The 113,284-nt window shown below is 71.4% G+C and carries 103 protein-coding genes and 5 pseudogenes (1 of these 108 running past the window's edge); 44 read left to right on the top strand and 64 right to left on the bottom strand.

The genetic code is table 11. The features are described from left to right. Positions 1–394: 394 nt before the first annotated feature. Together V2W30_RS38785 and V2W30_RS38780 are read left to right on the top strand one after the other, a co-directional pair. Positions 395–955, top strand: coding sequence for a hypothetical protein (locus V2W30_RS38785; RefSeq protein ID WP_338703292.1), 561 nt, complete (start codon positions 395–397; stop codon positions 953–955). 820 nt (positions 956–1,775) lie between these two features. After that, on the top strand, positions 1,776–3,365 hold the full coding sequence (locus V2W30_RS38780; RefSeq protein ID WP_338703291.1) for an oxidoreductase: 1,590 nt from the start codon (positions 1,776–1,778) through the stop codon (positions 3,363–3,365). 263 nt (positions 3,366–3,628) lie between these two features. Here V2W30_RS38780 and V2W30_RS38775 read toward each other — a convergent pair whose 3' ends face one another. The 3 genes and pseudogenes from V2W30_RS38775 to V2W30_RS38760 all read right to left on the bottom strand — a co-directional run bounded on the left by V2W30_RS38775 (position 3,629) and on the right by V2W30_RS38760 (position 6,890). Continuing rightward, entirely contained in the window at positions 3,629–4,213 is a 585-nt protein-coding gene (locus V2W30_RS38775) for a GNAT family protein (RefSeq protein WP_338703290.1), read from the bottom strand. Positions 4,214–4,294: 81 nt separating this feature from the next. Then, positions 4,295–5,871, bottom strand: a pseudogene (locus V2W30_RS38770) (isocitrate lyase/PEP mutase family protein). Between the two features lie 191 nt (positions 5,872–6,062). Continuing rightward, a complete protein-coding gene (locus V2W30_RS38760; protein ID WP_338703287.1) occupies positions 6,063–6,890 on the bottom strand; it encodes an alpha/beta hydrolase in 828 nt (275 codons plus the stop codon). Between the two features lie 92 nt (positions 6,891–6,982). Here V2W30_RS38760 and V2W30_RS38755 point away from each other — a divergent pair, with 92 nt between their 5' ends. Together V2W30_RS38755 and V2W30_RS38750 are read left to right on the top strand one after the other, a co-directional pair. Then, the gene (locus V2W30_RS38755) at positions 6,983–7,411 is read left to right on the top strand and encodes a MarR family winged helix-turn-helix transcriptional regulator (protein WP_338703934.1); all 429 of its coding nucleotides are present in this window, start codon (positions 6,983–6,985) and stop codon (positions 7,409–7,411) included. 292 nt (positions 7,412–7,703) lie between these two features. After that, positions 7,704–8,828, top strand: coding sequence for an NADH:flavin oxidoreductase (locus V2W30_RS38750; RefSeq protein WP_338703286.1), 1,125 nt, complete (start codon positions 7,704–7,706; stop codon positions 8,826–8,828). Between the two features lie 105 nt (positions 8,829–8,933). On the opposite strand, the pseudogene V2W30_RS38745 reads toward V2W30_RS38750, so the two are convergent. After that, a pseudogene (locus V2W30_RS38745) lies at positions 8,934–9,310 on the bottom strand (MerR family transcriptional regulator). A gap of 29 nt (positions 9,311–9,339) precedes the next feature. Then, complete coding sequence (locus tag V2W30_RS38740; protein ID WP_338703284.1) at positions 9,340–10,359, bottom strand: NADP-dependent oxidoreductase; 1,020 nt, start codon at positions 10,357–10,359, stop codon at positions 9,340–9,342. Positions 10,360–10,762: 403 nt separating this feature from the next. On the opposite strand from V2W30_RS38740, the gene V2W30_RS38735 reads away from it, so the two are divergent. Continuing rightward, positions 10,763–12,136: an FG-GAP and VCBS repeat-containing protein gene (locus V2W30_RS38735; protein WP_338703282.1), complete on the top strand. Its 1,374-nt coding sequence runs from the start codon at positions 10,763–10,765 to the stop codon at positions 12,134–12,136. A gap of 288 nt (positions 12,137–12,424) precedes the next feature. After that, positions 12,425–13,201, top strand: a complete 777-nt coding sequence (locus V2W30_RS38730) for an MBL fold metallo-hydrolase (protein ID WP_338703281.1) — start codon at positions 12,425–12,427, stop codon at positions 13,199–13,201. A 16-nt stretch (positions 13,202–13,217) separates the two neighbouring features. Here V2W30_RS38730 and V2W30_RS38725 read toward each other — a convergent pair whose 3' ends face one another. The 9 genes and pseudogenes from V2W30_RS38725 to V2W30_RS38685 form a co-directional block, all read right to left on the bottom strand. Then, positions 13,218–13,631 (bottom strand): NUDIX domain-containing protein, encoded by a 414-nt coding sequence (locus tag V2W30_RS38725; protein ID WP_338703280.1) that lies wholly within the window; start codon positions 13,629–13,631, stop codon positions 13,218–13,220. A gap of 87 nt (positions 13,632–13,718) precedes the next feature. Beyond that, on the bottom strand, positions 13,719–14,459 hold the full coding sequence (locus tag V2W30_RS38720; RefSeq protein ID WP_338703279.1) for a DUF4239 domain-containing protein: 741 nt from the start codon (positions 14,457–14,459) through the stop codon (positions 13,719–13,721). A gap of 58 nt (positions 14,460–14,517) precedes the next feature. Then, the gene (locus tag V2W30_RS38715) at positions 14,518–14,982 is read right to left on the bottom strand and encodes a hypothetical protein (RefSeq protein WP_338703277.1); all 465 of its coding nucleotides are present in this window, start codon (positions 14,980–14,982) and stop codon (positions 14,518–14,520) included. A 944-nt stretch (positions 14,983–15,926) separates the two neighbouring features. After that, positions 15,927–16,859 (bottom strand): PRC and DUF2382 domain-containing protein, encoded by a 933-nt coding sequence (locus tag V2W30_RS38710; RefSeq protein ID WP_338703275.1) that lies wholly within the window; start codon positions 16,857–16,859, stop codon positions 15,927–15,929. Between the two features lie 505 nt (positions 16,860–17,364). Then, complete coding sequence (gene glgB / locus V2W30_RS38705; RefSeq protein WP_338703274.1) at positions 17,365–19,620, bottom strand: 1,4-alpha-glucan branching enzyme; 2,256 nt, start codon at positions 19,618–19,620, stop codon at positions 17,365–17,367. A 57-nt stretch (positions 19,621–19,677) separates the two neighbouring features. Beyond that, the gene (locus tag V2W30_RS38700) at positions 19,678–21,018 is read right to left on the bottom strand and encodes a maltokinase N-terminal cap-like domain-containing protein (RefSeq protein WP_338703273.1); all 1,341 of its coding nucleotides are present in this window, start codon (positions 21,016–21,018) and stop codon (positions 19,678–19,680) included. Positions 21,019–21,022: 4 nt separating this feature from the next. Next, entirely contained in the window at positions 21,023–22,744 is a 1,722-nt protein-coding gene (gene treS / locus V2W30_RS38695; protein WP_338703272.1) for a maltose alpha-D-glucosyltransferase, read from the bottom strand. Between the two features lie 58 nt (positions 22,745–22,802). Beyond that, complete coding sequence (locus V2W30_RS38690; RefSeq protein ID WP_338703271.1) at positions 22,803–24,776, bottom strand: alpha-1,4-glucan--maltose-1-phosphate maltosyltransferase; 1,974 nt, start codon at positions 24,774–24,776, stop codon at positions 22,803–22,805. A 67-nt stretch (positions 24,777–24,843) separates the two neighbouring features. Continuing rightward, positions 24,844–25,017: pseudogene (locus V2W30_RS38685) on the bottom strand (DUF5133 domain-containing protein); the annotation flags it as partial. Positions 25,018–25,302: 285 nt separating this feature from the next. Between V2W30_RS38685 and V2W30_RS38680 the strand changes: the two are divergent. Both V2W30_RS38680 and glgX read left to right on the top strand, forming a co-directional pair. Beyond that, entirely contained in the window at positions 25,303–25,806 is a 504-nt protein-coding gene (locus V2W30_RS38680) for a pep a2 (RefSeq protein ID WP_338703270.1), read from the top strand. Further along, a complete protein-coding gene (gene glgX / locus V2W30_RS38675) occupies positions 25,803–27,917 on the top strand; it encodes a glycogen debranching protein GlgX (RefSeq protein ID WP_338703269.1) in 2,115 nt (704 codons plus the stop codon). Before V2W30_RS38680 ends, glgX begins: the two co-directional genes overlap by 4 nt. Before the next feature lie 4 nt (positions 27,918–27,921). Here glgX and V2W30_RS38670 read toward each other — a convergent pair whose 3' ends face one another. From V2W30_RS38670 to V2W30_RS38625, 10 genes are all read right to left on the bottom strand, one after another. Continuing rightward, positions 27,922–28,164, bottom strand: coding sequence for a hypothetical protein (locus tag V2W30_RS38670; protein WP_338703268.1), 243 nt, complete (start codon positions 28,162–28,164; stop codon positions 27,922–27,924). A gap of 335 nt (positions 28,165–28,499) precedes the next feature. Next, positions 28,500–30,584, bottom strand: a complete 2,085-nt coding sequence (locus tag V2W30_RS38665; protein WP_338703266.1) for an MMPL family transporter — start codon at positions 30,582–30,584, stop codon at positions 28,500–28,502. Between the two features lie 180 nt (positions 30,585–30,764). Continuing rightward, positions 30,765–31,289 carry a MarR family winged helix-turn-helix transcriptional regulator gene (locus V2W30_RS38660; RefSeq protein ID WP_425244648.1) on the bottom strand — a complete coding sequence of 175 codons (525 nt, stop codon included), beginning with the start codon at positions 31,287–31,289 and terminating at the stop codon, positions 30,765–30,767. A gap of 101 nt (positions 31,290–31,390) precedes the next feature. Next, positions 31,391–32,644, bottom strand: a complete 1,254-nt coding sequence (locus V2W30_RS38655) for an NAD(P)/FAD-dependent oxidoreductase (protein ID WP_338703265.1) — start codon at positions 32,642–32,644, stop codon at positions 31,391–31,393. Next, positions 32,641–33,204 carry a DUF4383 domain-containing protein gene (locus V2W30_RS38650; protein WP_338703264.1) on the bottom strand — a complete coding sequence of 188 codons (564 nt, stop codon included), beginning with the start codon at positions 33,202–33,204 and terminating at the stop codon, positions 32,641–32,643. The genes V2W30_RS38655 and V2W30_RS38650 overlap by 4 nt, the downstream gene beginning before the upstream one ends. A gap of 151 nt (positions 33,205–33,355) precedes the next feature. Further along, positions 33,356–34,867 carry a cryptochrome/photolyase family protein gene (locus tag V2W30_RS38645; protein WP_338703262.1) on the bottom strand — a complete coding sequence of 504 codons (1,512 nt, stop codon included), beginning with the start codon at positions 34,865–34,867 and terminating at the stop codon, positions 33,356–33,358. A gap of 19 nt (positions 34,868–34,886) precedes the next feature. Beyond that, positions 34,887–35,465 carry a fasciclin domain-containing protein gene (locus V2W30_RS38640; protein ID WP_338703261.1) on the bottom strand — a complete coding sequence of 193 codons (579 nt, stop codon included), beginning with the start codon at positions 35,463–35,465 and terminating at the stop codon, positions 34,887–34,889. A gap of 231 nt (positions 35,466–35,696) precedes the next feature. Next, positions 35,697–37,253, bottom strand: coding sequence for an FAD-dependent oxidoreductase (locus tag V2W30_RS38635; protein WP_425244647.1), 1,557 nt, complete (start codon positions 37,251–37,253; stop codon positions 35,697–35,699). Continuing rightward, complete coding sequence (locus V2W30_RS38630; protein ID WP_338703260.1) at positions 37,250–37,972, bottom strand: class I SAM-dependent methyltransferase; 723 nt, start codon at positions 37,970–37,972, stop codon at positions 37,250–37,252. The genes V2W30_RS38635 and V2W30_RS38630 overlap by 4 nt, the downstream gene beginning before the upstream one ends. Continuing rightward, a complete protein-coding gene (locus V2W30_RS38625) occupies positions 37,956–39,170 on the bottom strand; it encodes a lycopene cyclase family protein (protein ID WP_425244646.1) in 1,215 nt (404 codons plus the stop codon). The genes V2W30_RS38630 and V2W30_RS38625 overlap by 17 nt, the downstream gene beginning before the upstream one ends. 179 nt (positions 39,171–39,349) lie before the next feature. Here V2W30_RS38625 and V2W30_RS38620 point away from each other — a divergent pair. The 5 genes and pseudogenes from V2W30_RS38620 to V2W30_RS38600 form a co-directional block, all read left to right on the top strand. Beyond that, positions 39,350–39,802: pseudogene (locus tag V2W30_RS38620) on the top strand (hypothetical protein); the annotation flags it as partial. After that, a complete protein-coding gene (locus tag V2W30_RS38615; protein ID WP_338703258.1) occupies positions 39,700–40,698 on the top strand; it encodes a polyprenyl synthetase family protein in 999 nt (332 codons plus the stop codon). The pseudogene V2W30_RS38620 and the gene V2W30_RS38615, both read left to right, overlap by 103 nt. Then, positions 40,698–42,236 carry a phytoene desaturase family protein gene (gene crtI, locus V2W30_RS38610; protein WP_338703931.1) on the top strand — a complete coding sequence of 513 codons (1,539 nt, stop codon included), beginning with the start codon at positions 40,698–40,700 and terminating at the stop codon, positions 42,234–42,236. The genes V2W30_RS38615 and crtI overlap by 1 nt, the downstream gene beginning before the upstream one ends. Further along, entirely contained in the window at positions 42,233–43,282 is a 1,050-nt protein-coding gene (locus tag V2W30_RS38605; RefSeq protein WP_338703257.1) for a phytoene/squalene synthase family protein, read from the top strand. The genes crtI and V2W30_RS38605 overlap by 4 nt, the downstream gene beginning before the upstream one ends. Next, positions 43,279–44,292, top strand: a complete 1,014-nt coding sequence (locus V2W30_RS38600) for a DUF5914 domain-containing protein (RefSeq protein ID WP_338703256.1) — start codon at positions 43,279–43,281, stop codon at positions 44,290–44,292. The genes V2W30_RS38605 and V2W30_RS38600 overlap by 4 nt, the downstream gene beginning before the upstream one ends. Positions 44,293–44,446: 154 nt before the next feature. Here V2W30_RS38600 and V2W30_RS38595 read toward each other — a convergent pair whose 3' ends face one another. Next, entirely contained in the window at positions 44,447–45,067 is a 621-nt protein-coding gene (locus tag V2W30_RS38595) for a sigma-70 family RNA polymerase sigma factor (RefSeq protein ID WP_338703255.1), read from the bottom strand. A gap of 111 nt (positions 45,068–45,178) precedes the next feature. Continuing rightward, on the bottom strand, positions 45,179–45,403 hold the full coding sequence (locus tag V2W30_RS38590) for a hypothetical protein (RefSeq protein WP_338703254.1): 225 nt from the start codon (positions 45,401–45,403) through the stop codon (positions 45,179–45,181). Between V2W30_RS38590 and V2W30_RS38585 the strand changes: the two are divergent. Both V2W30_RS38585 and V2W30_RS38580 read left to right on the top strand, forming a co-directional pair. Next, a pseudogene (locus V2W30_RS38585) lies at positions 45,402–45,788 on the top strand (MerR family DNA-binding transcriptional regulator); the annotation flags it as partial. The gene V2W30_RS38590 and the pseudogene V2W30_RS38585 overlap by 2 nt on opposite strands. Positions 45,789–45,877: 89 nt before the next feature. Beyond that, positions 45,878–46,609 carry a cobalamin B12-binding domain-containing protein gene (locus V2W30_RS38580; RefSeq protein ID WP_338703253.1) on the top strand — a complete coding sequence of 244 codons (732 nt, stop codon included), beginning with the start codon at positions 45,878–45,880 and terminating at the stop codon, positions 46,607–46,609. Between the two features lie 179 nt (positions 46,610–46,788). On the opposite strand, the gene V2W30_RS38575 is transcribed toward V2W30_RS38580, so the two are convergent. From V2W30_RS38575 to V2W30_RS38565, 3 genes are all read right to left on the bottom strand, one after another. Continuing rightward, complete coding sequence (locus V2W30_RS38575; RefSeq protein WP_338703252.1) at positions 46,789–46,992, bottom strand: cold-shock protein; 204 nt, start codon at positions 46,990–46,992, stop codon at positions 46,789–46,791. Between the two features lie 465 nt (positions 46,993–47,457). Beyond that, positions 47,458–47,946, bottom strand: coding sequence for a hypothetical protein (locus tag V2W30_RS38570; protein WP_338703929.1), 489 nt, complete (start codon positions 47,944–47,946; stop codon positions 47,458–47,460). A 1,798-nt stretch (positions 47,947–49,744) separates the two neighbouring features. After that, entirely contained in the window at positions 49,745–50,308 is a 564-nt protein-coding gene (locus V2W30_RS38565) for a TetR/AcrR family transcriptional regulator (RefSeq protein WP_338703251.1), read from the bottom strand. Between the two features lie 147 nt (positions 50,309–50,455). Here V2W30_RS38565 and V2W30_RS38560 point away from each other — a divergent pair, with 147 nt between their 5' ends. From V2W30_RS38560 to V2W30_RS38545, 4 genes are all read left to right on the top strand, one after another. Continuing rightward, positions 50,456–51,925 carry an MFS transporter gene (locus V2W30_RS38560; RefSeq protein ID WP_338703250.1) on the top strand — a complete coding sequence of 490 codons (1,470 nt, stop codon included), beginning with the start codon at positions 50,456–50,458 and terminating at the stop codon, positions 51,923–51,925. Between the two features lie 226 nt (positions 51,926–52,151). Beyond that, entirely contained in the window at positions 52,152–53,129 is a 978-nt protein-coding gene (locus V2W30_RS38555) for an alpha/beta hydrolase (protein WP_338703249.1), read from the top strand. A 386-nt stretch (positions 53,130–53,515) separates the two neighbouring features. Then, entirely contained in the window at positions 53,516–54,634 is a 1,119-nt protein-coding gene (rsgA, locus tag V2W30_RS38550; RefSeq protein ID WP_338703248.1) for a ribosome small subunit-dependent GTPase A, read from the top strand. A 17-nt stretch (positions 54,635–54,651) separates the two neighbouring features. Beyond that, positions 54,652–55,398 (top strand): SAM-dependent methyltransferase, encoded by a 747-nt coding sequence (locus V2W30_RS38545; RefSeq protein ID WP_338703247.1) that lies wholly within the window; start codon positions 54,652–54,654, stop codon positions 55,396–55,398. Positions 55,399–55,753: 355 nt separating this feature from the next. Here the strand turns inward: V2W30_RS38545 and V2W30_RS38540 are convergent, their stop codons facing one another. Continuing rightward, positions 55,754–56,443, bottom strand: coding sequence for a haloacid dehalogenase type II (locus tag V2W30_RS38540; protein ID WP_338703246.1), 690 nt, complete (start codon positions 56,441–56,443; stop codon positions 55,754–55,756). Next, a complete protein-coding gene (locus tag V2W30_RS38535; RefSeq protein WP_338703927.1) occupies positions 56,355–56,879 on the bottom strand; it encodes a restriction endonuclease in 525 nt (174 codons plus the stop codon). The genes V2W30_RS38540 and V2W30_RS38535 overlap by 89 nt, the downstream gene beginning before the upstream one ends. A 404-nt stretch (positions 56,880–57,283) precedes the next feature. On the opposite strand from V2W30_RS38535, the gene V2W30_RS38530 reads away from it, so the two are divergent. Then, positions 57,284–57,991 (top strand): class I SAM-dependent methyltransferase, encoded by a 708-nt coding sequence (locus tag V2W30_RS38530; RefSeq protein ID WP_338703244.1) that lies wholly within the window; start codon positions 57,284–57,286, stop codon positions 57,989–57,991. Here V2W30_RS38530 and V2W30_RS38525 read toward each other — a convergent pair. The 7 genes from V2W30_RS38525 to V2W30_RS38495 all read right to left on the bottom strand — a co-directional run bounded on the left by V2W30_RS38525 (position 57,988) and on the right by V2W30_RS38495 (position 66,994). Next, positions 57,988–58,869, bottom strand: a complete 882-nt coding sequence (locus V2W30_RS38525; protein WP_338703243.1) for a shikimate dehydrogenase — start codon at positions 58,867–58,869, stop codon at positions 57,988–57,990. The two genes, V2W30_RS38530 and V2W30_RS38525, sit on opposite strands and share 4 nt — an antisense overlap. Before the next feature lie 166 nt (positions 58,870–59,035). After that, positions 59,036–59,770 carry an ABC transporter ATP-binding protein gene (locus tag V2W30_RS38520; RefSeq protein ID WP_338703242.1) on the bottom strand — a complete coding sequence of 245 codons (735 nt, stop codon included), beginning with the start codon at positions 59,768–59,770 and terminating at the stop codon, positions 59,036–59,038. Further along, positions 59,767–61,599 (bottom strand): branched-chain amino acid ABC transporter ATP-binding protein/permease, encoded by a 1,833-nt coding sequence (locus V2W30_RS38515; RefSeq protein WP_338703241.1) that lies wholly within the window; start codon positions 61,597–61,599, stop codon positions 59,767–59,769. The genes V2W30_RS38520 and V2W30_RS38515 overlap by 4 nt, the downstream gene beginning before the upstream one ends. Further along, the gene (locus V2W30_RS38510) at positions 61,596–62,465 is read right to left on the bottom strand and encodes a branched-chain amino acid ABC transporter permease (RefSeq protein ID WP_338703240.1); all 870 of its coding nucleotides are present in this window, start codon (positions 62,463–62,465) and stop codon (positions 61,596–61,598) included. The genes V2W30_RS38515 and V2W30_RS38510 overlap by 4 nt, the downstream gene beginning before the upstream one ends. Positions 62,466–62,472: 7 nt before the next feature. Then, positions 62,473–63,633, bottom strand: coding sequence for an ABC transporter substrate-binding protein (locus V2W30_RS38505; protein WP_338703239.1), 1,161 nt, complete (start codon positions 63,631–63,633; stop codon positions 62,473–62,475). A gap of 110 nt (positions 63,634–63,743) precedes the next feature. Beyond that, complete coding sequence (locus tag V2W30_RS38500) at positions 63,744–65,495, bottom strand: thiamine pyrophosphate-binding protein (RefSeq protein ID WP_338703238.1); 1,752 nt, start codon at positions 65,493–65,495, stop codon at positions 63,744–63,746. Continuing rightward, entirely contained in the window at positions 65,492–66,994 is a 1,503-nt protein-coding gene (locus V2W30_RS38495; protein WP_338703237.1) for an aldehyde dehydrogenase family protein, read from the bottom strand. Before V2W30_RS38495 ends, V2W30_RS38500 begins: the two co-directional genes overlap by 4 nt. A gap of 206 nt (positions 66,995–67,200) precedes the next feature. Here V2W30_RS38495 and V2W30_RS38490 point away from each other — a divergent pair, with 206 nt between their 5' ends. The 11 genes from V2W30_RS38490 to V2W30_RS38440 all read left to right on the top strand — a co-directional run bounded on the left by V2W30_RS38490 (position 67,201) and on the right by V2W30_RS38440 (position 77,431). Next, positions 67,201–67,968: an IclR family transcriptional regulator gene (locus tag V2W30_RS38490; RefSeq protein WP_338703236.1), complete on the top strand. Its 768-nt coding sequence runs from the start codon at positions 67,201–67,203 to the stop codon at positions 67,966–67,968. 38 nt (positions 67,969–68,006) lie between these two features. Further along, positions 68,007–69,218, top strand: a complete 1,212-nt coding sequence (locus V2W30_RS38485) for a CoA transferase (RefSeq protein ID WP_338703235.1) — start codon at positions 68,007–68,009, stop codon at positions 69,216–69,218. Continuing rightward, positions 69,215–70,027 (top strand): citryl-CoA lyase, encoded by an 813-nt coding sequence (locus V2W30_RS38480; RefSeq protein WP_338703234.1) that lies wholly within the window; start codon positions 69,215–69,217, stop codon positions 70,025–70,027. The genes V2W30_RS38485 and V2W30_RS38480 overlap by 4 nt, the downstream gene beginning before the upstream one ends. Positions 70,028–70,377: 350 nt before the next feature. Next, the gene (locus tag V2W30_RS38475) at positions 70,378–72,528 is read left to right on the top strand and encodes a PQQ-binding-like beta-propeller repeat protein (RefSeq protein ID WP_338703233.1); all 2,151 of its coding nucleotides are present in this window, start codon (positions 70,378–70,380) and stop codon (positions 72,526–72,528) included. 171 nt (positions 72,529–72,699) lie between these two features. Beyond that, positions 72,700–73,692 carry a ThuA domain-containing protein gene (locus tag V2W30_RS38470; RefSeq protein ID WP_338703232.1) on the top strand — a complete coding sequence of 331 codons (993 nt, stop codon included), beginning with the start codon at positions 72,700–72,702 and terminating at the stop codon, positions 73,690–73,692. Positions 73,693–73,786: 94 nt separating this feature from the next. Then, a complete protein-coding gene (pqqA, locus tag V2W30_RS38465) occupies positions 73,787–73,918 on the top strand; it encodes a pyrroloquinoline quinone precursor peptide PqqA (protein WP_338703231.1) in 132 nt (43 codons plus the stop codon). Between the two features lie 9 nt (positions 73,919–73,927). Further along, a complete protein-coding gene (gene pqqB, locus V2W30_RS38460; protein ID WP_338703230.1) occupies positions 73,928–74,827 on the top strand; it encodes a pyrroloquinoline quinone biosynthesis protein PqqB in 900 nt (299 codons plus the stop codon). Between the two features lie 74 nt (positions 74,828–74,901). Then, positions 74,902–75,576 carry a pyrroloquinoline-quinone synthase PqqC gene (gene pqqC / locus V2W30_RS38455; RefSeq protein WP_338703925.1) on the top strand — a complete coding sequence of 225 codons (675 nt, stop codon included), beginning with the start codon at positions 74,902–74,904 and terminating at the stop codon, positions 75,574–75,576. After that, positions 75,573–75,836, top strand: coding sequence for a pyrroloquinoline quinone biosynthesis peptide chaperone PqqD (gene pqqD / locus V2W30_RS38450; RefSeq protein WP_338703229.1), 264 nt, complete (start codon positions 75,573–75,575; stop codon positions 75,834–75,836). The genes pqqC and pqqD overlap by 4 nt, the downstream gene beginning before the upstream one ends. Continuing rightward, complete coding sequence (gene pqqE, locus V2W30_RS38445) at positions 75,833–76,954, top strand: pyrroloquinoline quinone biosynthesis protein PqqE (protein ID WP_338703228.1); 1,122 nt, start codon at positions 75,833–75,835, stop codon at positions 76,952–76,954. Before pqqD ends, pqqE begins: the two co-directional genes overlap by 4 nt. Before the next feature lie 144 nt (positions 76,955–77,098). Then, positions 77,099–77,431, top strand: coding sequence for a hypothetical protein (locus V2W30_RS38440; protein WP_338703227.1), 333 nt, complete (start codon positions 77,099–77,101; stop codon positions 77,429–77,431). A 206-nt stretch (positions 77,432–77,637) separates the two neighbouring features. On the opposite strand, the gene V2W30_RS38435 is transcribed toward V2W30_RS38440, so the two are convergent. Beyond that, positions 77,638–78,192 (bottom strand): barstar family protein, encoded by a 555-nt coding sequence (locus tag V2W30_RS38435; RefSeq protein ID WP_338703226.1) that lies wholly within the window; start codon positions 78,190–78,192, stop codon positions 77,638–77,640. Positions 78,193–78,473: 281 nt separating this feature from the next. Between V2W30_RS38435 and thpR the strand changes: the two genes are divergently transcribed. Continuing rightward, positions 78,474–79,058, top strand: coding sequence for an RNA 2',3'-cyclic phosphodiesterase (gene thpR / locus V2W30_RS38430; RefSeq protein WP_338703225.1), 585 nt, complete (start codon positions 78,474–78,476; stop codon positions 79,056–79,058). Positions 79,059–79,364: 306 nt separating this feature from the next. Then, complete coding sequence (locus tag V2W30_RS38425) at positions 79,365–79,946, top strand: hypothetical protein (RefSeq protein ID WP_338703224.1); 582 nt, start codon at positions 79,365–79,367, stop codon at positions 79,944–79,946. Positions 79,947–80,051: 105 nt separating this feature from the next. Here the strand turns inward: V2W30_RS38425 and V2W30_RS38420 are convergent, their stop codons facing one another. Genes V2W30_RS38420 through V2W30_RS38410 form a run of 3 tightly spaced genes read right to left on the bottom strand, consistent with a single transcriptional unit; the run spans position 80,052 to position 83,000 of the window. Continuing rightward, on the bottom strand, positions 80,052–80,903 hold the full coding sequence (locus V2W30_RS38420) for an aldo/keto reductase (RefSeq protein WP_338703223.1): 852 nt from the start codon (positions 80,901–80,903) through the stop codon (positions 80,052–80,054). Positions 80,904–80,953: 50 nt separating this feature from the next. Beyond that, the gene (locus tag V2W30_RS38415; RefSeq protein ID WP_338703222.1) at positions 80,954–81,982 is read right to left on the bottom strand and encodes a zinc-binding dehydrogenase; all 1,029 of its coding nucleotides are present in this window, start codon (positions 81,980–81,982) and stop codon (positions 80,954–80,956) included. A 40-nt stretch (positions 81,983–82,022) separates the two neighbouring features. Then, entirely contained in the window at positions 82,023–83,000 is a 978-nt protein-coding gene (locus tag V2W30_RS38410; RefSeq protein WP_338703221.1) for an aldo/keto reductase, read from the bottom strand. Between the two features lie 177 nt (positions 83,001–83,177). Here V2W30_RS38410 and V2W30_RS38405 point away from each other — a divergent pair, with 177 nt between their 5' ends. Beyond that, on the top strand, positions 83,178–84,071 hold the full coding sequence (locus tag V2W30_RS38405) for a helix-turn-helix transcriptional regulator (RefSeq protein ID WP_338703220.1): 894 nt from the start codon (positions 83,178–83,180) through the stop codon (positions 84,069–84,071). Positions 84,072–84,140: 69 nt separating this feature from the next. Here the strand turns inward: V2W30_RS38405 and V2W30_RS38400 are convergent, their stop codons facing one another. Then, complete coding sequence (locus tag V2W30_RS38400) at positions 84,141–85,127, bottom strand: alpha/beta hydrolase family protein (protein WP_338703219.1); 987 nt, start codon at positions 85,125–85,127, stop codon at positions 84,141–84,143. Between the two features lie 58 nt (positions 85,128–85,185). Here V2W30_RS38400 and V2W30_RS38395 point away from each other — a divergent pair, with 58 nt between their 5' ends. Genes V2W30_RS38395 through V2W30_RS38385 form a run of 3 tightly spaced genes read left to right on the top strand, consistent with a single transcriptional unit; the run spans position 85,186 to position 88,223 of the window. After that, positions 85,186–85,770: a helix-turn-helix domain-containing protein gene (locus V2W30_RS38395; protein WP_338703218.1), complete on the top strand. Its 585-nt coding sequence runs from the start codon at positions 85,186–85,188 to the stop codon at positions 85,768–85,770. A gap of 39 nt (positions 85,771–85,809) precedes the next feature. Continuing rightward, complete coding sequence (locus tag V2W30_RS38390; RefSeq protein ID WP_338703217.1) at positions 85,810–87,048, top strand: MFS transporter; 1,239 nt, start codon at positions 85,810–85,812, stop codon at positions 87,046–87,048. A gap of 59 nt (positions 87,049–87,107) precedes the next feature. Continuing rightward, positions 87,108–88,223: a sulfite oxidase gene (locus V2W30_RS38385; RefSeq protein ID WP_425244645.1), complete on the top strand. Its 1,116-nt coding sequence runs from the start codon at positions 87,108–87,110 to the stop codon at positions 88,221–88,223. 145 nt (positions 88,224–88,368) lie between these two features. Here V2W30_RS38385 and V2W30_RS38380 read toward each other — a convergent pair whose 3' ends face one another. Beyond that, positions 88,369–88,782, bottom strand: coding sequence for an SRPBCC family protein (locus tag V2W30_RS38380; protein ID WP_338703215.1), 414 nt, complete (start codon positions 88,780–88,782; stop codon positions 88,369–88,371). 67 nt (positions 88,783–88,849) lie between these two features. Beyond that, positions 88,850–89,209: a helix-turn-helix domain-containing protein gene (locus tag V2W30_RS38375; RefSeq protein WP_338703214.1), complete on the bottom strand. Its 360-nt coding sequence runs from the start codon at positions 89,207–89,209 to the stop codon at positions 88,850–88,852. 135 nt (positions 89,210–89,344) lie between these two features. Between V2W30_RS38375 and V2W30_RS38370 the strand changes: the two genes are divergently transcribed. After that, positions 89,345–90,007 carry an ANTAR domain-containing protein gene (locus V2W30_RS38370; RefSeq protein ID WP_338703213.1) on the top strand — a complete coding sequence of 221 codons (663 nt, stop codon included), beginning with the start codon at positions 89,345–89,347 and terminating at the stop codon, positions 90,005–90,007. 40 nt (positions 90,008–90,047) lie between these two features. Here V2W30_RS38370 and V2W30_RS38365 read toward each other — a convergent pair whose 3' ends face one another. The 6 genes from V2W30_RS38365 to V2W30_RS38340 all read right to left on the bottom strand — a co-directional run bounded on the left by V2W30_RS38365 (position 90,048) and on the right by V2W30_RS38340 (position 95,659). Further along, positions 90,048–90,272 carry a hypothetical protein gene (locus tag V2W30_RS38365; protein WP_338703212.1) on the bottom strand — a complete coding sequence of 75 codons (225 nt, stop codon included), beginning with the start codon at positions 90,270–90,272 and terminating at the stop codon, positions 90,048–90,050. Positions 90,273–90,414: 142 nt separating this feature from the next. Beyond that, positions 90,415–91,773, bottom strand: coding sequence for a PQQ-binding-like beta-propeller repeat protein (locus tag V2W30_RS38360; RefSeq protein ID WP_338703211.1), 1,359 nt, complete (start codon positions 91,771–91,773; stop codon positions 90,415–90,417). Next, complete coding sequence (locus V2W30_RS38355; protein WP_338703210.1) at positions 91,770–92,321, bottom strand: SigE family RNA polymerase sigma factor; 552 nt, start codon at positions 92,319–92,321, stop codon at positions 91,770–91,772. Before V2W30_RS38355 ends, V2W30_RS38360 begins: the two co-directional genes overlap by 4 nt. A 50-nt stretch (positions 92,322–92,371) precedes the next feature. Continuing rightward, positions 92,372–92,974 carry a YdeI/OmpD-associated family protein gene (locus V2W30_RS38350; RefSeq protein ID WP_338703209.1) on the bottom strand — a complete coding sequence of 201 codons (603 nt, stop codon included), beginning with the start codon at positions 92,972–92,974 and terminating at the stop codon, positions 92,372–92,374. 19 nt (positions 92,975–92,993) lie between these two features. Beyond that, positions 92,994–93,389 (bottom strand): response regulator, encoded by a 396-nt coding sequence (locus tag V2W30_RS38345; RefSeq protein ID WP_338703208.1) that lies wholly within the window; start codon positions 93,387–93,389, stop codon positions 92,994–92,996. A gap of 224 nt (positions 93,390–93,613) precedes the next feature. Then, entirely contained in the window at positions 93,614–95,659 is a 2,046-nt protein-coding gene (locus tag V2W30_RS38340) for a SpoIIE family protein phosphatase (RefSeq protein WP_338703207.1), read from the bottom strand. 189 nt (positions 95,660–95,848) lie between these two features. Here V2W30_RS38340 and V2W30_RS38335 point away from each other — a divergent pair, with 189 nt between their 5' ends. The 3 genes from V2W30_RS38335 to V2W30_RS38325 all read left to right on the top strand — a co-directional run bounded on the left by V2W30_RS38335 (position 95,849) and on the right by V2W30_RS38325 (position 97,911). Further along, entirely contained in the window at positions 95,849–96,256 is a 408-nt protein-coding gene (locus tag V2W30_RS38335; RefSeq protein ID WP_338703206.1) for a YciI family protein, read from the top strand. 8 nt (positions 96,257–96,264) lie between these two features. Beyond that, positions 96,265–97,410 (top strand): RNA polymerase sigma factor, encoded by a 1,146-nt coding sequence (locus tag V2W30_RS38330; RefSeq protein WP_338703205.1) that lies wholly within the window; start codon positions 96,265–96,267, stop codon positions 97,408–97,410. A gap of 129 nt (positions 97,411–97,539) precedes the next feature. Further along, positions 97,540–97,911 (top strand): hypothetical protein, encoded by a 372-nt coding sequence (locus V2W30_RS38325; protein WP_338703204.1) that lies wholly within the window; start codon positions 97,540–97,542, stop codon positions 97,909–97,911. 5 nt (positions 97,912–97,916) lie between these two features. Here the strand turns inward: V2W30_RS38325 and V2W30_RS38320 are convergent, their stop codons facing one another. The 3 genes from V2W30_RS38320 to V2W30_RS38310 form a co-directional block, all read right to left on the bottom strand. Further along, positions 97,917–98,813, bottom strand: a complete 897-nt coding sequence (locus tag V2W30_RS38320) for an NAD-dependent protein deacetylase (RefSeq protein WP_338703203.1) — start codon at positions 98,811–98,813, stop codon at positions 97,917–97,919. A 44-nt stretch (positions 98,814–98,857) separates the two neighbouring features. Continuing rightward, a complete protein-coding gene (locus V2W30_RS38315; RefSeq protein WP_338703202.1) occupies positions 98,858–99,115 on the bottom strand; it encodes a hypothetical protein in 258 nt (85 codons plus the stop codon). A 112-nt stretch (positions 99,116–99,227) separates the two neighbouring features. After that, positions 99,228–100,433 (bottom strand): cysteine desulfurase-like protein, encoded by a 1,206-nt coding sequence (locus tag V2W30_RS38310; RefSeq protein ID WP_338703201.1) that lies wholly within the window; start codon positions 100,431–100,433, stop codon positions 99,228–99,230. A 145-nt stretch (positions 100,434–100,578) separates the two neighbouring features. Here V2W30_RS38310 and V2W30_RS38305 point away from each other — a divergent pair, with 145 nt between their 5' ends. Then, the gene (locus V2W30_RS38305; RefSeq protein ID WP_338703923.1) at positions 100,579–100,953 is read left to right on the top strand and encodes a PPOX class F420-dependent oxidoreductase; all 375 of its coding nucleotides are present in this window, start codon (positions 100,579–100,581) and stop codon (positions 100,951–100,953) included. Positions 100,954–100,997: 44 nt separating this feature from the next. On the opposite strand, the gene V2W30_RS38300 is transcribed toward V2W30_RS38305, so the two are convergent. The 6 genes from V2W30_RS38300 to abc-f all read right to left on the bottom strand — a co-directional run bounded on the left by V2W30_RS38300 (position 100,998) and on the right by abc-f (position 108,100). Next, positions 100,998–101,927 carry an aldo/keto reductase gene (locus V2W30_RS38300; RefSeq protein ID WP_338703200.1) on the bottom strand — a complete coding sequence of 310 codons (930 nt, stop codon included), beginning with the start codon at positions 101,925–101,927 and terminating at the stop codon, positions 100,998–101,000. A gap of 47 nt (positions 101,928–101,974) precedes the next feature. Then, complete coding sequence (locus tag V2W30_RS38295) at positions 101,975–102,547, bottom strand: TetR/AcrR family transcriptional regulator (RefSeq protein WP_338703199.1); 573 nt, start codon at positions 102,545–102,547, stop codon at positions 101,975–101,977. Then, a complete protein-coding gene (locus V2W30_RS38290; RefSeq protein WP_338703198.1) occupies positions 102,544–104,022 on the bottom strand; it encodes an MFS transporter in 1,479 nt (492 codons plus the stop codon). Before V2W30_RS38290 ends, V2W30_RS38295 begins: the two co-directional genes overlap by 4 nt. A 53-nt stretch (positions 104,023–104,075) precedes the next feature. Then, on the bottom strand, positions 104,076–104,705 hold the full coding sequence (locus V2W30_RS38285; RefSeq protein ID WP_338703197.1) for an N-acetyltransferase: 630 nt from the start codon (positions 104,703–104,705) through the stop codon (positions 104,076–104,078). Positions 104,706–104,718: 13 nt separating this feature from the next. Then, positions 104,719–106,386, bottom strand: coding sequence for an ABC-F family ATP-binding cassette domain-containing protein (locus V2W30_RS38280; protein WP_338703196.1), 1,668 nt, complete (start codon positions 106,384–106,386; stop codon positions 104,719–104,721). 79 nt (positions 106,387–106,465) lie between these two features. Next, positions 106,466–108,100 (bottom strand): ribosomal protection-like ABC-F family protein, encoded by a 1,635-nt coding sequence (abc-f, locus tag V2W30_RS38275; RefSeq protein ID WP_338703195.1) that lies wholly within the window; start codon positions 108,098–108,100, stop codon positions 106,466–106,468. A 350-nt stretch (positions 108,101–108,450) separates the two neighbouring features. Here abc-f and V2W30_RS38270 point away from each other — a divergent pair, with 350 nt between their 5' ends. Further along, positions 108,451–110,244, top strand: coding sequence for a serine/threonine-protein kinase (locus tag V2W30_RS38270; protein WP_338703194.1), 1,794 nt, complete (start codon positions 108,451–108,453; stop codon positions 110,242–110,244). A 10-nt stretch (positions 110,245–110,254) separates the two neighbouring features. Here the strand turns inward: V2W30_RS38270 and V2W30_RS38265 are convergent, their stop codons facing one another. Beyond that, positions 110,255–110,941: a TetR/AcrR family transcriptional regulator gene (locus tag V2W30_RS38265; RefSeq protein WP_338703922.1), complete on the bottom strand. Its 687-nt coding sequence runs from the start codon at positions 110,939–110,941 to the stop codon at positions 110,255–110,257. Positions 110,942–111,063: 122 nt separating this feature from the next. Here V2W30_RS38265 and V2W30_RS38260 point away from each other — a divergent pair, with 122 nt between their 5' ends. Continuing rightward, positions 111,064–111,627, top strand: coding sequence for an NAD(P)H-dependent oxidoreductase (locus V2W30_RS38260; protein WP_338703193.1), 564 nt, complete (start codon positions 111,064–111,066; stop codon positions 111,625–111,627). A gap of 67 nt (positions 111,628–111,694) precedes the next feature. Here V2W30_RS38260 and V2W30_RS38255 read toward each other — a convergent pair whose 3' ends face one another. From V2W30_RS38255 to V2W30_RS38245, 3 genes are all read right to left on the bottom strand, one after another. Continuing rightward, entirely contained in the window at positions 111,695–112,093 is a 399-nt protein-coding gene (locus V2W30_RS38255) for a hypothetical protein (protein ID WP_338703192.1), read from the bottom strand. A 93-nt stretch (positions 112,094–112,186) separates the two neighbouring features. Continuing rightward, a complete protein-coding gene (msrA, locus tag V2W30_RS38250; RefSeq protein ID WP_338703191.1) occupies positions 112,187–112,705 on the bottom strand; it encodes a peptide-methionine (S)-S-oxide reductase MsrA in 519 nt (172 codons plus the stop codon). A 150-nt stretch (positions 112,706–112,855) separates the two neighbouring features. Next, positions 112,856–113,284 carry the final stretch of a hypothetical protein gene (locus V2W30_RS38245; protein WP_338703190.1) on the bottom strand. Its footprint extends 471 nt past the window's final position, so the window shows 429 of its 900 coding nt (coding positions 472–900); its start codon lies off the right edge, out of view; the stop codon is at positions 112,856–112,858.

Here is a 113,284-nt window from a genome sequence, read left to right as displayed (position 1 = left end):
GCGCCGACGAAAGGCATCGCGTAGACCGCGTCGGCGGAGGGGACGTCATGCCGCGTGCTCCCGCGGTGTCGGTGGTCTGCGGGGTCAGGGCCTTGCGGGTGATGCGTTCGGCGATGGCCGCGACCAACGCCACCCACCTCGCCCCTCTGGACCTTCGAGCACGCTCGACCGGTACGACCCGCCTCACCACGGCACGATCGGTGGCATGTACCCGACGCACTGGGTACGGTGCAGATCTTGCAGAGAGTGAATTCGGAACGGCTCGCTGGTGGGGGAACTCGGGATGACGCATGATCCGAACGGCTCGTTGCCGCCTGCGCCTTCGCGTCCCCCTCAGGTCCCGCCGCCCGCGCCCTCAACCGCCCACGGCGCGCCGCCGCGCTGGGCATGGTGGGTGGTCGGCATCCTGATCCCGGTCATCGGCCTCGTCGTGACCGTGCTCACCCAGCAGCGATCCGGCACACCGCAGGCGGGCGCCCCGGTCGGGCACACCTCAGCCCCCGCCCCCGCTCCACCGGCCACCACGCCCACGACTCCGCGGGCCTCAGCCGCCCAGGACGCGGACACCGCCTCGCCCTCGTCCCCGTCGAGCGCGGCCCCAGCCGTTCTCGGATCGGGCAACTTCGCTCTGGAGCCGGGGCACAGTGCGGACCTGGAGCACGGCACCGCCGGCAAAGCGGTGAAGAGCCCGGACATCTCGTGGAGCGGGGACGACGATTTCGCCGCGCTGAACGGACGGGTCGCCCGCTCCCTGGAGGGGGCGACTCTCACACACTGCGTGGACCTCATCCGCGACTACTCCACGGGTTCGGCATCCATGGCTCCGGCAGGCACATGGTTCTGCATGCCGACCAGCGCGGGGCACGTGGCGGGCCTTGAGTACCTGGGTCCGATCGAGGGCGGCCGACGGCAGTTCCACTACATCGTGTGGGACGCGCTCGCCCCGACATCCTGAGCGGTCGGCGACCCGCCGCCGGCGAGGCGGTCAGTGATCTCGCCATGGGGACTCACCTCGGCGGGAACGGTCCACGTGGGCTTCGGAGAACGGGCAAGGCGTTCGTAGTCGCGAACGTCGCGGGGGTTCTCACGATTCAGCGGGGGTGCGTTCAGCGCACTCGCTCACCGGTGGACGAGCAGGCACAGCCATGCGGGAACAGTGAAGGAGAGCCGCAGATCTGGCGAACACCGTCAATCCCACGCCTCATGGCAGAACATGGCGGATCCTGGCTCGTTGCATCCACCGAGTCCGGCTGTGGCGCCTGCCGCCTGCGGCGCAGACGGGGGAAGTGCACACGTTGCCGCCGGACTCGCCTCCTGGACGCCTGGCCCCGTTCCTCGAACCGACGGGGCCAGGTGTTCCCCGGCCGCCGACAGCCGGGGAACACAGTTCGTTCAGCGTGCCGGAGCGCTTGATCGTCACACACCTGGACGAGAGTCCACCGCACCGAACACCGCTCGTACGCGTACGGGCGGCGCAAGCAGTAACGTGCAGGTCAGATGGCCAGAGGGTGGCGGTTCGCCGTCGCCGGAATCCGCTGTCCCGCCGCCCTGCCCTCACGCGGCGCCTGCCGCGCGCTGCCCGACCACCAGCGCCATCCAGATACGGGCGCCTCCTTCGGCCCGGAACACCGCCGCTCCGTCGAAGCCCGAGCACTGCTCGAACGTATCGATGGCGTCCGGTCCTGGCGGCGGCCGCCGTTCCGCGCGGCCCAGGCTCGCCCCACCCGGTGGCGGAGCCTGTACGTGAGGCTCCCGCGCTGCGATGATCATCGACCATGCGTCTCGAAGAACTGGGCCCTGCCGAGCGTCAGTTGTGGCTCTCCTACGCTCACGGCCGGCCGGTCGACGTTCGACCCGCCACACCGCGTGCCGCCCGGCCCGCCATCCGCGCCGAATGCGTCCTGGCCCTGCTTCTCGGCGCCGGTCCCGAGCCCGGTCCGGGTGAACGCCCCGCGCTGCGGCTGAGCGGTGCCGAGATCACCGGCACGCTCGACCTGCGGTTCGCCGACGTCACCGTACCCATCGTCCTGACGGACTGTCAGTTCACCGAAGTCCCTGTCCTGCGAGGGTCCCAGTTCCGGGAACTCGCCTTCACCGGCTGCGAGTTGCCCGGACTGAACGCCGACCTGGCCCAGGTCGACGGCAGGTTCGTACTCTCGCGCTGCCGGCTGTCCGGCCCTCTCGTTCTCTCCCGTGCCGAGATCCGCAGCGATCTGGACCTGACGCACACGGTGATCACGGCCCCGGACGAACAGGCCGTGTCCGCGGTACGTCTCACCACGGGCGGGGATCTGCTGGGCACCCACCTCACCGTGCACGGCGCCGTGCGACTGTCGGGCGCCTCCGTATCCGGCGAGTTCGACCTGCGAGGCGCGCACCTGAGCAACCCGGGCGGCACCGCCCTCGACGCCTACCACGTGCAGATCTCCGAGGACCTGACCTTCCACCCCGGATTCAGGGCCGAGGGCCGCATCATCCTGTCGGGCGCCGACGTGGCGGCGGCCATCGGCTTCTGCGGAGCCCGCCTGCACAATCCGGGGAGCGTCGCCCTCGAAGCCGTCGACGTCACCGTCAGCCGCAACTTCGACCTCGGCGAGGGCCTCACCGTGAACGGCGGCGTCAAGCTCGACGGCACCCACGTCGGCACCCGGCTCAGCTTCAACGACACCACCATGACCCATCCCACGGGCACCGCGCTGTCGCTGCGCCTGGTCCAGGCGCGAGAGACCGATCTGCGCACCCGGCGGCCGATCGACGGCATCGTCGACGCCGGCAACGCCCGACTCGGCGTCCTCTACGACGCGCCCGCCACCTGGCCCGGCAGGCTGCGACTGTCCGACACGGCGTACGACGCTCTCGCCACCCCGTTGCGGGCCGGCGAGCGGCTCGCCTGGATCCGGCGCAGCACCGACGGCTACCAACCCCAGCCCTACGAACAACTCGCTGCGGCCTACCGCCGTCTGGGGCACGAGGACGAAGCCCGCACCGTGCTGCTCGCCAAGCAGCGCCACCGCCGCTCCGGACTCCCCCTGCACGCGCGTGTCTGGGGCTATCTCCAGGACGCCACGGTGGGCTACGGCTACCGGCCCGCGCTCGCCGCCCTGTGGATCATCGCTCTCCTCGCCGTGGGGGCGTCCTTCTTCGCGGCGCATCGACCCGCTCCGCTCGAAGCGGCCAAGGCGCCTCCGTTCAGCCCGGTGTTCTACGCGCTCGACCTCCTGCTCCCCATCATCGGCTTCGGGCAGAAGGCCGCCTTCGCGCCCCAAGGTGCCGGGCAGTGGCTCGCCTACGCCCTGACCACCGCCGGATGGGTTCTGGCGACGACCCTGACCGCCGGGGTGTCCAGGGCCCTCAGCCGCCAATGACACGTCCCGGGGGGGGCGGCTCGGTGTCCGTTCGGGCCCAGCGGGTCCGGCAGGACGCGGCACGGTGCGGTGCGGTGCGGTGCGGTGTGATGGTGGCCGTCGAGGGAGCATCCGTCGGCCGAGTAACGGCCGCGTCGGTAGCGCTGTGCGCGGGGGACGAGGAAACCGTCGAACCCGATCGCCGCGGCCGGCCGGTCGATGAGCCGACCGCGGGTGCCTCGCCCCCTTGTCCACGCGCTCTCACGGCGCGCGTGCGGGGCCCGTCAGACGGCGGCCCGGTCGGCCGCATGCGGTGGGTCGGACGGTCGCCAGTCTCGTCTGAGCAAACCGAAGACCCACGAGTCGGACACCTCGCCGTTCACCACGCAGTCTTCGCGCAGCGTCCCCTCACGGACGAATCCGACCTTCTCCAGGACGCGGGCGGATCCCTCGTTGCGCGTATCGGCCTCGGCCTGGACGCGGTTCAGGTCCAGTGTGTCGAATGCCCACCGCAGCAGGGCGTGCGCGGCCTCTGTCGCGTAGCCGTGGCCCCACATCGCCTCCTTGAGGCAGTAGCCCAGGGACGCGCTGCGGTACTCCGGGTTCCATTCCGTCAGGCCGCACCAGCCGACGAAGGCGCCGTCCGAGGCACGATCGATGGCCACCCGTGCTCCGGTGCCTTCGTCCGCGATCTTCTGACACCTCGTGACGAACCGGTCGGCGCGGGCCCGTTCGGTCCACGGTGGGGAGTCCCAGTAGCGCATCACATGGGCGTCGCTGTGCAGCGCGTAGAGAGGGTCCGCGTCGGCCTCGGTGAAAGGGCGCAGTCGCAGGCGAGCGGTCTGCAAGGTCGGGGTGGCCACAGTCATGCGGGCCATCTTGCGTCCTCGCGGGCGGGCAGAACAGTGATTTTCCGCCCCCTGGTCCGGTGCGCGCGGTGAGCGCGCCGGCTACCGGCGGATCGTGTCAGGGTTCCGCGGGCGTGACGGGATTTCCTCGGAAGCCGCCTGCACCTCGGCGCAGGAGAGGGCACCGAGGTCCGTCGGCCGACCGTCGCGGATATCGGTCGCGGTGGTCACGGCCGCTGCCAGAGCCCTCCGGTAGAGAAGCGAACCGAGACTGATCCTGCGCACGCCCAGCGCGGCCAGTTCGGTGAGGTCCGGGCCGGTCGGTGAGTACAGGATGTTCAGGGGCACGACGAGAGTCCGCGTCAAGGCCGCGATCCCGTCCGGATCCGACAGCCCCGGCACGAACACCCCGTCCGCCCCGGCCTGTTCGTAGACCGCGAGGCGCTCCGCGGTCGTCTCCTCCTGGTCCTCCCGGTGGCCGAGCCAGTGGGTGTCGGTGCGGGCGTTCACGAACAGCGCGGGTACGGCGGCTTTGACGGCGGAGATCTTCGCGGCAAGCAGACCTACGGGGGCGAGGGTGCCGTCCGAGCGGCCGTCTTCGAGGTTGATCCCCGCGGCACCGGCTTCGTGCAGACTTCGAGCAAGTTCGGCCACTTCCTCCGGGTCGTCGCTGAACCCTCTTTCGGCATCCACGGTGAACTGGAATGCGCCCCGTCCGAGTCGGCGGGCCAGCGCCACGGTCGCCTCTGCGGTGGCGGCCGCTCCGTCCGGCAGGCCGAGGGCCGCGGCCACGGCCAGGCTGGTGGTGCCGATCGCGTGGAAACCCTGGGCTGCCAAGGCGGCGGCGAAGGCGTGGTCCCAGGCGTTGGGCAACAACAGCGGCGCGGCCTGATGGTGCAGTTCGGCGAAGGGGGTCAGCGGGCGCCGCAGGAGGCCGGCGGCCAAGGCCGGAGCATGGGCCCTGCCGGGGCAGACCCGGGGCGAGGACCCGAACGTGAGCGGTACGGGAGGCGTGCTCTGCACGACCGCCAGATACAGGAGCACGACGTCGCCCGGGGCGATGTCGCGTCCGGCGACGCGGGTGGCGCGCACCGCCCTGCGACGCGTGGTGCGCACCGGTGGAGTCTCCTGGAGCATCCGGGCCGGCGGTGCGTGGCCGTCGACCGCGGCGTCGACCAGCGCCGCCGTCGCCGCGCACGCCTGCACCAGCAGGCCGATGCGGTGGGCGGCGGCCTCCAGAGCGCACTGGTTCGCGTGCTCCGGCTCCGGCACGAGCAGCGCCACCAGCCGGTCCACGGCCTCGTCCGCGGCTGGGTCCGCGCCCCCGGAGGAGGACCCGGCCACGACGGTCACGGCCTCCGCGACCGCTCCGGGCTCCGGCAACTCCAGGGCCTCGGCGAGGACATGGACCGCTCGCACCCGGGGCTCCCCTCACCGGGGACCGTCGCTGCGCGCCACAGCGCGGCCGGATCCAGCCCGGCGAGTTCGGCTTCCACGAGGGCACTGCGTCGCTGGTGCGGCTCACCGGAACCGGATCGGGCCGCGGTGGCCCGCAGCCACGCGACGCTCGCCCCGACGGGACCGTCGTCCGCCGCCGGTGGTTCGGGGACCAGCGCCGGGTCGGCGAGCGCCGCGCGCACGTCCGTATGCCGGGTGAATTCATGCGTCGCGTGCGTCATGGTCCTGACGCCAGGCGCGGTACGGTTCGGCGCCGACCGAAGTATTTCTGCGGTGTCATGACGGGCGGCGCGCCCTCGCTCGCCGAGCGCCGCGCGGCGCCGTTGCCGACGCCGGGCCAGGCACGGTCGCGGGCAGTCTGCGGCCGTGCGGCCGGGTCTCCCCGTACGGCGAACTCGGCGAGTCGGGCGTTTCAGTCCAGGAAGTCCAGCAGGCGGGCGTTGAGTTCCTCGGGGTCGGTGGAGGGCAGGGAGTGGTGGGTGGCCCCGGGCAGCACGGCCACCTCGGCCTGCGGGAGGGCGCGGCGGGCGCCGGCCGCAACCTTCGCGGCGTGGTGGGCGCGGCTGCGTTGTGCGAGCAGGACCTGTACGGGCATCCGCAGGTCCGCGGTGCGGGGACGGCGGCCTGTGACGATCTTGCGGCCCGGGACTGCGGCGGCCGCCGCGTAAAGACGCCGGCAGGTCTCGTCCAGCAGGACACCGTCCGTCTCCCAGGCCAGGAAGGCACGGGCGCGGGGTTCGCTCGGGCGCAGCAGGTGGGGCAGGGCGCGCAGCAGGTAGCCGGGGCGGAAGCCGGCGAAGACCTGGGTGGGGTCGACGAGGGCGAGGCGGTCGATGCGCTGCGGTGCGTGGAGTGCGTAGTTCACGGCCAGCCAGGCTCCGTACGAGTGGCCGCACAGGTGTGTGCGCGAGAGCGCGAGCCCGTCCAGGAGAGCGTCCAGCCAAGCCATCATGTCCTCGGTGCTCTTCAGCACCGCGCCCCGGCGTTCCGTGCGGCCGGCGTCGCCCAGCAGGTCGACCGCATGGACCCGGTACCGCTCGCCGAGGGCGGGGGCGTTGGCGTACCAGGCCAGGCCGGTGGCTGATCCTCCGGGGAGCAGCATCAGAGGGCGGGCGCCCGGAGGGCCGTACACGTGAACGCGGGTGGGCCCGTACGGCGTGGTGACATCCTGCTCCTCGGTGGAGGCGGGCCAGTGGGAGCGAAGTTCGTCATAGGCACGGTCGAAAGCGGACAGCTGCACGGGCTTTCCCCTCGCTCGGAAAGAATCTCGCTGAGCGAGATAATATCCAAGAGGCCCGAGGAGTGTGCGTGAACGACGATCAGAGTCCGGCGATGGGACTGGTGCACCTGCTGCGCGCGGTCGCCGTGGAGTTCGACCTGCTCGGCGCGGAGTTCGCCGCGCGTCACGGGCTCCACCCCACCGATGTGCGCGCCCTGATCCACCTGCTGGACGCGGCACGGGAGGACTCCCTCGCCACACCCGGCCGGCTCGGCGAACGACTGAGCCTCAACTCGGCCGGGACCACAGCCCTGATCGATCGCCTGGAGCGACTCGGACTGATCCGGCGGACCAGGGACACCGCCGACAGGCGACGCGTCCTCCTGCACGTGGAGGAGAAGGCACAGGAACTCGGATGGGCCTTCTTCGGACCGGTGATCAACGACGTGAGAGGCGTCGCCGAAGAGTTCGACGCGCACGAACTGGAGACGGTGCGTCGCTTCCTGACGTCGGCGCTTGATGCCACCCGGCGGACGTCGTGACCCACGCGCGTCCGGTGCGGGGCGCCGCCCTCTGACCCCCTGGCGCGCGAGACGCCGGGGCGCGTACGGCGGTGACGCCGAGAACGGCCCACCTGACGCGGCCCGCCCGGACGTGGCCCGCCCGGACGTGGCCGCGCGCCGATGTCGTGGCTCCGGACCGGCGTCTGACGTCGTGCGGATCAGGGAACGGAACGCGGAATAGAGACCGGCGTTGCCGTAGTTAGTTCATGTGCTGTAACAATGCATGATCACATACTGACCGGTATCCGGCGAACCCCCCAGGAGCACCCACGTGACCGGCACGACGACCACTTCCCGCGCGGCCCAGATACTGTCCCGCCCGATCTCCCTCAACGGCCTGACCGTCCCGAACCGGATCGCGATGGCGCCGATGACCCGGATGTTCTCCCCGGGCGGCGTCCCCGGCGCCGACGTGCGCTCGTACTACGCCCGTCGGGCCGCCGCCGGAGTCGGCCTCATCATCACCGAGGGCACGTACGTCGGACACGAGTCGGCCGGACAGAGCGACGACGTGCCGCGCTTCCACGGCGAGGAGCAGCTCGCGGGCTGGGCGAAGGTCGCCGAGGACGTCCATGCGGCGGGCGGCACGATCGTCCCGCAGCTGTGGCACATCGGCATGGTCCGCAATCAGGGCGAGGCCCCCTTCCCCGAGGCTCCCGCCGTCGGCCCCTCGGGCCTGGCCACCGCGGGTGCCGAGGCCACCGGCAGGGCCATGACGCAGCAGGACCTCGACGACGTCGTCGCCGCGTTCGCCCAGGCCGCCGCGGACGCCGAGCGCATCGGCTTCGACGGCGTGGAGCTGCACGGCGCCCACGGATATCTGCTCGACCAGTTCCTGTGGGAGGGCACGAACCGGCGCACGGACGCCTATGGCGGCGACCCGGTGGCCCGGACCAAGTTCGCCGCGGAGATCGTCGCGGCCGTGCGCGAGAAGGTCTCCTCGGACTTCCCGATCCTGTTCCGCTACTCGCAGTGGAAGCAGCAGGACTACAAGGCCCGGCTCGCCGAGACCCCTGAGGAGCTGGAGGCCATCCTGACCCCGCTCGCCGCGGCCGGCGTCGATGTGTTCCACGCCTCAACCCGCCGTTACTGGCTGCCGGAGTTCGACGGATCGGATCTCAACCTGGCCGGCTGGACGAAGAAGATCACCGGCAAGCAGGTCATCAGCGTCGGTTCGGTCGGCCTCGACGGCGACTTCGTCAACGCCTTCCTGGGCAAGGGATCGCCGGTCAAGAGCATCGACAACCTCCTCGACCGTCTGGAGTCGGAGGAGTTCGACATGGTCGCCGTCGGGCGCGCGCTGCTTCAGGACCCCGAGTGGGCGGCGAAGGTCCTCGCCGACCGCTTCGACGAGCTGAAGCCGTACGACGCCGCCTCGCTGAAGACCCTGAGCTGATCCGCACCTGAGCTGGTCTCATCCGCGCCGATCTCATCTGCGCCGATTCATCTGAGGTGATCCCGCAGGCGCGGGCCGCCGCTTGGGCGGCCCGCGCCTGTTCCGTCACACGGCAGGCTCGGGCGCCGCGATCTGCTCCGCGAGACGCTCGCGCAGCGCGGTGAGCCGGGCGATCTCGGCGTCGAGTGCGGCGATCCGCCCGGCCACGACCCCTGGGCGGCACCCGGCGTGGGCGCGGAGCACCGGCGCCCGGGCTGGGCGATCAGCAGGTCGATGCGGTCGGCGCACACCCGGACGTCCGCCACGGTCAGGCCGAGCGAGAGCAGTTCGCGCACCACACGGACGCGGGCCACGTCCCGCTCCACGTAGACCCGTTGGCCCGACGCGGTGCGCCTCGGCGCCGGCAGAAGGCCCCGCTCCTCGTAGAAGCGCAGGGCGCGCGGTGTGGTGCCTGCGGCCGCCGCCGCGTCGCCGATCCGCATCCAGGACCTCCCTCTCGCATCGCGTGCGGTCAGACTTCGACCACCAGGGTTCCGAAGTGCCGCCCCTGCTGTAGTTCCTGCAACGCGGACGGAGCGCGTTCCATGCCCGGCAGCACCGTGTACGGGAAGGTGATCCGCCCGGCCCGCAGCCAGTCGGTGAAACGCTCGTGCCACTCCTCCTCCACTCCGGGATGGTCCACGGTCTGATAGCCGAGCAGCGAGACCGAGCGTTTCACCAGGACGAACGTGTCGATCACGGTCGGCGAACTCCCGCCGGACAGCGCCGGATCGAACTGTCCGGCCAGGGCGCCCACCACGACGACCCGCGCGCCGGGCCGCGTCAACTCCAGTGCGGCAGTGAGCTGTTCACCGCCCACGTTGTCGACGATCACGTCGTAGCCGTCCGGGGCGGCCTCGGCGAGTGAGGGTCCTCCAGGGTCGCCGGGCACGACCACGGCGTCGTATCCGAGTTCCTGCCGCAGCCGCGCGGCCTTGGCCGGGCTGCGGGTGGTGCCGACGACCCGCGTGGCGCCGAGCAGTCGCGCGGTCTGCCCGGCGAGCGAACCGACCCCGCCGGCCGCGCCGGTCACCAACACCGTCTCACCGGGCCGCAGTCGGGCCAGTCGGGTCAGCGCCCCGTACGCGGCCGACGCCGTGGACAGCAACGCCACCGGGTCCGGGTGTCCGTCGGGCACGAGACGTACGGCGTCCTCGGCGACCACCGCGTACTCCCGCCACCCCTGCATGTGTGTGACCAAGGCGCCGGTCCGTACGTCCGCGACGCCGGGCCCGGTCGCCACCACTTCGCCCAGCGCGGGCCCGAACAGGGTCTCGCCGGGCTTCAGCGGTGGGAACGGAAAGTCCTTCGCACCGGCCGAGATCAGAGTGCGCAGCCCCGGGAACACCAGGAAGTGCCGGTTGCGGACGAGGAGTTGACCCGGGGCGGGGCGTGGGACGGGCGCCTCGGCGACCTCGAAGTGCTCGGGCCCCGGCAGACCGGCGGGGCTGGCCGCCAGGCGGATCTCGCGGCCGATGGACGGTGTGGGCATGGGGAACCTCCGGGCGCCGAAGTGGCTGGGCAGGCCCGGACGCTAACTCTTGACGTGCGGGTGATGGGCAAGCCCGTGCGGCCCCTTGCGGCCACTCCCGCCGACACCTCACACACCTGGGCCCTCGAAACCTGAGCGCCTGGACGCCTGGACGCCTGGACGCCTGGGCCAGGGACGCCTCTTGAGGCTCACGAGTCCCGGTCGTTCACTTCTTCTTCACATCAGTGGGTGCAACCTGTCACCTTCTTTGCCGGTCTGCCCTGGTGCCGGTCCAACCTCTGTCGCCCTGCGGTACAGACGCCCAGCGGCACGGACGGACCGGCACCACCGCATCCGGAGCTACAGGAGTGTGAACGGCATGGGACGGCAACGAACTCTCGCGGCATGCGCGACAGTGCTGGCGGTGACGGGCGGAGTTCTGGCGGTGCTGCCGGCTCAGGCCGCCACCGGTACGCAGTCGGCAGCCGCCCGCGCGGGCGATCTCGACGGCGACGGCTTCGGCGATCTCGCGGTCGGTGCTCCGGAGGGGACGATCGCGGGGCACGCGAAGGCCGGCTACGTCTCCGTGGCGTACGGCACCGCGCAGGGCGTACGCACCACCCGCCACAAGGGAATCACCCAGCGCACCGCGGGCATCCCGGGCACCCCGGAGGCGGGCGACCGGTTCGGCTCGGCCACCGCCGTCGGTGACGTGGACGGCGACGGATACGCCGACCTCGTCATCGGGTCGGGCGGCGAAGCGATCGGTTCGGTCAAGGGCGCCGGCTCGGTGACCGTCGTCTTCGGCGCGAAGGGCGGCCTCGGCAACGACGCGATCGCCTTCCACGCGCCGACCCCGACGGCCCGTCAGGCATTCGGCAACAAGCTCGCCGTCGGCGACTTCGACCACGACGGGCGGGACGACATCGCCGTCGCGGCCGGCGCCAAGGTCCAGGTCGTGAAGGGCGCAGCCAAACTGCGCGATACGTCGAAGCCGGCCATGAAGGCGTACACGCCGCCCGGCGGTGGCGCCGGGGCCGAGCAGGTCGCGGCCGCCGACGTCAACGGCGACGGGTACACCGACCTCGCCACCGTCGCCTACTTCGACGACCCCGCGGACGAGGGCACCCTCGGTGTCCTGGCGGGCTCGGCCCAGGGAATCACCGGCAAGGCGCTGGGCCGTACCGGGCTGCCGTTCGCCGGGTACAGCATCGTCGCCGGCGATGTCACGGGCGACGGCCGCGCCGACATCGTCGTGAGCACCGGATACTCGGACGGCCCGGACGACTTCCTGCTGCGGATGTTCCCCGGCACCGCGTCCGGCCTCGGAGCGGGGGTCGCCTACCCGGGTACGGCCCAGCCCGGTCGCGCCGCGACCCTCGCGGACCTCGACGGGGACGGCCACGCCGACCTCGTCACGTCCGACGTCACCGTCCCCGACCCCGACGGCTTCAACAACGCGGGCGCCGTCACGGTGGTGCCGGGTACCACGTCGGGTCTGGACGCGGACGGCGCGCGCACCATCTCGCTGGCCACCACGGGCGTGGCCGGAGCCAGTGAAGGAAATGACCTCTTCGGCTCCGCGGTAACCGCCGGCGACTACAACGCCGACGGCGCCGCCGATCTGACCGTCGGCGCCCCCGGCAAGTACCTCGGCACGGGCGCGGTCAGCGTCCTCCCCGGCTCCGCCGACGGGCCGACCGGCACGGGGTCGATCCTCTTCACCCCGCAGGACCTGGACCACCCGGCGGTCAAGGCCCGCTTCGGCTCGGCGCTCGGCGCGACGACGCGCCCCTGACCACCCCGGGGCGTCCGGCACTCCGGACGCCCCGCTCGTCCAGGGGGACCCGTACCGCGGCGGCACCAACTAGTGTGACGGCGACGCCCCGTCGAGGTTCCGGGCGGGCGTTCGGGCGCACACCCCCGCGCCCACGGCACACCTCCCGCATCATCCGCGGTGTCCGGTCACCCGGCCGGAGCGGCCGGACACCGCACCGAAGCGCACCCCATGGACATGTGCGCCGGGCACCGCGATCCGCCCGCCACACACGTGTGGCACTCCACGCGAGAAAAGGATCAGCCTTCCATGCCGAAGGTTCTTCACGACGACGCCATCGTGCGGGTCACGAGCGATGTCTACGCCGTCTCGGGCAGCAACACCAACTGGGTGATCGTCAAGGACGGTGACAGCGGCACCCTCATCGACACCGGCTACCCGGGCGACCGCGACGCGGTGCTCGCTTCTCTGGAGAAGGTCGGACTGCGCCCGGGGGCCGTGTCCGCCGTCCTGGTCACGCACGCGCACAACGACCACATCGGCGCGGCCGAGTACCTGAGCGCCGAACACGGAGTGCCGGTCCTCATGCACGAGGAGGAAGTCCCGCACGCCCGCCGTGACTTCCTGGACCAGGTGTCCGTCGGCCAGATCCTCGCCCGGGCGTGGCGTCCCGGTGTCCTCCCCTGGGCCGTCCACGCGCTGCGCTCCGGCGGGACCCAGCATGTCCCGATCGCCAAGCCGCAGGGCTTCCCCGGTTCCGGGGGCCTCGACCTGCCCGGCTCCCCCGTTCCCGTGCACACGCCGGGACACACGCGCGGCCACTGCGCCTACCACCTGCCCACCCACGGGATTCTCATCACCGGCGACGCCGTGGTGACGGCTCATCCCACGGCACGCACCCAGGGGCCGCAGCTGCTCCCGAACATGTTCCACACCGACCGGTCCCGCGCCCTGGACTCCCTGGATCTGCTCGAAGGGATGGAGGCGGACGTACTGATCCCCGGGCATGGTCCTGTGCATCGCGGCCAGGTGCGCGAGGCTGTCTCGGCGGCACGCGATCACGCGAGGGGCCGCACCCGCAGGTGAGTCGGCGGGAGCGGCGTCAGGCGAGCCACCCGGATCTGTGCAGCGCGTCGAGAACCAGCCCGTCGACGGCGGAGACCCGGTGCCGGTCGGCGTACCGGAACCACGCCTTCTCGGCGATCTCCCTGGACGGGGTCAGTTCGCCGCGGTGGTCGGCGACGTAGCAGATCATCCTGAAGGGGTCGTGATCCGGGTGGCCCTCGCCGATCTCGAACGTGCCGAAGTGCACCATCGAATCGGGGTCGATCGCCGTCCGCAGTTCCTCGTCGATCTCGCGCACCAGGGTGTCGCGGTCGGACTCACCCGCCTCACGATGACCGCCGGGGAAGTAGAAGCGATCTCTGCCGTGGCTCCGCGTGACCAGCACCCGGTGGTCACGGACGAGGATCCACGCCACCTTCTCCGGCACCCCCACACCCTTGTCCTCGGCCATGACTCGGGACGGTAGCCGAGGTCACCGTCCCGAGTCAGCACTCTCGGCCCTCCACGCTCCGCGTGGGCCCTTCGCCCGCGTCGACGCTCAGAAGTAGCGGGTGAACGCCTCGGGATCGACCGCGAACATGCCGCTGAACGGCGTGTTGAGCTGGTAGATGAGCAGCACCGTGAAGGTGATGAGCGCGGACAGGCCCATCACCATCACCACGTGGGTGAAGCTGCGCGTCACACCGAACATGAACATGAAGGCGACCGTGAGGAAGCCGCCCACGATCAGGCCGAACCAGATCACGGGAGACAGCCGCTCCCCGGCATCCGACTCCCGTCCGCGCCGCGCCTCGTCCAAGGTGCTCAGCTGCGCGAGGGTCTCCTGCACCGTGGCCTGCTGCACCTGCGTCTCACCGGTCGATTCCTGGGCCGTGGCACGGACTCGGTCCAGCAGGTGCCAGCCGGCAGTGTCGGGGGCGCTCTCCTGCGCCATCGAGGGCCACTCCGTGTCGACGACGTGACGTACGTACGTGTTCATGTCGACGCGCATCCGTTCGGCCTGCGCGGTGGGCAGCCCGGCGGCGAGCAGATGGATCTGGTGAGCGGCGCTCGCCTCCGTCGCCACGTGGTCCTCGGCGCTGGAGTGCGTGTCCCACACGGAGACGAGGGCGAGGCCGAGGACGAGCGCGTAGAGCACGCCGACCATCATCGAGATGTACTCGGCGACGTCCTCGCGGGGTTCCTCGTCCGGGCCCATCGGCCACAGGCGGTGCTTGAGCACGACGATCGCGGCGGCGAGCAGCGCTACGCCGAGGACGATGGCGAGACTTTCGATCATCAGGGTCCTGGTCGGTCGGGAGGCGATGGGCGGGGGCGGCGGGAGGCGGTCGGCGCTCTCAGTTCCTGCGGGAACCGAGCAGGACCGCCGCGAGCGCGGCCGGCAGGAGGATGAGGAACAGGGCGGTCATGAGTCCGAGTCCGGTCGGCGTGTGGTCGTCCCGGACGAAGCGACGCAGCAACGGACGCTGCGGCGCGGCCTCCTGACGGGTGGCTGCCTCCTGACGAGGAGCGGCCTGCCGGTGGGGCAGGGGCAGCACGGGAGACGCCGGTGCGACTCCGGGCGGCGCGACGCCCGGCGGAGGAGGGACGGCGGCCAGCAGCGCGGCGGCGAGCGGAACGGGCGCCGGGCCGACGGGCACGGGCGGCAGCCCCAGCACCTCGGGCGGTACCTCGAACGCGCCGGGCGGCAGGTTCGCCGCCGGTTCGCGCCGAGTCTGCGGGGGCGCCGTCGCCCGGGAGCGCGGAGGTGACGTCCGTACGGCCGTTCCGGTCAACGTGAAACGCGCCGAAGCCGTAGCCATGAGCCGCGGCGGTGCCACCTCCCCGCCCCCGGGCCCGAGCGTGCGCAACCGGTCGGTGCCCAGGGCGCGGCCCCGCCCGACGTACCTGCCGGGCGCGCGCCGCACCTCGGCGGTGCAGACGGCCGACGCTCCGGGCGCGAGCCGGGGACGACCGACGTCCTGCCGGCGCAGCCGACTCGGGCCGGGGCGAGCGCCGGATCGGTGACCTGGACCTGATACGCCGTCCGGTTTCCGGGGTTGCTCACGGTGTAGCGGACCACTGCCCGTGCGGGCCCGGTGACGCGTGCGGTCTGCACGAGGTTCAATCGGGCGCCCACTCCCGCGTATCCGGAACGGGCGCTCGCCCGCACAGTGGCTCGCAGGTACGGCTGTCTCCCGGCGGCCTCCGCCTTGCCGACCCAGGTACCGGCGCGGGCCCGTCCCGTCGCGGTGCAACGCGTCGACCGCAGCCCGGTCAGCCGGGGCACCCGGTCACCGCCGCCGGGGCACCGGATACGGGCTCCCGGGAACGCCGGATCATCGATCCGGATCCCGTAGAGGTCGGCGCCGCCCCGGTTGGTCAGCCGGTACGTCTTCACCACGGTCGCGTCGGTTCGGATTCCGGGCCGCAGCGCGCCCAGGCCAGGGCGTGTGTTCACGGTGACGTCGAGCGCGAGACCGTTCGCCTCCGCACCGTCGGCCACGGTCGGAGCATCGGCCGTCCAGCAACAGGCCGCCCCCAGCAGAACAGCCAGCAGCAAGCTGCGCAGCGAGGTACGGGTGCGGCCCGATCGTCCGATGATCATTTCGGTGATGCTGGTCGCCACCCGGGGCGGGCGCCGCCCTGGCGCGCGCACACCTGGCGTGATTCACACGAACGGCCGCCGTACGGCTCGGACGCCGCGCCACACGTCACAGGGATGGGCCCGGCCGCGCGGCCGGGCCCATCCCTTCCTGTGCTGCGCTCAGTGACGCGGCCCCTTGCCGCGACGACCGATCCCGCCCTCACCGGGCATGCCCGGATCGCCCTTGGGGTTGTCGAACTCGATCTTCTCCTTGCGCACGGTGTCGGAGACCTCCTTCGTCTCCGTGACCTTCTGGGTCTCGAGCCGGACGCGCTCGACCGGCACGGTCTCCTTGCGGACGACCGCACGTTCGGCGTGCAGCGTCACCTCGGTCTCCGCCTCGCCGATCGTGGCGCGCTGGACGTCGCCGTCCCGGATCGGCTCCCGCACCACACGAACCTCTTCGTGCGACACGGGGACCGTGGTGGTCACGTTCTCCGTCTCGACGACCTTGCGCAGGTGGGCACGGCCGACCTCTTGCTCCTCCACGCCGACCCGCAGGCGCTCCTCGGAACGGATGAGTTCGTCGGCCTTGCCCGGTACGTCCGCGGCGCCACGCATCGCGGGTTCCCGGGCGCCCGCGGCGTGGCGGCCGTGGGCCTCGCCGGTCGCGAAGCCTGCCGCACCTGCACCCGCACCCGCCGCACCGCCCGCTCCTGCCGCGCCGCCCACACCCTGGCCCGTGCGATCAGTGCGGTTCCCGGCTCCGGCGTTGCCGGCCGGGGCGGCCGCGGGCCTGCTCAGGCCGTAGTGCGCGTACAGCTGCTGCTGCTCCGACTCGTCGAGGTGCTGGTCGGCTTCGACTCGAGGCGCGTCCTTGACCGCCTCCTTGGTGTACATCACCTGGAGCCGGTCGTCCTTGTGCGCGGCTCCGTTCAGCGGCACGAAGGTTTCCTTCATGCCGAAGAGACCCGTCTTGACCGTCGCCCAGTCTGGCTTGCCCGTCTTGTCGTCAAGGTAGACCCGCTCGACGCTGCCGATCTTCTCTCCGGTGCGGTCGTAAGCGGTGAGCCCAACGAGAGCATCGGGGTTGCTGATCTCGCCCTGCGTCATGCGTGATCACTCCCTTCGGGACATGGAGGCGGCGGAGCGCCACCGAGTTGGCCATGTGCCACATATCCATCGCGCGGCGAAACGGCGGAGCGCGCAACAAGGGGCTTCACTCGCTGTAGCTGAAATGCCTGGTGAGAACCGGTTCTCGGGGTGGGCACAGGCGATGTGACGCGATGACCCCGGGGCCTTTTGACGAGGGCCGTTCGGGTGAACGCTTGGCATTTACCACTCCCCTCGCTCGGGATCCGCTGAGTCCCGATGGATCCCGAACCGGACCCGCGGCGCCCGAGGCCGACCGGAAGCACGCGCGTGCCCCGCCGTCCATCAGCGGACGACAGGGCACGCGCAGTCAGGAGTTCCCCATTCCCGGAGGAACGGGTCATGGCGGAGGAGCAGTTCGGACCCGCGGCTGTCTTCGCGGGTTCAGGCAGCGCGACAGGTGCGGTCGGTAGCGATCCGTTCGGACCCGGCGAGCCGGGCACACACCCAACGAATCGAGGCCTCGTCACTCACCGGCGCCCTCGGTCTGTGCCGGGGTCAACCACACGGTCGCCAGTGGGGGGAGTGTGAGTCGGATGCTGGTGGGGTGGCCGTGGGAGGGGGTGTCTTCGGGTTTGACGGGGTCGCGGTTGGTGATGTCGCTGCCGCCGTAGCGGGTGTGGTCGGTGTTGAGGGTTTCGTGCCAGGCGGGGATGGTGGGGGGGACGCCGAGGCGGTAGTCGTGGCGGACGACGGGGGAGAAGTTGGCGACGGCGAGCAGGGGGGTGTCGTCGGTGGCGTGGCGCAGGAAGGCGAAGACGTTGTCTTCGACGGCGTCGCCGATGATCCAGGTGAAGCCGGCCGGGTCGGTGTCCTGTTCCCACAGGGCGGGGGTGTCGCGGTAGACGGTGTTGAGGTCGCGGGTGAGGTCGCGGATGCCGCGGTGGTCGGGTGCGGCGCTGTAGGCGGGGTCGAGGAGCCACCAGTCGGGGCCGTGGGCTTCGGACCATTCGGCGCCCTGGGCGAATTCCTGTCCCATGAACAGGAGTTGTTTGCCGGGGTGGGCCCACATGTAGGCGAGGTAGGCGCGGTGGGTGGCGCGTTGCTGCCACCAGTCGCCGGGCATTTTGGAGACGAGGGAGCGTTTGCCGTGGACGACTTCGTCGTGGGAGATGGGCAGGACGTAGTTCTCGCTGTAGGCGTAGACCATCGAGAAGGTCATCTCGTGGTGGTGGTATTTGCGGTGGACGGGTTCGTGGCTGACGTAGTCCAGGGTGTCGTGCATCCAGCCCATGTTCCATTTCAGGCCGAAGCCGAGGCCGCCGAAGCCCGTGGGGCCGGTGTGGTGGGTGGCGCGGGTGACGCCGTCCCAGGCGGTGGATTCCTCGGCGATGGTGACGACGCCGGGGACGCGGCGGTAGAGGGTGGCGTTCATTTCCTGGAGGAAGTCGACGGCGTCGAGGTTCTCGCGGCCGCCGTGCTGGTTGGGGGTCCACTGTCCTTCCTCGCGGGAGTAGTCGAGGTAGAGCATGGAGGCGACGGCGTCGACGCGCAGGCCGTCGATGTGGAACTCCTCGCACCAGTAGAGGGCGTTGGCGACGAGGAAGTTGCGGACTTCCTTGCGGCCGTAGTCGAATTCGAGGGTGCCCCAGTCGGGGTGGGCCGAGCGCAGGGGGTCCTCGTGTTCGTAGAGGGGTTTGCCGTCGAATTCGGCCAGTGCCCAGTCGTCGCGGGGGAAGTGGGCCGGGACCCAGTCCATGAGGACGCCGATGCCTGCTTGGTGCAGGGTGTCGATGAGGTGTTTGAAGTCGTCGGGGGTGCCCAGGCGGGCGGTGGGGGCGTAGAAGCCGGTGACCTGGTAGCCCCAGGATCCGCCGAAGGGGTGTTCCGCGACGGGCAGGAACTCGACATGGGTGAAGCCCAGATCGGCGATGTAGGCGGGGAGTTGCTCGGCGAGCTGGCGGTAGGTCAGTCCCGGGCGCCAGGACGCGAGGTGGACCTCGTAGACGGAGAACGGCGCCCGGTGCGCGGGACGGTCCCCGCGCCGCGCGAGCCACTCCGCATCCCCCCAGGCGTGGTGCGAGACGTGCACGATCGATGCCGTCGCCGACGGCTTCTCCGTCCGACGCGCCATGGGATCCGCTCGCAGGGAGCTGGAGCCGTCGGGGGCGAACACCTCGAACTTGTACAGCTCGCCCTCCCCGATCCCGGGCACGAACAGCTCCCAGATGCCCGTCGAGCCGAGCGAGCGCATGGGTGTCGACGTGCCGTCCCAGCCGGTGAAGTCTCCGAGCACACGTACCCCCAGCGCATGGGGCGCCCACACCGTGAAGCGAGTGCCCCGCACCCCTTCGTGCGCGATGACGTGTGCTCCGAGCACGGTCCACAGTTCCTCGTGCCGACCCTCGCCGATCAGATGCAGGTCCAGCTCCCCCAGCGTGGGCAGGAAGCGGTAGGGGTCCTCCTCCTCCACGCGCGCGTCGGGATAGGTGGTGTGCAGCCGGTAGGGCGGGACCGAGACGAGTGGCAGTCCACCGGTGAACAGTCCGTCTCCCCTGTCGGCGAGCCTCCAGGCGGTGTCACCGACGACCACGGCCAGCGCCTGCGCGCGCGGGCGCAGGCACCGCACGGTGAGCCCGTCCGGATCCGGGTGCGCGCCGAGAACGGCGTGCGGATCGTGGTGCGTTCCGCTCAGCAGACGCGTACGGGTGGTGCTGTCGACGTCCGGTACGGCGCGTGCGTCCCGGTACGTGAGTGTGTCGGCGGCGAGCTCGGCCACCATGGGTGCCTCCTACTTGGCCTCGGGGGCGGCGCGGTGGGCGCCGGACGCCGAACGGCGTCAGCGACTCCCCGCGAGGCGGGCGGCCGCGTGAAGGGGTATGACGATCCAGTCGGGGCGGTGCGCCGCCTCGTACAGCACCTCGTAGACGGCCCGGTCGGCTTCGTAGGCGCGCAGCAGTTTCGGCAGGTCCGCCGGCTCGAAGTCCCCGGACTCGCCGTAGCCCGCGCAGAACGCCGCGCGGCACTCGTCGGCCCACTGCCGTCGCGGGCTGAGCCGCTTGTGGGCCGCGTAGTCGAAGGACCGCAGCATGCCGACGACGTCGCGGACCGGCGAGTGTTCGGCACACCGCTCGGCCATGGGTTTCGCGGGCTCGCCCTCGAAGTCGACCACGTACCAGCGGCCCGAGGCCCGCAGCACCTGGCCCAGGTGGAGGTCGCCGTGGATCCGCTGGAGGGGCGGGTGACCGACTCCGGTCGCGATGCTCGCGAACACCGCGTGCAGGCCGGGTACGTGGGGGCGCAGGGCCGGGACCGCGGAGGCGGCCTTCTCGAGCCGACCCATCATCTCCTCGGCGAGGCGCGTCTCGTGGTGGGCCGACGGTGTCCGGGTGGGAAAGGCGCGTGCGAGCGCCGCGTGCAGTTCGCCCGTCGTCCGGCCCAGGTCCCGCGCCTGCGTCACGAAGTCCTCCCTCTCGGCCGCGGAGCGCCGGGCCAGGATCCAGCCGTCCGTGGCACCGGCGAGGAAGGGCTGGACGATTCCGAGCGTGCACCAGAACGGGTCGACGGTGCAGAACCAGGCCGTGGGCGCCGGCGCCCACGGGTATCCGAGCTTCGCCAGCGCGGTGGGCACTTCCAGGTCCGGGTTCACCCCGCGCTGGACACGGCGGAACAGCTTGAGTATGAGTCGGTCCCCGTACACGATCGAGGTGTTGGACTGCTCGGTGTCCAGGACCCGGGGCGTGAGGTCCGCGGGCACCGAGGTGCGGGGCATGGACTCGAAGCGCAGTGCCCCGGTCCGCCCGCCGCGACGGATCCGGTCGAGCAGCAGCACCGCCGTGCGGTGGTCGTGAACGGCGTCGTAGACCATCAGCTCACGCCCGGCAGGACCGCCCACGGAGCCGAGCAGGCAGTGCCGCAGTCGCGGCGGCGGGCTGACGGCCGCCCCCAGGATCAGCTGGTAGTGGGCGGCGTCGCGGACGGTGTCCTCCTGGACCCGCACCACGAGATGGAAGCAGTCGGCCGCCAGTTGGGTCGCGGCGGCGACAGCGACCTCTGTGATCGGGTGCCCGCTACCGGAGTACCAGCGCTGCCGGGGCAGCCACCGTCTCAGCAGGTCCGTGAGCGACGAGTTGAGCACCGGCGAGGACAGAGCGCCGGGTTCGGTCAGCGTCGGGGTCATGGCGTCAGGTCCAATCGTGATGGGCAACGCGCGGCTTGAGGCAGTTCCCCGGCAGGCGGAACCAGTAGAAGCCGTGTCCGGCGAGGGTGAGCAGGTACGGCAGTTCGCCGATGGCCGGGAAGCGCACTCCGCCGATCAGCTCGACCGGGTGCCGGCCGTTGAAGGCCTGGAGGTCGAGTTCCGTGGGCTGGGCGAACCGGGAGAAGTTGTGCACGCACAGCACCAGGTCGTCCTTGTACTCACGCAGGAACGCGATCACCGCCGGGTTCGACGACGGCAGCTCGGTGTACGAGCCGAGACCGAACGCCGGGTTCTGCTTACGGATCTCGATCATCCGCCGCGTCCAGTGCAGCAGCGACGACGGGGACGACATCGAGGCCTCGACGTTGGTCACCTGGTAGCCGTAGACCGGGTCCATGATCGTGGGCAGGAACAGCCGCCCCGGATCGCACGAGGAGAAGCCCGCGTTGCGGTCGGGCGTCCACTGCATCGGAGTGCGCACCGCGTCCCGGTCGCCCAGCCAGATGTTGTCGCCCATGCCGATCTCGTCGCCGTAGTAGAGGATCGGCGAGCCGGGCAGCGACAGCAGCAGCGCCGTGAACAGCTCGATCTGGTTGCGGTCGTTGTCCAGCAGCGGGGCCAGACGCCGCCGGATACCGATGTTGGCGCGCATCCGCGGATCCTTGGCGTACTCCGCGTACATGTAGTCGCGTTCCTCGTCGGTGACCATCTCCAGCGTCAGCTCGTCGTGGTTGCGCAGGAAGATGCCCCACTGGCAGCCGGACGGGATCGCCGGGGTCTTCGCCAGGATCTCCGAGACCGGGTACCGCGACTCGCGGCGCACCGCCATGAAGATGCGTGGCATGACGGGGAAGTGGAACGCCATGTGGCACTCGTCGCCGCCCGAGGGGAAGTCGCCGAAGTAGTCGACGACGTCCTCGGGCCACTGGTTGGCCTCGGCGAGGATCACCACGTCCGGGTACTGCGCGTCGATCTCCTTGCGCACCCGTTTGAGGAACTCGTGCGTGGCGGGCAGGTTCTCGCAGTTGGTGCCCTCCTCCGCGTACAGGTAGGGGACCGCGTCCAGGCGGAACCCGTCGATGCCCAGGTCCAGCCAGAACCGCAGGGCCGCCAGGATCTCCTCCTGGACGGCCGGGTTCTCGTAGTTGAGGTCCGGCTGGTGGGAGAAGAAGCGGTGCCAGAAGTACTGCTTGCGGACCGGGTCGAAGGTCCAGTTCGACGCCTCGGTGTCGACGAAGATGATCCGGGCGTCCTGGTACTGCTTGTCGTCGTCGGCCCAGACGTAGTAGTCGCCGTAGGGGCCGTCCGGGTCCGAGCGGGACTCCTTGAACCACTCGTGCTGATCGCTCGTGTGGTTCATCACGAAGTCGATGATGACGCGCATACCGCGCTGGTGGGCGGCGTCCACGAACTCCACGAAGTCGGCCAGATCACCGAACTCGGGGAGCGCGACGATGTAATTGGCGACGTCGTAACCGCCGTCGCGCAGAGGGGACTTGAAGAACGGTGGCAGCCAGAGGCAGTCGACGCCGAGCCACTGGAGGTAGTCCAGTTTCGCGGTGATGCCCTTGAGGTCGCCGACGCCGTCGCCGTTGCTGTCGTGGAAGGACCGGACGAGCACCTCGTAGAAGACGGCGCGCTTGAACCACTCAGGATCCCGGGCAGGTCCCGGTCTTTCGCGCAGCATGAACTCGTTCGTCGCCATGAGGGGTCACCCTCTTTCGTGCGGTTCGATAACGAGCCGACAGAGCACTTGTCCCGACTCAGCCGACGGTGAAGATGTGCGCGGGCGACTGGCCCGGCGTCAGGCACACGTAGTTGGTGGCGCCCCACACATATGTCCGGCCGGACAGTTCGTCCCGCACCGGGACGGACGCGTCCGGAGCGACACCCAGGGCCTCCAGGTCGAGGCGTACGGTGGCTTCCTGGGTGTGGTGCGGGTCGAGGTTCACGACCACCAGAACCGTGTTCGAGCCCTCCCGCTTCGAGTACACGATCACCTCGTCCTTGTCGGCGTGGTGGAAGTGCACCGGGCGCAGAGCACGCAGCGCAGGACTGCGCCGGCGGACGTCGTTGAGCGCGGTCAGCAGCGGGGCGATCGTGCGGCCCTCCCGCTCGGCCGACTCCCAGTCCCGGGGCCGTAGTTCGTACTTCTCCGAGTGCAGATACTCCTCGCTACCGGCCCGTAGCGGAGTGTTTTCGCACAGTTCGTAGCCGCTGTAGACACCCCACGACGGCGACAGCGTCGCGGCCAGCACCGCCCGCAACTCGAACGCGGGACGCCCACCCCGCTGGAGGAACTCATGCAGGATGTCCGGCGTGTTGACGAAGAAGTTCGGCCGCATGTAAGAGGCCGCCTCCCCGCTCAACTCCTCCACGTACTCGGTCAGTTCCTGCTTCGAATTACGCCACGTGAAGTACGTGTACGACTGCTGGAAACCGATCTGCGCGAGAGTGTGCATCATCGCGGGACGCGTGAACGCCTCGGCCAGGAAAATCACATCCGGATCACTCCGGTTGATGTCCGCGATCACCTCCTCCCAGAACACGACCGGCTTCGTGTGCGGATTGTCCACCCGGAAGATCCGCACCCCGTGCGCCATCCAGTGCCGCAGCACCCGCGTCGTCTCCGCCACCAGCCCCGGCAGATCACCGTCGAACGCCAGAGGATAGATGTCCTGATACTTCTTCGGCGGATTCTCCGCGTACGCGATCGTCCCGTCCGCCCGGTGGTGGAACCACTCCGGATGCTTGTGCACCCACGGATGATCCGGCGAGCACTGGAGCGCGAAGTCGAGCGCCACCTCCAGCCCCAGCTCACCCGCCCGCGCCACGAAGGCGTCGAAGTCCTCCAGCGTGCCCAGATCCGGATGGACCGCGTCGTGCCCGCCCTCGTGCGAACCGATCGCCCACGGCACCCCCACATCATCCGGGCCGGGCGAAAGACTGTTGTCCGGCCCCTTACGGAACGTCATCCCGATCGGATGCACCGGCGGCAGATAGACGACATCGAAACCCATCGCCGCGATAGCCGGAAGCCGCTCCGCCGCCGTCGCGAACGTACCGCTCACCGGCGGCCTCCCCGGCACCACGACCGCACCCTCCGACCGCGGGAAGAACTCGTACCAGGACCCGTACAACGCCCGCTCCCGCTCCACCAGAAGCGGCAGCGAGCGGCTGTCGGTGACCCGATCCCGCGCGGGATCGACGTTCAGCGCGGCGCGAACCTCATCCGTCGTGGCCGCCGCGAAACGCTCCCGCGGGCCGCGCGTCTCGTCGCACAGCGCCGTGAGCGCCGCGCTCAGGACGCCACTCACCTGGTGATCGTCGCTGCGGGTGAGCGCCCGCTCCAGATGCAGCATGCCCTCTTCCAGGGTGATCGCGCAGTCCACATCCGCCTCGACCTTGATCGCGGCGTCCCGCACCCAGGCGGCCACCGGGTCGCACCAAGCGCGGACGTGGAAGCTCCATCGGCCCGGACTGTCGGGGGTGACGTCGGCGCCCCACCGGTCGGTGCCCGGGGCCAGTTCACGCATCGCCCGGCGCTGCACCACTCGTCCGTCCGGCGCGCACAGCACGGCCTCGGCGCGCACGACGGCGCTGCCCTCGGCGAACACCAGCGCCGTGACGGTGAAGGACTCCCCCACCACGGCCTTGGCCGGACGGCGTCCGCCGTCGACGGCCGGACGCACCTCCTCGATCGGGATCCGCACCACGGACCCGGGCACCACCGTCATGTGACGTCACCTCCCGCGGGGACCCGACCGCACGCGCCGCGCGGGACAGCCCCGCCGCTTCGGCCGCCTCGGCCGCCTCACGCCCGCAGCGCCGGCCCGTGGCCCGGCACAACGCCGCGACCGCGCGCTCGAAGTCTCTCCTGATCTCGAAATCGGCAGGGGAAGCCAGAAAGCGGCGCTGCCAGAAGCGATACCTGGCCAGGCACCGGTCGGCTTCTCCGGCGGAACGCGATGAACCCATCGCTGATCGACCTCCGCACCTCCGCGACGTCGGACCCGACGGCCCGTGGGACGTTCACGGAGAGGGAGCGCGCCGTCACCATCGGCCGCTCCCCCACCCATGGTGCGATGCGCGCCGGGATCCGTCCTGTTGAACCGAACGTCGCAGCTCAGTCACGCTCCGGTTGCACGAATGGAGTACGGACCACACGCTGATCAGTGACTCTCAAGCGACCCTGGCTCACGGTCCGTGCGCTCGGTCCAGCCCAGCGGCGGACCGCGAGCTCCGCGGTGAGGAGCGAGAACCATGCATCCGGCAACGCCCTGCTACTACCACATCGCTGTGGACGCGTCCCCCGATCGCGCCGCGCAGATCCAGCGCATCCTGGCGGCGCACGTCCGCTACTGGGGACTCGACGGACTGGCGACTTCCGCCTCCCGAGGCATCGGGCTCCTCGTGGAGCTGGCGGCGGAGCAGCGGCCGGACGGCCGCATCGAGATCGAAGCGTGGTGGAACGGGCAGCACCTGATCAACGCGGTGTCGTACGACGGCCCGGCCGCCCGCCACACCCACGAACTCTCCCGGCGGTGCTCGACACAGATCGCGGCGATGAGTGACGGCTGGGGCAGTTGCACCGCGAACGCCCGGCACATCGTCTGGTTCTCCCTGCGCAGCCGGCCCGAGGTCCGCGAAGCGCTCGTACCGAAGCACCCCACGCCCAGTTCCGACGAGGCGCTGCGGCTGCCCCGCGTCACCCTGTCCGGCGCCACCATGGTCTCGGCGCCGGCGCGAGCGGGCACCCCGTCGTGACCGCCGGGGGCGCCGCAGCCCGAACCCAGGTCCGAGGCGGGCGCCCCTACCCCCTGGGCGCGACCTATGACCGTCACGGCACGAACTTCGCCCTGTTCAGCGCCGTCGCCGAGCACGTCGACCTGGTCCTGCTCGACGCCGACGGCACGGAGCGGACGGTGCCCCTGCCCGAGGTCGACGGCTCCGTGTGGCACGGCTATGTGCCCGGCGTGGCTCCCCCGCAGCTGTACGGGTACCGGGTCCACGGTCCGTGGGAGCCGGCGTCGGGGCACCGCTGCGACCCCGAGCGTCTGCTGCTCGATCCCTACGCCAAGGCCGTCCACGACCGTTCCGGCACGGCGGGCGCCGATGGCGACGGTCTGTGCGGCGTGGTCGTCGACCCGGCCTTCGACTGGGCCGACGACACGCCGCCGTGCCACGCGTACGCCGATTCCGTCATCTACGAGGCCCATGTACGCGGCCTGACGAGAAGCCACCCCGACGTGCCCCCGGCCCTGCGGGGCACGTATGCCGGCCTGGCCACACCGGCCGTGCTCGACCACCTGAGCTCCATGAACGTGACGGCGATCGAGTTGCTCCCCGTCCACCAGTACGTACAGGACGGCTTCCTGCGCGACCGCGGCCTGTCCAACTACTGGGGCTACAACACCATCGGCTTCTTCGCACCGCATCACGCCTACGCGGCCTCCGGCACCCTCGGGGAACAGGTCACGGAATTCAAGGCCATGGTCAAGTCCCTCCACACCGCGGGCATCGAAGTGATTCTGGACGTGGTCTACAACCACACCGCGGAGGGGAACGAGAAGGGGCCCACCCTCTCCTTCCGCGGGATCGACAACGCCTCCTACTACCGCCTCGCGGACGACGACTTCAGCCGCTACTACGACACGACGGGCACCGGCAACAGCCTCTTGATGCGGCACCCCAACGTCCTGCAACTGCTCATGGACTCCCTGCGGTACTGGGTCACCGAATGTCATGTGGACGGCTTCCGTTTCGACCTCGCGGCCACGCTGGCCCGCCAGTTCCACGAGGTCGACCGCCTGTCGGCCTTCTTCGACCTGATCCAGCAGGACCCTGTGATCAACCGAGTGAAGCTGATCGCCGAACCCTGGGACCTCGGCGACGGCGGCTACCAGGTCGGCAACTTCCCCCCGCTGTGGTCCGAGTGGAACGGTAAGTACCGCGACTGTGTCAGGGACGTGTGGCGCGCCCGGGAGGGAACGCTGGCCGAGTTCGCCTCCCGGCTGACCGGCTCGGCCGATCTGTACCAGCACGACCGGCGCCGACCGCGAGCCAGCGTCAACTTCATCACCGCACACGACGGATTCACCCTGCGCGACCTCGTCTCGTACAACGACAAACACAACGAGGACAACGGCGAGGACAACAAGGACGGGGAGAGCGCCAACCGCTCCTGGAACTGCGGGGCGGAAGGGCCCACCGACGATCCGGCCGTGACCGCGCTGCGCGCGAGGCAACAGCGCAATCTGCTGACGACCCTGATGCTCTCCCAGGGAATCCCGATGCTGAGCCACGGGGACGAGCTCGGCCGGACCCAGCGCGGCAACAACAACGCCTACTGCCAGGACAACGAGTTGACCTGGGTCGACTGGGATCTCGACGCCGAACGCAGGTCCCTCCTGGGCTTCACCCGTGAACTCGTCGCTCTGCGCGCCGCCCACCCCGTACTGCGCCGGCGCCGCTTCTTCCGGGGCGAGCCCGCCCCCGGACAGGAGCTGCCGGACCTGGTCTGGCTCCGCCCCGACGCCACCGAGATGACCGAGGCCGACTGGAACCGTCCCGACGCCCACGCCCTGTCCGTCTTCCTGAACGGCGACACGCTCGTCGAGCGGGACGGCCAGGGGAACCCCGTGGCCGACGACTCGTTCCTTCTCCTGTTCAACTTCTGCTGGGATCCAGTCGAGTTCCGGCTGCCCACCACCGCGTACGGCGACTCCTGGGAGACCCGGATCGACACGGCGGAACCCAGTGGTGAGCCGGACGAGTCGGAGTACAAGGCCGACGCGGACCTCGTACTGGGCCCTCAGAGCCTCCTCGTCCTCACCCGGTCCTCGGGTCCCGTGCGGCCCGAACGACCGGCCGGGTGAGGGGCTAGGACCGGTCCCCGTTGGCGGCGGCCGCCTCCTGCGCCCGCAGCATCTGCGCCATGGCCTCCAGGCTCTGGGCCGCGGCGGCGCCGCCCCCGCAGGTCAGCGAGGCGATGAGGCCGCCGAGCAGGCCGGCCCGGTCGGCGACGATCCGGACTTGGCCGACTTCGACGATCAGACCCAGGAGATCGAGCCGCAGACCCTGCGGAATGTCGAGCACCACACAGTCCGGAGCTGGCGTTGTCATGTCAGACCCTCCTCTCGAAAAGCCCTCTGGAAGAGCTGGGTGTCTCTGTCGGTACCCCCGGTGGACAGCTCTCACCTGATTGAGCGGAAGCGCCCGCGCCGGTTCACCGCCTCCTCGACGGCCCCGCCGCCCGCACACCCTGTTCTTCCTGTTCAGGGCGGTGCCGGCGGAGGGGCCGATGACGAGGGGCGGTCACGCCTCTACAGGCGCGGGACATGCGACGGCACGAGGGCCCCGGAGCCCTCGGCACTACCGCCGCGTCGGCCGACGTGCGTAGCCCGGTGGGTACGTGCCCGGCGGAAGCAGCCCCGGGAAGGCGACCGGGCCGGATCAGGTCACTCCGTGGAACGGCTCAGGCGCCCCGGCCACCAGGCCTTCGGTCCGATGTCCCGGACCAGTGCGGGTACGAGCAGGGACCGTACGACCAGGGTGTCGAGGAGCACGCCGAAGGCGACGATGAACGCGATCTGCACGAGGAAGGCGAGCGGGATGACACCGAGGGCGGCGAAGGTGGCCGCCAGGACGACGCCGGCCGAGGTGATGACTCCGCCCGTGGCGACGAGGGCCCGGAGGATGCCCTCGCGGACGCCGTGTTCCAGTGATTCCTCCCGGGCCCGCGACATCAGGAAGATGTTGTAGTCCACGCCCAGGGCGACGAGGAACACGAACCCGTACAGCGGCACGGACGCGTCGGTGCCGGAGAACCCGAGGACGTGCTGGAAGACGAGTGACGAAATGCCCAGCGTGGCGGCGAAGTTGAGAGCCACCGTCGCGACCAGGATCAGCGGCATCAGGACGGATCGCAGCAGGGCGATCAAGATGACCAGGATGATCGCCAGGACCACGGGGACGATGAGCATGCGGTCGCGTTCCGCGGTGGTCTGGGTGTCGTACTGCTGCGCGGTGTAGCCGCCGACCACGGCGTCCGCCCCGTCGATCTGGTGCAGGGCGGTGCGGAGCCGGGAGACCGTGGCCTTCGCGGCGTCGCTGTCCGCGGCGTCCTTCAGGGTGACGTCGACGCGGATCCGGCCGTCGACGATCCGTGGCGCGCCCGCGCCAGGGCGCCCCTGTCCGGTCAGGAGCGTCGCGTCGGCGACGCCGTCCGTCGCCTTGGCCCGCTCGGTGACCTGCTTCTCGTACCGTGCGTCGGCGATCACGACGGCCGGGTTGCCGGAGCCGCCGGGAAAGTGCTCGGCCAGGGTGGCCTGCGCGGCGACCGACGGCGCGTCGTTGACGAAGATCTCGTCGAGCGGAACTCCCTTGGAGGTCAGGGTGGGGGCGAACGCGGCGCAGGCGAGAAGCCCGGCCAGCGCGATCGCCCAGATCTTGCGCGGCGCCCTCTCCACCACACGCGCGATCCGGCGCCATACGCCGTGACCGCCACCGGCTGCCTCCGCCGGACGTGGGCGGGCGGGCCAGTAGGCGGCATTGCCCAGCAGGACCAGGGCCGCGGGAAGGAAGGTGATGGTGCTCAGCACGGCGCAGGCGATGCCGATCGCGCCGACCGGGCCCAGGGCGCGGTTGTTCGTGAGATCGCTCAGCAACAGGGCGAGCAGGCCGAGCGCGACGGTGCCGGCGCTGGCGACGATCGCCCCGGTCGACCGGCGCAGCGCGGCACGCATGGCGAGGAACCGGTCGTGCCCGGCCGCGAGTTCTTCGCGGTAGCGGGCGGTCAGGAGCAGGGCGTAGTCGGTGGCCGCGCCGATGACGAGGATCGACAGGATGCCCTGCACCTGGCCGTCGACCCGGACGAGGTCGTGGTCGGCGAGGACGTACACGACGGCGCAGGCGACCCCCAGGGCGAACACCGCGCCGATGATGATGACGAAGGGAAGCAGGACGCTGCGGTAGACCAGCAGCAGGATCACCAGCACCGTGATCAGAGCGACTCCGAGGAGCAGTCCGTCGATCCCCGCGAAGGCGTCCGAGAGATCGGCCTGGCTCGCCGCGGGGCCCGCGAGGACGGCGGTCGTGCCGCTGACCGCGGATGCCTGCCGGGTGATCCGCTCCAGGGTGGCGGGCAGTTCGTCGCCGAGGTCGGGACGGAGGGGGACGACACCTTCCAGTGCCCGTTGATCGCGTGAGGGGATGGCCGGGGACACCTGGCCCGTCACTCCGGCGGTGCCCTCCAGGGAGGCGAGCGCACGGGTGGCCTCGGCTCGTTGCCCCGCGCTGATGCGGCCGTCGCCGTCCGAGGTCCAGACGACGATCGCCGGAAGCGTCTCGTCCTCCTGGAAGGCGCGTTGAGCCTCGATCACGCGCGTCGACTCGGCGTTGCGCGGCAGGAACGCCGCTTGGTCATTGGTCGCGACCTCGCCCAGACGTCCGGCGTACGGGCCGAGCGTGCCCCCGACAGCGAGCCAGACGATCAGCAGGACGAGGGGCACGAGCCAGGGAGTGGCTCGTGGTGTGCGGGACATGCTTCTCCCAGATCAGAGACGGCGGACGAGTCGACGGGAATCGAGACGAGAGGACGAGTGGCCGGCAACGCGGAAAAACTATCTCAACGAGAAAGTATCTCAATCATTGACTTAGATTGAAACCGACAACATACGTACCCCCTTCGGGCCGGGGGCGCCCCACGGATGCAGAGACGTCCGCTAGATCTGCGGGCCTGCCCTGGTCTCGCCCAACTCCTCGTTCAGGGCACGGAGGAACGTCAGCACGATGGCGATCTCGGACGCGTCGAAGCGGCGGCGCACCTGGTCGGTCGCCTCCGCCAGCGGCGCGAAGTACTTACGTGCCTGTGCCTGCGCGCCGGGCACGTAGTGCAGGTGGACGACCCTTCGATCGGTACTCTCGCGGACCCGCTTCACGTGCCCCGCGCGCTCCAAACGGTCGATACAGGCGCTGACGGCGCCGGACGTGATGCCCAGCCGCTGCCGCAGCAGGCTGGGGGTCATCGGGGTCGCGGAGTCCAGAATGGCGGCGAGCGCCTGGACGTCCGTGGAGTGCAGGTCCTGCCCGGCCGCGAAAGCGTGCACGAGCCGCTGGAGTTCGCCGTCGAGCCGCCGCAACTCGACGGCGAGGGACAGCAGATCGGGATGCGGAGCCCGTGCCCCGCGGCCCTCGTCGGCGGCATCTCCCTCGGCTGCGGGCACTTGCTCGGGATCACGATTTTCCACCTGCCCACCCTACAGACGTCGCAGGTGGCACCGCCGCCCGTGACGTCGCCGCAGGACGGTCGGGAACACGCGCGGAAGGCGATGCCGGATCGAGGCCGTCCTCAGGACCGGGGACGCCGCGCCAGATCCCGCAGCACCTCTCGCGCGGCCCGCGCTCCCGAGGCCATGGCCCCCTGCACCGACCCCGTGGCCCGGTGGTCGCCGCACACGTAGCGGCCGTCCTCGACACGTGTGGAGCGGCTCAGCGGGTGGGGCGGGGTCATCACGGGGAGGGCCTGCGGAATGTCGCGCACGGCCACCAGATCCCACGCCGCGGTGTCCGTGCCGTACGCGGCGGACAGTGCCTCGCGCACGGTCGCCTCGCGGCCGGGTCCGTCCGGGCCGAGTACGGAGGTCGCGACCAGCGCCTGGTGGGCGGGAGCGGCGGACGGGACGACTTCGCTGATCACGCAGGTGTTCAGGAAGCGTCGCCGCGCGTCCAGCAGCAGCACGGGCTCCTTCAACGGCGAGGTCGGCGCGGCGTGGTAGTACGTCGTCGTGCTCCGGTACTCGGGCACCTCCACCTGCGGCAGGAGCGACGCCGTCGCCCGGGGGCCCGCCGCGACCACCACGGCCTTGGCGGGTACGGACGTGCCCGCCGCCGTCATGACTCCGGACTCGGTCAGCCGGTCGACCGGGGCCTCCAGCCGCACCGTGCCGTCACCAAGGGCGCGTGCGAGGGCGCGGGGCACGGCCCCGATCCCGTCGGTGGGCAGACACAGCGTGCCGCGCAGCATGCTGCGCCAGACCAGGTGGAACATCCGGCTGGAGGTCTCCAGCCCCTCTTCCAGGAAGACCCCGGACAGGAACGGCCTGAGCACCTCTTCCGTGAACTCCTCGGTGAACCCGGCGCGGCGCAGGGCGGCGAGCGTGGTCCGGTCCGCGCCCCGCTTGAGCAGCGAGGCCGGCAGGAGCATGTCGCGGGCCGACATACCGCCGAGCGCGACGACGTCCCGTACGGACAGGACCGAGCGACCGGGTCCGCCGGTCGACGCGGTCGGCGCGTGCGGCCTGCGGAAGGGGTCGTAGAAGGCGGCGACGCCCCCGGCACTCGTGTGCACGCGCACCCCGGGGGCGAAGGGCCTCAGCCGCAGGTCCCGCAGCCTCAGCCGCCTACGGACCTGCGGATACGAGGTGTTGAACACCTGGAAGCCCCGGTCGATGAGGAATCCGTCGACCCGGTCGGACCGCATCCGGCCGCCCACACCGTCCGATGCCTCCAGGACCTGGACGCGGACACCGGCGGCCTGGAGGTCGGCGGCGCAGGCGAGTCCCGCGACCCCTGCGCCGATGACGACGACGTCGGTGGTGTTCATTCGGATCCCGCGCCGAGGGTCCCGGACGGTACGCGCCGGGCGAGTGCGGCGGGGCCGCCCGCCTGGAGAGCGCGACGGGCCGCGGCCTCCCGCGCCGCCTCACGCGGGTGGCGCCGACGCCAGTACGGGTTGTCGTGCGGCAGCCTGCTGGACACGCGCCCGTACATGCCGAACGTGAGGATGACCAGCCCCATCACGAAGCTGAAGATGACGTTGGTCATGCCGAAGTCGAGTACGTTCGCGCCCTTGTCCAGGATGAAGATGTGGACGAAGCCACTGATCAGGAACAGGGTGCCCACGGTCATGTTCAGGGTCGACGCGATGTTGCCGCCGATGATTCCGCCGGCGATGAGGGCGAGCCCGACCACGACGGAGATGAGGCTCAGCACGCCGTTCGTGCTCATACCGGCGATCCGGCTGCCATCCGTGTTGAAGGGACTCAGCTGGTCGGCGAACCCGAGCAGGCCGAAGACCAGGAGTACGACGCCGCAGAACGCGGCGCCCCAGCGGTAGACCTGCGCCAGCTTGTGGTCGACAGGAAGTTCGTCCTTGAGCTCCATGATGCGGGCACCTCTCTGATCGCATGCCGCTCTTCGTGCCCCCTCTCCCCTGCTTCTGTTCGTCGGCTCCTTTCGGTTGCATTCATCTCGGAACATCCTGTTTTCGTCCCACGCCCTTGAGCCCTCACCGTTCGGCGGGGCCGCTCCGCGTCTACCGCGCCCGCTCCTGCTCCAGCAGTGCCTCCAGGTCGGAGAGGCGGTCGAGGCCCCTTACCGCCTGACTCATGCGCGCGTTGCGGGAGAAGCGCTCCCGATGGCGGTGGAGGAGATTCCAGTAGCCGGCGGTGAACGGGCAGGCGTCCGGGCCGACCCGTACGGTCGGCTTGAAGCGGCAGGAACCGCACAGGTCGCTCATACGGTTGATGTACGCGCCGCCCGACGTGTACGGCTTGGTGGTCATGCGGCCGCCGTCCGCGAACTGGGACATCCCCACCACGTTGGGGACCATGACCCAGTCGTATCCGTCGACGAAGCTGCGGTGGAACCAGTCCGTGACGGCGCCGGGTTCCCAGCCGCGTTGCAGCGCGTGACTGCCGAGGATCATCAGGCGCGGAATGTGGTGCGTCCAGCCCGTCGTCCTGACCTGTTCCAGGACGTGGGCGAGGCAGTGCGCGTCGGTGCCGTCCGGGTCGAGCTCCGTGAACCAGTCCGGCAGCGGGGCCCGGTGGCCGAGCGCGTTGCCCTCCCGGTACCGCTCGTCGAAGTACCAGTACACGTGCCAGACGAACTCGCGCCATCCGGCGACCTGTCGTACGAACCCTTCGACGCTGTTGAGGGGCGCGTCGCCGGAGCGCCACCGGTCCTGCGCCCGCTCGACGCATTCCGCCGGGTCCAGCAGACCCAGGTTGAGCGAGGAGGACAGCAGGCTGTGGCTCATCGTGGGGTCGCCCGTGAGCATCGCGTCCTCGTGCGCGCCGAAGGTGGGGAGCCGGTGGTCGACGAAGCGGCGCAGCGCGGCGAGTGCCTCGCGGCGCGTCGCGGGAAAGCGCCTCGGCCCGTCCTCACCGACGAACTCGATGTCCCCGTCACGGGCCCAGCGGTCCAGATCGGCGCGCACCTCGTCGTCGATCTCGCTCTCCCGGGGGCGGTAGGGCGCCGGGACGCCGAGGTCCGTGGCGCCCCGGGGCGGGGGTTCCCGGTTGTCGTGGTCCAGGTTCCAGCGGCCGCCGGCCGGGTGGTCGCCCTCCATCAGCAGGTCGTGGCTCCGGCGCACCCAGCGGTAGAAGTCCTCCTGCCGGAGCCGTCCGCCCGTCCCCGTCCGCTCGTCGGCCCAGTGCTCGAACGCGTCGTGCGTCACGAGGAAGCCGCGCGCGGGCAGGACCCGTACGGACGGCAGTGCGCGGACGAAGTCGAGGGCCGCCCGGGACGTGGGGTGGTGCACCGTGACGGGGCGGTCGCCCACGGCCTGCCGCAGCCCTTGGCGGTAGGTGTCGGCCTTCACGTACCGGACGCGGTCGCCGAGTTCCGCCGCGCGGTGCCGCATGGCCGAGAGGATCAGGTGGGCCTTGGCCCGGTGGAAGCGGCGCCGTGCGAAGACGGCGCGGGACTCGATCATCAGCAGTGGGGCGTCGCGCGGCGGGCCGCCGCCCGCGGGGTCGGTGAAGTGGGGGCCGAGCTGATCGCCGAACATCCAGTGGACCGCGGCGGACCGGTGTGCTGTCATCTCGCGTGTTCCGTGCCTCTCAACTCTTCGGCATGAGGACGGAGTCGATGATGTGCACCGTGGCGTTGCTGGTCGCGACGTCGCCGCAGACCACGTTCGCGGTGCCGTTCACCTTGTACGCGTCCTTGGAACCGTCGGTCGTCAGCTTGCTGCCCTCCATGGTCGTGAAGGATCCGTCGGCCAGCTGGTCCTTGCCGATCTCGTCGTCCACGACGTGGTAGGTGAGGATCTTGGTGAGCTGCTCCTTGTCGTTGAGCACCTTGTCGAGGTCCGCCTTCGGGATCTTGGCGAAGGCGTCGTTGGTGGGAGCGAAGACGGTGATGTCGTCCGCGTTGTTCAGGGTGTCGACGAGCCCGGCCTTCTTCACCGCGGTGACGAGGGTGGACAGTTCCGGATTGTGGGACGCGGCCGTGGCGACGGGGTCCTCGGCCATGCCGTCGAACGATCCCGCTCCGTCCTTGGGCACCGACGCGCAGGCCGGACCGAACGGCTCGTCCATGTCGTCGGCGGCGGCCGGTGCTACGGCGGCCAGCGTGAGGGGCAGGGCGAGCGCGGCCGCGGCGATCAGTGCCTGGCTGCGTGCACGGTGAGCGGTCATGATCACACGCTCCTTCGAGGTGACCAGAGCCGACGCCGACGGGCCGGGGGTGGCGCGTCTCGTGTGCGTCCGCTCATGAGTAATTCGGAGCCGACGACCGAACGGATGCCCTAAATGCCGGACTTCTTCACTTTTGCCGCTCGGTCGGTGTCAGTACGGACGTCGATACGGGTGTCGATAAGGGTGTCGGTACAGGTGTCGGTACGGGTGGTGGAGCGAGCGATCCTCGCCTCAAGTGCGCCGGGCGCTACGGCCCGCCAGGCTCCGGAGCAGAGCGCTGCGGCCCCGCAGCGGCACCGTCCACAGGGTGTGGCCCTGCAAGCGCCAGCGGTCGAGGAGCGCGTTGGCGGCGAGCAGGCCGCTGGTCGCCGCTCGTTCCATCAGCGCCACCGGTAGCCCGGTGCGGACGAGATCCCCGGCGACCATCAGGTGCGGGTCGCTCGTGCGGACGGCCGGGCGGTCCGCGTAGCCGCCCACCGCGAACAGCGGGCAGTCGTCCCGCCACTCGTGCCGCGCGTCGACGATCCGGGCGTCCCGTGTCTCCGGGTAGACGGCGTGCAGCTGCTCGACGAAGCGCCGCTCCACCGCGGAACGGTCCGCGCCCTCCTCGACCGCGTACGCGTGCAGTTCGACGACCGAGCCGCCGGTCCTGCGGGCCCAGTGGGACGCCTCGCGCTCCCAGCGGTCGAGCACGCTCACGTTGTCCAGGCCGGCGAAGCCGCTGGTGCCGAGGAATCCCGGTCGGTCGGGGGCGACGGCGCGGTCCAGCCACAGACGGGAGACGAGGAAGGGCGGGGCGGTCCGCAGCCGTGCCACCCGCTCCCGCCAGGTGGCGTCGGCGAGGTCGGGACTCTGTCGCGCCAGTGCCTGGAGGCCGGAGGTGTCGAGTGCGAGCACGCAGGCGTCGTACGTCCGCTCGCGCTGCCCGGCGCTCACGCGGAAGCCGCCCCGTGAGGTCCGGGCGACGCGGTCGACGGGCTCGGCGACGCGCACGTCGACGCCGAGTCGCTCCAGGTATCCGCCCAGCGGGTCCCACAGGGCGGCCGGGAACGGATCGTCGGGCACGTCGAAGAGGAGCCCCTCCGCCGATCCCAGGAAGTAGATGTGGAACATCAGGACCATCTCGGCGGCCGACAGGCGGCGCGGATCGGCGAAGAAGCTGCGCGAGAACACCTCGAACGCCAGATGGTGGGCGGCCTCGGGAAAGCGGATCGCGCCGAGGAAGTCGTGCGCGCTGGTGGTGTCGAGACGCTCGTAGACGTCGGGAACCCGTACGTCCATGAGGGCGAGGGCCGCGCCCACGTTCATCCGGGGCAGATCGGCCGGCCGGAAGGTCGGGCTGGTGAGCGCGAAGCCGAGGGCGCTCCACGGCGGCGTGCGCGGGACGTGGCGGAAGCTGTCCTGGAGGCCGTTGGCGTGCCGCAGCGGATAGTCGGCGAGGGCGGTGAGCCGCTCCAGGCGCGGGTCCGAACGGCGCAGCAGGGCGCGGAGGTTGTAGTACTGGCGGAAGAACGCGTGGAAGCCGCGGCTCATGGTGACCTTGGAGCCGTCCTGCAAGGTGGTGGTCCAGCCGGCGAGGCGCCCGCCGAGGGCCGGTTCCCGCTCGAAGACGGTGACGCGCACGCCGCGCTCGGCGAGCGCGGTCGCCGCCGCGAGGCCCGCGATCCCGCCGCCGACGACCGCGACGGCGGGTGGCTCGCCGACCGCCTCGGGCGCGCCGGGGCGGGCGGGCAGGCGATGGGCGTGGCGGTCTCGCGCCCCGTGCGGCAGGGCGGCGGTGCTTCTCACGTCCGGGGTGCTCCGTTCGGTACCCGGCCCACGACGGTGTGGGCGATGCCGGTCTGCCACCCGGGCAGCGGCAGGATCCGTACCTCCTCGAATCCGGCGCCCCGCAGCCGGGCGGCGAACTCGTCGGCGGTGTCGAACTCGACGACGCTGCGCCAGAGATGGCGGTACAGCGCCCCGTCGCCGAGAGCGGTCGTCACGGGTACCAGGGCGCCGCAGACGGCGGACCACAGGGCGCGATGGCGCCGCTTGCCGCTGAGCGTGTAGTCGTGCACGGCGAGCCGTCCGCCCGGCGCGAGGACCTCGCGCACGGCGCGCAGGACCGCGTCGGGATCGCGTGTGTTGCGGAACAGGTACCCGGCGAAGACCGCGTCGAAGGGGCCGTGCACGCCCGCCTCGGCGAGCCGTTCGGCCGGGGTGTGGGTGAAGGTGACCGTGGACGGCCAGGGTTTCGCGGCGGCCCGGTCCAGCATCCCGCGGGAGGCGTCGACCGCGGTGATGTGCCCGTCGGGCAGGACGGACAGCAGCGCGGCGGTCGACGCCCCGGTGCCGCACCCGAGGTCCAGCACGCGCAGCCCGCGCCCGCGGTCGGGCAGGCCGAGTCGGCGGGCGGATCGCCGCAGGTGGGAGTGGTAGCCGGGGTTGGCGGCGACGAGTGCGTCGTAGCTGCGCGCGGCGTGGTCGAACGCCTGGGCCAGGGAGGCGTCACGCAGGGTCGGCATGGTTCTCCTGAAGGGGGCGGGGTCGGCGGCCGGGGGCGGCGCGCAGGGGGACGGCCGGGAGTGCGACGGCACTGCGCAGCAGCGGCCCTGTCGGTCCGCGCAGCCCGATACCGATGTCCTGGAGCAGTGTGGTGTCGCCGTCGAGGAAGCCGAGAAGGCGCTCCATCGGGACGCGGGAGAACAGGCGGGTGAAGAAGGCGGCGCCGTCGATACGGCCGCTGTCGAGTCCGTGCAGCAGGACCGCGTCCATCGCGAGGGAGCGCCGGGAGTGCGGGCGGGGCGGTACGGGGCGGCGGCCGGCGAGGAGCGCCTGAGCCGTCGCGCGTGCCTGGCGCTGGATGGTGGAGAAGGTGTAGCCGGTCGAGGGCCTGGTCGCACCGCCGGCCGTGCCGATCCGGAAGACGGAGTCGCCGACCTGGCGCGCGAACCGGGCGTCGGTCATGGGGATGACCCCGTCCTCGGTCGCCTCGATCTCGATGTCGCGCAGACCGAGCACCTGGCGCGTGTAGGAGCGCAGGGCCTGGTCGTACTCCTCATCGGCGAGCAGCGAGGCGGAGAACCGGGTGTACTCCACCAACGCGGTCCGGGAGCTGGTGGGCAGCATGTAGCAGAAAGCGAGGCCGCGCTCGGGCTGCGGGGTCCGGAAGTCCATCAGCTCCACAGCGCGGGTGTCGAAGGCGGGCTCCGGCGTGCGCAGGAACCATCCGCGGAAGTGCTGGAGGAGCGTCGTGCGGGCGCGGGGCAGGCTGTCGAGCGGGCGGGAGTCGAAGACCCAGCGGGCGGAGACGGTCCGCAGCGCGCCACCGGGTTCGCGCAGGAGCACGCGGGCGCCGTCGGCGGCGCCTTCGACGGCCTCGACCGTGCCGTCGCGCCGGGTGAAGCCGGGGCGGTGCGCGAGCCGCCGGTCGATCAGTGCCTCGAAGTCGTCGGAGCGGATCATCTTGTAGCGCAGCGGGCCGAGGGAGTCCTGGACGGCGCGGCCGTCGCGGCCGTGCACGCGCAGCGTGCGCCAGGACGCGGTGACGGCCTCGTCGTAGCGGCCCGTCGCGCTCTCCCAGAAGCACCAGGTCCGCCGCGGCGGACGCAGCGGGCCGGGTGGAGCGTCGATCAGGGTCACGGTGAGCGGGGAGCCGTGCGGGGTGGGCGCGAGGTGATCGGCGAGTGACAGGCCCGCGGCGCCGGCCCCGATGATCGCCACGTCCGCCCGCTCCACAGTCGCCTCCCGATCGTGCCCCGCCGCTTCCTGCACACCCTTCCTCGTCCGGGGCTCCGGTGGATGCGGCGGGCCGCATCCGGTCCAGAGGAATCGCTCGTCCGGGGGGTACCGACGGAACGGTCACAGCTGACCGGCCCCTTCCGCATCTGATCGTGGCAGGTATGCGGAATGCCTTCGAGACCTTCCAGAGTGACGACACGGAGGAGCCAGGCATGCCCCCGGACGATGCAGTGGGCGCCACCGCGGCAGGCGCGTCCTGCCGTGCGTGGGACGAAAGGGCCGGGACGCCCGGCGCCGACTCGGCCCCCCGTGCGACGGGCCGTTCCGCGGCGGCGTACGTGCGCGAGATCGACGCGGACGTGGCCGGCGCCGTGGAGCGCCGTCTCGACGCGGTGCTCAGGGACCGTGTCGGGCAGGCCAGGGCCGTGGACGAGCTGTTCGGCCGGGAGGTGGCGGAGCGCGTCGCCGGATTCGCGCTGAGCGGTGGTCGGCGGGTGCGGCCCCGGTACCTGTGGTGGGGGCTGCGGGCGTGCGGCCTGCCCGGACCGGAGGTGGCCGAGACCGCGCTCCGCCTGGGGGCCGCCCTCGAACTGATACAGACCTGCGCGCTGGTCCACGACGACATCATGGACGCCGCGCCGACGCGCCGCGGACGCCCGGCGATGCATGTCGCCCTCTCCTCCCCGCCCCGGCGGGGTCCGGCGTCGACCGCGCACGGTTCGGGCAGTCGGCCGCGATCCTCGCGGGCGACCTGGCCCTCGCGTGGGCCGACGACGAGGTCGCGGCGCTGGAGCCGCCCCGTGGGCGGGCCGGCGCCGTACGGGAGGTCTGGGCCCGGATGCGCATGGAGATGGTGGCGGGCCAGTATCTGGACATCCACGGTGAGTTCACGCGGGAACGTTCGGTCGGCCGGGCCGTGCGCGCCGCCTGCCTCAAGACCGCGCTCTACACGGTGGAGCGGCCGCTCCAGCTCGGTGCCCTCCTCGGCGGCGCGGACGAGGACACCGTGCGCGCCCTGTGTTCGGCGGGCCGGTGCGCGGGGCTCGCCTTCCAACTGCGCGACGACCTCGACGACGTCTTCGGGGGCCCGCGGCACGACAAGCCGGCCGGACAGGACGTCCGCTCGGGCAAGCCCACCTATCTCGCCGCCGTGGCGCAGGCCCGGGCCGAGAGCGGTGGCGACCGTCGTGCCCTGGCCGTCCTGCGCCGCTCGCTCGGCCGGTCCGACCTCGATGACCGCGGACTGGCCGAGGTGCGGGAGGTGTTCGACGCCACCGGCGCCGCCCGGCTGGTCGAGGAGAAGATCGCCCGGCTCGTGGCACAGGGCCTGCGCCACCTGGACTCGGTGGCGGTCGACCCGGTCGCGAGCGAGCGTCTGGTGGCTCTGATGCGTACCGCGGTGAAGGTCCCCTCGCACGCCGCACACGCCGCACACCAAGGCGTCGGCTCCCCGGAGTGCGGGATGCCGTTCGGCTCGTTCGTGTCCGTCCCGGCGGAAGGGAGCCGATGATGAGGACGGTGAGCGGGCGCACCGACCATGTGGTGGTCGTGGGTGCGGGGCTGTCCGGGCTCGCGGCGGCGCTGCACCTGCTGGGCGCGGGGCGCCGCGTCACGATCGTGGAACGCGAGGCGGCGCCCGGCGGCCGGGCGGGCAGTCTCCTGCGCGGCGGCTACCGCATCGACACGGGTCCGACCGTGCTGACGATGCCGGAACTCGCGGACGAGGCGTTCGCTGCCGTCGGGGAATCCCTCGCGGACCGCGTCGACCTGATTCCCCTCCATCCCGCCTACCGCGCGGCGTTCGCCGACGGCAGCGCCCTCGACGTGCACACGGACTCGGAGGCGATGCAGCAGGCGGTCGAGGAGTTCGCGGGACCCGAGGCGGCGGCCGGATACCGTCGGCTGCGGGTCTGGCTGCACAGCCTCTATCGGGCACAGATGAAGCACTTCATCGACACCAACTTCGACTCCCCGTTCCAGTTGCTCACCCCGGATCTGGCACGCCTGGCGGCGCTCGGCGGGTTCGGCCGCCTCGACGCGCGGATCCGGCACTTCATCAAGGACGAGCGGCTGCGCCGCGTCTTCTCCTTCCAGTCCCTGTACGCGGGGGTGCCGCCGAAGCGTGCGCTGGCCGCCTACGCCGTCATCGCGTACATGGACACCGTCGCCGGGGTGTACTTCCCGCGCGGCGGCATGCACGCGCTGCCGCAGGGCATGGCGGACGCCGCGGCGACGGCCGGGGCCGAACTCCGGTACGGGCAGGAGGTGCTGCGCCTGGAACGGTCCGGCGATCAGGTCACCGCCGTCGTCACCGACCAGGGGCGGATCCCCTGCGACGCGGTGGTTCTGACACCCGATCTGCCCGTCGCCTACCGCCTCCTCGGCCGTCGACCGCGCCGTCCCGTCCGGCTCGGGCACGCCCCGTCGGCGGTGATCCTGCACGCGGGAACCCGTCGCACCTGGCCCCAACTGGCCCACCACACCATCTCGTTCGGCGCCGCCTGGCACGAGACGTTCGACGAACTCACCCGCAAGGGAAGACTGATGTCCGACCCGTCGCTGCTCATCACGCGGCCCACCACCACCGATCCCGGCCTGGCTCCGCCCGGCAGACACCTGCACTACATCCTCGCCCCCTGCCCCAACACCGACATCGGTCCCGGGCCGGCGCAGTGGGGCGACCTGGGCCCGCGCTACCGGGACGAGCTGATCGCGGAGCTGGAGCGCCGCGGCCTGGACGGCCTCGGTGCGTCGATCGAGGAACAGTGCCTCGTGACCCCGGCCGACTGGACGGGTCAGGGCCACGCGGCCGGCACCCCCTTCTCGGCCGCCCACACGTTCGCCCAGACGGGCCCGTTCCGCCCTCGCAACCTGGTGCGCGGCACACGGAACGTGGTCCTCGCGGGCTGTGGGACCACGCCGGGCGTCGGCGTGCCGACGGTGCTGCTGTCCGGAAAGCTCGCCGCGGCCCGCATCACCGGCCTGCGCTCGCGTGCCCCGCGGCCGGCCGCGGGCACCCCGGCCACGGGCGGCGGTGTACCGGCGTGACCCTTCGTGAACTCGACGCCGCCGGCATCACCGACCCGGCCCTGCGCGCTGCCTACGAGCACTGCCGCCGCCTCAACGCGCGCCACGGCAAGACGTACTTCCTCGCGACACGACTGCTGCCGGTGGACCGCCGCCCGGCCGTGCACGCCCTGTACGGCTTCGCGCGCTGGGCGGACGACATCGTCGACTCCCTCGCCGACGACGTGTCGGCCGCCGACCGGGTCACCGCCCTCGACCGGCTGTCGACGCGCCTGGACTCCGGCCTGCGCGCCGGACACAGCGAGGAGCCGGTGGTCCAGGCCGTCGCCGACACCGCGAGGCGCTACTCCATCGACCACGCCCACTTCGCGGACTTCATGACGGCGATGCGCGACGACCTGACGGTCACGGACTACGCCACCTACGCCGATCTGCGCCGCTACATGCACGGGTCGGCGGCCGTCATCGGCCTGGAGATGCTCCCTGTACTCGGCACGGTCGTACCGCGCGAGGAGGCGGAGCCGTACGCCGCCGCGCTCGGCGTCGCCTTCCAGTTGACCAACTTCCTGCGCGATGTCGGCGAGGACCTCGACCGCGGACGGGTCTACCTGCCCGCGGACCTCCTCGACGCCCACCGCATCGACCGCGACATCCTGCAGTGGAGCAGGGACACCGGCCGGCGCAGCTCGCGGATCACGCGGGCGCTCACGGAGTTCGAGGCACTGACCCGCGAGGAGTACCGGGCGGCGTTGCCGGGCCTGGCGATGCTGGACCCGGTGTCGCGGCCGTGCATCCGCACGGCGTTCGTCCTGTACTCCGGGATCCTCGACGCCGTCGCCGCCGACGGCTACGCGGTACTGCACCGGCGCGCCGTCGTACCCCGCCGGCGCCGGGCCGCGGTCGCCCTCGACGGGCTCGTGCGCGTCCTGCACGCACGGCTGCGGCACCACGACGCCCACGCGAGCACCGGAACGCCTCACCGCCACGTGGACGGCACGCAAACCCACGACGCACCACACGAGACCTGCGGCGAGTGCGCCTCCGCCGCGTCACGGGAGACGGCATGACCTCGCGACCGAACCGAAGGACCCGCTTCCCGCTGACCCTGCGCAGCAGCCCCGTCGCCTGGGAGCAGCAGCGGCCCACCTGGCGTGAGGCGCGCCCGGCCGTGATCGACTCCGCGCTGAAGCGGGCCCAGGCACGCGCGTCCGGCAACTGGTTCGTGATCGGCGCGAGCCGCGACGTCCCCGAGCGCACTCCGTGGGGACGGACCGTCGGCGGGCGGGAGCTCGTCGTCTGGCGCGACGATCGGGGCGAGGTGGTGGCCGGACCGGGAGCCTGCCCGCACCTGGGCGCACCGCTCAAGGACAGCCCCGTACGGTGCGGAACCCTCGTCTGTCACTGGCACGGCCTGCATCTCGACGGGAAGGGGTTCCCCGGCTGGGAGCCGCTGCCCGTGCACGACGACGGCGTCCTCGTCTGGGTGCGGCTGGACGCCGTCGGCGCGGAGCCGCCGCTCGACCGGCCTGTCGTCCCCGCTCGGCCCGCGCCGGCGAGCGCGGTCACGGCCGTCTACACGGGGGCGGGCGCGTGCGAGCCGGAGGACATCGTGGCCAACCGTCTCGACCCCTGGCACGGGGCCTGGTTCCACCCGTACTCCTTCGTGGACCTTCGCGTCGTCGACAGTCCCGACGAGGGCGAGGCGGACGCGTCGGACGCGTTCGTCGTCGAGGTCTCGTTCAAGCTGACGTCGCGTCTGGTGGTCCCGGTGCGTGCCGCGTTCACCGCCCCCGAGCCGCGGACGGTCGTCATGCACATCGTCGACGGCGAAGGGCAGGACTCCGTCGTCGAGACGCACGCCACCCCGTTGACGCCACCGGGCCACGCACAGCCTCGGACAGCGGTCGTGGAGGCGGTGATCGCGACGTCGGGCCGCCCGGGGTTCAGCGTCGCGCGGCACGCGGCCGGGGCGTTGCGGCCCGTCATGCGTGCGGCGGCGGGACGGCTGTGGCGCGACGACCTCGCCTACGCGGAGCGCCGCTGGCAGCTCCGCTCGCGAGGGCAATTGCCGTACTGATCCGGGACGTTCCATGACGTACGCGTACGGCGGTCTGATCCGGGACGTTCCATGACGTACGCGTACGGCGGTCTGATCCGGGACGTTCGATGACGTACGCGGACGTCGGTGGGCTCCTGGCTCCGGAAGGGAGCGCGGCCGGCGACGGACGCCGTCAGCCGCGCGCCGCGGAGAAGTCGCTGCGTACGAGCCGCTCGCGCAGGCGGTGCATTCCCCGGCGGGCGTGGCTCTTCACCGTGCCCAGGGGCAGTCCGGTCCGCTCGGCGATCTGGGGCTGGGTCAGGTCTTCGTAGAAGGCGAGCTCCAGCACCCGGCGCTGCGGTGCGGGCAGGTTGGTCAGCTCGTGCTGGACGACCACCTGGTCGAGGACGTGGTTGGCCATGTCGTGGGTCACCTGCGCGGTGACGTTCAGTGCGGCGCCGGACGCGGCCACCAGTTCCGCGCGGCGGGTCCGGGCGCTCAGCGCGTCGGCCACCTTCCGGCGGGTGATCCCCACGAGCCAGCCGGCGAGCGTGCCACGCGCGGGGTCGAAGCCCGAACGGCCGCGCCAGGCGGCGAGGAAGACCTGCTGGCAGACGTCCTCTGCCTCGCGAGGGTCGCCGAGAGAGCGGTGGGCCAGCGTGTGCACGAGCGTGCCCCACCGCTGGTAGGCGGCCTCCAGGGCTGCTTCCTGCCCGTCCCGCAGGCCGACGGCCAGCTGCTCGTCGGCGCGGGACTCCTCGACGGGAGCCCAGGGGGCGGGCGTCGGCGACTCGATGGCGGGTTGAGCAGTCATGGGAGGAACCCCTTCGCCTCTGGCTGGTGACCCCACCTTCGCCAGCCCGGGCGCCGCCGCTCCACTCGCGTCGAATATGCATTGTTTTACGGCAGGGCGGCCGACGGCCCCTCAGAGCCGACGGCTGATCGCCTCCCAGACCGACGCGGGCGGTGGCGTCGGCGCCTGGCCGCCCGCCCGCCCGGCCACCAGGGCCCGGCGGAACTCGGCGACCGCCGACCGGCAGGTACGGCACCGGTCCACATGCCTCTTCGTCGCGCTCGACGCCTCCTCACCCAGTACGAAGAGGGCCAGATCCCCGAGGGACGGATGCCGGTCCCGAAACGGCGCGCGCATGAGCCACCTCCGCTGGGGCGCTGGGCAGGATGAGACGAGCGCATCCCCGTTCCAGCCTCTCCCCTACCGTTCCGCGAACGCGGGGTCCGCGGATGCGCGCCACACCCGAACGACCTTCAGAAGCCTTGTTCAGGCCCCCCGGGCTGTCATGCAGCGATTTTGCGTCGTATGGTCAAAGCATGGACGATTCTGCACGAGGCCCACGGTGAGCGAACCCGTGAGCGCCGTCGACGGCGCCGGAATGACGACGGGATCTCTGGCCCGGCGCCTCGGCATCTCCCCGACGACGCTGCGCTCCTGGGATCAGCGCTACGGACTCGGCCCTGCCGTGCGTGACGCCGGCCGGCACCGCCGCTGGTCGGAGGACGACGTGGCGATGCTCGAGGAGATGTGCCGACTGACCGCGGCCGGAGTACCTCCCGCCGAGGCCGCCCGGGTGGCGCGGGAGCGCGCTCGCGCGGGTCACCCCCGCCGATGTCGCAGCCCGCCTCGGCGGACGACACCCTCCAGCTCGACGCACCGGACGGCGCGGCGCCGCGGGCGGGCGCGGTCCGGTCCGAGTGCCGCGGGCTCGCCCGTGCCGCGATGCGCCTCGATTCCGAGTCCGTGCAGGAGCACTTGAACGCGTTCGTGCGCGAGCACGGTGTGGTGGCCGCCTGGGAGGAGGTCATGATGCCGACGCTGCACGCGGTGGGCCGGAAGTGGGAGACCGCGGGCGACCGCTTTGTCGAGGTGGAGCACCTGCTGTCCTGGCATGTGTCGACGGCTCTGCGCAACGCCCCGTTGCTCCTCGACCGTCGGCCGCCCGTCCGCGGAGTGCCGCCGGTCCTGCTGGCCTGCGTACCCGGCGAGCAGCACACGTTGCCGCTGGAGGCGGTGTACGCGGCGCTGACGCTGGCGGGTCTGCCCGTGCGCATGCTGGGCGCCGCGGTCCCGGCCGAGGCGCTGACGGAATCCGTCCGGCGCACCGGTCCCGCCGCCGTGATGCTGTGGTCGCAGTCCCGTTCCTCGGCGAGTACGCCGTTGGCGGCGCATCTGGCCCGCACCGCGTGGGGTCTGAAGGGGGCACGCCAGTACCCTCGCGTCCATCTCGCGGGCCCCGGGTGGGGTCCCACGTCCATCGAAGGAACGAAACGTCCCGGCGGGCTGCGGGAGGCGATGGCCGGATTCAACGAGTTGCTGTCCCCGGCGCGCGACACGAACTGACCGAGGCGTCCATGCGGCGCGCTGGTGCCGGGCCGGTCACGGGCTCGCGAACGGAACACCGCGGCGCTCACGACGGATCGTCAGTTCCGCCGCACCGGCGCTGCGATGGGCCCGGACAGACGCCCTGAAAGCACCGAGCCCGCCCCGGCATGCCGGGGCGGGCTCAGCAGACGTGCGGATCAGGCGGGAACGATGTTCTCGGCCTGCGGGCCCTTCTGGCCCTGGGCGACGTCGAAGGTCACCTTCTGGCCTTCCTGGAGCTCACGGAAGCCGGAGGCGTTGATGTTCGAGTAGTGGGCGAAGACGTCGGGGCCGCCGCCGTCCTGCTCGATGAAGCCGAAGCCCTTTTCCGCGTTGAACCACTTCACGGTTCCAGTAGCCATATTGTCCTCCAAGGGGACTCGTAGTCGGTTCCCGCACCGTGCGGGGACCGGAGGTGGTCGTCCTGGTCCTCAGAGACGCTGAGACAGCAAGCTGCCCGTGAACTCGCTCTCACGGGCGGTACTTCGGAACCATGACTGCTGGCCCTGACGTTACACGGAGAGTCGTCCCTGTAGGGGCCTCTGCCGTTATGGCTGTCTTTTCTTCTGCGCAGGTGGCCACGCCCGGGGCGTTCCTCCTCCTCGGCCGTGCTCGTCTCAGCCCGTCTGCCCACCCGTTGACGGGCCGTGGTGCGGCCGGGCGCCACTTGGTGGTGACGCGTAGCCGGTGGCGATCTCCTTCCGGGCGGTGAAGCCGACGCGCTCGTGCTTCTGGAGAAGGAGATGGGCCGGAGCCGAACAGGGCGGGGCGGACCAGACGTGGCGCTGACGACGATCACTGCAGCGCGCAGCTCGGTGGTTCTCCGGTCAGCGGCGTCGCAGCCGCCACGTCGCGAGCAGTGTGCCTCCGGCGACCAGCAGCGCGGCGGACAGCGCGAGCCACAGGCCGGTGGAGTTCCCGCCGGTCTCCGCCAGGCTGCCGCCACCGGGCGGGCGGGTCGCGGTCGGCTCGCTGGGCTGCGGTTCGCTCGGCGTGGGCGTGGGCTCCGGGGTGCTGGTCGCCGACGGGGACGGCTGCGTGGGCCGGTCCGTGTTCGTGATCGTGCACGTCACGTCGGCTCCGGGGGCCGCCGTGACCTTGCTGTCGTTCACCGGCAGTGCTCCGTCGGTGTCCTCGCAGTCCCAGTCGCCGACGTCGTAGGTGTCCGGGCCGCCCGTTTCGGACAGCGTGTAGCTCCCGGCTTCGATGTCGGCGGCGGTCACCTCGTCCGCCCCGGAGGTTCCGGAGATCCGCGTCGGCCCGGCGGCGGAAAGCGTCCAGTCGGACGGCGCGGCGGTACCGCCGTGCTCGTTCACCAGTGACGTCCGCGGTCCGGGGCGGTCGGTTGTAGACGACGCAACTGACGGCGTTCAGGCTCGGCACGTTCACGGTGAAGGCGGGGGCCGTGGCGGTGCCGGTGTTGGTGACGTCGACCGCGGAACCGTCGTCGAGGTTCGTGCACACCGCGTTCTTGCCGCCCTGGGTGACCAGGTCGTAGCCGGGCTGCTGCGTCTCCGCGACGGTCACGTCGGCCTCGGTGGTTCCCGACGGGTAGGTGGGGGTGAACACGACACCGCCCGTACCGTCGTCGGTCGTGGTCCGGGAGTCCGGCAGGCCGCCCATGCCGCTCGTGGTGGTCGACGCGTCGAACTGCCAGCCCGCGCCCGCGTTCTCGGCGCCGGTCACGTCCTCGCCGGTGTTCTCGCCGGGCACGATCTGCTTGATGACGGACAGGGTCCCGTCGCAGTGGGTGAGCGCCATGTTGTGCAGGGCCTCGCCGGCCGCCGCGAAGTCGTCGGTCTGGTAGTAGTCGGCGGTCGTGGGGTTGGATCCGTCGAAGATCTCCTCGCCGGAGATCGCCCTGAGGTTGAGCCCGGAGACTCCCTCGACGCCCTTGCCGACGCCGACCGCGACGACGCGCTGGCCCTTCGCCTTCACGGCGTTGGCGGCGAAGATGCCGCCCTCGACGTCGGCGAAGTGCGTGTTGGTGCCGTCGCCCGCGTACGGGTTGTTCCAGCGGGTCGGGTTGCCGTCGGTCAGCACGACCACGACGTCGTAGACCGGTTGGGCCTTGGCGACCGCGTACAGGGCCTGGTCCCAGTTGGTGCCCGAGCCCAGGGTCCAGTCCGCGTACTGCGCCTTGAACCGGTCCGCGCCCGCCTTGGTGGACACCGAGATCAGTTCGGGGTTGTTGCCGCTCACCCCGGTGGTCGGCGGTGAGGTCTTGTCGAAGGAGAACAGCGCCATCCGCGACGGGGTCCCGGTGAGGGTGTTCGTCAGCTGGTCGGTGGCCTTCTTGAGATCCGGCAGCGCGCTGCCGACCGAGGACGACAGGTCGAGCACCACGGCGACGTCGAGCCCGCAGGCCTGCGGCATCTCCGGGTTCGTACGGGACTGCTGCCAGATGCCGCCGGAGGCCACGTAGGGGCTCGACGACCAGTTCGTACTGATCATGAAGTCGCTGGTGGAGGAGTACGTCTGACCCTCCGCCAGGGCAGGGGTGCGGAACTGGTACGTCGATTCCACCGAGCCCGAGCCGCTGCCCTTGCCGGTGCGCAGCGTCGCGTTCGTGAACCAGCCTGCGGGCACGCCTCCGTCGACCTGCCGGACCCAGAACCTCTGCCCCGCGTTGGCGCCCCCCGCCGCGGTGTCCGGCACGGTGAAGCTGCAATCGCCGTCGGCGTCGGAGGTGCACCGGGCCCAGGCACCGGTGACCGGGGTGGTGGCGTTCTCGTCGGCGTAGAGGGCGAGTTGCACACCGGGGAGCGCGCCGACGGACGAGTCGCCGTCACGGTCGCCGCCGGTCTTCACCGTGACGACCGACGTGCCCGCCACCGGCACCGGTACTTCTGCTCCGGCCCCCGTGGCCACGGCGGCGCCGCCCAGGACGAGGCTCGCGGCGGCGATCACCGTCCGGCACGATCCGGTCCGCCAGGTCGATCGGACGGTGCGGCTGGCTGGCGGCCTCATGACGAACTCCCGAAGTCAATCAAGTGCGACAAAACGGAAGTTAGCCCAGAAACTATTGATATCAGATCATTCTTTCCCGCCTGCGTGTCGCCCCGAAGCGCTGATCCCGGGGGGCTCAGGGGTGACCTCGCACACCGGTGGGCGTCACAGCATGCGGTCGACCAGTCCGTCGACGTACTCCGGCGTGAGCTCCATGCCGAACAGGACGCGGATGTACATCGGGGCCAGGATGTGGTCCAGGACGTCGAGGGCGTCGGGCGCCCGCTCGCCGCGTTCGGTCGCGCGATCGAGCATGGATTGCAGCTGCCGGGTGCGTTCGTCGCGGAGGTCGTCACGAGCCCGTAGACCCTGTGGGCCGATGCTCGACAGGGCGACGGCCAGGCGCACCAGCAACAGTCCGTCAGGCCCGGTGATCTCACGGGCCACTTGAGCCGCGTACGTCCGCAGGTCGCCGACGAGGTTCCCGGTGTCGGGCATCGGCGACTGCGCGTTGAGGCGGGTGAGCGCCACGTCGGTGAGCAGGGCCTCCAGGCTGCCCCACCGTCGGTAGACGGTGCTGTCGGCGACACCCGCGCGGACCGCCACCTCCCCCACGGTGAAGTTGCCGTAGCCGCGCTCACCGATCAGGTCGGTGACGGCCCGGTGCACCTCGGCGCCGACGCGGGCGCTGCGCCCGCCGGGCCGTCGGGTTCGCTGTGGCTCGCTCATGCCACCCACCTTAACGCAGTTGACTCTTGCGTTTACGATCCGCGCCTCTCTATAGTCGCCTAACGCAGCCGCTGGCTGCTTTAAGGAGTCGGGAGGCCGACCACGTCCGCCGTGGAGCGGCGCACCCGACAACGGAGAGGAATCCCCTTGGCTGCATCGCCTGCGGCCGTCGGCGGTCGACCCCAGCGGGTCGTGCTGCTCACGGTGACCTGCCTGGGCCAGTTCATGGTGCTGCTCGACAACACGATCGTGGGAGCGGCGCTGCCCGATATGCAGCACCGGCTGCACACGGAGCTGACCGGTCTGCAATGGATCGTCGACGCGTACGTCCTGCTGGTCGCCATGCTGTTGCTGTCCGGCGGTGTCTTCGCCGACCGGTTCGGCCGCAAGCGGGTGTACCTGACCGGCGTGGTGGTGTTCACCACTGCGTCCGGGGTGTGCGCCCTCGCACCCTCGCTCGGCTGGCTGATCGCGGGCCGGGTGCTCCAGGGCGTCGGGGCCGCGGCGCTGGCCCCTGCCTCGCTCGCCCTGCTCGCCGCCGCCCATCCCGTACCGCAGGAACGCGTCCGGGCGATCGGGCTGTGGGCCGGACTCAGCGGAATCGGTCTGGCCGCGGGCCCCGTCGCCGGCGGCGTCCTGACGGATGCCTTCGGCTGGCCCGCCATCTTCCTGGTCAACCTGCCGATCGGCGTGATTCTGCTGCTGCTCGGTCTGCGCAGCCTTGAAGAGACCCGCAACCCGAACGCCCACGCGATCGACGTCCCGGGGACGGTCCTGTCCGTTCTGGCGGTGGGGACGCTGACGTACGGGCTGATCGAGGGCGGTGCGCGCGGCTGGACGTCACCGCTGATCCTGGGCAGCTTCGCCGCCGCGCTGGTCCTCCTCGCCGCCTTCATCGCGGTCGAGGCGCGTCGGTCCGCTCCGATGCTGCCCCTGCGGCTGTTCCGGGAGCGCCTGTTCACCGTGTCCAACACCGCCATGGTCGTGGTGGGGTTCGCGCTCATGGGCTCGTCGTTCTTCTTCTCCCAGTTCTTCGTGTACGTCCAGGGCAGCTCGATCCTGCGCGCCGGCCTGCAAACCCTGCCGATGTCGCTCGGGATGGTGATCGTCAGCCCGTACGCGGGCCGGCTCGCCGCCCGGCACGGCTTCCGCGTCGTGGTGACCATCGGCCTGGCGCTGGCCGGCCTGGGGCTGCTCGCGCTCGGGACCGTGCACGCCGACACCGGCTACGGGAACGTGTGGTGGCGGCTGGGAATCGTGGGCGTCGGCTTCGCCCTGACCATGTCGCCGCTGACGGGAGCCGCCATCCAGGCGGTCAGTGCGCGGGAGGGCGGCCTCGCCTCGGGCATCAGCAGCACCACCCGGCAGATCGGCGCGGTGCTCGGCGTGGCAGTGCTCGGAGCCGTCGTCCGCGCCCGGCAGTCCGGCGGCGCGTCCTTCGAGGCCGGGCTCGACAGCGCCTTCCTCGTCGCCGGTGCCGCCACGACGGCCACCGCCGTGTTCACCGGTCTGTGGCTGGCGAGGTCTCATCCCGCGGACGGCTCGGCGGCGCCGCTGCGGTCCGCCGACCCGGCCGAGGTCACCGAGTCGAACAAGGCGTCCACGAGCAGCCGTTGACGGCGAACCCGGGTTCGCCCTGGTACTCGGCCTCGCCTCGGCCGGGGAGGCGGTCCGGCGTGAATTGCTACGGAATGTGACGCCGAGTTGACGTTCCAGGCAGGTCGGCAAACCATGAAATCTGAGCCGCGTACGCGCCCGCGACAAGATCGCGCGGCCGTGGCCAGGGCACATCCGCCATCGCGGCCAGGTCCCTGCAACTTCCTCGTTCTGGAGGCGTGCGAGCATGTCGAACCTGCCTGACCCCGTCACCCCGTACCTTGAGCCCGCTGCCCGCGAACTCGCCGAGGCCACCGACCCCCACCCGCGGATCTACGAGGTTCCGCCCGAGCAGGGCCGGGACATCCTCGCCGGTCTCCAGAGCGGCGAGGGGGTGGACCGGCCGGAGGTCGACGAGGAGTGGGTCGACGTGGACGCCGGCGAGTGGGGCACGGTCCGCACGCGCGTCATCCGCCCCAAGGGTGCCTCCGGCCCGCTGCCCGTGGTCGTCTACATCCACGGCGCGGGCTGGGTGTTCGGCGACGACAAGACCCACGACCGTCTCTTCCGCGAGCTTGTCGTCGGCGCCGGCGCCGTAGGCGTCTTCCCCGTCTACGACCGCGCGCCGGAGGCGAAGTACCCGACGCAGGTCGAGCAGAACTACGCGGTCGGCCAGTGGGTCCGGAAGAACGGCGCCGACCACGGGATGGACACGTCCCGGGTGGCGGTGACCGGCGAGTCCGTCGGCGGGTGCATGTCCGCCGTCTTCGCCCTCATGAACAAGGAGCGCGACGACGGTCTCGACCTGAAGGCCCAGGTCCTGCTCTACCCGGTGACCGACGCGGACTTCGACACCCCGTCGTACCTTCAGTTCGCGGAGGGCTACTACCTCACGCGCGACGGAATGAAGTGGTTCTGGGACGCCTACACGACCGATCCCGCCGAGCGGAAGCAGCACTACGCGTCCCCGCTCCAGTCCTCCCTCGACCAGCTCAAGGGGCTGCCCACCACGCTGGTCATCACGGACGAGGCCGATGTCCTGCGCGACGAGGGCGAGAAGTACGCGAACAAGCTCCGCGAGGCCGGGGTCGACGTGACCTCCGTGCGAGTCGCCGGCATGGTCCACGATTTCCTGCTCCTCGACAGCCTCCGTGACACCCGCGCGGCGAACGTCGCCCGCAAGCTGGCCGTCGACGCGCTGCGGACCGCCCTGCACGACAGCTGACCGCACCACACCCTGTCGCCCCCGCGGTGCACCGCGGGGGCGACAGGGTGTTTCGCGGAGACCGGGGAGACCAAGGACCTCGCCAACCGGGAGGACCCTTGATGACGGGGTGACGGGGTGACGGGGTGACGGGGACCAATATCTGCCCGTCGGCCTCGGTAGTCGCACAGAGGTGCTAGCGTTGTCGGTGAAGTGGCGACCTTGCCACCCATGGAGATCGGAGGAGATGCGAGATGACGGTCGTTGTGACCACCGCTGCGCGCGGTGCCCGACTCGTTCGCATCTCTCGGGTCTCGTCCTGACCTTTCCCCTGCCTGCCTCCCCTCAGTGGGAGTGGTTCCGGCATGTCTGCCGTCCGGCGAGACCCCCTCTCAAGGGTCTCTTCCGTGTTTCCTTCACATGCTTCACCACACTCCTCTGCTCTCTCCTTCCCTTCGCATGACCTGACTCCGGCCGACTACGGCTGGGACGCGGAGCGCGAGCGCTCCTTCGCCCCGTCGAGGGGCGAGGATCTGGTCCCGGGCCGCGTGGTGCGGGCCGAACGCGGTCTGTGCGACGTCGTCGCCGAGACCGGGCCTGTCCGCGCGATGGTCGTGCCGTCCTCGGACACCGGGGACCGGCTGACGCCGTGCACCGGTGACTGGGTGGCCGTCCGGCCCGCGGCCGCGGCCGCGTCGCCCGTCATCGTGGAGGTACTGGAGCGCCGGACCGCCGTGCGGCGCTCCACCTCTTCGCGTACGTCGCACGCCCAGGTACTGGCCGCGAACGTCGACACCGTGGCGGTGGCCGTCTCTCTCTCCGATCCGCTCAAGCTCGGGCGGGTCGAGCGGATGCTCGCCCTGGCCTGGGAGAGCGGCGCCACCCCGGTGGTGGTCCTCACCAAGGCCGACCGGTGCGCCGACCCGGCCTCCGCGGCGGCCGAGGTCGCCGAGGCGGCCCCGGGAGTGGAGGTGCTGGTCACCAGTGCCACCACCGGCGAGGGCGTCGACGTACTCACCGCGGTCCTGTCGGGCACGGTCGTCCTGCTCGGGCCCTCGGGCGCGGGCAAGTCCACCCTCGGCAACCGCCTCCTGGGCGAGGACCTCCTCGCGACCGGCGCGGTGCGCGGCAGCGACGGCAAGGGCCGGCACACCACCGCGTGGCGGGAGCTTCTGCCGCTGCCGCACGGAGGTGTCCTGCTGGACACACCCGGCCTGCGCGGCGTGGGTCTGCACGATGCCGACGACGGCCTCGACCACACCTTCGCCGAGATCACCGAACTGGCCCTGGACTGCCGGTTCGCGGACTGCGCCCACACCGGTGAGCCGGGGTGCGCGGTGCTGGCCGCCATCGAGAACGGACACCTCACCCGACGGCGCCTCGACAGCTACCACCGGTTGCAGCGCGAGAACACCTATGCCGCCTCCCGCACCGACGCGCGGCTGCGCGCCGAGCTGGAACGGCCGAGGAAGGAGATCTCGCGCCATCTCCGTGCCCTCAAGCAGTCCCCGAACTTCAAGGCATGACGGAAAGGAACACGGTCATGGACCTTCCTCGCATCTTCACCATCCGTGAGAGCAGCCACCGGATCCACAACCCGCTGACCGCGGAGAAGCTCGCCGCCCTGGGCGCATCGCTCCACCTCTCCCCCGGGACGCGGGTGCTCGACCTGGCCAGCGGCTCGGGCGAGATGCTGTGCACCTGGGCGCGTGACCTGGGCTTCACGGGCACCGGTGTGGACATCAGCTCGGTCTTCACCGAGCAGGCCCGCGCCCGCGCCGCCGAACTCGGCGTCGCCGACCGGGTCGAGTTCGTCCACGGTGACGCGGCCGGCCACGTCGCCGACCAGCCGGTCGATCTGGCCGCCTGTGTCGGCGCCACCTGGATCGGCGGCGGCGTCGCCGGGACGGCCGAACTGCTCGACCGCAGCCTCCGCCCCGGAGGACTGATGCTGATCGGCGAGCCGTACTGGCGGCGGACCCCGCCGGACGAGGAGACGGCCAAGGCGTGCCACGCGTCGTCCGTCGCCGACTTCCTGCGTCTCCCGGAACTGATCGGACAGTTCCAGGATCTCGGGTACGACGTCGTCGAAATGATGCTGGCCGACCAGGACAGCTGGGACCGCTACGCCGCGGCCCAGTGGCTCAACATGCGCCGCTGGCTCGACCGGAACCCGGCCGACGACCTCGCCCCCGCGGTACGGGAGGAACTCGCCACCGAGCCCGCCGCCTACGCGCGGTACGGGCGTGAGTACCTCGGCTGGGGCGTCTTCGCGCTCATGAAGCGCTGATCCCTCGTCCCGTGCGGGGCCCGGACTGTGCGACGTCCGGCCCCGCACGGGACACGCGCAGGTCAAGGACGGTGAATCGGCGTACGCCGATACGTCGCCTCAGTCGGTACGAGGTCGGCCTCTTGACCGGCCCGTGGTCGGCGATGCGCTCTGCCAGCTCCTCGGGGCTGAGGCCGCGCGCACGTGAGGTAGCGGTCGGCGGCGTGCAGGGTGTTCACGCCGCGCCAGGCGTCAGCAATCCACGCGAGACCGTCGGACATGGTGTCCGATCCTTCCGCAGGCGATGTGGGAAGCGGGGACGAAGGGGCGCGACGAGGAACCGTGCTGCGCCCCTTGAGCCCCCTGGACATGCGCTCTAGGCATGGTCGAGTTGCGCGGCCAGGTCCGCCAGATCGTCGGCGTACAGGTCGAACCGGTCCGTGGGGATGGGCGGGTCGCCGACGGGGCGGGCGACGTACGCGGTGCGCAGGCCGAGGCTTTGCGCTGCGCGCAGGTCCCAGGCGTGGGTGGCGACCATCAGGAGGCGCTCCGGCGGTCGTCCGGAGACGGTGACGGCCAGTTGGTAGACCGCTGGGTCCGGTTTGTAGGTCCGGGCGTCCTCGGCGGACAGGGCCTGGTGCCAGCGGAGTCCGGCATGGGCGTTGAGACCGAGCAGCGCCGTCCGGCTCGCGTTGGAGAGTCCGATCAGCGGGAACCGTTGGGAGAGTCGGGCGAGTCCTGCCACGGTGTCGGGCCACGGCGGGAGCCTGCGACCTGACAGGGCCAGCGCTGATACGGCGTTCGGTTCGTCCACTCCGGCGGCGTCGGCGACGAGGCGGGCGGCTTCGGGGTCGAGGACATCGCTGGTGACGTAGGACCGGGCGCCGTCGAGGATCCGGCGTTGCTCGCGGTCGATGTGCTGCTGCCACAGCGACAGAAGGTGCTCGGCCCGCGGATCGTCGAGAGCGGGGGCGAGTTCACGGATACCGGCGCGGATTCCGGCGGGTTCGTCGACGAGCGTGCCGAGCACATCGAACACAAGGGCATCGATCTCTGTCTCTGACATGAGCGAGGTCTCCTGGGCGACGAAGCAAGCGCGTATGAGGGGCTGTTGATCGAACGCGGTCGGCGACCACCCGGATTCCCGGACCGTACGGACGCCGCCTGCCCCGTGGGCCTGGCCAGGCAGAACGTACCGCCAACCCCCGGGCGGCCTTCGTGAAGCCTCGGCACGTGGTCCTGAACACGGCGACGTCCGCGCCGTGTTCAGGACGCGAGGTACCGACGAATTTCTGCATGTTCTGCGAGGGCACACTGCGCTCGGGCGCGTATTTCTTGACCTGGACGACCAGTTTGCGGCCGTCGGGAAGGTAGCCGATGACGTCGGCGCCCAGGTCGCCGCTCTTGCCGCTGACGACGGCCTTCGTGCAGCCGTCCCGGCGGCACAGATCGGCGACGTAGCGCTCGAAGTCCTGCCAGGACAGGGCGTCGACCTCCGCCATGGACAGTTCCCGCGCCTTCGCCTCCTCCTGCGCCCGCCACCGCCGGTCCTCGTCGACGGCGAGCCGGTGCGCAAGGAGCAGTCTCCAGCCGGCGCCACCCACGACCGCGATGCCTGCCGTCGTCGCCAAGAAGGGCCACACCGTGGCCCAGTTGACGGCGACCCACACCGCGGCGATCAGCGCCACCACGACGCCCCAGAGCTGCAACCGCCTGCGCGTCCGCTTCCTCGTACGTCGACGCCGTCGTCGCGCTGCCATGACTCCCCCACTTCCCCCGCCCGTGGTCCGCGGTGTGAAATGGCCGTTCCGCCCCGGCAAGAGGGCCCGTATCTGCGGAACCGGGTTGCGCGCGGTGACAGTTGGGCGTGGCCGCGGAGCACCGCACCGCGAAGGAGGCATCCCGCATGTCAGACCTGGACAGCCAGACGCCCTACTGGGACGCCGCCGCGGCCACGAAGACGTTCACGCACCCACTGCATCTGCCGTGGCTCACCAGCATCGGCAAGCACGCCGCGATCCTCGACTACGGCTGCGGATACGGCCGCACTCTGCGCGAGCTCACGCACCACGGTTTCGACCATCTCTCGGGCGTCGACACCTCGTCGGCCATGATCGAACGTGCCCGTCGAGCTGGTCTCGGCGCGCGGTTGACGGTTCTGGAGACGCCACCGGCCTCGCCGTTCCCGGATGCGGCCTTCGACGCGGCCGTGCTGTTCGCCGTGCTGACCTGTGTCCCCGACGAGGGTGCCCAGCATCGGCTGATCGCCGAACTCCACCGGGTTCTCAAGCCCGGCGGCGTCCTGTACGTCAGCGACTTCCTGCTCCAGGACGACGAACGCAACCGCGACCGCTACGACCGGAGCGCCTCGCGCCAGGACCAGTACGGCGTCTTCGAGACAGAGGAGGGTGCGGTCTTCCGGCACCACCCCCGTTCGTGGTTCCCTTCGCTGCTGCGCGAGTTCGAGACCGTGGACACGCGGGACATCACCGTGAGCACCATGAGCGGACACGCGTCACAGGGGATCCAGATCCTCGCCCGCAAGCCGGTCTCCGAGTCGGTCTCCGAGCCGATCTCCGAGTCGGACGGGCAGGAGCGGCCGGACAGGACCTAGGTGTGGGCCTGGCCGTCCGCGGTGAGTTCCGCGAAGTCCGCGAGCATGTGGGCGACGGACGGGGCTCGGCCCGTGAACAGGTGGAAGGCCTCCGCCGCTTGGTGGACCAGCATGCTTCCGCCGTGGAAGACCGTGCACCCCACGGCACCTGCGGCGTGCAGAAGGGGCGTCAGGAGGGGGTGGTAGTTGATGTCCGCCACCCAGAGAGCGGGATGCAGGGCCTCCTCGGGCAGGGGCAGTCGCAGGTCGTGTTCGGTGCCGACGGATGACGCGTTGACGAGTCCGTCTGCGTGGGCGAGTCGCCGGGTGGCCTCGGAGGCGGCGCAGGCTTCGGCCCGCTCGGCACCGGCGTGCTCGTTGAGGGTTTTGGCCAGGCCCTCCGCCCGGTCGAGGTGCGGGTCGGTGATCGTCAGGTGTTCGACGCCCGCCGCGAGAAGGGCGTGGCCGACGGCGGCGCCGGCGCCTCCCGCGCCCAGTTGCACGACGCTGCCGAGGGGAGCTCGCGGCAGGTGGCGTGCGAAGGCGGCCGCGAATCCGCCGACGTCCGTGTTGTGTCCGACAGTCTTGCCGTCGCGGGTGAAGACCACGGTGTTGACGGCGCCCACCCGGGTCGCGGTGGGGGCGAGTTGATCGAGGAAGGGCATGACGAGCTGTTTGTAGGGGTGGGTGACGTTCAGGCCCGAGAAGCCGAGGAGCCGCGCGTGCTCGATGCGGTCCCCCAGTCGTTCGCTCCTCTCGTGGAGGGGTGGGTCCATGTCCAGCAGGCGGTACAGGTACCGCAGTCCGTGCCGACGGGCTTCTCGTTCATGGAGTTCGGGGCTGAGGGACTGCCCGATCCCCGCACCGACGAGTGCCAGCAGGTATGAGTTTTGGGTCACGGCAACTCCGCGCACGCTATGGACTATCTAGTTCGTTATGAATATCAGGATGTGCCTGGCGCGTGAAGTCGTCGTGCTCAGGTTCTCGGACGCGACTGCTGCCCGTGCGGGTCGCGGCCTCCGAGACAGGTGGCTCCGTCGGGCGGCCGGTCGACCGCCCGACGGACTAGAGGCCCAGGTAGACCTCGCGCACCCGGGGGTCGTGGCTGAGTTCGGCGGAGCTGCCGGCCATGGCGGCCTCCCCGTTCTCCATGACGATGCAGTGGCTGGTGACCCCGAAGGTCAGCTTGGCGTTCTGCTCCACCAGGAGCAGGCTCAGGCCCTCGTCGCGCAGCCGCAGCAGGACGTCGAGGATGCTGCCGACGAGCTTCGGGGACAGCCCCATGGACGGCTCGTCGAGGATGAGCAGGCGCGGTCTGCTCATCAGGGCCCGGCCCATGGCGAGCATCTGCTGCTGACCGCCGGAGAGCGCGCCTGCGAGCCGGTGCCTCATCTCGCCGAGGACCGGGAACAGGTCGTAGATCTCGTCGAGTTGCTGGTGCACCTCCTTGTTCCAGGCACGTGCGTACGCGCCGAGCAGGAGGTTCTTCTCCACCGGCAGTCCGGGGAAGACGTGCCGCCCCTCGGGGACGTATCCGATCCCGTGCCGGACCATGTCGCGGGCCTTGGCCCTGGAGAGGTCCGTACCGCCGAGCGTGATGCGCCCGCTGGTGCGGGGGACGAGGCCCATCAGCGCCTTGAGGGTGGAGGTCTTGCCCGCGCCGTTGGCACCGATCACGCCGACGGACTGACCGGGTTCGACGGTGAAGCCGATGTTGCTCACCGCGCAGACGCCGCCGTAGTGCACACTGAGGTCTTCCACGGTGAGGCGCGGCGCGGGGCCGGGGAGGGTGGCGTTCACGAGGTGGCCTCCTTGGTGCGCCGCGGCTGCCCGGTGTCCGCGGGCGGATCCGGTACGAGGTCGGTGAGTTCGGAGTCGCCCAGGTAGGCCTCGATGACTTCCGGGGTGGCGACGACCTCCTGCGGGGTTCCCTCCGCGATGACCTGTCCGCTGGAGAGGACCGTGATCTTCTCGCACAGCGACATGACGAGCCCCATGTTGTGTTCGATGAGGATGACGGTGGTGCCGCTGTCGCGGATGGACCGGACGATCCGGACGAGCTGCTGGACCTCTTCGCCGTTGAGCCCGGCGGCCGGTTCGTCGAGCAGGAGGAGGCGGGGGCCTGCGGCCATGGCGCGGGCGATCTCGATACGGCGCTGGATCCCGTACGGCAGGGAGGCGGGGGCCGCTTCGGCGAAGTCGGTCAGGCCGTACCGTTCGAGGACGGCGTCCGCCTGGGCGCGCAGGCGGCGCTCCTGGCGGATGACGCCCGGCTGCCACACGGCGTAGCGCCAGATGGTGTGGGTGCGGGAGCGGTCGAGGGCCACCAGGATGTTCTCGCGGACCGTGAGCTGGCCGAACAGGCGCAGGTTCTGGAACGTGCGGGCCGTGCCGGCCAGCGAGAGGGCGTAGGGGCGGGCGGTGGTGGTGTCGGTGCCGGCGAAGTGGACCGTTCCCGAAGTGGCCCGGTAGAAGCCGCTGATCACGTTGAACAGGGTGGTCTTGCCGGAGCCGTTGGGGCCGACGATGCCGCGGATCTCGCCCGCGTCGACGGTGAGCGAGACCTCGTGGAGGGCCCGCAGGCCGCGGAAGTACTTGCTGACGGCGTCGATGCGCAGCAGGGCGCCCTGGGTGGTGGTGGGCGCGGGTGCGTAGGGGGTGAAGGGGCGCAGTTCGGCACGGGTGGTGCGGTGGCCGCGCCGCCGCCGGTACTGGTCGCGCACGCGGGCGGGGATGCCGGCGAGTCCGGTGGGCGCGAAGACGACCATGAGGACCACGACGACGCCGTAACCGAGTTGGGCGTAGGTGGAGAAGTCGGAGAGCCATTCGCGGACGAGGGTGAGTCCGATGGCGCCGATGACGCAGCCGACGAGGGAGCGGCGCCCGCCGATGATGACCATGGCGAGCAGGATGAACATGTTGCCGATGGAGAAGGTCTCGGGGGCCACGTAGCGGATGAGGCCGGCGTAGAGGATTCCGGCGAGTCCTCCGTAGAAGCTGGCCAGCAGGAAGGCGGTCATGCGCAGGAGCGGGATCTCGGCGCCCATCGCGCCCGCGGCCAGGGAGTCGTCGCGCATGGCGCGCAGTCGGCGGCCGAGAGCGGTGTGGACGACGAACAGGCCGAAGACCAGGCCGAGGGCGAAGACGACGGCTTCGAGGTAGTAGTAGAGGTACTCGCTGGACAGGTCGATGCCGGGCAGAGTCGGTACAGGGATGCCGGAGATGCCGTCCGCGCCGCCGGTGACATGGGCGTTGGTGATCCAGTTGATGAAGCCGAGGGCGAGTCCGAGGGTGACGATGCCCAGGTAGTGCGACTGCATGCGCAGGGCGGGGACACCGACGAACAGGCCGATCGCGACCGAGCCGAGCAGGGCGAGGACGGCCGCTGTCCAGAATCCGTGGCCGGAGTGTGTGGTGAGGATGGCGACGCCGTACGCGCCGACGCCGAAGAAGGCGACCTGGGCGAGGTTGATCTGGCCGGAGATGCCCATGGCCAGGCCCATGCCGATCGCCAGGAGGGCGTAGATCAGGGCGATGTTGACGACGTGGATGGTGTAGCTGCCGAGGCCGTACGGCAGGGCCCAGGCCGCGATCACGATCGCGGCGAGACCGGTGAGTCGTGTCTTCATGCGCGGCTGACCGTCCTTTCGCCGAAGATGCCGGTGGGCCGGATCATGATCGCCACGGTGAACACCAGGAACGTCACGAGGACCGAGTAGCCCTGGAAGTGGCCTGCGGCGTAGGAGTCGAGGACGCCGATCGCGATACCGCCGACGACGGCGCCGTTGATGGAGCCGAACCCGCCGAGCATCGCGGCGGCGAAGCCCTTGATGCCGAGGGCGCCGCCGAGGGAGGCGTCCACGTAGAGCATGGGGCCGACCAGGCCGCCGGCGAGTGCGGCGAGGCCCGCTCCGATGGCGAAGGCGAGGGCGTTGCTGCGGCCCACGTCGATGCCGACGGCGGTGGCGGCCTCGTGATCCATGGCGACGGCCTGCATGGCGGCGCCGCGCTTGGTGCGGGACAGGAAGAAGCCGAGGGCGACGACGGCGAGCGCGGCCACGCCCATGACGAGCAGGTCGTAGGTGCGGATGCGGATGCCGAAGACGTCCAGGGGTGCGGAGGCCAGTGGTGAGGGGACGGCGCGGCCGGTGGTGCCCCAGATGAGGATCGCGACGGCCTGGAGGACGATCCCGAAGCCGATCGTGCCGATCAGCATCAGGTCGAAGTCCTTGTTCTCCAGGGGCCGCAGGACCCGTTCGATGACGAGGCCGATGGCGCCGGTGACGAGGATGGCCACGATCATCGCGACGGCGAAGGGCAGCTCGGAGGTGAGGTAGAAGGTGGAGGCGGCGTACGCGCCGATCATCGCGATGTCGGCGTGGGCGAAGTTGACCAGCCCCATGGTGCGGTAGACGAGCGAGAAGCCCATGGCCACGAGGGCGTAGACGGCGCCGAGGCTGAGTCCGCTGACGAGGGTCTGAAAGGTGTCCTGCACAGCGGCCTCACTTGTGTTCGACGAGCTTGCCGTCGCGGATGACACCGATGGTGGTCTTGGTGATGCCGACGCCGTCCTCGCCGAACTCGAAGTCGCCCAGCAGGCCTTCGTACCGGGTGGCGCGGATCGCGTCGGCGAGCTTCTTGCCCGTGGCGACCTTGCTGTTCTTCAGCGCGGTGAGCACGATGTTGGTGCCGTCGTAGGCCTTGGCGCCGTGGAGTTCGGCCTCCTCGCCGTACGCGGCCTTGTAGGCGGCCGCGAACTTCTGGGCGGCGGGGCTGATCTCGTTGCTCAGGTAGGGGGAGCTGACGAAGGTGCCCTCGACGGCCTTCTTGCCCGCGGTCTCGATGAACACCGGGGTGCCCTGCGGGGCCGCGCCGGCGAAGGGGGCGTCGATGCCCAGGTCGCGGGCCTGCTTCACGATGAGGCCGGCCTCGACCTCTTCGGAGCCGATGAAGACGACCTCCGGCTTCGCGGCACGGATCTTGGTGAGCGCGGCGCTGAAGTCCTTCTGGTCGGTGGTGACGACCTGGTCGGAGACGGGGGTGACACCGAGTTCCCCGGCGGCCTTGGCGAAGGCGTCGTGCTCGCCCTTGCCGAAGGAGCCGTTGTTGCTGATCATCGCGATCTTCTTGAAGCCCTGGTCCTCGACCAGGAACTTGGCGAGGGTGCTGTCGTACGTGGTGCTGGTGGGCCCGTTCAGGAACAGGAACGGGCTCTTCTGCGCGACGAGGGCGTCGGCCTGACCGGAGGTGATGTTGGGGATCTCCGACTGCTTGAGCACGGGGGCCATGGCGATGGTGACGGCGCTCTCCGCGGTGCCGATCATGGCGATGTACTTCTCGCTGGCTATCTTGCGGGCCAGATTGGTGCCGGTGGTGGGGTCGCCCTGGTCGTCGAACGACTTCATCTGGATCGTGCGGCCGTCGATGCCGCCCTTCTTGTTCCACTCGTCGATGGCGAGCTTGGCGCCCTTGTACTCCCAGTCCCCAAGCGAGGAGAGCTGGCCGCTGCGCGCGTCGACAATGGCGATCTTGATGGGGCCCGAGTCGGACCCGGCCTTCTCGGCGGAGTCGCCGGGGGCGCTGCACGCGGTCACCGCCGCCCCGAGGACGAGGGCGCCGACGAGCAGGGGACGTGGTGCGAGCGGGCGGGCGGGGCGGTTCATGCGGTCACCTCATGGCTAGGCGGAGGGCTGGACGGGAGTGGGGGGAGGCGACTCGTTCCCCCGGCGGCCGCGTGGGCGGGCGGCGGGGACGCGCGAGCGCGGGGTGCGGTTCAGACCGCGTCGGCCGGGAAGCGCCCGGCGTAGATGTCCTTGATGTTCCAGTGGCCGGGGGTGGGGACCGGCTCGTTGACCATCGGCACGTCGAGGACGGCCGGGCGGCGGCGCTCGATGGCGTTCTCGAGTGCCTTGCGCAGTTCCGCGGGGGTCCCCACGGCGTAGCCGTCGGCACCGCAGGCCTGCCCGTACCGGGCGAAGTCGGGGCTGTAGGAGTTCCCTTCGGCGTCGGTGAACTCGCACCCGTAGGAGCGGCCGAACGAGGAGGCTTGCAGGTCGGCGATGGTGCCGTGGGCCCGGTTGTTCATGACGACGAAGATGACGGGTGCGCCCTGTTCGACGGCCATGGGGACGGCGGGCAGTTGGGCGCTCATGCCGCCGTCGCCGATCAGGGCGACGACGACCTTGTCGGGCTGGGCGATCTGTACGCCGACGGCCGCGGCGGGTCCGAAGCCCATCGTCGAGGCGCCACCGGGGGTGATGAAGCGGCCCTGCTCGGGCAGTTCGTAGCACTGGGCGACGCCGTTCTTGTTCCAGCCGACGTCGGTGACGAGCACGGCGCTGTCGGGGAGCGTCTCGCGCAGGTCGGTGAGGATGCGCTGGGGGCGCAGCGGGAAGGTGTCGCTGCGGCCGGCTTCGGTGGCGGCGTCGAACACACCGCGCCGGGCGGCGGCGATGGTCTCGCGCAGTCCCGGGCGGGTCACGGGGGTCGCCCGACGCGCGTGGACGGCGGCGCCGATCGCCTCCAGGGCGAGGGTGACGTCGGCGACGGCGCCGATGTGGACCGGATAGTTGCGGCCGATCTCGGCGGGGTCGATGTCGATCTGGATCAGCTTGCTCGGCGGGAAGTTCCAGGTGTGGACGCTGTCCCAGGAACTGGCGTCGGTCTCGGCGAAGCGGGTGGCCAGCGCGAGGACGATGTCGGCGCCCTTGGTGTGCTCATGGGTGGTGTCCAGGCCCCAGAAGCCCGGCATTCCGAGGAGCAGCGGGTGCTGGTCGGCGACGGCCCCCTTGCCCATCAGCGAGTGGGCCAGGGGGATGTCGAGGTGCTCGGCGAGGTCGAGGAGCGCGGTGCGGGCGCGGGGGCCGCGCAGTCCGCCGCCGAAGTAGAGGAGAGGGCGCTCGGCGTGCAGCAGGGCCTCGGCGATCTTGTCGGCGGTGGCCTCGTCGAGGGCGGTGGTGCCGAGGTGGCCGGGCAGCGGGTGGCCGCCGTCGTAGGGGGCGACCGGGCGGTTGAACAGGTCCATGGGGATGTTGACGAGCACGGCGCCGGGCCGGCCGCTGGTGGCGGTCCAGAAGGCGCGCTCGGTGACCCTGGGCAGGTCCTGGACCCGTTGGACCTGCCAGGTGCGCTTGCAGAACGGCTGGTAGATGGCGGTCTGGTCGGCGTCCGCGTGGAGGTTGACCTCCTGGTGCGGGTGGCGGCCGTAGTAGTAGGAGGGGACGTCGCCGGTGATGACGACCAGGGGGACGGAGTCGAGGGCGGCGGTGGCGACGCCGGTGACGGCGTTCATCATGCCGGGGCCGACGTGGGTGAGCAGGACGCCGGGGCGGCCGGTGGCGCGGGCGTATCCGTCCGCGGCGTGGGCGGCTGCCTGTTCGTGGCGGGCGATGACGAACTCGACGCTGCTGGGGCCGAGGGCGTCCAGGAGGGCGATGTTGGTGTGGCCGCAGGTGCCGAAGACGTACTCGACACCGTAGGACTCGAGTTGGGCGACGAGGGCTTCGGCCGCGGTGACGGTGCTCACGAGGTCTCCTTGGGCAGTTCGCGGAGCTCGCCCCAGACGGACAGGCCGCGCAGCATGAGGGTCTTGACGACGGTGTAGTCGTCGATGAGCCAGCGGGGTGCCTCGCGGCCGAAGCCGGAGTCCTTGACCCCGCCGAACGGGACGTGGTCCAGGCGGTAGTTGGAGGATCCGTTGACGATGAGGGCGCCGACCTGGAGGCGCCGCCAGGCGGTGAGGATCCGGCGCACGTCGTGGGTGAACAGGCCGGCCTGGAGTCCGTAGCGGCTGGCGTTGCAGGCGTCCAGGACGGTGTCGAAGTCGTCGTAGGGAATGACCGCGACCAGGGCGCCGAACACTTCGTGGACGACGACGGAGGCGTGGGCGGGCGGCGCGGCGATGATGGTGGGGGCGGCGGTGGCGCCGTCGCGGGTGCCGCCGCGCACCACGGTCGCGCCGAGTGCGGCGGCTTCCTCGGACCACCGCACGACGCGTTCGGCGGCGTCCTCGTCGACCATCGATCCGATGTCGGTGTCCTCGTGCAGCGGGTCGCCGACGACCAGGGCGTCGACCGCGGCGGTGAAGGCGTCGAGGAAGGTGTCGAAGCGGCTGCGGTGGACGTAGACGCGCTGGACGGAGATGCAGCTCTGGCCGCTGTTGCTGTAGCCGTTCCTGGCGCACAGGACGGCGGCCGTCTCGATGTCGGCGTCGTCGCAGACGAGGGTGGCGGCGTTGCCGCCGAGTTCGAGGGCGAGGCGTTTGGCTCCGGCGGCGCGGGCCACGGCGGCGCCGGTGGTGGCGCTGCCGGTGAAGCTGATGACGCTCACCTCCTGGGCCGCGCACAGGGCCGCGCCGATGTCCCCGCCGCCGTGCAGGAGTTGCACGGCCTGGTCGGGCATGCCGCTCTCCAGCAGCAGCGCCACGATCGCGGTGGAGATCGCAGGGGCCTGCGGTGGGGCTTTGACGAGGGTGGTGTTGCCCGCGGCGAAGGAGGCGCCCAGTTTGTGGGCGAGCAGGTTGGCCGGTGCGTTGAACGGGGTGATGGCCAACGCGACGCCGGCCGGGGCCCGGTAGGTCAGGGCGGTGTTGCCGATGCCGGTGTCCCAGCCCGCGACCGGGAGGTTCTCGCCGTCGATCCGGCGGGCCTCCGCGGCGCAGACGGCGAAGGTGGAGGCGACCCGGTCGATCTCGGTGCGGCTGTCCTTGAGCGGCTTGCCGAGTTCCAGGGCGAGCAGCCGGGCGAGCCGGTCGCGGTGCGCGGTCGCCGTGTGGGAGGCGGCTTGCAGGATGTCGGCGCGCGCGGCGGGTGCCAGCGAGGCGACCTGGTCGGCGAACCGGTGGCTGTGGTGCAGGGCCTTCGCGATGTCGGCGGGCGTGGCGGTGGGCGCCCGGCTGACGAGGCGTCTGAGGTAGGGGCCGGTGCGTTCCAGCGCCGGGCCTTCACCGCCCCAGGTTCCGGCGATGAGAGGCAGAGCGTCGACGACATCGGCCGAGTCGGCTGCCTTGAGGAGGTCTTGCAGCATCACATCTCCAGAAAAAACCATCTAGTGGTTTCCGTGGACTGCTCTGTGGACTGGCGTGTAACGTACGGGCGCCGAGAGGCCGTGGCAATAGGTCGGCGCAAGGAAGTTCGGAACAGCGATTTCCCCCGGGAGCGGCGCTGTTGGAAGCTGGCGCACCAGAGCTGCCGCCGCTCGGAAGGCGGTAGCCACTGACGTACGGAGGAGACATGGACGCGGAGCAAGGACAGGGCGGGGTACGCAGTGTGCGGCGCGCTCTGGACATCCTGTCGCTGCTGACTGAAGATCAGCCCACGGTCCCGCTGCGGGACATGGTCGAGGCCACCGGCCTGCCCAAGACCACGGTGGTCCGCCTGGTGCAGACCCTGGAGCAGTACGGACTGCTCTGGGCGGCGCCCGGCGGCTACACCGCCGGACCGGGCCTGTGGCGCTGGGCCCATCTGGCCCACACCAGGTGGGAGTTGCCCGCCGACACCCAGAAGCTGCTGCGTGAGCTGTCGGACCGGCGCGGCGAGACGGCGAACCTGATGATCCGGCGCGACATCCACCGGGTGTGCGTCGCTCAGCAGGAGAGTCCGCAACCGCTGCGTCACGTCGTGCGGGTCGGCGACGAACTGCCGCTGTGGGCGGGCGCCTCGTCGAAGGTGCTGCTCATCGGTGCCACCGACGGGCTGTTGCAGCGCGTCGCGGCCGCCTCGCCGCACGGCGTGGCGCACGCGGAGCAACTGCGGCTGTGGGCCGACGAGGCCACCGAGCACGGGTTCGCCGCCAGCCACGGCGAACGCGACATCGGCCTCACCGCCGTCGCCGTGCCCATCCGCTCGCAGTCCGGTGTGGTCGTCGCCTCTCTGTCGCTCAGCGGCCCCAGCGCCCGCATCCCGGAGTCGGCGATCAAGGAGTTCGCACAGGACCTCATCGAGGTCGCGGCGCGGATCGCCTCCCAGGGATTCGCGCACCCCCTGGGGCCGCGCACCTAACCCACGCGCGCCGCAACGGCGCCCGGAAGGAGACGTTCATGCACGGACGACCACTGGACGGCATACGCGTTCTGGACCTGACGAATGTGCTGGCCGGACCCTATTGCAGCTACCAGCTCATGCTTCTGGGCGCCGAAGTGATCAAGATCGAACGACCGGGACAGGGGGATCTCGCACGCAACCTGGGTCCCGACGCGACGCTGAACCGGGAGCGCATCGGGGCCTCCTTCCTCGCCCAGAACGCGGGCAAGAAGTCGCTGGAGCTCGACCTCAAGGACACCGCCGACCGCACGGTCTTCGAGGACCTGCTGGCCGGCGCCGACGTCCTGCTGGAGAACTTCCGCGCGGGCGTGCTGGAGCGGATGGGGTTCGGCCCCGAGCGGCTGGCCGCGCTCAACGAGCGACTCGTGTACTGCTCGATCTCCGGCTTCGGGCACAGCGGGCCGATGAGCGAGGCACCGGCCTACGACCAGATCATCCAGGGCCTGACCGGCATGATGAGCGTGACCGGGACCCAGGAGAGCGCCCCCCAGCGCATCGGCTTTCCGGTGTGCGACACCACCGGCGGCCTGATGGCCGCGTTCGCCATCGCCTCCGCGCTCCTGCACCGTGAGCGCACGGGCGAGGGGACCAGACTCGATGTCTCCATGCTGGAGGCGTCGATGTCGACCATGGGCTGGGCGGTGTCGAACTACCTGGTCAGCGGGGTCCCGCCGCAGCCGCTCGGCGACCAGAACCCGACCGCCGCCCCGTCGGGGACCTTCCGTACGCTCGACGGCCCGCTGAACATCGCCGCCAACCAGCAGGGGCAGTTCGAGACGCTGTGCCGCCTGGTCGGCGCGCCCCAGCTGGCGACCGACGCGCGCTTCGCCGAACGGGAGAGCCGCAAGGGCCACCGCGAGGAACTCAACGCCGCCCTCAACGCCGCGCTCTCGCTCCGTCCGGCCGCCGACTGGGAACGCGATCTCAACGCGGCCGGCGTACCCGCGGCCCGCGTGCTCACCGTCCCGCAGGCACTGGAGCAACCCCAGCTGGAACACCGCGGGTTCGTCAGCGCACTGCCCCACCCCGGCCGCCCCGAGCGGGCCCTGCGCGTGGTGGGCAACGGCGTGCTCTTCGACGGGGAAGCGTTCGCCCCGCCCTCCCCGCCACCCTTGCTCGGTCAGCACAACGCCGAGCGGGCCGACCTGGCCCGGGTCTGGGCGACGGCCGCCGCCGGAGAGGCCACCGAAGAGGCCACCGCCTCATGACCATCTCCGAGGACGAAGCGGCACAGTGGTGGGCCACCGCGGTCAGCCACATCGAGCCCGGCAGCATCGAACTGCGCGACCGGCCCATCCAGCAGCTCATCGGCGAGGTCGGGTTCGTCGACATCATCTGGCTCCTGCTCCGCGGCGACCTGCCCTCCTCCCGCCAGTCGGCACTCCTCGAAGCGGCCCTCGTCGCCGGGGTCGACCATGGCCCGCAGGCGCCCTCGATCGCCGCCGCCCGGATGGCCGCCACCTGCGGCGTCGGCCTGAACAACGCCATCGCCACCGGGGTGAACATGCTCGGCGACGCCCACGGCGGGGCGGGCCAGCAGTGCGTGGAGATGCTCACCGACGTCCGCACCCTGCACGAGGCGGGCCACACGTGGGATGCAGCCGCCCGGGAGGTGATGGACGATTGGCAGCGCCGCTCGCGGTACCTGCCCGGCTTCGGCCACCGCTTCCATCCCCGCGATCCGCGACGCGACCCCCTCCTCGCCCTGGTGGACCAGGCCGTCACCGACGGCATCGTGGCCGGCGACCACTTGCGGGCCGCCCAGGCCGTCGAATCCGCTCTCGCACGCCGCCGCGGCGGCGCCCGCCCCGTGCCGATGAACATCGACGGTGCCACCGCCGTCATCTACGCCGAGCTGGGCTTCCCACCGCCCCTGGCCAGGGGCCTGTTCGTGCTCAGCCGATCGGTCGGCATCCTCGCGCACGCCTGGGAGGAAACCGGCCAGGGGCGCCGCAACAAGGGCCCCCTGCCCCGCTCCGTCCTCCCGGCCCGCCTCCCGCCCCAGCAGCAGGCCTGAACAAGTCGCGCCCGCCCTCTTGCCACACCCCCGCGCCGTACCTAACGTAGCTTTCCGCCAAACGGCAACCATCATACGGGTTCATCGAACCACCTAGCGGACCATGATTCGGTCGATGGGACAGGATCCGATCCGCCGGACCATGATCCGCTCTCCTGGACCGCGATTCGCTCTCGTGGGCCATGCCCCTTTCGGTGGACCACGATCCGTTCCGGTGGGCCACGATCCGTTCCGGTGAACCGTGATCCGTTCCGGTGGATCGTGATCCGTTTCGCTCTCCTCCCTCCCCCACCTGGCACACCGCGGCCGAACCTTGACGGCCCGTCAGGCTCTTTCCTGAAAGAGGGACCATGGACAGACGCAGCTTCCTCACCACCACCGCGGCCTCCACCGCCGGCACCGTCGCCCTGCTCAACTCGACGTCGGCCCAAGCCGCTTCCGCCACCGCGGCGTGGGCCCGTCCCGTGCCGGCGCAGGCCCACGCCGCGACCGGGAAGAACTTCCCGAAGGCCGGCGGCAATCTGGGGAACCAGAACCACTCCTCGCTCCAGCGCATCGACAGCGACAACGTCCGCAAGCTGGGCGGCGCCTGGCACATCAACCTGGAGAACGGCTCCACCTCCACCCATCAGCAGTGCGCCGTCATCGCCCAGGACGGTGTCCTCTACCTGGCCACCACCCAGCAGAACGTCTTCGCCATCGACGGCCGCACCGGCGAGACCAGGTGGAAGACCAAGGTCGGCTCGGACACCACCAACATGCGCGGCCTCGCCCTCGGCCAGGGCCTGGCGTTCACGATCACCGGTGACAACACCGTCGTCGCCCTCGACCAGAGGACCGGCGCGATCCGCTGGACCCGCGAACTGCTCGTCGAGGATCAGGGCGATCCCGACTGCGACCCGGCCAGTGGCCAGTGCGGCGGCAGCAAGGGCGGCCTGGCCGGCGCCGCCGTCTACTGGGACGGCCTCGTCTACATCGGCACCCAGGGCAGCACCGCCGGCGCCCGCGGTCGCGCCTACGCCCTGAACGCGGCCACCGGCGAGGTCGCCTGGACGTTCTGGGGCACGCCAGGGCCGGGCGAGTTCGGCCACGACACCTGGGAGGGCGACTCCTGGAAGACCGGCGGCGCGGTGTGCTGGATCCACCCCGCCGTCGACCCCGAACTCGGCCTGGTCTACTGGACGTTCGGCAACCCGTATCCCCGTACCGACGGCTCCACCCGGGCCGGCGACAACCTCTTCGCCAACTGCCTGGTGGCCATCGACGCCAAGACCGGCAAGCGGCGCTGGCACTTCCAATCCGTCCACCACGACATCTGGGACTACGACGGCGTCATGTCGCCCGTCCTCGCCGACCTGCTGATCAAGGGGAAGAAGGCACGGGTCGTCGTCTACGGCAGCAAGACCGGCATGTACTACATCCTCGACCGGGCCACCGGAAAGCCCGTCCACGGCATGGAGGAACGCCCGGTCCCCCAGCACGCCGCGCAGAAGACCTCACCGACCCAGCCGTTCCCCGGCGGCGAGCCCTTCGTCGAGACCGAGCCGCGTCTCGACAAGGCCACCCGCCCCGTCCCGTTCTATCCGACCGGCGGCCTGTTCGAGGTGCACTGGGACCGCGCCACCATCCTCTTCCCCGGCGCGGGCGGCGGCGCCGACTGGTCCTTCCCCTCCTTCAGCCACCGCACCGGTCTCGTCTACGTGGGATACGGGCTGATCAACTCCGCGTACTCCAACACCCACGGCGGCCGCGTCAACACCTCCCGCCCGCTCGGCGAGTACTTCGCCGGGGGCCTGGCCGCCGTCGACCCGCGCACCAACACCGTCGCCTGGCGCCAGGAGGGCGACTGGTCCCTCGCCCACGGCAACGGCATCCTCAGCACGGCCGGCGGCGTCCTCTTCCAGGGCCGGCCCGACGGCGTCCTGACCGCGCTCGACGACCGCGACGGCAGCCTGCTGTGGAGCTGGCAGTGCGGAGCCGGCGTCAACACCAGCCCGCTGACCTACGAGATCGACGGCGAGCAGTACGTCGCGGTGCTCGCGGGCGGCAACGGGCTGCCGTACCCGGACATCCCCAAGGGCGACCATCTCTGGGCGTTCAAGCTCGGTGGAAAGGTCGGTCCGGCCGCCGCGCCGACCCCGCCCTCGAAGCGCAACCAGATCCGCACAGCCGCCGTCAGCGGCGACACCGCCAAGAACACCGTCACCCTGGGCCGGGTCTGGGACAGCGCGAAGAACGCGCCGGGGACGAGCGAGAGCCTGGTGGCGCAGAACGCCATGGCACCGCAGCATCTGAGCATCGCCGCGGGCACCACGGTCACGTTCACCAACCCGGCCGACAACAAGTCCGCGCACGGCGCGGTCTCGTTCTTCGAGGCCGAGTTCGACACCGGCCTGCTCATGCCGGGCCAGTCCTCCAGCCACACGTTCACCACCCCGGGCGAGTACTTCTACAACGACCCGGTGGCCCCGCAGAGCACCGGCAAGATCGTCGTCAAGTAGCCGCGGCTCCGACCTCCCGGCATCCGGCCCGCCACCCCGTTCACGCTCCGCTCCCTCGGTACTCCGTCGGGTCCGCACTCGGGCGCGTCGACGCTCCCCGTCCACCCGCTGGGCCCAGTGCTGCCGTGATTCCGCCCGCATCGCATCCGTACTCACAGCCAAGGACCTCAGATGACCCCTCCTGTCACCGGCAGACGCCGGCTCCGCCCCCTCACCACCGCCGTGGCCGGCGTCGTCGGAACGGCCGCCGTCACCGTCGCGCTGGTCGCCACCGGCACCCTCAGCGTGGCCCAGGGCCGCGTCGGCCAGGGCGCCCGACAACTCGGCGACCCCGACTACGGGGTGTGCCGCGGCACCGACGCCCGCTGCTACCACGACTGGGGCAACTTCGACACCGCCAAGGGCTACAAGGTCCTCCTCTACACCCGCACCGCGGGACCGCGGCACGCCAACCTCGGCCCCGCCCTGGCACCGGGCATGAACCCGCCGCTCACCGAGACGAACACGGTCCAGAAGGCGCTGCTCACCATGGGCGCCGACAACGGATTCCAGGTCGACTACACCGAGGACGTCTCCCAACTCGCCTCCCCCGCGACCCTGTTCAAGTACAACGCGGTCGTCTTCTACTCCACCAGCCGCGACACCCTGGACGACGCCGCGCAGACATCACTGCGGCAGTACATCCGGGGCGGCGGCGGCTTCGTCGGCGTCCACAACGCCTTCGGAACCGAGTACAACTGGCCTTGGTACGAGGGCCTGTTGGGCAACGCGAACTTCTACGACCACGGCGCGAACCAGCCCGGGACCGTGGAGACCGTCAACCGTAAGGACGTCTCCACCAAGAACCTCCCCTCCCGGTGGGAGTTCTCCGACGAGTGGTACAACCTCGTGCCCGCCCCCACCAAGGTCCGCGTCCTGGCCGAGGTCGACGAGAGCACCCTGGCCAAGGGCGTCGCCGGCAACTACCACCACCCCGGGCACGGCGACAACCACCCGGTCGCCTGGTGCCAGTACTACGACGGCGGCCGCGCCTGGCTGACCACCCTCGGCCACGACGCCAAGGACTTCACCACCGACGGCTCGTTCCCCGGCGCCGCCGAGTTCCAGAAGCTCCTGCTGGGCGGCATCGAGTCGGCCATGGGCAAGGCGCCCTTCTGCAAGTAGGTCTCCGGCGGCGGACATCCCGAACGCCGGCAGCCGTGCCGGACCGTGACCAGGCCGGCGCGGCATCCTCCCCACCCCGAGAAAGGCGATCACCATGCAGGACAACACCCTCCCCACCCCTCAGCCCCAGGCCCAGCCCGCCCAGAGCACCGGCTGGCAGACGCCCGACTTCACCGTGGTCGACACGGCGATGGAGATCACCGCCTACGCCCTGAGCTCGAAGTAGCGGCCCGCCGTGCTGCTGCGTGTGCTCGGAACGGCAGCGGGCGGCGGTCTGCCTCAGTGGAACTGCGCGTGCCCCGGCTGTGCCGGGGCACGCCGGCACCCCTCCCGCCGCCGCCTGCACGACTCGCTCGCCTTCCACCGCACCCCGACCGGCCCCTGGTTCCTCGCCAACGCCTCCCCGGACGTCGCCGAACAACTGGAGAGCCACCCCACCCTGCGGCCGGGTGCCGGAGACGCGCGCACCCCCGTGGTCCGGGTGGTCCTCACCGACGCCGAACTGGACCACACCCTGGGCCTGTTGCGCCTGCGCGAGGCGGCCAGGATCGAGATCTGGTGCACCGAGCCCGTGCGCAAGGCGTTGCAGATCAGCTTCCCACTGGGCCGAGTCCTCGCCCCGTACACCGAACTGACCTGGCACCACCTGCCGTCCGGCACGGACGCACCGCCGGCGGTCGTCGCCGGACTCGAGGTCCACGCGGTCCCTGTGTCGTCCAAGCGTCCGCGCTACGCAGCCGACGAGGCCGCCCACCCCGCCTGGAGCTCGGCGCTGCGCGTACGGGATCCGGACTCCGACCGCCGTGCGGTGTACCTGCCGGCACTGGCCGCGTGGACCGACGGCCTCGACGACGAACTCGCCGCGGCCGACTGTGTCCTGATCGACGGAACCTTCCTCGACGAGGAGGAACCCCGCCGCACGGGATTCAGCGAGCGCAGCGCATCGGCCATGGGCCATCTGCCCGTGCTGGGCCCCACCGGCACCGCGCGACGCCTGCACGCCCTGGGGGTGCGCGCCCACTACACCCATCTCAACAACAGCAACGTCCTGGCCGACCCCGGGGCGCCCGAGCGCGAACACCTCGCCGCGCTCGGCCTCGACGTGGCCCAGGACCGGATGGTGATCCCGCTGTGACCAGTCCCCTCGCCCCCTGCTCCCATCCGGCCGCCGTACGGTCCTCTCCCCCTGCGGCCCGTGGCGCGGACGAGTTGGAGGCCGAACTGCGCCGGCTGGCGGCCTCCCGCTACCACGACCGTCACCCGTTCAACCGGCGCATGCACGAGGGCGACCTCAGCCCCGACGAACTGCGCACCTGGGTGGCGAACCGCTTCTACTACCAGTGCCACATCCCCATCAAGGACGCGTTCATCCTCAGCAAGTTGGAGTCCGCGGCCCACCGCCGTTCCTGGATCAGGCGCATCCAGGACCACGACGGGACCACGGACGCGGAGGGCGGGATCGAGCGGTGGCTCCGGCTCGGCGAAGCCGTGGGCCTCGACCGGTGCGAGCTCACCGAACATCGGCGTCTGCTGCCGGGTGTGCGCCTGGCTGTCGACGGTTACGTCAACTTCTGCCGCACCCGGAGCGCTCTGGAGGCGGTCGCCTCGTCCCTCACCGAACTGTGCGCCCCGCAGATCATGCTGACCCGCCTCGACGCCTTCCCTCGGTGCTATCCGTGGATCGCCGCGGAAGGTCTGGAGTACTTCCAGCGGCGCGTCCCTCAAGGGCGGCGCGACGGCAGCGAGGCCCTGACCTGGGTGAAGCAGTGGGCGATCACCGCCGAACAGCAGGAGCGGGCGCTGGCCGCGCTCTCCTTCAAATGCGACGTGCTGTGGAGCCTGCTCGACAGCGTGCAGCACGCCGGGGACGGGAGCACGCGATGACCAGCGCGCCATGGTGCCCCACGCTGCCACCGGGCGCACTCCTGCGGCACGACCCGGTGCGCGGGGCGCACGTCCTGCTCCTGCCTGAACGCGTGGTCGTCCTGCACGGCTCGGCGCGGGCCGTCCTCGAACTGTGCGACGGACACCGCACCGGCGACGACATCGCCACGCTCCTCGTCGAGCAACACCCCGCACAAGCCGAGCGCGAAGGCATCGCGCTCTTCCTGGACCGTCTGCGTACACAGGGATGCCTCCGATGACCACACCCGCTCCCCCTTGGGCCCTGCTCGCCGAGCTCACCCACGCGTGCCCCTTGCGATGCGGCTACTGCTCCAACCCCCTTGAGCTGACCCGCCGTTCGGCGGAGCTGACCACGGAGCACTGGGCCCGTGTCTTTGCCGAGGCCGCGCGGATGGGCGTCCTGCACACCCACCTCTCCGGCGGCGAACCGCTGCTCCGCCGTGACCTCGACGCCCTCGTCCGGGCAGCGGTCGACGCGGGCCTGTACACCCAACTGGTGACCAGCGGCGTCGGACTCTCCGCCGCGCGCTTGGACGCGCTCACCACCTCGGGCCTGCACAGTGTGCAGTTGTCCGTCCAGCACTCCGATCCGGGGCAGTCCGACGGCCTCGCCGGCCGCGACTCCTGGCACGACAAGCGAGCCGCGGCGACCCGCGTCAAGGACCGCGGGCTGCCCCTGGGCCTCAATGTCGTCCTGCACCGTCACAACCTGGACGCGCTGCCTTCGATCCTCGAACTCGCCGTGTCATGGGGAGCGGACCGGATCGAACTCGCCAACACCCAGTTCTACGGGTGGGGGCTGCTGAACCGGGCCGCCCTCATGCCCACGCGCGGCCAACTCATCGAAGCCGCCGCGACGGTGGCACGGTGGCGCGAGCGCACCGACGTCTCCCTGGACATCACCTGGGTCGAACCCGACTACTTCACCGGCACACCCAAGCCGTGCATGGGCGGCTGGGGCAACGTGTCCCTCACCGTCACACCCGACGGAACGGTCCTGCCGTGCCCGGCGGCCTCATCTCTGCCAGGTCTCGACGCACCCAATGTGCGCGATCAGCCCTTGGCCCGGATCTGGAACGACTCCCCTGCCTTCAACCGCTACCGCGGCACCGCCTGGATGCCCCAGCCCTGCCGGTCCTGCGACCGGCGCGACGCCGACTTCGGAGGCTGCCGCTGCCAGGCCTTCGCCCTGACCGGCGACGCCTCCCGTACCGATCCCGCCTGCGCGCTGGCACCGGACCACGGCCTCATCGGTTCCCTCAGCGCCGACAGGGCCGATGCTCCGCTCGTCCCCCGGCGCCCGGTCGGCACCGGACGTCCACGGCGGGCGGGTGGGCAAGCCCCAACCCCCGCGTGACGCGTTCGACCGTGGTCTCCCGCGCGCTGCCCACTCCGATCGCGGTCTCGACTCCCCCGGGCAGCAGGTTGCGGAGCATGAGACTGGTAGGCCCGCATGTTGAGGTGTCGCGTATTCCTCGGTCAGGTCAGTCGTGGTGTCACCATGTGTGTTGCCGAAGGTGCCATCAACTGCTGGCCCAAGACCCCGGTCGTCCGCTGCCTGCGCGCCATTCCGTACCATCCGCTGTTGATATCCAGTCTCTTCTCCACGCCGCGTCGCCGAGTAACAGCCGTGCTCACAGTGATGGCCGCCGTCGTCGCCTTCGGGTCGTGGGCGCTGTGGCCGGTCTCCGACTCGTCGTGCGTCGTCTACTCCGGGGCCTACATCCCCATGAATGCGCCGAAGGCCGAAACCGACGCCGCCATGCAGCGGGCGTACAACAAGGCCCTCGCCGACGGCGCGTGCGGCCCCAAGCGGGCGCGCTTCCACAACTGAACTCAGTGAGGTCGATCCTGACGTCACCGTGAGTGGTCGCCAGGGGTGTATCGGCTCCAGGTTCCTCCGGCTAGAACGTCCGCCGCTACTTCAAGCTGTCCCCGGAGACAATCGCCAAGGTCACCAGCCTGCTCGCGCCCGGCAACAGCAGGCGCTGAAGTCCGCTCGGCCTGTCCCGGAGTCGTATGCGCTCGGGCGCATGCGGCTCACCGGAGCACGACCGTGACGCCGCACCGTTCGAGGAGCCGCACGATGTCCTCGAAGTAGGAGAGTCCGTCCTTCGGACCCTCCACCACGTCCGCCAGCGCGCGGCGCGCGATCTCGGAGTCGTGCCAGGTCAAGGTGAACGGCGGGGCCACTCCGAATCCACCGCTCAGGCAGTCCTTGAACGCGTTCCACTCCCGGCCGAAGTAGCGGCCGGGCCCGAGCAGGGCCTCGGCGATCGCGCAGTGCAGCCCGGGAACGTCCGTGACGAACCGGCCGTCGAGGTGGTACTCGCCGCCGGAGTGGTCCGGCCGGGGCGCGGACACCCGCCAGGCACGGGTGGTGAGGTCCAGCCACGCGGCCCTGCCCTGCGAGTCGTACGGCGCCCACAGGTTGGACTCTGCCGGCGGGCCGTGATACCACTCTGCCCAGATCGGGCGGGACGCCGGCGATGGCCGATCGTCGCCACCATCGGTAAGGGTGATGTCGACGAGCGTGCCGCCAAGAACGGACGGTCGCGCTCCGGTGATGGCCAGGCCTACGGTGCGGGAGGCCATCACGGCCCCATGACGATCCAGAACCAGGAGGTAGGCCCAGCCCCGCTCCGACCGACGGGCAGAGATCGAGACCGAGACCGCGACCGAGACGGAGACCGACACCGAGCACCAGCACTCCGGTCGTTGATTCTGCGGCGCGCCGAAGTGAGTCGGCGGATGCGGCGTGATGGTGGATGCGGAGCGGGGCGGACGTGCCGCAGGCGGCGCGTCCGCCCCTCGGCCGACCCCGGGGCGGGACCGCGGTCCGCGGGCGGAGAGGTCGATGCGGTACGAAGGTGTCCGTGACCGAACTGCCCGAGCCCGCCACCATGCGCGCGTTCATCGCCCTCGCCCCGACCGACCCCGCGAAGACGGAGCTGGAACACGCGCTGCGCCCTGCCTACGCCGCCTACCCCCACCTGCGGTGGAACCGCATCGAGGACTGGCACATCACCCTGGCGTTCCTCGGCGAGCTGCCGGTGCGGTCCGTCCAGCGACTGCGTGCGCCGCTCGCGGACCTGGCCGCGTCCCACCCCTCCCCCGAACTCGGGTTGCGCGGGGGCGGGCACTTCGACGCGCGGGTGCTGTGGAGCGGCGTGGCGGGCGACCTGGACGGATTGCGGCGGCTGGCCCGTGAGGTACGGGCGCGGGTCGCGGACTGCGAGATCGCCGTCCCCCAACGCCCTCTGCGCCCCCACCTGACACTGGCTCGCGCCCGGCGGTACGACACCACGTCCGTCACCGAGGCGGCCGCCGGCCTCGACGGCTTCACCGGACACCGATGGCGGTCCGTACGGCTCCACCTGGTCGGTAGCTCCGTCGAGGACGGCACGGGGATCAGGCGGTACGCGGACACGGACGCGTGGGTCCTCGCGGGCGCCGACTGAGCGGTGGTCCGGGCCCTGCACCGACCCTCCCGACGACCGGCAGGTCGAATGCCCGCCACCGGGCGCGCGGAGAAACGCTTCACCACCCCACGCGCGCCCCGCGCTTCGCCTCGCGCCCCTCCCCCGCCCCAGCCGTACCAGGTCGGCCCGAACTCCTTGCCCCCGACCGGCCGGGCCCGCACCCTTCCTCTATCGGTCCGTCACACGTACCGCGCCCAGCACCAGCTCCCCCTCCCGCGCATCGCGGCGCGCGCAGACACGCCTGCCTCTCCTCGTCAGGGGCGTCGCCCGTGCGACGATCCGGCCGTGGAACCGCAGCACCGCACGTTCGACATCCCGGGCCAGGAGAAGATCATGCGCAAGCCCATCCCCGCCTTCTCAGGCGTCCTCGCTCTCACCGCGGCACTCGTCGCCACAGCCGCTCCGGCGGAGGCCGACTCCCCGCTCATCGTCTGCTCGGGCACAGCCACCGTGGACTACTCCCCGCCGCTCGGCCCGCTCCCCCGGCAGACCCACCAGACGGTGACGGAGGAACTCGGGACGGCCGGGGGCGGCAGCTGCACGGGACCGTTCACCGCAGGCACCGCCACGACCGCCTTCGACCAGCAGGTGAGCTGCCTCGCCCAGGGGCTGGGCGACACCCTGGTCCAGAACGTGGTCACGTACCACTGGCAGAACGGGCAGACGAGCACCATCACCTACCCGGTCACGACCGTCGTCCACGCCGCGAACCAGGAGATCGTCACCTCCACCGGCACCGTCACCGCGGGCTACGGGCTCGGCGCCGTCTCCGAACGCATCGCCGTCTACCCGAGCCTCAGCGTCCTCGACTGCCTCAACTCCACCATCATCCAGCAGACCGGCCTCCTCACCGTCACCCTCACCTGAGACCGGGTGACGACGTCCTTCGCGCCTGGGGTACGTGGGTGCAGGAAGGGGCGGGCGGCTGCCGGCGGTGGCGCGGCATACCGCTCGCCCCCTTACGTGTGCGGGTCAGGCGTCCAGGCGTCGCGCCGCGAGCCAGGCGACCATCTCCGGGTCGCGGTGGTCGAAGAACAGCGAGCCGCCGGTGTCGAGGGTCGCGATCCGTGTCACCTGCTCGTCGGTGAGCTCGAAGTCGAAGACGTCGAAGTTCTCGGCCATGCGCTCGGCACGGACGGACTTGGGGATGGCGATGACGCCGCGCTGGGTCAGCCAGCGCAGGACGACCTGGGCCACGGACTTGCCGTACTCCTTGCCGATCTCGGTGAGCAGCGGGTTGGTGAACAGGTCGTTCTTGCCTTCGGCGAAGCCGCCCCAGGACTGGATCTGCACGCCGTGCTCGGCCATCAGCTTCTGGTCGTCGGCGCGCTGGAAGAAGGGGTGGGTCTCGATCTGGTTGACCTGCGGGGTGATCTCGTTGTTGAGGATCAGGTCGAGCAGCCGGTCCGGGGAGAAGTTGGCGACGCCGATCGCCTTGGCGCGGCCCTCGCGGTTGAGGTTCTCCATGGCGCGCCACTGGCCGTAGACGTCGCCGTAGGGCTGGTGCATCAGGTACAGGTCGATGTGGTCCAGGCCCAGTTTGGTCAGCGATGTCTCGAAGGCGCGGCGCGTGTTCTCCTCGGCCGGTGCGTCCTGGACCCACAGCTTGGTGGTGACGAACAGGTCGTCGCGGGCGATGCCGCTGGACTTGATGGCGCGGCCGACGGCCTCTTCGTTGCCGTATGCGGCGGCCGTGTCGAGGAGACGGTATCCGGCGGCGAGAGCCTCGGAGACGGCGCGTTCGGTGTCGTCGGCGGGGATCTGGTAGACGCCGAAGCCGAGGAGCGGCATCTCGACGCCGTTGTTCAGGGTTGCGTACTGCATGGGGAAGCGTCCTTTGACGTGCGGGGAGGGAAGAGGAGAGGGGCGTGAGGTCAGGGGCGGATCAGGGCCTTGAGGACCTGGCGGTCGGCCATCGCCCGGTAGGCGTCCGGCGTCCCGTCCAGGGGGAATTCCCGGTCGAAGACGCGGCCGGGGGCGATCGTGCCGTCCAGGACGTCGGGCAGGAGCTGCTCGATGTAGGCGCGGGCCGGGCTGGCGCCGCCGGTCAGCGTGATGTTCCGCATGAACTCGGCCGGGCCGATGGGGACTTGCTCGTACTGCGGGACGCCCAGGCGACTGATGGTGCCGCCGTCCAGGACCGCGCCGAGCGCGGTGTCCAGCGCCTGCCGGGTGCCGACCGCCTCGATCACCTTGTCCACGCCGCCGGTGAGTTCCCGGATGCGGGTGACGCCTTCCTCGCCGCGCGCGGCGACCACGTCGGTGGCACCGAAGTGGCGGCCCAGGTCGGTACGGGTCTCGTGGCGTCCGGCGAGCACGATCCGGTCCGCGCCGAGCCGCTTCGCGGCGATCACGGCGCACAGGCCGACCGCGCCGTCGCCGACGACCAGCACCGCGTCACCGCGGCCGACGCCTGCGGTGACCGCGCCGTGGTGGCCGGTGGTCATCACGTCCGACAGGGCGAGGAGGGACGGCAGCAGCGCGGAGTCGGCGGCCACCGGCAGCTTCACCAGGGTGCCGTCCGCGTGCGGGACGCGGACGGCCTCGCCCTGACCGCCGTCGACGTCGTCGAAGCCGTAGCGGCCTCCGTCGCGGCACGAGATGTGCAGTCCCTTGGCGCAGTAGTCGCAGGTGTTGTCGCTGTACGTGAACGGGGCGACGACCAGATCACCGGCCTTCAGGCCGCTCACGTCCTCGCCGGTCTCCTCGACAACGCCCAGGAACTCGTGGCCCATGGGTCGGCCCGTCGCGGTGGCGGGCATCGATCCGTAGGGCCACAGGTCGCTGCCGCACACGCAGGCAACGACGACACGGACCACGGCGTCGCCGGGCTTGAGGATCTTCGGGTCGGGCCGGTCTTCGACGCGGACGTCGCCGGCTCCGTACATCACTGCTGCGCGCATGAGAGGCACTACTCCAAATGGGGGATCGTTGTACGGGAGGTCAGCGCTCGAGCATCCGCGCCTGAGCCTCGGTGTGGGTGTCACCCGCGGCGGGCGGCAGGCTGCTGAGCCGGGCGAGCTGCTCGGCGGTGAGCGTGACGGCGTCGGCGGCCGTGTTCTCCTCGACACGGGAGACCCGCTTGGTGCCGGGGATGGGGGCGATGAAGTCACCTTGAGCCAGCAGCCAGGCGAGCGCGACCTGCGCGGGCGTGGCTCCGACCTCGTCGGCCAGGCCCTTGACCTCGTCGGCGAGCGCGAGGTTCCGCTGGAAGTTCTCGCCCGTGAAGCGCGGGTTGCCGCGGCGGAAGTCGTCCTCGGCGAACGCGTCGGTGGAGCGGACGGTCCCCGTCAGGACGCCCCGGCCCAGCGGGGAGAACGGCACCAGGCCGATGTTCAGTTCCCGCAGTACCGGCAGGACGCGCTCCTCGATGCCGCGGGTGAACAGGGAGTACTCGGACTGCACCGCGGTGACCGGTTGGACGGCGTGGGCGCGCCGAATCGTGTCAGGACCGGCCTCCGAGAGACCGAAGGCCCGGACCTTGCCCTCCTGGATCAGCTCGGCGACGGCCCCGGCGGTCTCCTCGATCGGCGTGTTCTTGTCGACGCGGTGCTGGTAGTACAGGTCGATGTGGTCCGTGCCGAGGCGCTTCAAGGAGCCCTCGACGGCCGCGCGGATGTTGGCCGGGGTGGAGTCCAGGTTCCACGCGCCCTCGCCGCTGTGCGAGACGAGGCCGAACTTCGTGGCCAGCACCACCTGGTCGCGGCGGCCCTTCAGCGCCTGTCCGAGCAGTTCCTCGTTCGTGTACGGCCCGTAGATCTCTGCGGTGTCGATGAGCGTGACGCCCAGTTCCAGGGCGCGGTGCACGGTCCTGATCGACTCCGCGTCGTCCGTCCCGGAGCCGGTATAGCCGTGGGACATGCCCATCGCGCCGAGGCCGATCCGGGAAACCTCCAGGTCACGCAGGTTGATGTAGTGCATCTCGCCCTCTCCGGTTCATGGCGGCGCCCGGCACCCTCACTCTCGCGCGGCTGCCGGCGTCTTGCTCCTCCACCTTCGCCCGGATCGCGCCGATGTGGCAGGGCGGGCTCTTCGGGGGTCATGACAGGGCCCCCCACCGACCGGCGCACAGGCTGCTCTCCGAGTGAAACTGGAGGCATGGCATCCGACAGCGCGCACAGCGAAGGCGCCGAGCTGGGCCGCTACCTGCGCGCCCGCCGCACTCAGACCAGCCCCGAACAGGTCGGCCTCACCGTCGGCACCGGCATCCGCCGCACCCCCGGCCTGCGCCGGGAGGAGCTGGCCACCCTCGCCGGCATCAGCATCGACTACTACGTCCGTCTGGAACGCGGCAAGGAGACCCGGCCGAGCCCCGCGGTCCTCGATTCCCTGGCCCGCGCCCTGGACATGGACGACCAGGAGCACCATCATCTGCGCGAGCTCGCGGCGCGGGCCGCCCGCTACGCCCCCGAGCCACCGCCAGCGCCCAGCCGCACCGTGCGCCCCCACCTCAAGCTGCTGCTCGACGCGCTCCGCCCGAACCCCGCGTACGTCATCAGCCGCAGCATGGACATGCTCGCGTGGAACCCGGGGGGCCTGGCGCTTTACGCGGGCCTGGACGACTGGCCGGCCAAGCACCGCAACCTCGCCCGCTACCTCTTCCTGCACCCCCAGGCCCGCGACCTCTTCACCGACTGGGACCGGCAGATCACCGCTTGTGTCGCCCGCCTGCGCGCCATCGCCGGCACGGCTCCCGACGCCCCCGACCTGACGAACCTCGTCGGTGAACTCCTCCTCAAGAGCCCGGACTTCGCGGGCCTGTGGGAGCGCTACGAGGTGACGGGCCGCAAGCCCACGCACAAGACGTTCCAGCACCCGCAGGTCGGCACGCTCACCCTCACGTCCCAGTCCTTGCACGTCGAAGGCACCCCTGGCCAGCGCATCGGCGTCTACACCGCCGAGCCCGGCAGCCCCGACCACGACGCCCTGCGCCTCCTCGACCTGACGGCACCGGCCACAGCCCCTCAGAGCGCGGCGCAGCGGGGCATGTGACTTCTCCGCTCTCCTGCTGTCCCGGGGCCCAGGGCCGCACTCGTCCTCCTCCGCGGGCGGCGCGCCCACTCATCCCTGACCTTGGCTCAGCCAATGGGCGATGTCGGCGATGACAGCAGGGTCGACATGCTGCGGGGTTCCGTACTCCACCGGGGTGGACGGTCCCGCTCCGGGGAAGAACAGGTGGTTGTCGGCTTCGTAGACGCGGATGTCGACTTCCGGGCGGCCGGCCAGACCCGACCGCCATCGCGCCAGGTCATCGGCGACGGTCACCTGGTAGTCGCGCCCTCCCTGGAGGATGAGCATCGGCCTGCGGAGTCCGGCCGCGATCGTGACCGGGTCGTAGTCACGCAGTTCGAGCCAGTACCGCGCGGACAGGCCGAACGGCAGATCCGCCGCTGGGGTCGAAGGAGTCAGCTCCGCGCTGTCGACCAGCGCGGCCTGTCGCCGAAAGGTCTCGATGACCGTAGGGGGCACCTGGTCAGGGAGCACGGCGGCGAGGTGGCTGACGACCCGGACAGCGGCATGGTGCATCGGCTGCGTGTCACCGGCCATGATCACCAGTCCCGCCACCGAGGGCGCGGCGGCGGCAACAGCGGGGGCGACCTTGCCACCCATGCTGTGACCGAGCACGAAGACCCGCTCGGGGTCCACCGAGTGATGGCTGCGGAGCAGGCCGACCGCGTCGACGGCGTACGGCACGTACTCCTGCGTCATCGTCAGATCCGCTGCCGCGCTCGCATCGCGGTGGGCGCGGGTCGGCTTGTCGAAGCGCAGCACCGTCGTCCCGCGGCCGGCGAGCCCCCAGGCCAGGTCCTTGAGCGGTTTGTTCGGTCCGCTCGTCTCGTCGCGGTCGAACGGCCCACCACCGGCGAGCAGCACCACGCCGGGGCCGGGGGCCTGGCCGCGGGGGACGCTCATCGTGCCCGACACCGCGAACGGGCCGGTGCCGACGGTGACTTCATGCTCGCCGAACCGTCCGGGCTCGGCGTAGGGCGGTGGCATCCAGGCGAGTTCCGAGCCGGTCATGGACTCTGTCGCAGCGTCGTCAGGCATCCCGTCACAACCTTTCTCAATACCTGCGAACGGTATCACCGCATGAGATCATTACGGGATGGATCCTTTCGAACTCTTGGCCCACCCGGTGCGGTTGCGCGTGGTTCACGCGATGCGCGGCGGCCGGGAACTGACGACGGCCGAACTCTGCGACCGCATCCGGGACGTCTCGAAGGCCACGGTCTATCGGCACGTCGATCTGCTCGCGGCCGGCGGGGTCCTGGAAGTCGCCCGGGAGCGGCGGGTGCGCGGCGCGGTCGAGCGCCGCTACCGGCTGCGCCGCGACCGTGCGGGGATCACCGCGGAGACGGCCAACTCGCTCTCGCCCGACGACCATCGCCGCGCCTTCGCCGCCGCTCTGGCGGTCCTGACCGCCGAGTTCACCGCGTATCTCGACCGCGACACGGCCGACCCGGTGGCCGACCTCGTCGGCTACCGGCAGCACGCCGTCTGGCTCGGCGCCGGGGAACTGCACGGGATGATCGACGGAATGCGGAAGGCGATCGCCCCGCACCTGTCCAACGAGCCATCACCCGACCGGACCCAGTACCTGATCAGCCCGATCCTCTTTCCCGTCGAGGCACCACCGACCGAGACCGACAGCGACAGCGACAGCGACAGCGACAGCGACAGCGATCAGTAGCGTTGTAGATACCGGTATCGGATTTATACCGTGCGGGTCGTGGCTCCTTCCGATTTCATGGTCCGTTCCTCGGTGACCCGTCATGGCCGTTTCGTCGCGGCGATCGTCATCGACTCGATCGGCAGCGGCGTCTTCACCCCCGTCTCGCTCCTCTACTTCCTGGCCACGACCTCTCTGACGCTGTTGCAGGTGGGCGCGGCCCTGACGACGGCCGGGCTGCTGGCGCTGCCCGCCGGGCCTCTGGTCGGGGGGCTCGTCGACCGGTACGGGGCGACTCCCGTGCTACAGGCGGCGAATCTGGCTCAGGCGCTCGGGTTCGCCGGGTATCTCGTGGCGGGGCACGTCTGGCAGATCGTGCTCTGCGCGTGGGTGAACAACGCAGGTCGGGCCGTGTTCTTCGGCTGCTACGGCGTGACCGTCACGGCGCTGGCCGCACCCGGTCGACGCGAGCGCTGGTTCGCCCTCCTCGGGTCCGTGCGCAATCTCGGGTACGCGGTGGGCGGGCTGCTCTCCGCCGTCGCCGTGAGCATCGGCACGCACGGCGTCTACGTGGCGATCGTGGCTGTCAACGCCCTGTCCTATGTTGCCGCCTTCGCTCTGATGCGGGCCGTTCCGAACGCTCGTCCGAGTGCGGGCCACGATGCCGCCGGCGGGTGGCGGCGCGTGCTCCGGGACCGGCGGTATTTGACGGTCGTCGGGCATCAACTGTGCTTCGCACTCTCGCTGTTCGCCCTCAACGTCGCGGTTCCTCTCTACACCGTGGACGTGCTGGGACTGCCGGGCTGGACGGCCGGGGTGGTCTTCACGCTCAACACCCTGATGGTCGGCTTCGGTCAGGGCGTCCTCCTCGGGCGGCTCGGCGGACGCGTCCGCAGTCGCGTGCTCGTCGCCGGACACGCCTGCTTCGCTGTCGGCTATCTGCTGTTCCTCGCCGCCGGGCAGATGTCGGCGCTCTCGCTCGCGGTCGCCGTCGTCCTGCTCGGCGCGGTCGGCTACACGCTCGGCGAGATGCTCGGCGGGCCCGTCGCGTCGACGGTCGCCGCGGAGAGCGCCCCGGACGCGCTCCGCGGCCGGTACCTGGCCCTCAACCAACTCGCCGTGACCGTGGCAGGGGCGGTCGCTCCGGTCGCTCTCTCCGGGCTGCTGTCGAGCGGCGCGGCCGCGACCTGGCTGACAATGGTCGGCGTCAGCCTTCTCGGAGCGACCCTCGCCACCGTGATCGGCAGGGTCGCGCCCGCGGCACGGAGCCGAGTCGGGGAAGGTGTCGAGGCCGCCTGATGCCGCGTTTCCCTCACGACGCCTAGCCAGCCGCGTCCGCCAGGACGACGATGAAGGCTATGGAAACCCCATCAACCAGCCCAAACGCCGCATCCGTCGTGCCTCGTCCGCCCGCCGCTGCCGGTGACGTCGACGGCATCACGCTCGACGAACTCGCGTTGGCGACCCGCAATCACGGTCAGCCGCTGGAAGCCCTGCGCTACGACGTCACGCCGCCCGGCCTGCACTACGTCCTGGTCCACTACGACATCCCCGACGTGCGGGCCGACGACTGGAAGCTGTCGGTGACCGGGCGGGTGCGCACCGACCTGACCCTCAGCCTGGCTCAGCTCCAGGAGATGCCGGCCGTCACCCGCCACGTCGTGATGGAGTGCGCGGGCAACGGGCGCGCCCGGCTCGTTCCCCGCCCCATCAGCCAGCCCTGGCTCGTGGAAGCGGTGGGCTGCGCCGAGTGGACCGGCGTGCCGCTGCGCGCCGTTCTCGAACAGGCGGGGGTGGAGTCGACAGCGGTCGAAGCGGTGTTCACCGGGGCGGACCACGGGATCGAACGGGGCGTGGAGCAGGACTATCAGCGCAGCCTGCCGCTGCCCGTGGCGGACGACGTGCTGCTCGCCTACGCGATGAACGGCCGGCCGCTGCCTCCCCAACACGGCTTTCCGCTCCGCCTGGTGGTACCCGGCTGGTACGGAATGTCGCACGTGAAGTGGCTGTGCGACATCACGCTGACCGGCACCCCCTTCACCGGATACCAGCAGTCGGTGGCCTACCGGTTGCGCGACCGGCCCGAGGACCCCGGCGAGCCCGTCACCCGGATCGCGCCGCGCGCCCTGATCATCCCTCCCGGATTCCCCGACTTCATGACGCGCACCCGCTTCGTCCGTCCCGGCCTCACGTCCCTCCACGGACGCGCCTGGTCGGGGCACGGCCCCATCGCCCGCGTCGAGGTCAGCACCGACCACGGACACACCTGGCGCGACGCCGAGGTCGCGCCGCGCCCCGCGGACAGCCACGCGTGGCAGGCCTGGCGCATCACCTGGGACCCGACCCCGGGCCCGCACCTGCTGACCGCCCGCGCCACGGACGTGCACGGACACACCCAGCCGCTCCAGCAACCCTGGAACCAGGGCGGTTTCGCGAACAACTCCGTTCAGGAAGTCACCGTTCAGTGCCGGTGACCTGCTCAGCACGTACGTCACAGGCAGCCGCAACCGGTGCCTGGGGAAGGAGGAACACCGCCGACCCCGCGGCCGACGCACAGGGCGTACACCTGAGCACCTCGACTCACCTGACCCGCCCCGGGCGGAAACGGCCGCTCCGGGCTCAGGCGTGTTCCAGGAGGTTCTTGAGTCGGGCGAGGTCCGCCGTCACCATCTCGGCGTCCCGGCGGAACGCCTCGTCGCTCGTCCCGAGCTGTCGGCGCAAGGTGAAGACCACTTCGCTGCCCGGTCCGTCGGCGATCACCCGGACCGGGTTGTGGACCGTGTCCCCGGAGGGCAGCGTGACGTCGTGGTCGAGTACGCCCAGGTCGTTGGCGGGTACGAAGGCCACCACGACCCGTCCCATCGGCGAGGACGCGGCGACCCACTCGCCGTCGATGTTCTCGATGGTTCCGCCGAGGCCCTGGGCCCACGCCGGCAGATGGGCCGGGTCGGAGGCGAAGGCGTAGACGTCCTCGACGCTGCGGTCGATGCGGACGCTGACGTGGCGGGATTCCGTGCCGCGCGTACTGGTCATGGCCTGAGGCTAGCGGGCCGTGCGCCGCGTGGTCTTGAACGGATCGGACGAGCGACGACCGAGGACGTCAGCCGTGGTCCGCGTGGAACCGCTGCCCGGTGTGGAACTCGTCGGCGCGATGCGCCTCGTCCCGGATGAGCAGCGCGAGCAGGGACGCCACCGTCAGCCCCGCCTCGGCCTCGGCCGGATGACGCAGGATCTTGCTCGGCTCGATGCTGTACGTGTTACCCCGTCCCTCCCTCGTGTGGGACAGGAACCCGCTCTGCTCCAGATCCGAGATGATCTTCTGCACGGCCCGCTCGGTGAGCCGACAGTGCGCGGCGATGTCCCTGATCCGCGCGGTCTGATCCTCGGCGATCGCGGCGAGCACGCGCGCGTGATTCGTGATGAACGTCCACCCTGTGTGTGATTCCGGCGCTCCACCCATACCTGAATCGTAGGCCCTGTAGTTCGCGTCAGAGAATACCTGAACTTGACTTCCTGTATCTCTTGACGTGTATTGGGTCGGGGCGCCAACCTGAACGAAGGAGGAGCGTCCGCCAGAGCACCAGGGGAGACGGCGATGCCAGAGTCCGCATGGTCCGCTGAGGGGGCGGTGTCGTCCGGCTGCGTCGCGTCGCCGACCGGCGGGGTGCGACGACTGTCGGGACTGACACTCTTTCCCCGGCCCGACGGCGACCGCACGGTCGTCGGCGTGCGCGGGGATCTCGACCTCGACACCGAGGTCGACGAGCACGTACGGGAGACGCTCCACTCCGCCGTGCTGGGCGCGGAGAACGGGATCGACGTGCGTCTCGACGGCGTCCGGTCGAGCGGCCCCGCGTCCGTCGAGATTCTGCTGAGCGTCGACCCGTGCCATCTGACGTCCGGCACGGAGCGTGAACTCCCCTCTGAGGACGAGGACGAGGCCGCTCTGCGCGTCGAAGTCGCACAGCTCCGTCAGGCGATGCACAGCCGGGGCCTGATCGACGTCGCCCGCGGCATCCTCGTCGCGGCCTTCGGACTCGGCCCCGAGGACGCGTGGGAGACGCTGGTCAGCGTCTCCCAGCGCACCAACACCAAGCTGCACACCGTGGCCCGCAGACTCCTGGACTCCACGGTCGGCAGCGAGCCGATGCCCGACGACCTCAAGGTCGAACTGGGCGCCGCGGTGGCCCGCTTCGCCGGTCGCGACGGGGGCTCCGCCCGCCACGACGTCGCGGTCGCCGCCGTACGGACGGAGTGATCCGCACGACTCCGCAGCGCCCGCGCACGTCCGCGGGCCGTCAGTCCTTCACGCGGTGCAGGGCGATCCCCCGGTTGACGAAGAGGTGCACGAAGCCGCAGCGCCGGCAGATCAGGCCCGTCGCGGTCTCGTCCGCCCACGCCAGGTTGAACAATTCGCCACCCGTGCTGTTGAGCTTGACGCCTCGCTCACGGAAGAGGTCGCTCTTGCAGACCTGGCAGGTGATCCACATGTCCCCCAGCGAGGCCCGTACCGCCTTGGCCATGACCACTCCCTCCCGTCGCGCCCACCGGGTGGCAGGGCGGACCTCCGCCCTGCCACGTTCGATCATCCGGTGGTGTACTGACCATGCCCCGTATCCGGCCGGAAACGAACAGAGTTGAGCAAGACCTGAGCAACCGGTCCGGCTACTTCACCTTCGGCTCGATCCGGAAGAGTTCACCGCCGGTCTGGCCGACGAGACCGTGGTCATGGACCATCAGCTCCGGCGCGACTCCGGCGTTCGCCGGGGTCTTGGGCAGCGCGACCCGGTCGCGCCAGCGCACCTCGCCGCTGCCGAGGTCGACGCCGACGAGGTTCCCGGAGGGGTCCATGAAGTACGCCAGCCGGGCGTCGAGGTCCACGGCGGCGGCCGACGGCAGCTCCCGCAGCGCGCTGTCGCGCGGGTTCTTCCGCAGTTTCAGGCCGAGGTCGCGCGACCAGAGCCGGGTGCCGTCGTCGGCCGAGTAGGCGACGGCACGGCCCCTGCCGTCGGTCCCGAGGATGACGCCGTCCGCGACCACGCCCCAGGGCAGGCGGTCGGCGCGGTGCTGCGTGATCTTCCCGGAACGGGTGTCGACCCGGGTCAGGGTGACGGGCCCCGGGTCGCCGAACGACCTCCGGTCCCCTGCCGGGCCGCCGAGGAGCACGGTGTCCCCGTCGGTGCCCAGCAGGGTGGTCATGCCCTTGACGGTCGCGACCGTCCGCGCCGCACCGGTCGCCGGGTCGAGGCGGACGACGGTGCTCCGCTGCGGTGCCTTCTCGCTGTCCGGTGAACACGTCAGATACGGGACTCCGCCGATCACCGCGCGGTCGCAGTCGGCCTGCTTCCACGCGTGGGTCCACAGCGTCCGGCCGGTCTTCCCGTCCAGCGCGGCGACCTTCTTGAAGGTGGGCGTGTTGGCGAGGATCCCTCGCTCGAACATGATGGCGGAGACCGGCCCACGGCTGTCGTCGGCCAGTTCGTGCCGCCACAGCACGCGCCGGCTCTCGACATCGAGGGCGACCAGGTCGGTGCCGGGCCGGGGCTTCTTCGGGGCGTGATCGGCGAAGGTGTACAGCACGCCGTCACGGACACCGGGCAGCCGACCCGCCGGACTGGCCCCGCCATTGGGGTCCTGGCCCTTGCGCTGCCACGCGATCTTTCCCGTACCGATGTCGAGGCTGACGGCGTCGTACGCGGCGGACCGGCAGTACACGGCGCCGGGGCCGGTGGTGCAGGCGTCCAGCGAGGACGTGGGCAGTGTGGTCCGCCACCAGAGCCTGCTCTCCTTGCTCACCTGTCCGGCCGGGCGGGGTTCCCCGCCCTGGCCGCCCGTGCCGGTGACCATGATCGCGCCGACGGTGACCCCGGCGATCGCGAGGGCCGCGCCGCCCGCCCGTACGAGGCCGCGGCGCCGACGGCGGCGCACGAGGCGGTCCACGAGGCCCGCGGGAGCCGCGGGGCTGTCCGGCGTCCAGTTGTTCAGGACGTCCCTGATCGTGCGGTCCATCTGGTCGGTGTTCACGTGTGGGCTCCCTTCGGGGCGTGGCTGCTGGGGACGGGGGCGGCGAGGCGTGCGCGGCCGCCCAACTCCGGCGCGAGGGTGCGCAGTCGGGCCAGTGACCGGTGCGTGGTGCTGCGGACGGTGCCGACCGAGCAGCCCAGGACGTGGGCGACCTCCGTCTCGGACAGGTCCTCGAAGTAGCGCAGTACGAGCATCGTGCGCTGCCGCGGGGTCAGCCGGGCCAGCGCCTGGCCCACGGCGATCCGCAGATCGGCGGTGGCCGTGCCGTCGGGCACGCCGAGATTCGCCGGCGGTACGGCGAACGTCGTCTCCCGGTGCGGTCTGAGCAGCCGCCAGCGGCTGATCTGGTGGCGGTACATCACCTTGCGCACATAGCTTTCCGGATCCTCGACGTGGCGCCACCGCCCGAGCGCCTTCATCAGAGCCGTCTGCACGAGGTCCTCGGCCTCGTGCCGGTCTCCCCCGGTGAGCATGTTCGCCAGCCGCAGCAAGGCCCCCCACCGGGCGTCGACGAACTCCCGGAATCTCTCCTGGTCCTGCGGGTCCATACGTCCTCCCGTTGTACTGACACCCCCAGGACGCGTGGACCCTCGGCTATCTATGCCTGTCGTTCCGGATTTCCGTCACCGTCTGCCGCGGCGCCGCTCAGGGCGTCCAAAGCCTTGCGGACCCGCGCCTCCCTGGTACGTGGTGTACGGGCCTGGAGCAGCGGCAGGATCAGCTGGTAGCGCCGCGTCCGGTCGAGGGCCTCGAACGCCCTCGCGGCGTCGGGGTCGGCGGCGAGCGCGGACGCCAGGTCGTCGGGCACCTCGGCCGTCCGCTGCGAGGCGTAGGCCGCCCCCCACCGTCCGTCCTCCTGTGCCTTGCGCACCTCGGCGAGTCCGGGCTCACGCATCCGTCCCTCGTCGGTCAGCCGGGCGACCTTGTCGACGTTGACCCGTGACCACACGCTCCTCGGTCTGCGCGGCAGGTATTTTTGCAGGTAGTACGCGTCGTCGAGGGAGCGGCGCTGTCCGGAGATCCAGCCGAAGCAGAGGCCGATGTCGACCAGTTCGTCATCGGTGACCGACGGGATGCCGGACCGCTTCTTGGCGACCTTGACCCACACTCCCTCGGTGCGCGTGTGGTGCGCGGCGAGCCACGTCTCGAACGCCCCCGCGTCGGGGAACGCGGCGACCTGCACTCCGTCGATCTCGTCCATGGGCGCAGCGTACGGCGGGTCAGGCGAGGTCGCTCTCCGGTCGCCGCATCAGGTAATTCACCTTGATGCGCAGCGCGTTGAGGTCGATCGGTTTGGTGATCACGTCGGCGACGCCGATCTCTAGGGCCTCGACGGCGAGTTCGTCGTCCAGCGGCATACCGGTGATCAGGAGGATCGGGATGCCGTAGGTCTGGTCGAGACGGCGCAGGTAGCGGGCGACCTCCAGGCCGCTCAGGGCCGGCATCAGGACGTCCATCACGACCAGGCCGACGCCGCCTCTCAGGGCGGACTTGAGGGCGTGGGCGCCGCCGGTGGCGCGTTCCACGGGGTGGCCCAGCGGGGCCAGTGCGCCCTCCAGCGCGAGCAGGGTCGCCTCGTGGTCGTCGACCAGCAGAATCCGCGGCACATCCGCCATGACCGGGCCCTCCCCCTCGCGCACGCCGCGCGCACGACTTGTCGGAACTCGGCAGCCAGGCACCGGGCGTCCACTGAGGTACGTCCTGCGGCATCAAGCTTCGCCCGGCCTGAAGGCACAGTAAGGGGCCGACCGGGGCAATCCAAGCGGACAACCGTCCCGAACCTGCCGTCCCGAACTGCCGGGCCGAACCGGCCGGTCGGGTCGGGCCGGGTCAGGTCCGGTCAGTCGTCCGGGACCTGGAAGTCGCACCAGACGGCCTTGCCCTCGCCGCGCGGCTCGACGCCCCAGCGCGTCGCGGTGGCGTCCACGAGGAGCATCCCCCGCCCGGAGGTCGCCGTCTCGCCCGGGGTGCGGCGGCGGGGGCGGGTGCTGGAGCGGTCCTTGACCCACAGGCGGACCCGGCGCGGCGGTCCGGTGAGGACCTCCAGGGTGAGGACGGCGCCTCCGTCGGTGTGCACGAGGGCGTTGACGAGGAGTTCCCCGGCGGCGACCTCGACGTCGTCGGCCACCTCGGCGAGGCCCCAGGCCTCCAGGTGCTCGCGCAGCGCCTGCCGGGCGTCGGCCAGGCCCTCCGGGTCCGCCTGGTGCACGTACCGGTGGATGCGCGGCGCCCGCGGGGTGCCCGGGTCGGGCACGCGGCGCAGCACGAGCAGGGCGACGTCGTCGCCGCTGTCCCACTTCTGCCACAGGGACCGGGAGAGGTGGTCGGCGACGGCGTCCGCCGACTCGGGCGCCGCGCCGAGCGCGGTGGCCAGGGCCTCCAGGCCGGCGTCCAGGTCGAGCCCGGGTTCCTCCACGAGTCCGTCGGTGCACAGCACGAGCGTCTCGCCGGGCACGAGGTCGATCCGTACCTCGGGGAAGTCCTCCAGGTCGAAGTCGGTGGCGAGCCCCAGCGGGAGTCCGCCGCGCAGCCGGGGAATGCCGACCCGGCCGTCGACGTGCCGGACGAGCGGGGGCAGGTGCCCGGCGCGGACCGCGCGGACGATGCCCGTGGCGGGGTCGAACTGGGCGTACGTACACGTCGCGAACCGTTCGGTGTCCAGCTCGGCGAGGAAGCGGGAGGTGCGCGAGAGCACGGTCGCGGGCGAGTGCCCCTCCCCCGCGAACGCCCGCAGGGCGATGCGCAGTTGGCCCATGATCGCGGCGGCGTGCGTGTCGTGTCCCTCGACGTCCCCGACGACGATGCCGAAGCGGCCGCGCGGCAGCTGGATGACGTCGTAGAAGTCCCCGCCCACTTCGCGCCCGCCCCAGGCGGCGTGGTAGCGCACGGCGACTTCGGTGTCCGGCACGACGGGGATGTCGCGGGGCAGCATGGTGGCCTGGAGGCTGGTGGCCAGGTCGCGTTCCTCGTCGAAGAGGATCGCCCGTTGCAGCGACTGGGCGACGATGCCGGACAGGCCGATGCAGAGGTTGCGGTCGGCGTCGGAGAACTCCCTGCGGCCCCGGTAGAAGAGCGCGAGGCCGCCGATGGCGCGGTCCTGGGCGACGAGCGGCAGGAACGCGGCCGAGTCGAGATTGAGCTGATCGATGTACGGGCCGAGGCGGGTGAAGCGGTGCGAGAGATCGGCGAGGGAACAGACGAAGCGGGGTCTGCGGCTCATCACGACCTCGGCGAGCGGCAGGGACTCGTCGATCTGGTGGAGCTTGAGCTCCGCGAGGGCCTCCATGGACTGTCCCACCAGGGCGATCAGCTTCAGGGACTCCCCCTCGACGAGTCCGAGGACGAGCCCGTCGGCGGCGAACCGGTCGAGTCCGCTCGCGCCGGACAGCACGGCCACGACATCGTCCACGGTGACCGCGCGTGACAGCGCCTCGGTGGTGCCCTGGACCATGAGGGCGACCCTGCGCCGCTTGGCGTCCACCGAGTCGAGGCCGGCCAGCTCGGCCGGTTCGTTCGGGGCTCTGCGCATGACGCCGACGACGCGCACGGCCCGGCCGTCCCCGTCGCGCAGGATGTGCCCGGAGACATGGCTGAGCCGCGAGGTGCCGTCCGGCAGCCGCAGCTGGAAGTAGACGCCGTACGTGTCGGCCCGCGAGGAGACCGCGCTGTGCACGGCGCCGGTGATCCGCACCGCCTCTTCCGGCGGGATGCGCCCGCGCAACGACGCGGCCGTGCCGTGGAACTCCTGCGCGGGCAGCTCCAGGACGGCGAGGCAGTTCGCGTCGAGGCTGAGCGTCCCGTGCTCGAGATCCCAGTCGAAACTGCCCACGCCGTTGAGACGCAGCCGCTCTTCCAGACCGATGTCCGGCTTCTCCGTAGGCGCCATGTGACTCTCCGATGTACCGCTCGACACGCTAGCGGTCGCAGGTCAGGGACGCTCGGCGACGGCGCCGCCGCCGGACGTCGGTGGCCGCCGGGAAGGTACTTCGGCGAGGATGTCGAGAACCCGGATCCGGCTCCGTCCCAGGGATGAACGCGACCACACGAGGCCGCACCAGCACCGAGGAGAACCGTCATGGCGAAGTACCTGCTTCTGAAGCACTACCGAGGCGCTCCGGCCCCGGTCGACGGCACGCCGATGGACCAGTGGACGCAGGAGGAGATCTCGGCGCATCTGCGGTACATGAACGACTTCGCGGCCCGTCTGGAGAAGAGCGGCGAGTTCGTCGACAGCCAGGCGCTGGCCCCCGAGGGGACATGGGTCCAGTACGGCGGAGAGGGGCGCCCGCCGGTCACCGACGGACCGTTCGCCGAGACGAAGGACCTCATCGCCGGCTGGATGGTGATCGACGTCGACAGCTACGAGCGTGCCGTGGAGCTCGCCGGGGAGCTGTCGGCGGCGCCCGGCGCGGGCGGGAAGCCGATCCACGAGTGGCTGGAACTGCGGCCGTTCTACGGCGTGCAGCCCACCGTCACGGAGTGACCCCGGCCATGGACGAGGCCCTTCTGAGGAGCCTCACGCCAGGCGTGCTCGGGATTCTGGTCCGCCGCGGAGCCGACTTCGCGGCGGCGGAGGACGCCGTGCAGGACGCCCTGGTCGAGGCGGTCCGGGTGTGGCCCGCCGATCCCCCGCGGGACCCGAAGGGGTGGCTGGTCACCGTGGCGTGGCGGCGGTTCCTCGACGCGACGCGGGCGGACGCCTCCCGGCGGCGGCGCGAGGACCTCGTCGACGAGGAGCCGCCGCCCGGGCCCGCGCCGTCCGCCGACGACACGCTCCAGCTGTACTTCCTGTGCGCCCATCCGTCGCTGACGCCGTCGTCGGCGGTCGCGCTCACCCTGCGGGCCGTCGGCGGGCTCACCACCCGGCAGATCGCCGAGGCGTATCTGGTGCCCGAGGCGACCATGGCGCAGCGCATCAGCCGGGCCAAGCGCACCGTGTCCGGGGTCCGGTTCGACCGGCCGGGCGATGTCGCCACGGTGCTGCGCGTGCTGTACCTGGTCTTCAACGAGGGCTACTCCGGGGATGTCGATCTGGCCGCCGAGGCCGTCCGGCTGACCCGGCAGCTCGCCGCCGCGATCGACCACCCCGAGGTGAGCGGGCTGCTGGCCCTGATACTGCTCCATCACGCCCGCCGTGCCGGCCGGACCGCACCGGACGGCAGCCTCGTACCGCTCGCGGAGCAGGACCGCGGGCTGTGGGACATGCGGGCGATCGCCGAGGGGGTGGTGATCCTCCAGTCGGCCCTCGCCCGTGACCGCCTGGGCGCCTTCCAGGTCCAGGCCGCGATCGCGGCCCTGCACGCCGACGCGCTCACCGCCGAGGAGACGGACTGGGTGCAGATCGTCGAGTGGTACGACGAGCTCGTCCGGATCGCCGACAGCCCGGTCGTCCGGCTGAACCGGGCGGTGGCGGTCGGTGAGGCGGACGGTCCGCGGGCGGGCCTCGCGGCGCTCGCCTCGCTGGACCCCGCCCTGCCCCGCCACGCCGCGGTGGCCGCCCATCTCCACGAGCGCGACGGCGATCCGAGGACGGCCGCGCGGCTGTACGCGGAGGCGGCGCGGACGGCGTCCAATCTGGCCGAGCGCGATCATCTGACGCGGCAGGCCGCCCGGCTGAACGCCCTCCTGCGCGGCTGACGTCCGGCGAGGCGTCGGCGCTGTCCGGGGCGTCCGGCGCGGTCCGTTCCGGTCTCGACACCCTGACTTACTCGTGAGTAGGATCGCGCGACATCCTCCCTCACCTCCCTCGTACCTCTGGAGATCCCCGTGTCCCGCGCCCGTTCCGCGCACCTCCTCGCCGGTCTCCTGGCCGGGGCGGGGGCCGCGCACTTCCTGATGCCGAAGCCGTTCGACGCGATCGTGCCGCGTTCGCTGCCCGGATCACCGCGTACGTGGACGCAGGCCAGCGGCGTCGTGGAACTGGCGCTGGCCGCGGGCATCGCCCTGCCGCACACGCGCGCCCGCGCGGCCTCGGCCGCCGCCGCGTTCTTCGTGGCGGTGGCGCCCGCGAACGTCAAGATGGCGGTCGACTGGCGCGACCGTCCGGCGCCGCTGCGGCGCGCGGCCCAGGCCAGGGTTCCGCTCCAGGTGCCGCTGGTGCTGTGGGCGCGGCAGGTGGCGCGCGACGCCGGGCGCTGAGCGAATCAGGCGCGCGTCCGCGCCACGATCTCGGTCAGGGCCTCGCCCAGCGGCCGTTCGACGCGCTGGTCGGCCCAGCGGTCCCCGCGGGTGGGTCCCTGGTTGATGATCAGGACGGGTACGCCGCTCCGGGCCGCCTGGCGCACGAAGCGCAGCCCGGACATGACCGTCAGGGAGGAGCCGAGCACGAGGAGCGTGGTGGCCCCGGCCACCAGACGGCGGCAGCGCTCGACCCGCTCGGGCGGCACGTTCTCACCGAAGAAGACCACGTCCGGCTTGAGCACGCCGGTCCCGCACACCGTGCACGGGACCACACGGAACGCGCGAACGGCCTCCGGGGGCAGCTCCACGTCTCCGTCGGGGTTGACGCGTGCGGCCCGGTGACGGGCGGCGTCGGCCTCGAACTCCGGGTTCGCCTCCCGCAGCCGCCGGTCGAGCTCCGCGCGGTCGCTCAGGTCGCCGCAGGTGAGGCAGATCACGCGGCTCAGGCTGCCGTGGAGTTCGATCACGTCGCGGGCTCCGGCGGCCTGGTGCAGCCCGTCGACGTTCTGGGTGATGACACCGATGACGTGGCCCGCCTCGGCGAGCGCGGTGACGGCACGATGTCCGGTGTTCGGGACGGCCCGGGTCATGGCCCGCCAGCCGAGCTGGCTGCGGGCCCAGTAGCGCTGCCGGGCCTGCGGGTCCCCGACGAACTCCTCGTACGTCATGGGCGTGTGCCGGCGGCGCAGCGAGCCGTGCTCACCGCGGTAGTCGGGGATGCCCGACTCGGTGGAGAGACCCGCTCCGCTCAGTACGGCGACGCCGCCCCCGCGCACGGCCTCGACGACGGCTGTCAGGTCGGTCGAGGCCGGCAGCGGGTCACCCGTGGGTTCCCAGGTCAGCGTGGGTCGCGTACGCATGCCTGCCAGCTTACGTAGGTCGCGGCGGTCCCGCGGGGCGATGGTCAGGCGAGCGAGCAGGCGCGGGAGTGGTCCCAGTAGCTGCGCGTCTGCCGGCTCTCCTCGTCGTCCCCGTCGGGCGCGCCGCAGGTGCAGCGGCCCGCCCACGGGTCGATCAGATCGGCCGCCGCGCGGTGGCCGGCCTCACGCAGCCGCATGGCGAGCTGGTGCGTGTAGTTCTCGACGAGCAGCGCGGCGTCCGCGCTGCTGTGGCCCGCCTCGCCACGGCGCAGCTCCTGGATGAGCTTGGAGCGGGCCATCATCGGGGCGACCCGGCTGCCGCCGCGGTGTCGCGGGGGCGCCGCGTCGCTGCTTCGGGTTCTGCGGTGTTCATGCCCGCGAGTCTCGCACGCGGGCGCGGGTGCGCGGAGCGAGTCAGGGGCGTACGAGCAGCGCCAGCGCGGCGAGCAGCCGGTCGACGTCCTCCGTGGTGCTGTACGGCGCGATCCCCACCCGGACGCCTCCTTCGGCGCCGAGGCCGAGGTGGTGCGCGGCCTCGATGGCGTAGAACGATCCGGCGGGTGCTTCGACGCCGTGCGCGGACAGGTGCTGGGAGACCTCGGCCGGCCGGTGGCCCGCCACGGTGAAGAGCTGGATCGAGGACGGGGAGGCGGATCGCGCGTGCACCGTGACGCCGTCCAGGTCGGCGAGGCCGTGGTCGAGCCGCTTGGCCAGAACGTGCTCGTGCTCCTCCAGCGCGGCGAAGGACGCGATCAGCCGCTCGCGGCGGGTGCCCCGCGCGTCCGGGTCGAGGCCCGCGAGGAAGTCCACGGCGGCTCGGGCGCCGGCCAGCAACTCGTAGGGCAGCGTGCCCAGTTCGAAGCGCTCGGGGACCGCGTCGCTGGACGGGAGCAGCTTGTCGGGGCGCAGCGACTCCAGGAGCGCGGCGCGGCCGGTGAGCACGCCCAGGTGCGGGCCGAGGAACTTGTACGCCGAGCAGACCAGGGTGTCGGCGCCGAACGCGGCGAGGTCCACCAGGGCGTGCGCGGCGTAGCCGACCGCGTCGACGTGGAGCAGCGCTCCCGCCTCGTGGGCGAGTGCCGCGATCGCCGGCAGGTCGGGGCGGGTGCCGAGGATGTTCGAGGCCGCGGTGACGGCGACCAGCCGGGTGCGCGCGGACAGTTGTGCCGCGATGTGCTCGGGGCGCAGCTCGCCGGTGACCGGGTCGAAGTCGGCCCACCGGACGACGGCGCCGACCGACTCCGCGGCCTGGATCCACGGCCGGATGTCGGCGTCGTGGTCGAGGCGGGTGACGACGATCTCGTCGCCGGTCCGCCAGGTCTTGGCCAGCGTCCGGGACAGGTCGTACGTGAGCTGTGTGGCGCTGCGGCCGAACACCACGGTCTCGGGCGTGGTGCCGAGGAGGTCGGCGAGGGCGGAGCGGGCTTCGGTCACGATGCGCTCGGCGTTGCGCTCGCCCTCGTTCGTCCGCCCGCGGTTGGCCAGCGGTTCGGTCAGTGCGGCGGTGATCGCGTCGATGACCGGACGCGGGGTCTGCGTCCCGCCCGGCGAGTCGAACCGGGCCGCGCCGGACGCGAGGGCGGGTATCTGAGCGCGGATCGCCGCGACATCGAAGGGCATGGGCTGCAACTCCAGGGTGGGAAGGGTCTGTTGTGCCGCCCGGCGAGGTGCCGGGCGACGTGAAGGACGGTTCTGGGGGGCAGGGACGTCGTACGGGCGGCGGGGCGGTCCGGGCCCCGGTCGATAGACTCCGGGCGTGTCAGCCATGGACGAGATCAGCCGCAGCAAGTACATCAGCCTCACCACGTACCGGAAGAACGGCACCGCGGTCGCGACGCCGGTCTGGCACGTGGTCCGCGGCGACCGGGAGCTTCTGGTCGTGACGCCGGCCGACTCCTGGAAGGTCCGGCGGATCCGCAACAACGCGGCGGTGACCGTGACGGTCTGCGACGTGCGCGGCCGGACGTCGCCGGACGCGGCGACGCTGCCCGGCACGGCCCGCCTGCTCGACGACGCCGGCACCGCGACCGCCCGCACCCTGCTCGCGCGGCGGTACCTCATGTCGCGCGTCGGGAACTGGTTCGCCAGGACCCTGCACCTGCCGAAGAAGCCGGTCGTCGGCATCTCCGTCACCGTCTGAGCGGCGGCCGGGGCCGCCGCTCGACATCGTGGCGGGCGGACCGCCTACGGCAGGGTGTGGCCGGCCGCGCGGAAGAGGCGGTACCACTCCTCGCGGGTGAGCGGGATGTCCGAGCCCGCCGCGGACTCGGCGACCCGGCCCGGGTTGGTGGTGCCGAGCACGACCTGCATGTGCGCCGGGTGGCGGGTGATCCACGCGACGGCGATGCCGGTCGGCGTCACGTCGTACTTGGCGGCCAGCTCGTCGAGTACGGCGTTCAGCTCGCGGTAGTTGTCGAGGTCACCGATGAAGACGCCGTCGAAGAAGCCCTTCTGGAACGGGGACCACGCCTGGAGGGTCATGCCCTTCAGGCGGGAGTAGTCGAGCAGGCCGTTGTCGCGGCTGACGGACTGGTCGAGGCCGGCCATGTTGGCGGCCACGCCCGAAGCGATCAACGGGCAGTGGGTGATGCTCAGTTGGACCTGGTTCGCGACGAGCGGCTGCCGCACCGCGGTCTTCAGGAGTTCGATCTGGCCCGGGGTGTGGTTCGAGACGCCGAAGTTCACGACCTTGCCCGCCGCGTGGAGCGCGTCGAACGCCGCGGCGACCTCCTCCGGCTCGACGAGCGTGTCGGGGCGGTGCAGCAGGAGCAGGTCGAGGTAGTCGGTGCGCAGGGCGGCCAGGGACTCGTCGACGGTGCGCACGATGTGCTCGTGGGAGAAGTCGAAGTAGCCGGAGCGGATGCCGACCTTGCTCTGGATGACGATCGACTCGCGCTCGGCCGCGGTGAGTTCGACGGCCTGCCCGAAGCGCTCCTCGCAGGCGTGGCGCTCGGGGCCGTAGATGTCCGCGTGGTCGAACGTGTTGATCCCGGCGTCCCGGGCGCTGTCGTAGAGGGCGCGGATGTCCTTGTCGGGGAGTTCCGCGATACGCATCAGGCCGAGGATCACGTTGGATGCCTGCGGCCCGGTCGGGGCGAAGGAGATCGTTTTCATGGGTCCATCCTGTCCGAGGCCGCTGAGGCGGCGCCAGCGATAAGGGTTCAGGCGCGGTCCGCGCCGGCGCCGTCGAGTGTTTCCAGGAGTACGTCGACGACCTCGTCGACCTCGGCGTCGGCCAGGTCCTCGAAGGCGCCGGAGTGGCGGGCGAGCAGGACGCCGGCGACCGCGGCGACGAGGACGTCGGCGCGCAGTCCGGGACGGTCTCGGCCCTCGCGGGCGAAGCGTGCGCGCAGCGGTTCGACGAGGCGGGCCCGCAGCGCCGCGCGGGTGGCGTCCTGGGCGGCCGGGTCGCTCAGCGGCTGGACGGCGACGCGCAGCAGCGGCACGGGACCGCGCCGCTCCGCGCGTGCGGCGACCTCCCGCAGCCGGGGTGCGGTGAGGAGGTCGTCGGGCGGGGTGTCACCGTGCTCGGCCTTGAGGACCTCCACGTACAGGAGGGGCTTGCTGCCGAAGTAGCGGGCGATGAGGGCCGGGTCGACGCCGGCGCGGTCGCCGATCTCGCGGATGGTGGTGCGGTCGTAGCCGCGCTCGGAGAAGAGTTCGGTGGCGGCGCGCAGCAGTTCCTCGCGGCTGCGGGCCGAACTGCGGCGCGCGGCGGGGGTTCCGGCGCTCACGGGCGGCTCGGTTCGGGGCGCGGTTCGTCGCCGGCCACGGCGAGCGTGGCCCGCCCGGCCGCGACGACGGAGGGCCGGTCGCGCGGGCCCACGCGGGTGAGGACGACGGCGAGGATGCCGGTGATCACGAAGGCGGTGCAGCCGGCGAGGCCCGCGGTGCGGTAGCCGTCGTCGGCCGGGAGCGCGTCGCCCGGCGCGGTGGCGGCCTGGAGGATGACGGCGCTGAGGGCGCTGCCGGTCGAGTATCCGATGTACTTCACGACCTGATTGAAACTCATGGCGCTGCCGGTCTCCTCCGCGGGCACGCCGCCGACGATCAGGCCGGGCGTCACGGCGAAGGTCACGCCGACACCGAGTCCGGCGAGGAACATCATCGCGCCGATGCCCCAGAGGCTGGAGCGGCCGAGCAGGAAGCAGACCAGGGCTCCGAGGGAGAGCAGGCAGCCGAGCGGCAGCATGCGGGCGGGGGTCGCGGCACTGCCCAGCGCCCGCACGAGACGGCCGGTGACGAGGCTGGCCGCGGAGAACGGCACGAGCAGCAGGCCGGTGACGACGATGGACGCGCCGAAGCCGTACCCAGCGGACGTGGGCGTCTGGACGTACCGGGTGACGAGGGAGATCAGGAGGTACGTGCCGACGCCGCCGACCATCGTGGTCAGGTTGGCGAGGAGCACGCCACGGTCCCTGACGAGCCGGATCCGTACCAGGGGGTGGGCGGCGTGCAGCGAGTGCGCGATCCAGCCGCCGAGCAGGATCACGGTCGCCGCGGCGAGGCCGAGGAGCGGTAGCGAGCTCCAGCCCCACCGCTCCCCCTCGGCGAGGGCGATCAGGAGCGCCGCCATGCCGCCGGCGAGCAGCAGCCCGCCGGGGACGTCCATCGGGGTGGCGGGCCGGTGCGGCGGCGCGGGCACGACGAGCACGGTGGCGGCGAGCGCGGCGGCGGCCGTGGCGGCGGCGAACCAGAAGCCCGCGGCCATGCCGAGGTACTCCGCGAACAGGCCGGTGATCGGGTAGCCCAGGCCGATGCCCGCGGCGGTGGTCAGCGAGAGGGTCGCCACGGCCGACCTGGCACGGGCCGGCGGCAGCGCGTCGCGGGCGGTGGCGATGGCGAGCGGGACGAGGCCCATGCCCACGCCCTGGAGCGCGCGCCCGGCGAGGAGCCAGACGAAGCCGAGCGGGAGCGCGGCCAGGACGCTGCCCGCGAGGACGGCGGCGAGGCCGGTGAGGATGACGTTCTTGCGGTGGGGGCCGTCGCCGAGGCGCCCCATGACGGGCGTGGCGACGGCTCCGACCAGCATCGTCACCGTCAGCGCCCACTGCGCGGTGGAGACGGAGACGTGGTCCTGCGCGGCGATGGTCGGGATGAGCGGGGCCCCGAGGCTGCTGACGACGGCGACGAGCATCCCGAGCGAGACGAGCACGGGCACGAGCGCTCGGGGACGGCGGAGTGCGGACGCCGATATGGAGGGCTGCAAGAAGGTTCCCGTTCGTTCCCGGCCATGCCCTCAGGGCATGTCATCAAGTGATGTCATTGCATGATGACATGCGTCGGGCGGCCGAGGTACCACACGGGTCCCGGGTCGGGCACGGTCAACGGGCCGAAGCCCAGACGGTCGTAGAAGGCGCGGGCAGGGGTGTTGGCCCGCACCATGCACAGGTGGACGGCGGGTACGCCCTTCTGGTGCAGGGCGTCCAGGAGGGTGTTCATCAGGGCGCGGCCGAAGCCCCGGCCCTGCCACGCCGGCAGCAGATCGATGTGCAAGTGGGCGGGGAACGCGGCCAGTTCGTCCCACACCATGCGTTCCGGCGTGTGCAGGAGCCCGATCATCTCCTCGCTGGGCGTGCGGGCCTCGCGGGTCGGGGCGGGGTAGCGCGCGGACACCCGGGGGATCCACTCGGCGCGGAAGCGCGCGGCGAAGTCCCGGGTGTCCGCGGCGCCGAGGACGTACCCGACGGCGGTGCCGCGGCCGTCGTCGAGGACGAACGCGAAGTCCGGCTCCAGCTCCACGTAGGGGTAGGCGAAGATCGACGGCATCAGCTCCGGATCGGGGTGCACGGCGGACGAGTCCTGGCCGTCGAGGGCGGTCCTGACGCAGATGTCGGCGAGCGCGGCACGGTCGGAGTCCCGGTAGGGGCGGATGAAGGGTGCTGTCTCCATGCCGCACACGATCTCAGCGCGGGAGCGCTCCCGTACGGTCCTTCGTCACAGCGAGCTCCCGCCCCTGCCAGCGCCTTCTGAGCCAACGGTCGTGGCTGGCCAGGACGATGGCGCCCGGCCCGGGGCCGAGCGCCTCCTCCAGCTCGTCGCACAGCCGCGGGGACAGGTGGTTCGTGGGTTCGTCGAGGAGCAGGAGCTGCGGCGGGCGGGCGACGAGGAGCGCGAGAGCGAGCCTGCGCCGCTGCCCGACGGAGAGCCGCCCGACCTCTTTGTCCAGGTCGGCGTCGTGCATCAGGCCGAGGGACGCCAGCGGCACCGCCTCCGCGCGTTCGGCTCCCAGCTGTCGTACGTAGAGGTCGCGGACGGTGCGGTCGGGCCGGTCGAACGCGGTGTCCTGGTCGAGGAGCGCCACCGTGAGGCCGGTCCGGCGGCGCACCGCGCCCCGGGCGTCGAGCCGTCCGGCGAGCACGGACAGGAGGGTGGACTTGCCCGCGCCGTTGCCGCCGGTGACCAGGAGGCGTTCCGTCGGGTCCACGTCGAGGCGGTCCACGGCGAGGCGGCCGGGGACGTGGACGTCGCGCAGCGCGACCAGCGGGCCGTCCGCCGCCGGGTCGTCGTGGGCGAGCGCGGCGGCCCGGAAGCGCAGCGGGCTCGGGGGCCTGCCGACCTGGGTGCGCTCCAGGTCGTCCAGCCTGCGGGTGGCGTTGCGGACCCGGCGGGAGATCTGCTGCTGGACGCGGCCGCCGCGGTGGCCGTAGCCCATCTTCTCGTTGTCGCGTCGTTCGCGGTTCGGGGCGACGGTGTGGGCGGTGGTGCCGACCGCGTACCGCAGCGCCTCCAGTTCCTCCTGTTCCTGTGCGTAGCGGCGCTCCCAGCGTTCGCGTTCGGCGCGCCGGTCGGCGAGGTAGGCGGTGTAGTTGCCGCCGTGGCGCACCGGTCCGTCCACCGCCGGGTCGAGGTCGACGAGGTCGGTGCAGACGGCGTCGAGGAAGGCCCGGTCGTGGCTGGCGAGCACGACGACTCCGGGCAGCGCGCGCAGCTGTGCCTCCAGGAAGGCGGCGGCCTCGTCGTCGAGGTGGTTCGTGGGCTCGTCGAGGAGCAGGGCGGAGGGGCGCCGGATGAGCAGCGCGGCCAGGGCGAGGCGGCCGCGTTGGCCGCCGGAGAGCGAGCCGAGGCTGCGCTCGTGGTTGAGGGCGGCGAGGCCGAGCCCGTCGAGGACGAGGGCGGCCCGCCGGTCGGCGTCCCACGCGTCCCGCTCCTCGGCCCGCTGCAGCCGCTCGGCGTAGGCGTCGAGCAGGGCGGTGTGGTCGGCCGGCTCCTGTGTCTCGTCGGCCAGTCGAGCGCCGAGGCGCTCCAGCTCGGCGAGGTCCTGGCGGGTTTCGCGCAGGGCGTCGTCGAGGACGTCGGCGAGGGTGGCCGTCGCGTCGAACGGCATCTCCTGGTGCAGGAGGCCGAGGTCGGCGGGGCGGGTGACGTGGCCGCTGTCGGGCTGGTCCGTCCCGGCGAGCAGGCGCAGCAGGGTCGACTTGCCGACGCCGTTCTCGCCGATCAGCCCGATGCGCCGGCCCGGGGGCGCGGTGAGGCTGACGCCGTCGACGACCCTCCGGTCGCCGAGGGTGCGCACGAGGTCGTGGGCGATGAGGGGCCCCGAAGAAGGCGAAGGGGCAGGGGAAGAGGACATGGTGGTTCCGCCTGACGTGATCGGTGGGCGGCCCGCCGGGCGCTGTGCCTCGGTAGCGGGCCTACGGCACGTCAGCGGTTCACACCTCGGGTGCTCCGGTCTCCTTGAGGTCGCCGTCGACCAGCCGCAGCCAGCGGTTCACGCCGATCTCGCGCAGGAACCGCTCGTCGTGGCTGACGACGACGAACGCTCCCTGGTAGGAGTCCAGGGCGCTCTCCAGCTGGCCGGCGCTGACCAGGTCCAGGTTGTTCGTCGGCTCGTCGAGGAGCAGCAGGTGCGGGGCCGGTTCGGCGCACAGGATGCAGGCGAGGGTGGCGCGCAGCCGCTCGCCGCCGGACAGGACGTGGACGGGCAGGTGGGCGCGGTCGCCGCGGAAGAGGAACCGGGCGAGCAGGTTCATCCGCTCGGGCTCGGTGCGGTGCGGTGCGAAGGCGGCGAAGTTCTCGGCCACGGTCCGGTCGACGTCCAGGATGTCGAGGCGCTGCGAGAGGTACGCGATCCGCCCCTCGCCTCGCCTGATCACTCCGCTGTCCGCGGCGAGGTCGCCGTTGACCAGCCGCAACAGGGTGCTCTTTCCCGCTCCGTTGGGGCCGGTCAGCGCGATGCGCTCGGGTCCGCGGATCGTCAGGCCGGCACCGTCCCCGGCGAAGACGTCCCGGTCGCCGAGCCGGACCCGCATCCCTTCGCCGAGGAAGAGCGTGCGGCCGGCGGGGACCTTCGTCTCGGGCAGGTCGAGGGTCAGACGCTGCTCGTCGCGCAGCGCCCGTCCGGCCTCGTCGAGGCGGGCCTTGGCCTCGCCTACGCGGGTGGCGTGCACCTGGCCGGAGCGGCCCGCGGATTCCTGGGCGCCGCGCTTCATGGTGCCGGCGAAGATCTTGGGCAGCCCCGCGCTCTTGAGGTTGCGGGCGGCGTTGCTCTGGCGGCGCTCGGCGCGTTCGCGGGCCTGCTGCATCTCGCGCTTCTCCCGCTTCAGCTCCTGCTCGGCGCTGCGGATGTTCTTCTCGGCGACTTCCTGTTCGGCGCGTACGGCTTCCTCGTAGGCGGTGAAGTTGCCGCCGTACAGGCGCAGTTCACCGCGGTCGAGTTCGGCGATGCGGTCCATGCGGTCGAGCAGCGCGCGGTCGTGGCTGACGAGCAGGAGGGAGCCGTGGAAGGCGTCGAGCACGTCGTAGAGCTTGTGGCGTGCGTCCAGGTCGAGATTGTTGGTGGGCTCGTCGAGGAGCAGCACGTCGGGGCGCTTCATCAGCTGCGCGGCGAGGCCGAGCGAGACGATCTGGCCACCGCTGAGGGTGCTCAGGGTGCGGTCCAGGGTGACGGAGCCGAGGCCGAGGCGGTCGAGCTGGGCGCGGGTGCGCTCCTCGATGTCCCAGTCGTCGCCGATGGTCGTGAAGTGGCGTTCGTCGACGTCGCCGGACTCGACGGCGTCGATGGCCCGGACGATCTCGGCGACTCCGAGCACCTGCGCCACGGTGAGGTTCCCGGTCAGAGGCAGGGCCTGCGGCAGGTGGCCGAGGGTGCCGGTGACGGTCAACGAACCGCTGCGCGGCGTGAGTTCACCGGCGATCAGCTTGAGCAGGGTGCTCTTGCCGGAGCCGTTCGGGGCGACCAGGCCGGTACGGCCCGTGCCGACGGTGAACGACAGGTCGTCGAAGACGGGGGTGTCGTCAGGCCAGGAGAAGGACAGGTTCGAGCAGACGACGGCGGCGTCGGACATGGAGATGACCTCGCGAGAGGAAGGGGCAGGGAAGAGACCTCTGCCCGGGAGACAGGGAAAAGGGGTCGACGACGGGGCCACCTCGGCGGCGCTCCTGTGCGCCTGCCGGTGGCCGACCGAAGCGGGTATCACCCGCTGATGTCGTCGTCACCCACCATGTCTGTCACTCCTCGCTGCACGATCAACGTCCTTTCCACCCTAACAGCCGTCGCGCCCTCGTCCACGGGCTCCTCCGCCGCCCCACACCGGGGTAGAAGAAGATTCTAGAAAGATTTTCGAATTCTGATCCGTTCGGCGGGGGTCGTACCGCAGACTGCGGGTGCTGACGATCACTGTGGGGGACGACGACCATGACCAGCGCGCACGACGCCGGGGCGGATCCCGAGGGTGGCATCAAGCCGCTGACCGCGACGGATCCCACCCGTATCGGCCCGTACCTGCTGCTCGGCCGGCTCGGTGCGGGCGGCATGGGCCGCGTCTATCTGGCCCGTTCCGAGGCGGGGCGCACGGTCGCGGTCAAGGTGGTGCACGAAGAGCACGTCACGGAGCCGCAGTTCAGGGCGCGCTTCCGGCGCGAGGTCGCCGCGGCGCGGCGGGTCGGCGAGCGCTTCACGGCACCGGTCCTCGACGCGGCCCCCGACGGCGAGTTCCCGTGGGTGGCGACGGGGTACGTACCCGGGCTCTCCCTGGAGCAGGTCGTTCGGGGCCATGGCGCGCTGCCCGCCGTGTCCGTCCTGGTGCTGGCGCGGGGGCTGCTGCACGCGCTGGAGGACATCCACGGCGCGGGCATCGTGCACCGCGATCTCAAGCCGTCGAACGTGATGCTCACGGCCGACGGGCCCAAGGTCATCGATTTCGGCATCGCCCGCGCGATCGGGACGTCCGTCGAGTCGCTGCTGACGCGTACGGGCATGGTGATCGGTTCACCGGGCTTCATGGCCCCGGAGCAGATCCGCGGGCGGAGCGCGGGCCCGGCGAGCGATGTGTTCACGCTGGGCTGCGTGCTGACGTACGCGGCGACGGGGACGCTGCCGTTCGGTCAGGGGGTGAGCAATCAGCACGCGGTGATGTACCGGATCGTGGAGGCGGAGCCGCGGCTGGACGCCGTCGGGGACGCGTCCTTGCGGGCGCTGATCGGCCGCTGCCTGGTCAAGTCACCGGACGAACGGCCTTCCGTGGCCGACCTGTTGGCCGATCTCGACAGCATGTCCGACGTGCCGGCCGGTGGAGCGTGGCTGCCGGCGGAGGTGATGGGCCGGCTCGCCCGGCAGTCGGCGCGCATCCTGGACGCGGAGGCGGCGCCGGCCCGGGAGGAGAGCGGCGACCGGGGCACGATCGACCTCCAGCCGCAGGCCGCGGCACCCGCGGCCCAGGGTGAACGGCGGGGGCGGCGGCGAGTCGTGGCCCTGTCCGTCCCCGTGGTCCTGGTGCTGGCGGTGGGCGGCGGGACGGTCGCGCTGCTGCAACCGTTCGGCGACGACGGCGGCGCCCACGCCGCTCCACCGTCCTCCGTGGCCACCAAATCGACCACCCCGGAGGCGAGTTCGTCACCCGGCCACTCCCCCACCAGGGGCGGCAGGAGCCCTCGGGCGTCCTCCCACGCGAGCGAGAAGGGTGACGCGGGCCAGAACGCCACCGGCGGCGCTGACGGCCACGACGGCCGCGACGGCGAAGACGCCGAGCAGGGAGCGGCCGTCACGACGGGCGGGGGCGGCACGACCTCCGGGGGCGGCGGTTCGACCTCGGACGGCGGTACCGCGTCGGGCGGCTCCAGGTCGTCGGACGGCGGGAGCGCCGGCGGCGGTGCGGCGGGCGGCGACGCCACGGTTCCGTCGTCGTTCGTGGGGAGCTGGACGTACGGCGAGTCGTACAACACGGGGCAGCCGGGCGCCCTCGGCATCTCGTCGTCGGGCACGGTGCGCCTCTCCGACTTACCCACCCTCTCCTGCTCGTACGAGGCCCAGGTCACCTCCGCGTCGAACGGCGGCAGCCGCGTCGACGTCGGTGCCGCGAAGCTCGTGGGGCCGAATCCCGGTTACTGCAACGCGACGCTCGACGCGTCGTACTTCACCCGCGACGGGAGCGGCATCCGGCACAACGTGGGCGCGGCCCACGGGAGCGGCTACTTCTACCGGCGGGCGTGACGCGCCGACGTCACCGATCTCGGCCGGTGGTTCCCGTGACGCGGGCGACCAGGTCGGTCCAGCCCGCCTCCAGCCGCTCCAGCGGCATCCCGCGCTGCTGTGTCAGGTGGTGGAGCAGGGCGGGGTCGAGGTATCCCATCAGCGCCTGGGCGTGCAGTTCGCAGTCGGCGTCCGGCACGATCTGGCGCAGCAGGTACGTGACGTGCGTGACATACAGCCGGTGCGTGGGGTGGGCGAAGCGGCGCGTCGGGTCGGGCTGAGCGGCGAGGAAGAGGTCGAGCTGCTCCGCGGACCGGCGCAGCAGCGCCGCGCCGAACGCGTGCAACCGGTCGATGGGCGGGGCCCCCGGCCCGATCGGCGCCGGACCGCCGAGGAAGTCCGCCTGCAACTGCTTCACGGAGTGGTCGAGGAGCGCCATGAGCAGGCCGTTACGGTCGCCGAAGCGGCGGAAGACCGTGCCCTTGCCCACCGAGGCCGCCGCGGCCACGGCCTCCATGGTGACTCCGGCCGCACCGTGCTCGGCGATCAGCCGGGCCGCGGCTTCCAGCAGCCGCGCGCGATTGCGCGCGGCGTCGGCGCGCAGGCCCCGCTCGTCGTCCGCGCCGGTGCCGACGTCGAGCAACTGGGGCTGTTCTGCGGGCTCTTGCGGAGCCGGGAAGGGCGGCAGGGCGCGGGACATGAACACAGCGTAAAGCATCACGGGAACAACTGGACCGTGGTCCGGTTAGAGTGATAGGACTTTAAACGGACCCCGGTCCGGATCGATGCATTCGCGTTCTCACGTGTGATGACCCCCGCGTCTCAGCCCTTGGAGTTCCCATGTCTGTCCGTATCCTCGCGCTCGTCGGCAGCCTCCGTGCCGGTTCGCACAACCGCCAGCTCGCCGAGGCGGCCGTGAAGCTCGCCCCGGAAGGTGCCGAGGTCGAGCTGTTCGAGGGGCTCGCCGACATCCCCTTCTACAACGAGGACATCGACGTCGAGGGCAGCGTCCCGGCCGCGGCCGCTCGCCTGCGTGCCGCCGCGCAGGACTCGGACGCGTTCCTGTTCTTCTCGCCCGAGTACAACGGCACGATCCCGGCCGTCCTGAAGAACGCCATCGACTGGCTGTCGCGCCCGTACGGCGCCGGCGCCTTCGGCGGCAAGCCGGTCGCCGTGGTCGGCACCGCGTTCGGCCAGTTCGGCGGCGTGTGGGCGCAGGACGAGACCCGCAAGTCCGTGGGCATCGCCGGTGGCCAGGTCCTGGAGGACGTCAAGCTGTCCATCCCTGGCTCCCTGACCCGCTTCGCCGAGACCCACCCGGTCGACGACGCCGAGATCGCCGCGCAGCTGACCGAGGTCGTCGCGCGCCTGCACGGCACCGTGGGCGCAGCTCAGGCCGCCTGATCCACAGCTCAAAAGAGGGGCCCGAGCCGCACGGCTCGGGCCCTTCCGCGCTCTGGGACGAGGGACGTCAGCCGGGCGTGACGCGGCGGTACGCCGCGCGGGCGTGCAGCAGACGTCCCGCGACCGTGCCGAGGACGGCGGCCGCGAGCAGGCACGCCATCCAGCCCGGATCGCGGTGTCCCGCCCAGGAGATCTCCCCGGTCGGTTCGGTGCCCAGGACGTTCAGGCACGTCCAGCACAGGAATGCCGTGCCCGGAGCCGCGACCAGCCGGCCGCGCAGGCCGAGCAGTGCGGCGAGGAGGGAGAGGACCAGCAGGGCGAGGCCCGTGCGGTCGAGGACGCCCAGCGCGTCGAAGGCCCCCACGAGAACGAACGCGCCGCCGTAGGCGGCGGCCCAGACGAGCGGCGTGGCCCACGGTCGCGGGACGGGCCGTATGCCCCGCCCCATCGCTCGCCACTCCACCATGCGCCGACTCCCTCCCGCGCACCCGGTCGCGCGCCCCGCTCGAACCTACCCCCGGCCGCCCGGGGCCGGTCGACGGCCCCGGGACAGCAGTGCTCAGCCCGCCTGGGCCGCGCGCTTGGGCAGCTTCCAGCCCGGGCGCGGGAAGTGGCAGGTGTAGCCCGCCGGGTAGCGCTCCAGGTAGTCCTGGTGCTCCGGCTCGGCCTCCCAGAAGTCGCCGAGCGGCTCCACCTCGGTGACCGCCTTGCCGGGCCACAGGCCGCTCGCGTCGACGTCCGCGATCGTGTCGAGGGCGATCGTGTGCTGCGCCTCGTCGGCGTAGTAGATCGCGGAGCGGTAGCTGCGCCCGATGTCGTTGCCCTGGCGGTCCCGGGTGCTCGGGTCGTGGATCTGGAAGAAGAACTCCAGCAGGTCCCGGTAGCTGGTCACCGACGGGTCGAACACGATCTCGATCGCCTCGGCGTGGTCCCCGTGGTCGCGATAGGTCGCGTTCGGGGTGTCACCGCCCGAGTAGCCCACGCGCGTGGACAGCACGCCGGGCTGCTTGCGGATCAGGTCCTGCATCCCCCAGAAGCAGCCTCCTGCCAGGACGGCCTTCTCGGTTGTCTGTGTCATACGACGCTCCCTGCGCACCGATGTAACGACGAGTACTCGCCACCACCCACAACACTCGCCGGGGGCGGAACATTTCAGCTGGTGGGCGGCCCGCCGAATATTCTTCCAGGCCCTGTCCCGGCGCGCCCTCCGCCCCCGCCGGGACGCCGCTCAGGACACCAGGCGCAGCCGCTGTCCGCAGGCCCCCACGCGCACGGTCTGCCCCCAGGTCAGTTCGAGGGCGTCCGCCTCCATGCCGTCGCCGAACGCGACCAGTCGCTCGGACTCGGCGGTGAGCGTCAGCCGGGTCCCGGCACCCAGGTCGCCGGCGCTCAGCCGCGTGCCGGTGACCGGTGACGGCCAGGGCTCCCGGACGAACCAGACCAGGCGCGGGTCCGTGGGCCCGGGGAGCCGGCCGGCCGCGCCGCGTTCCTGCCACACCGAGCGGATCCAGCCCGAGGCGCCGGTGCCGGTGCCGACCAGGACCCCGGAGGAGGCCTGGGCCTCGACGACACCCCCGTCGTCGTCGAGGCCCAGGCGGTAGCGGGCGGTCTGGTGGCCTGCGGCGCCGACGTAGATCTCGTTGAGGGCGACGAGTCG

The sequence above is a fragment of the Streptomyces sp. Q6 genome, assembly GCF_036967205.1.
GTDB classification, from domain to species: Bacteria; Actinomycetota; Actinomycetes; order Streptomycetales; family Streptomycetaceae; genus Streptomyces; species Streptomyces citrinus.
This window is presented reverse-complemented; position numbering and strand designations above follow the sequence as displayed.

Coding starts and splice junctions, on each gene's coding strand:
- V2W30_RS38780 (WP_338703291.1), top strand. CDS start 1,776: ATGCGTCTCGAAGAACTGGGCCCTGCCGAGCGTCAGTTGTGGCTCTCC.
- V2W30_RS38775 (WP_338703290.1), bottom strand. CDS start 4,213: ATGACTGTGGCCACCCCGACCTTGCAGACCGCTCGCCTGCGACTGCGC.
- V2W30_RS38755 (WP_338703934.1), top strand. CDS start 6,983: ATGGGACTGGTGCACCTGCTGCGCGCGGTCGCCGTGGAGTTCGACCTG.
- V2W30_RS38740 (WP_338703284.1), bottom strand. CDS start 10,359: ATGCCCACACCGTCCATCGGCCGCGAGATCCGCCTGGCGGCCAGCCCC.
- V2W30_RS38730 (WP_338703281.1), top strand. CDS start 12,425: ATGCCGAAGGTTCTTCACGACGACGCCATCGTGCGGGTCACGAGCGAT.
- V2W30_RS38725 (WP_338703280.1), bottom strand. CDS start 13,631: ATGGCCGAGGACAAGGGTGTGGGGGTGCCGGAGAAGGTGGCGTGGATC.
- V2W30_RS38720 (WP_338703279.1), bottom strand. CDS start 14,459: ATGATCGAAAGTCTCGCCATCGTCCTCGGCGTAGCGCTGCTCGCCGCC.
- V2W30_RS38715 (WP_338703277.1), bottom strand. CDS start 14,982: ATGGCTACGGCTTCGGCGCGTTTCACGTTGACCGGAACGGCCGTACGG.
- V2W30_RS38710 (WP_338703275.1), bottom strand. CDS start 16,859: ATGACGCAGGGCGAGATCAGCAACCCCGATGCTCTCGTTGGGCTCACC.
- glgB (WP_338703274.1), bottom strand. CDS start 19,620: ATGGTGGCCGAGCTCGCCGCCGACACACTCACGTACCGGGACGCACGC.
- V2W30_RS38700 (WP_338703273.1), bottom strand. CDS start 21,018: ATGACCCCGACGCTGACCGAACCCGGCGCTCTGTCCTCGCCGGTGCTC.
- treS (WP_338703272.1), bottom strand. CDS start 22,744: ATGGCGACGAACGAGTTCATGCTGCGCGAAAGACCGGGACCTGCCCGG.
- V2W30_RS38690 (WP_338703271.1), bottom strand. CDS start 24,776: ATGACGGTGGTGCCCGGGTCCGTGGTGCGGATCCCGATCGAGGAGGTG.
- V2W30_RS38680 (WP_338703270.1), top strand. CDS start 25,303: ATGCATCCGGCAACGCCCTGCTACTACCACATCGCTGTGGACGCGTCC.
- V2W30_RS38670 (WP_338703268.1), bottom strand. CDS start 28,164: ATGACAACGCCAGCTCCGGACTGTGTGGTGCTCGACATTCCGCAGGGT.
- V2W30_RS38665 (WP_338703266.1), bottom strand. CDS start 30,584: ATGTCCCGCACACCACGAGCCACTCCCTGGCTCGTGCCCCTCGTCCTG.
- V2W30_RS38655 (WP_338703265.1), bottom strand. CDS start 32,644: ATGAACACCACCGACGTCGTCGTCATCGGCGCAGGGGTCGCGGGACTC.
- V2W30_RS38650 (WP_338703264.1), bottom strand. CDS start 33,204: ATGGAGCTCAAGGACGAACTTCCTGTCGACCACAAGCTGGCGCAGGTC.
- V2W30_RS38645 (WP_338703262.1), bottom strand. CDS start 34,867: ATGACAGCACACCGGTCCGCCGCGGTCCACTGGATGTTCGGCGATCAG.
- V2W30_RS38640 (WP_338703261.1), bottom strand. CDS start 35,465: ATGACCGCTCACCGTGCACGCAGCCAGGCACTGATCGCCGCGGCCGCG.
- V2W30_RS38630 (WP_338703260.1), bottom strand. CDS start 37,972: ATGCCGACCCTGCGTGACGCCTCCCTGGCCCAGGCGTTCGACCACGCC.
- crtI (WP_338703931.1), top strand. CDS start 40,698: ATGAGGACGGTGAGCGGGCGCACCGACCATGTGGTGGTCGTGGGTGCG.
- V2W30_RS38600 (WP_338703256.1), top strand. CDS start 43,279: ATGACCTCGCGACCGAACCGAAGGACCCGCTTCCCGCTGACCCTGCGC.
- V2W30_RS38595 (WP_338703255.1), bottom strand. CDS start 45,067: ATGACTGCTCAACCCGCCATCGAGTCGCCGACGCCCGCCCCCTGGGCT.
- V2W30_RS38590 (WP_338703254.1), bottom strand. CDS start 45,403: ATGCGCGCGCCGTTTCGGGACCGGCATCCGTCCCTCGGGGATCTGGCC.
- V2W30_RS38580 (WP_338703253.1), top strand. CDS start 45,878: ATGTCGCAGCCCGCCTCGGCGGACGACACCCTCCAGCTCGACGCACCG.
- V2W30_RS38575 (WP_338703252.1), bottom strand. CDS start 46,992: ATGGCTACTGGAACCGTGAAGTGGTTCAACGCGGAAAAGGGCTTCGGC.
- V2W30_RS38565 (WP_338703251.1), bottom strand. CDS start 50,308: ATGAGCGAGCCACAGCGAACCCGACGGCCCGGCGGGCGCAGCGCCCGC.
- V2W30_RS38555 (WP_338703249.1), top strand. CDS start 52,152: ATGTCGAACCTGCCTGACCCCGTCACCCCGTACCTTGAGCCCGCTGCC.
- V2W30_RS38545 (WP_338703247.1), top strand. CDS start 54,652: ATGGACCTTCCTCGCATCTTCACCATCCGTGAGAGCAGCCACCGGATC.
- V2W30_RS38540 (WP_338703246.1), bottom strand. CDS start 56,443: ATGTCAGAGACAGAGATCGATGCCCTTGTGTTCGATGTGCTCGGCACG.
- V2W30_RS38535 (WP_338703927.1), bottom strand. CDS start 56,879: ATGGCGGAGGTCGACGCCCTGTCCTGGCAGGACTTCGAGCGCTACGTC.
- V2W30_RS38530 (WP_338703244.1), top strand. CDS start 57,284: ATGTCAGACCTGGACAGCCAGACGCCCTACTGGGACGCCGCCGCGGCC.
- V2W30_RS38515 (WP_338703241.1), bottom strand. CDS start 61,599: ATGAAGACACGACTCACCGGTCTCGCCGCGATCGTGATCGCGGCCTGG.
- V2W30_RS38505 (WP_338703239.1), bottom strand. CDS start 63,633: ATGAACCGCCCCGCCCGCCCGCTCGCACCACGTCCCCTGCTCGTCGGC.
- V2W30_RS38495 (WP_338703237.1), bottom strand. CDS start 66,994: ATGCTGCAAGACCTCCTCAAGGCAGCCGACTCGGCCGATGTCGTCGAC.
- V2W30_RS38490 (WP_338703236.1), top strand. CDS start 67,201: ATGGACGCGGAGCAAGGACAGGGCGGGGTACGCAGTGTGCGGCGCGCT.
- V2W30_RS38485 (WP_338703235.1), top strand. CDS start 68,007: ATGCACGGACGACCACTGGACGGCATACGCGTTCTGGACCTGACGAAT.
- V2W30_RS38480 (WP_338703234.1), top strand. CDS start 69,215: ATGACCATCTCCGAGGACGAAGCGGCACAGTGGTGGGCCACCGCGGTC.
- V2W30_RS38475 (WP_338703233.1), top strand. CDS start 70,378: ATGGACAGACGCAGCTTCCTCACCACCACCGCGGCCTCCACCGCCGGC.
- V2W30_RS38470 (WP_338703232.1), top strand. CDS start 72,700: ATGACCCCTCCTGTCACCGGCAGACGCCGGCTCCGCCCCCTCACCACC.
- pqqA (WP_338703231.1), top strand. CDS start 73,787: ATGCAGGACAACACCCTCCCCACCCCTCAGCCCCAGGCCCAGCCCGCC.
- pqqD (WP_338703229.1), top strand. CDS start 75,573: ATGACCAGCGCGCCATGGTGCCCCACGCTGCCACCGGGCGCACTCCTG.
- pqqE (WP_338703228.1), top strand. CDS start 75,833: ATGACCACACCCGCTCCCCCTTGGGCCCTGCTCGCCGAGCTCACCCAC.
- V2W30_RS38440 (WP_338703227.1), top strand. CDS start 77,099: ATGTGTGTTGCCGAAGGTGCCATCAACTGCTGGCCCAAGACCCCGGTC.
- V2W30_RS38435 (WP_338703226.1), bottom strand. CDS start 78,192: ATGGCCTCCCGCACCGTAGGCCTGGCCATCACCGGAGCGCGACCGTCC.
- V2W30_RS38420 (WP_338703223.1), bottom strand. CDS start 80,903: ATGCAGTACGCAACCCTGAACAACGGCGTCGAGATGCCGCTCCTCGGC.
- V2W30_RS38415 (WP_338703222.1), bottom strand. CDS start 81,982: ATGCGCGCAGCAGTGATGTACGGAGCCGGCGACGTCCGCGTCGAAGAC.
- V2W30_RS38410 (WP_338703221.1), bottom strand. CDS start 83,000: ATGCACTACATCAACCTGCGTGACCTGGAGGTTTCCCGGATCGGCCTC.
- V2W30_RS38405 (WP_338703220.1), top strand. CDS start 83,178: ATGGCATCCGACAGCGCGCACAGCGAAGGCGCCGAGCTGGGCCGCTAC.
- V2W30_RS38400 (WP_338703219.1), bottom strand. CDS start 85,127: ATGCCTGACGACGCTGCGACAGAGTCCATGACCGGCTCGGAACTCGCC.
- V2W30_RS38395 (WP_338703218.1), top strand. CDS start 85,186: ATGGATCCTTTCGAACTCTTGGCCCACCCGGTGCGGTTGCGCGTGGTT.
- V2W30_RS38385 (WP_425244645.1), top strand. CDS start 87,108: ATGGAAACCCCATCAACCAGCCCAAACGCCGCATCCGTCGTGCCTCGT.
- V2W30_RS38380 (WP_338703215.1), bottom strand. CDS start 88,782: ATGACCAGTACGCGCGGCACGGAATCCCGCCACGTCAGCGTCCGCATC.
- V2W30_RS38375 (WP_338703214.1), bottom strand. CDS start 89,209: ATGGGTGGAGCGCCGGAATCACACACAGGGTGGACGTTCATCACGAAT.
- V2W30_RS38370 (WP_338703213.1), top strand. CDS start 89,345: ATGCCAGAGTCCGCATGGTCCGCTGAGGGGGCGGTGTCGTCCGGCTGC.
- V2W30_RS38365 (WP_338703212.1), bottom strand. CDS start 90,272: ATGGCCAAGGCGGTACGGGCCTCGCTGGGGGACATGTGGATCACCTGC.
- V2W30_RS38355 (WP_338703210.1), bottom strand. CDS start 92,321: ATGGACCCGCAGGACCAGGAGAGATTCCGGGAGTTCGTCGACGCCCGG.
- V2W30_RS38350 (WP_338703209.1), bottom strand. CDS start 92,974: ATGGACGAGATCGACGGAGTGCAGGTCGCCGCGTTCCCCGACGCGGGG.
- V2W30_RS38345 (WP_338703208.1), bottom strand. CDS start 93,389: ATGGCGGATGTGCCGCGGATTCTGCTGGTCGACGACCACGAGGCGACC.
- V2W30_RS38340 (WP_338703207.1), bottom strand. CDS start 95,659: ATGGCGCCTACGGAGAAGCCGGACATCGGTCTGGAAGAGCGGCTGCGT.
- V2W30_RS38335 (WP_338703206.1), top strand. CDS start 95,849: ATGGCGAAGTACCTGCTTCTGAAGCACTACCGAGGCGCTCCGGCCCCG.
- V2W30_RS38330 (WP_338703205.1), top strand. CDS start 96,265: ATGGACGAGGCCCTTCTGAGGAGCCTCACGCCAGGCGTGCTCGGGATT.
- V2W30_RS38320 (WP_338703203.1), bottom strand. CDS start 98,813: ATGCGTACGCGACCCACGCTGACCTGGGAACCCACGGGTGACCCGCTG.
- V2W30_RS38315 (WP_338703202.1), bottom strand. CDS start 99,115: ATGATGGCCCGCTCCAAGCTCATCCAGGAGCTGCGCCGTGGCGAGGCG.
- V2W30_RS38310 (WP_338703201.1), bottom strand. CDS start 100,433: ATGCCCTTCGATGTCGCGGCGATCCGCGCTCAGATACCCGCCCTCGCG.
- V2W30_RS38305 (WP_338703923.1), top strand. CDS start 100,579: ATGGACGAGATCAGCCGCAGCAAGTACATCAGCCTCACCACGTACCGG.
- V2W30_RS38300 (WP_338703200.1), bottom strand. CDS start 101,927: ATGAAAACGATCTCCTTCGCCCCGACCGGGCCGCAGGCATCCAACGTG.
- V2W30_RS38285 (WP_338703197.1), bottom strand. CDS start 104,705: ATGGAGACAGCACCCTTCATCCGCCCCTACCGGGACTCCGACCGTGCC.
- V2W30_RS38280 (WP_338703196.1), bottom strand. CDS start 106,386: ATGTCCTCTTCCCCTGCCCCTTCGCCTTCTTCGGGGCCCCTCATCGCC.
- abc-f (WP_338703195.1), bottom strand. CDS start 108,100: ATGTCCGACGCCGCCGTCGTCTGCTCGAACCTGTCCTTCTCCTGGCCT.
- V2W30_RS38270 (WP_338703194.1), top strand. CDS start 108,451: ATGACCAGCGCGCACGACGCCGGGGCGGATCCCGAGGGTGGCATCAAG.
- V2W30_RS38265 (WP_338703922.1), bottom strand. CDS start 110,941: ATGCTTTACGCTGTGTTCATGTCCCGCGCCCTGCCGCCCTTCCCGGCT.
- V2W30_RS38260 (WP_338703193.1), top strand. CDS start 111,064: ATGTCTGTCCGTATCCTCGCGCTCGTCGGCAGCCTCCGTGCCGGTTCG.
- V2W30_RS38255 (WP_338703192.1), bottom strand. CDS start 112,093: ATGGTGGAGTGGCGAGCGATGGGGCGGGGCATACGGCCCGTCCCGCGA.
- msrA (WP_338703191.1), bottom strand. CDS start 112,705: ATGACACAGACAACCGAGAAGGCCGTCCTGGCAGGAGGCTGCTTCTGG.